The sequence below is a fragment of the Streptomyces sp. NPDC045470 genome (assembly GCF_040646595.1).
In the GTDB taxonomy this organism is placed as follows: Bacteria; Actinomycetota; Actinomycetes; order Streptomycetales; family Streptomycetaceae; genus Streptomyces.
Window position 1 is genome coordinate 114,427 of sequence record NZ_JBEZAN010000008.1, and the last position, 115,343, is coordinate 229,769.

97 protein-coding genes, 2 tRNA genes, 2 pseudogenes and 1 riboswitch (1 of these 102 running past the window's edge) are annotated in these 115,343 nt (G+C 70.1%); of the genes and pseudogenes, 50 read left to right on the forward strand and 51 right to left on the reverse strand.

Annotated features, from left to right (window positions below):
- Window positions 1–204: the end of a MerR family transcriptional regulator gene (locus AB0A97_RS23025; RefSeq protein WP_361152945.1), read on the forward strand. 861 nt of this gene lie to the left of the window's left edge; the window shows 204 of its 1,065 coding nt (coding positions 862–1,065); its start codon lies beyond the left edge, outside the window; its stop codon occupies window positions 202–204.
- A gap of 25 nt (window positions 205–229) precedes the next feature.
- On the opposite strand, the gene AB0A97_RS23030 is transcribed toward AB0A97_RS23025, so the two are convergent.
- The 3 genes from AB0A97_RS23030 to AB0A97_RS23040 form a co-directional block, all read right to left on the reverse strand.
- Window positions 230–547, reverse strand: a complete 318-nt coding sequence (locus tag AB0A97_RS23030) for a hypothetical protein (protein WP_361152948.1) — start codon at window positions 545–547, stop codon at window positions 230–232.
- Window positions 548–769: 222 nt separating this feature from the next.
- Window positions 770–2,134 (reverse strand): carotenoid oxygenase family protein, encoded by a 1,365-nt coding sequence (locus AB0A97_RS23035; protein WP_361152950.1) that lies wholly within the window; start codon window positions 2,132–2,134, stop codon window positions 770–772.
- On the reverse strand, window positions 2,131–2,721 hold the full coding sequence (locus tag AB0A97_RS23040) for a hypothetical protein (protein WP_361152953.1): 591 nt from the start codon (window positions 2,719–2,721) through the stop codon (window positions 2,131–2,133). The genes AB0A97_RS23035 and AB0A97_RS23040 overlap by 4 nt, the downstream gene beginning before the upstream one ends.
- Window positions 2,722–2,837: 116 nt before the next feature.
- On the opposite strand from AB0A97_RS23040, the gene AB0A97_RS23045 reads away from it, so the two are divergent.
- Window positions 2,838–3,464 (forward strand): PadR family transcriptional regulator, encoded by a 627-nt coding sequence (locus tag AB0A97_RS23045; protein ID WP_361152956.1) that lies wholly within the window; start codon window positions 2,838–2,840, stop codon window positions 3,462–3,464.
- Between the two features lie 55 nt (window positions 3,465–3,519).
- Here the strand turns inward: AB0A97_RS23045 and AB0A97_RS23050 are convergent, their stop codons facing one another.
- The 4 genes from AB0A97_RS23050 to AB0A97_RS23065 form a co-directional block, all read right to left on the reverse strand.
- Window positions 3,520–4,203, reverse strand: coding sequence for a helix-turn-helix domain-containing protein (locus AB0A97_RS23050; RefSeq protein WP_361152959.1), 684 nt, complete (start codon window positions 4,201–4,203; stop codon window positions 3,520–3,522).
- 103 nt (window positions 4,204–4,306) lie between these two features.
- Window positions 4,307–4,879, reverse strand: a complete 573-nt coding sequence (locus tag AB0A97_RS23055; RefSeq protein ID WP_361152961.1) for a hypothetical protein — start codon at window positions 4,877–4,879, stop codon at window positions 4,307–4,309.
- Window positions 4,880–5,026: 147 nt separating this feature from the next.
- A complete protein-coding gene (gene htpX, locus AB0A97_RS23060; RefSeq protein ID WP_361152964.1) occupies window positions 5,027–5,926 on the reverse strand; it encodes a zinc metalloprotease HtpX in 900 nt (299 codons plus the stop codon).
- A 149-nt stretch (window positions 5,927–6,075) separates the two neighbouring features.
- A complete protein-coding gene (locus AB0A97_RS23065; protein ID WP_361152967.1) occupies window positions 6,076–6,969 on the reverse strand; it encodes an LLM class flavin-dependent oxidoreductase in 894 nt (297 codons plus the stop codon).
- A 369-nt stretch (window positions 6,970–7,338) separates the two neighbouring features.
- Between AB0A97_RS23065 and AB0A97_RS23070 the strand changes: the two genes are divergently transcribed.
- Window positions 7,339–8,232: a Cof-type HAD-IIB family hydrolase gene (locus AB0A97_RS23070; RefSeq protein WP_361152969.1), complete on the forward strand. Its 894-nt coding sequence runs from the start codon at window positions 7,339–7,341 to the stop codon at window positions 8,230–8,232.
- Window positions 8,233–8,290: 58 nt separating this feature from the next.
- Here AB0A97_RS23070 and AB0A97_RS23075 read toward each other — a convergent pair whose 3' ends face one another.
- The 6 genes from AB0A97_RS23075 to hisC all read right to left on the reverse strand — a co-directional run bounded on the left by AB0A97_RS23075 (window position 8,291) and on the right by hisC (window position 19,452).
- Window positions 8,291–9,553 (reverse strand): M23 family metallopeptidase, encoded by a 1,263-nt coding sequence (locus AB0A97_RS23075; RefSeq protein ID WP_361152972.1) that lies wholly within the window; start codon window positions 9,551–9,553, stop codon window positions 8,291–8,293.
- A 320-nt stretch (window positions 9,554–9,873) separates the two neighbouring features.
- A complete protein-coding gene (locus AB0A97_RS23080; RefSeq protein WP_361153383.1) occupies window positions 9,874–11,553 on the reverse strand; it encodes a GAF domain-containing protein in 1,680 nt (559 codons plus the stop codon).
- A gap of 283 nt (window positions 11,554–11,836) precedes the next feature.
- A complete protein-coding gene (gene cydD, locus AB0A97_RS23085; RefSeq protein WP_361152975.1) occupies window positions 11,837–15,517 on the reverse strand; it encodes a thiol reductant ABC exporter subunit CydD in 3,681 nt (1,226 codons plus the stop codon).
- Window positions 15,518–15,597: 80 nt separating this feature from the next.
- The gene (gene cydB / locus AB0A97_RS23090) at window positions 15,598–16,599 is read right to left on the reverse strand and encodes a cytochrome d ubiquinol oxidase subunit II (protein WP_361152978.1); all 1,002 of its coding nucleotides are present in this window, start codon (window positions 16,597–16,599) and stop codon (window positions 15,598–15,600) included.
- 9 nt (window positions 16,600–16,608) lie between these two features.
- Window positions 16,609–18,117: a cytochrome ubiquinol oxidase subunit I gene (locus AB0A97_RS23095; RefSeq protein ID WP_361152981.1), complete on the reverse strand. Its 1,509-nt coding sequence runs from the start codon at window positions 18,115–18,117 to the stop codon at window positions 16,609–16,611.
- Between the two features lie 255 nt (window positions 18,118–18,372).
- Complete coding sequence (gene hisC, locus AB0A97_RS23100; protein WP_361152983.1) at window positions 18,373–19,452, reverse strand: histidinol-phosphate transaminase; 1,080 nt, start codon at window positions 19,450–19,452, stop codon at window positions 18,373–18,375.
- A 709-nt stretch (window positions 19,453–20,161) separates the two neighbouring features.
- Here hisC and AB0A97_RS23105 point away from each other — a divergent pair.
- The 4 genes from AB0A97_RS23105 to AB0A97_RS23120 all read left to right on the forward strand — a co-directional run bounded on the left by AB0A97_RS23105 (window position 20,162) and on the right by AB0A97_RS23120 (window position 24,877).
- Entirely contained in the window at window positions 20,162–21,262 is a 1,101-nt protein-coding gene (locus AB0A97_RS23105) for a LacI family DNA-binding transcriptional regulator (RefSeq protein ID WP_030178622.1), read from the forward strand.
- Between the two features lie 421 nt (window positions 21,263–21,683).
- Window positions 21,684–22,838: a metallophosphoesterase gene (locus AB0A97_RS23110; RefSeq protein ID WP_361152986.1), complete on the forward strand. Its 1,155-nt coding sequence runs from the start codon at window positions 21,684–21,686 to the stop codon at window positions 22,836–22,838.
- Between the two features lie 204 nt (window positions 22,839–23,042).
- Window positions 23,043–23,948, forward strand: a complete 906-nt coding sequence (locus AB0A97_RS23115) for a hypothetical protein (protein ID WP_361152989.1) — start codon at window positions 23,043–23,045, stop codon at window positions 23,946–23,948.
- Window positions 23,949–24,199: 251 nt separating this feature from the next.
- Complete coding sequence (locus AB0A97_RS23120; RefSeq protein ID WP_361152992.1) at window positions 24,200–24,877, forward strand: Bro-N domain-containing protein; 678 nt, start codon at window positions 24,200–24,202, stop codon at window positions 24,875–24,877.
- 294 nt (window positions 24,878–25,171) lie between these two features.
- On the opposite strand, the gene thiC is transcribed toward AB0A97_RS23120, so the two are convergent.
- Window positions 25,172–26,962: a phosphomethylpyrimidine synthase ThiC gene (gene thiC / locus AB0A97_RS23125; protein ID WP_361152995.1), complete on the reverse strand. Its 1,791-nt coding sequence runs from the start codon at window positions 26,960–26,962 to the stop codon at window positions 25,172–25,174.
- A riboswitch (TPP riboswitch) is annotated at window positions 26,956–27,114 on the reverse strand. It overlaps the preceding gene by 7 nt.
- Window positions 27,115–27,254: 140 nt before the next feature.
- Here thiC and AB0A97_RS23130 point away from each other — a divergent pair.
- Window positions 27,255–28,673 carry a YibE/F family protein gene (locus AB0A97_RS23130; RefSeq protein ID WP_361153386.1) on the forward strand — a complete coding sequence of 473 codons (1,419 nt, stop codon included), beginning with the start codon at window positions 27,255–27,257 and terminating at the stop codon, window positions 28,671–28,673.
- A gap of 67 nt (window positions 28,674–28,740) precedes the next feature.
- On the opposite strand, the gene AB0A97_RS23135 is transcribed toward AB0A97_RS23130, so the two are convergent.
- The 4 genes from AB0A97_RS23135 to AB0A97_RS23150 all read right to left on the reverse strand — a co-directional run bounded on the left by AB0A97_RS23135 (window position 28,741) and on the right by AB0A97_RS23150 (window position 31,512).
- Window positions 28,741–29,166 carry an SsgA family sporulation/cell division regulator gene (locus tag AB0A97_RS23135; RefSeq protein ID WP_031006684.1) on the reverse strand — a complete coding sequence of 142 codons (426 nt, stop codon included), beginning with the start codon at window positions 29,164–29,166 and terminating at the stop codon, window positions 28,741–28,743.
- 104 nt (window positions 29,167–29,270) lie between these two features.
- On the reverse strand, window positions 29,271–30,047 hold the full coding sequence (locus AB0A97_RS23140; protein WP_361152998.1) for an IclR family transcriptional regulator C-terminal domain-containing protein: 777 nt from the start codon (window positions 30,045–30,047) through the stop codon (window positions 29,271–29,273).
- A 634-nt stretch (window positions 30,048–30,681) separates the two neighbouring features.
- Window positions 30,682–30,906 carry a DUF5326 family protein gene (locus AB0A97_RS23145; RefSeq protein ID WP_361153001.1) on the reverse strand — a complete coding sequence of 75 codons (225 nt, stop codon included), beginning with the start codon at window positions 30,904–30,906 and terminating at the stop codon, window positions 30,682–30,684.
- 288 nt (window positions 30,907–31,194) lie between these two features.
- Window positions 31,195–31,512, reverse strand: a complete 318-nt coding sequence (locus tag AB0A97_RS23150) for a cupin domain-containing protein (protein WP_361153003.1) — start codon at window positions 31,510–31,512, stop codon at window positions 31,195–31,197.
- Between the two features lie 48 nt (window positions 31,513–31,560).
- Between AB0A97_RS23150 and AB0A97_RS23155 the strand changes: the two genes are divergently transcribed.
- From AB0A97_RS23155 to AB0A97_RS23175, 5 genes are all read left to right on the forward strand, one after another.
- Window positions 31,561–31,941, forward strand: a complete 381-nt coding sequence (locus AB0A97_RS23155; protein WP_030022923.1) for a phage holin family protein — start codon at window positions 31,561–31,563, stop codon at window positions 31,939–31,941.
- A 3-nt stretch (window positions 31,942–31,944) separates the two neighbouring features.
- Window positions 31,945–32,685: a low molecular weight protein-tyrosine-phosphatase gene (locus AB0A97_RS23160; RefSeq protein ID WP_361153006.1), complete on the forward strand. Its 741-nt coding sequence runs from the start codon at window positions 31,945–31,947 to the stop codon at window positions 32,683–32,685.
- A 143-nt stretch (window positions 32,686–32,828) separates the two neighbouring features.
- Complete coding sequence (locus AB0A97_RS23165) at window positions 32,829–33,962, forward strand: cystathionine gamma-lyase (protein ID WP_361153009.1); 1,134 nt, start codon at window positions 32,829–32,831, stop codon at window positions 33,960–33,962.
- A 265-nt stretch (window positions 33,963–34,227) separates the two neighbouring features.
- On the forward strand, window positions 34,228–35,124 hold the full coding sequence (locus AB0A97_RS23170; protein WP_361153012.1) for a LysR family transcriptional regulator: 897 nt from the start codon (window positions 34,228–34,230) through the stop codon (window positions 35,122–35,124).
- 271 nt (window positions 35,125–35,395) lie between these two features.
- A complete protein-coding gene (locus tag AB0A97_RS23175) occupies window positions 35,396–35,875 on the forward strand; it encodes an NUDIX hydrolase (RefSeq protein WP_361153014.1) in 480 nt (159 codons plus the stop codon).
- Window positions 35,876–36,576: 701 nt separating this feature from the next.
- Here the strand turns inward: AB0A97_RS23175 and AB0A97_RS23180 are convergent.
- The 3 genes and pseudogenes from AB0A97_RS23180 to AB0A97_RS23190 all read right to left on the reverse strand — a co-directional run.
- Window positions 36,577–37,149: pseudogene (locus AB0A97_RS23180) on the reverse strand (pyridoxamine 5'-phosphate oxidase family protein); the annotation flags it as partial.
- A gap of 186 nt (window positions 37,150–37,335) precedes the next feature.
- The gene (locus tag AB0A97_RS23185; RefSeq protein ID WP_361153017.1) at window positions 37,336–38,895 is read right to left on the reverse strand and encodes a globin domain-containing protein; all 1,560 of its coding nucleotides are present in this window, start codon (window positions 38,893–38,895) and stop codon (window positions 37,336–37,338) included.
- Between the two features lie 1,388 nt (window positions 38,896–40,283).
- Complete coding sequence (locus AB0A97_RS23190) at window positions 40,284–40,916, reverse strand: HAD-IB family phosphatase (RefSeq protein WP_361153019.1); 633 nt, start codon at window positions 40,914–40,916, stop codon at window positions 40,284–40,286.
- A gap of 230 nt (window positions 40,917–41,146) precedes the next feature.
- Between AB0A97_RS23190 and AB0A97_RS23195 the strand changes: the two genes are divergently transcribed.
- The gene (locus AB0A97_RS23195) at window positions 41,147–41,695 is read left to right on the forward strand and encodes a DUF2269 domain-containing protein (RefSeq protein ID WP_361153022.1); all 549 of its coding nucleotides are present in this window, start codon (window positions 41,147–41,149) and stop codon (window positions 41,693–41,695) included.
- On the opposite strand, the gene AB0A97_RS23200 is transcribed toward AB0A97_RS23195, so the two are convergent.
- Window positions 41,688–42,116: a heme-binding protein gene (locus tag AB0A97_RS23200; protein ID WP_361153025.1), complete on the reverse strand. Its 429-nt coding sequence runs from the start codon at window positions 42,114–42,116 to the stop codon at window positions 41,688–41,690. The two genes, AB0A97_RS23195 and AB0A97_RS23200, sit on opposite strands and share 8 nt — an antisense overlap.
- A 156-nt stretch (window positions 42,117–42,272) precedes the next feature.
- Window positions 42,273–43,553, reverse strand: coding sequence for an MFS transporter (locus tag AB0A97_RS23205; protein ID WP_361153028.1), 1,281 nt, complete (start codon window positions 43,551–43,553; stop codon window positions 42,273–42,275).
- Between the two features lie 326 nt (window positions 43,554–43,879).
- Here AB0A97_RS23205 and AB0A97_RS23210 point away from each other — a divergent pair, with 326 nt between their 5' ends.
- Window positions 43,880–44,359 (forward strand): MarR family transcriptional regulator, encoded by a 480-nt coding sequence (locus AB0A97_RS23210; RefSeq protein WP_361153389.1) that lies wholly within the window; start codon window positions 43,880–43,882, stop codon window positions 44,357–44,359.
- 24 nt (window positions 44,360–44,383) lie between these two features.
- The gene (locus AB0A97_RS23215) at window positions 44,384–44,836 is read left to right on the forward strand and encodes a GNAT family N-acetyltransferase (RefSeq protein ID WP_361153031.1); all 453 of its coding nucleotides are present in this window, start codon (window positions 44,384–44,386) and stop codon (window positions 44,834–44,836) included.
- 266 nt (window positions 44,837–45,102) lie between these two features.
- On the opposite strand, the gene AB0A97_RS23220 is transcribed toward AB0A97_RS23215, so the two are convergent.
- The 3 genes from AB0A97_RS23220 to AB0A97_RS23230 all read right to left on the reverse strand — a co-directional run bounded on the left by AB0A97_RS23220 (window position 45,103) and on the right by AB0A97_RS23230 (window position 49,113).
- A complete protein-coding gene (locus AB0A97_RS23220; RefSeq protein WP_361153033.1) occupies window positions 45,103–45,867 on the reverse strand; it encodes a TetR/AcrR family transcriptional regulator in 765 nt (254 codons plus the stop codon).
- Between the two features lie 505 nt (window positions 45,868–46,372).
- Window positions 46,373–47,527 (reverse strand): aminotransferase class V-fold PLP-dependent enzyme, encoded by a 1,155-nt coding sequence (locus tag AB0A97_RS23225; RefSeq protein WP_361153036.1) that lies wholly within the window; start codon window positions 47,525–47,527, stop codon window positions 46,373–46,375.
- Between the two features lie 113 nt (window positions 47,528–47,640).
- Window positions 47,641–49,113: a serine hydrolase domain-containing protein gene (locus AB0A97_RS23230; protein WP_361153039.1), complete on the reverse strand. Its 1,473-nt coding sequence runs from the start codon at window positions 49,111–49,113 to the stop codon at window positions 47,641–47,643.
- 165 nt (window positions 49,114–49,278) lie between these two features.
- Between AB0A97_RS23230 and AB0A97_RS23235 the strand changes: the two genes are divergently transcribed.
- Window positions 49,279–49,710, forward strand: coding sequence for a MerR family transcriptional regulator (locus AB0A97_RS23235; protein ID WP_361153041.1), 432 nt, complete (start codon window positions 49,279–49,281; stop codon window positions 49,708–49,710).
- Window positions 49,711–50,466: 756 nt separating this feature from the next.
- Here the strand turns inward: AB0A97_RS23235 and AB0A97_RS23240 are convergent.
- From AB0A97_RS23240 to AB0A97_RS23250, 3 genes are all read right to left on the reverse strand, one after another.
- The gene (locus AB0A97_RS23240) at window positions 50,467–51,594 is read right to left on the reverse strand and encodes a MerR family transcriptional regulator (RefSeq protein WP_361153043.1); all 1,128 of its coding nucleotides are present in this window, start codon (window positions 51,592–51,594) and stop codon (window positions 50,467–50,469) included.
- A gap of 34 nt (window positions 51,595–51,628) precedes the next feature.
- Window positions 51,629–52,063, reverse strand: coding sequence for a hypothetical protein (locus tag AB0A97_RS23245; protein WP_361153045.1), 435 nt, complete (start codon window positions 52,061–52,063; stop codon window positions 51,629–51,631).
- 122 nt (window positions 52,064–52,185) lie between these two features.
- Window positions 52,186–52,764 carry a helix-turn-helix domain-containing protein gene (locus AB0A97_RS23250; protein ID WP_361153048.1) on the reverse strand — a complete coding sequence of 193 codons (579 nt, stop codon included), beginning with the start codon at window positions 52,762–52,764 and terminating at the stop codon, window positions 52,186–52,188.
- Window positions 52,765–52,833: 69 nt separating this feature from the next.
- Here AB0A97_RS23250 and AB0A97_RS23255 point away from each other — a divergent pair, with 69 nt between their 5' ends.
- Together AB0A97_RS23255 and AB0A97_RS23260 are read left to right on the forward strand one after the other, a co-directional pair.
- Window positions 52,834–53,727: an NADP-dependent oxidoreductase gene (locus AB0A97_RS23255; RefSeq protein ID WP_361153051.1), complete on the forward strand. Its 894-nt coding sequence runs from the start codon at window positions 52,834–52,836 to the stop codon at window positions 53,725–53,727.
- Between the two features lie 88 nt (window positions 53,728–53,815).
- Window positions 53,816–54,928, forward strand: a complete 1,113-nt coding sequence (locus AB0A97_RS23260) for an NAD(P)/FAD-dependent oxidoreductase (protein WP_361153054.1) — start codon at window positions 53,816–53,818, stop codon at window positions 54,926–54,928.
- 84 nt (window positions 54,929–55,012) lie between these two features.
- On the opposite strand, the gene dnaB is transcribed toward AB0A97_RS23260, so the two are convergent.
- Window positions 55,013–56,488, reverse strand: a complete 1,476-nt coding sequence (gene dnaB / locus AB0A97_RS23265) for a replicative DNA helicase (RefSeq protein WP_031007727.1) — start codon at window positions 56,486–56,488, stop codon at window positions 55,013–55,015.
- Between the two features lie 465 nt (window positions 56,489–56,953).
- Here dnaB and AB0A97_RS23270 point away from each other — a divergent pair, with 465 nt between their 5' ends.
- Both AB0A97_RS23270 and AB0A97_RS23275 read left to right on the forward strand, forming a co-directional pair.
- Window positions 56,954–58,291 carry an MATE family efflux transporter gene (locus tag AB0A97_RS23270; protein ID WP_361153058.1) on the forward strand — a complete coding sequence of 446 codons (1,338 nt, stop codon included), beginning with the start codon at window positions 56,954–56,956 and terminating at the stop codon, window positions 58,289–58,291.
- A gap of 39 nt (window positions 58,292–58,330) precedes the next feature.
- Window positions 58,331–59,209, forward strand: a complete 879-nt coding sequence (locus tag AB0A97_RS23275; RefSeq protein WP_361153061.1) for a trypsin-like serine protease — start codon at window positions 58,331–58,333, stop codon at window positions 59,207–59,209.
- A 94-nt stretch (window positions 59,210–59,303) separates the two neighbouring features.
- Here the strand turns inward: AB0A97_RS23275 and rplI are convergent, their stop codons facing one another.
- From rplI to rpsF, 4 genes are all read right to left on the reverse strand, one after another.
- Window positions 59,304–59,750: a 50S ribosomal protein L9 gene (rplI, locus tag AB0A97_RS23280; RefSeq protein WP_030017088.1), complete on the reverse strand. Its 447-nt coding sequence runs from the start codon at window positions 59,748–59,750 to the stop codon at window positions 59,304–59,306.
- A gap of 18 nt (window positions 59,751–59,768) precedes the next feature.
- Window positions 59,769–60,005, reverse strand: coding sequence for a 30S ribosomal protein S18 (gene rpsR / locus AB0A97_RS23285; protein WP_003978893.1), 237 nt, complete (start codon window positions 60,003–60,005; stop codon window positions 59,769–59,771).
- Between the two features lie 106 nt (window positions 60,006–60,111).
- The gene (locus tag AB0A97_RS23290) at window positions 60,112–60,699 is read right to left on the reverse strand and encodes a single-stranded DNA-binding protein (RefSeq protein ID WP_361153065.1); all 588 of its coding nucleotides are present in this window, start codon (window positions 60,697–60,699) and stop codon (window positions 60,112–60,114) included.
- 77 nt (window positions 60,700–60,776) lie between these two features.
- Window positions 60,777–61,067, reverse strand: coding sequence for a 30S ribosomal protein S6 (rpsF, locus tag AB0A97_RS23295; RefSeq protein WP_003978891.1), 291 nt, complete (start codon window positions 61,065–61,067; stop codon window positions 60,777–60,779).
- Window positions 61,068–61,297: 230 nt separating this feature from the next.
- On the opposite strand from rpsF, the gene AB0A97_RS23300 reads away from it, so the two are divergent.
- The 3 genes from AB0A97_RS23300 to AB0A97_RS23310 all read left to right on the forward strand — a co-directional run bounded on the left by AB0A97_RS23300 (window position 61,298) and on the right by AB0A97_RS23310 (window position 63,941).
- The gene (locus AB0A97_RS23300) at window positions 61,298–61,615 is read left to right on the forward strand and encodes a hypothetical protein (protein ID WP_031007735.1); all 318 of its coding nucleotides are present in this window, start codon (window positions 61,298–61,300) and stop codon (window positions 61,613–61,615) included.
- Window positions 61,616–61,733: 118 nt separating this feature from the next.
- Window positions 61,734–62,852: a peptidoglycan bridge formation glycyltransferase FemA/FemB family protein gene (locus tag AB0A97_RS23305; protein WP_361153068.1), complete on the forward strand. Its 1,119-nt coding sequence runs from the start codon at window positions 61,734–61,736 to the stop codon at window positions 62,850–62,852.
- Between the two features lie 57 nt (window positions 62,853–62,909).
- On the forward strand, window positions 62,910–63,941 hold the full coding sequence (locus AB0A97_RS23310; RefSeq protein WP_361153071.1) for an alanine racemase: 1,032 nt from the start codon (window positions 62,910–62,912) through the stop codon (window positions 63,939–63,941).
- 93 nt (window positions 63,942–64,034) lie between these two features.
- Here the strand turns inward: AB0A97_RS23310 and AB0A97_RS23315 are convergent, their stop codons facing one another.
- Window positions 64,035–65,516, reverse strand: a complete 1,482-nt coding sequence (locus AB0A97_RS23315) for a glycosyltransferase 87 family protein (protein WP_361153074.1) — start codon at window positions 65,514–65,516, stop codon at window positions 64,035–64,037.
- A 107-nt stretch (window positions 65,517–65,623) separates the two neighbouring features.
- On the reverse strand, window positions 65,624–68,317 hold the full coding sequence (locus tag AB0A97_RS23320; protein ID WP_361153077.1) for a transglycosylase domain-containing protein: 2,694 nt from the start codon (window positions 68,315–68,317) through the stop codon (window positions 65,624–65,626).
- A gap of 365 nt (window positions 68,318–68,682) precedes the next feature.
- Between AB0A97_RS23320 and AB0A97_RS23325 the strand changes: the two genes are divergently transcribed.
- The 3 genes from AB0A97_RS23325 (at window position 68,683) to AB0A97_RS23335 (ending at window position 71,822) form a co-directional block, all read left to right on the forward strand.
- Complete coding sequence (locus AB0A97_RS23325) at window positions 68,683–69,354, forward strand: PadR family transcriptional regulator (protein ID WP_361153080.1); 672 nt, start codon at window positions 68,683–68,685, stop codon at window positions 69,352–69,354.
- A 47-nt stretch (window positions 69,355–69,401) separates the two neighbouring features.
- On the forward strand, window positions 69,402–70,484 hold the full coding sequence (locus AB0A97_RS23330) for an inositol-3-phosphate synthase (RefSeq protein ID WP_361153082.1): 1,083 nt from the start codon (window positions 69,402–69,404) through the stop codon (window positions 70,482–70,484).
- Window positions 70,485–70,562: 78 nt separating this feature from the next.
- Window positions 70,563–71,822 carry an MFS transporter gene (locus tag AB0A97_RS23335; RefSeq protein ID WP_361153085.1) on the forward strand — a complete coding sequence of 420 codons (1,260 nt, stop codon included), beginning with the start codon at window positions 70,563–70,565 and terminating at the stop codon, window positions 71,820–71,822.
- A gap of 325 nt (window positions 71,823–72,147) precedes the next feature.
- Here the strand turns inward: AB0A97_RS23335 and AB0A97_RS23340 are convergent, their stop codons facing one another.
- Window positions 72,148–73,623 carry a CCA tRNA nucleotidyltransferase gene (locus AB0A97_RS23340; RefSeq protein WP_361153088.1) on the reverse strand — a complete coding sequence of 492 codons (1,476 nt, stop codon included), beginning with the start codon at window positions 73,621–73,623 and terminating at the stop codon, window positions 72,148–72,150.
- 210 nt (window positions 73,624–73,833) lie between these two features.
- Between AB0A97_RS23340 and AB0A97_RS23345 the strand changes: the two genes are divergently transcribed.
- The 3 genes from AB0A97_RS23345 to AB0A97_RS23355 all read left to right on the forward strand — a co-directional run bounded on the left by AB0A97_RS23345 (window position 73,834) and on the right by AB0A97_RS23355 (window position 80,469).
- Entirely contained in the window at window positions 73,834–76,194 is a 2,361-nt protein-coding gene (locus AB0A97_RS23345; RefSeq protein WP_361153091.1) for a DUF6049 family protein, read from the forward strand.
- A 46-nt stretch (window positions 76,195–76,240) separates the two neighbouring features.
- Complete coding sequence (gene murJ / locus AB0A97_RS23350; RefSeq protein WP_361153094.1) at window positions 76,241–78,640, forward strand: murein biosynthesis integral membrane protein MurJ; 2,400 nt, start codon at window positions 76,241–76,243, stop codon at window positions 78,638–78,640.
- A gap of 107 nt (window positions 78,641–78,747) precedes the next feature.
- On the forward strand, window positions 78,748–80,469 hold the full coding sequence (locus tag AB0A97_RS23355) for a protein kinase family protein (protein WP_361153097.1): 1,722 nt from the start codon (window positions 78,748–78,750) through the stop codon (window positions 80,467–80,469).
- 263 nt (window positions 80,470–80,732) lie between these two features.
- Here the strand turns inward: AB0A97_RS23355 and AB0A97_RS23360 are convergent, their stop codons facing one another.
- Window positions 80,733–81,158 carry a hypothetical protein gene (locus AB0A97_RS23360; protein WP_361153100.1) on the reverse strand — a complete coding sequence of 142 codons (426 nt, stop codon included), beginning with the start codon at window positions 81,156–81,158 and terminating at the stop codon, window positions 80,733–80,735.
- A 302-nt stretch (window positions 81,159–81,460) separates the two neighbouring features.
- On the opposite strand from AB0A97_RS23360, the gene sigM reads away from it, so the two are divergent.
- From sigM to trxA, 4 genes are all read left to right on the forward strand, one after another.
- Window positions 81,461–82,156 carry an RNA polymerase sigma factor SigM gene (gene sigM, locus AB0A97_RS23365; RefSeq protein WP_361153103.1) on the forward strand — a complete coding sequence of 232 codons (696 nt, stop codon included), beginning with the start codon at window positions 81,461–81,463 and terminating at the stop codon, window positions 82,154–82,156.
- Window positions 82,153–83,085, forward strand: coding sequence for a hypothetical protein (locus AB0A97_RS23370; protein WP_361153106.1), 933 nt, complete (start codon window positions 82,153–82,155; stop codon window positions 83,083–83,085). The genes sigM and AB0A97_RS23370 overlap by 4 nt, the downstream gene beginning before the upstream one ends.
- Window positions 83,086–83,202: 117 nt before the next feature.
- A complete protein-coding gene (trxB, locus tag AB0A97_RS23375; protein WP_125055285.1) occupies window positions 83,203–84,177 on the forward strand; it encodes a thioredoxin-disulfide reductase in 975 nt (324 codons plus the stop codon).
- A gap of 50 nt (window positions 84,178–84,227) precedes the next feature.
- Window positions 84,228–84,554 carry a thioredoxin gene (gene trxA, locus AB0A97_RS23380; protein WP_030017069.1) on the forward strand — a complete coding sequence of 109 codons (327 nt, stop codon included), beginning with the start codon at window positions 84,228–84,230 and terminating at the stop codon, window positions 84,552–84,554.
- 82 nt (window positions 84,555–84,636) lie between these two features.
- Here the strand turns inward: trxA and AB0A97_RS23385 are convergent, their stop codons facing one another.
- From AB0A97_RS23385 to rpmH, 9 genes and pseudogenes are all read right to left on the reverse strand, one after another.
- A complete protein-coding gene (locus AB0A97_RS23385; protein WP_361153110.1) occupies window positions 84,637–85,254 on the reverse strand; it encodes a GNAT family N-acetyltransferase in 618 nt (205 codons plus the stop codon).
- Between the two features lie 304 nt (window positions 85,255–85,558).
- Window positions 85,559–86,659 (reverse strand): ParB/RepB/Spo0J family partition protein, encoded by a 1,101-nt coding sequence (locus tag AB0A97_RS23390; protein WP_361153111.1) that lies wholly within the window; start codon window positions 86,657–86,659, stop codon window positions 85,559–85,561.
- 77 nt (window positions 86,660–86,736) lie between these two features.
- A pseudogene (locus AB0A97_RS23395) lies at window positions 86,737–87,732 on the reverse strand (AAA family ATPase); the annotation flags it as partial.
- Between the two features lie 254 nt (window positions 87,733–87,986).
- Window positions 87,987–88,712 (reverse strand): 16S rRNA (guanine(527)-N(7))-methyltransferase RsmG, encoded by a 726-nt coding sequence (rsmG, locus tag AB0A97_RS23400; protein WP_030017065.1) that lies wholly within the window; start codon window positions 88,710–88,712, stop codon window positions 87,987–87,989.
- 103 nt (window positions 88,713–88,815) lie between these two features.
- Window positions 88,816–89,349 carry a R3H domain-containing nucleic acid-binding protein gene (locus AB0A97_RS23405; RefSeq protein ID WP_030017064.1) on the reverse strand — a complete coding sequence of 178 codons (534 nt, stop codon included), beginning with the start codon at window positions 89,347–89,349 and terminating at the stop codon, window positions 88,816–88,818.
- Between the two features lie 14 nt (window positions 89,350–89,363).
- Window positions 89,364–90,542 (reverse strand): membrane protein insertase YidC, encoded by a 1,179-nt coding sequence (gene yidC, locus AB0A97_RS23410; RefSeq protein ID WP_361153115.1) that lies wholly within the window; start codon window positions 90,540–90,542, stop codon window positions 89,364–89,366.
- Between the two features lie 3 nt (window positions 90,543–90,545).
- A complete protein-coding gene (gene yidD / locus AB0A97_RS23415; protein ID WP_003978865.1) occupies window positions 90,546–90,863 on the reverse strand; it encodes a membrane protein insertion efficiency factor YidD in 318 nt (105 codons plus the stop codon).
- Window positions 90,860–91,258 (reverse strand): ribonuclease P protein component, encoded by a 399-nt coding sequence (gene rnpA / locus AB0A97_RS23420; RefSeq protein ID WP_361153118.1) that lies wholly within the window; start codon window positions 91,256–91,258, stop codon window positions 90,860–90,862. Before rnpA ends, yidD begins: the two co-directional genes overlap by 4 nt.
- Window positions 91,259–91,279: 21 nt before the next feature.
- Window positions 91,280–91,417: a 50S ribosomal protein L34 gene (gene rpmH, locus AB0A97_RS23425; RefSeq protein WP_003949374.1), complete on the reverse strand. Its 138-nt coding sequence runs from the start codon at window positions 91,415–91,417 to the stop codon at window positions 91,280–91,282.
- Between the two features lie 358 nt (window positions 91,418–91,775).
- Between rpmH and dnaA the strand changes: the two genes are divergently transcribed.
- The 11 genes from dnaA to AB0A97_RS23480 all read left to right on the forward strand — a co-directional run bounded on the left by dnaA (window position 91,776) and on the right by AB0A97_RS23480 (window position 107,581).
- Window positions 91,776–93,728 carry a chromosomal replication initiator protein DnaA gene (dnaA, locus tag AB0A97_RS23430; RefSeq protein ID WP_361153121.1) on the forward strand — a complete coding sequence of 651 codons (1,953 nt, stop codon included), beginning with the start codon at window positions 91,776–91,778 and terminating at the stop codon, window positions 93,726–93,728.
- Window positions 93,729–94,886: 1,158 nt separating this feature from the next.
- Window positions 94,887–96,017: a DNA polymerase III subunit beta gene (dnaN, locus tag AB0A97_RS23435; RefSeq protein ID WP_361153124.1), complete on the forward strand. Its 1,131-nt coding sequence runs from the start codon at window positions 94,887–94,889 to the stop codon at window positions 96,015–96,017.
- An 831-nt stretch (window positions 96,018–96,848) separates the two neighbouring features.
- Entirely contained in the window at window positions 96,849–97,730 is an 882-nt protein-coding gene (gene gnd, locus AB0A97_RS23440; RefSeq protein WP_361153126.1) for a phosphogluconate dehydrogenase (NAD(+)-dependent, decarboxylating), read from the forward strand.
- A 66-nt stretch (window positions 97,731–97,796) separates the two neighbouring features.
- A complete protein-coding gene (recF, locus tag AB0A97_RS23445; protein ID WP_361153129.1) occupies window positions 97,797–98,933 on the forward strand; it encodes a DNA replication/repair protein RecF in 1,137 nt (378 codons plus the stop codon).
- Window positions 98,934–98,952: 19 nt separating this feature from the next.
- A complete protein-coding gene (locus AB0A97_RS23450) occupies window positions 98,953–99,528 on the forward strand; it encodes a DciA family protein (RefSeq protein ID WP_361153132.1) in 576 nt (191 codons plus the stop codon).
- A 467-nt stretch (window positions 99,529–99,995) separates the two neighbouring features.
- Window positions 99,996–102,050: a DNA topoisomerase (ATP-hydrolyzing) subunit B gene (gyrB, locus tag AB0A97_RS23455; protein ID WP_361153134.1), complete on the forward strand. Its 2,055-nt coding sequence runs from the start codon at window positions 99,996–99,998 to the stop codon at window positions 102,048–102,050.
- Between the two features lie 71 nt (window positions 102,051–102,121).
- The gene (gene gyrA, locus AB0A97_RS23460) at window positions 102,122–104,746 is read left to right on the forward strand and encodes a DNA gyrase subunit A (protein ID WP_361153137.1); all 2,625 of its coding nucleotides are present in this window, start codon (window positions 102,122–102,124) and stop codon (window positions 104,744–104,746) included.
- Between the two features lie 87 nt (window positions 104,747–104,833).
- Complete coding sequence (locus tag AB0A97_RS23465; protein ID WP_361153140.1) at window positions 104,834–105,493, forward strand: DUF3566 domain-containing protein; 660 nt, start codon at window positions 104,834–104,836, stop codon at window positions 105,491–105,493.
- 115 nt (window positions 105,494–105,608) lie between these two features.
- Window positions 105,609–105,685, forward strand: a tRNA-Ile gene (locus tag AB0A97_RS23470).
- 197 nt (window positions 105,686–105,882) lie between these two features.
- The gene (locus AB0A97_RS23475; RefSeq protein WP_003958712.1) at window positions 105,883–106,017 is read left to right on the forward strand and encodes a DLW-39 family protein; all 135 of its coding nucleotides are present in this window, start codon (window positions 105,883–105,885) and stop codon (window positions 106,015–106,017) included.
- A gap of 244 nt (window positions 106,018–106,261) precedes the next feature.
- A complete protein-coding gene (locus tag AB0A97_RS23480) occupies window positions 106,262–107,581 on the forward strand; it encodes a hypothetical protein (RefSeq protein ID WP_361153142.1) in 1,320 nt (439 codons plus the stop codon).
- Window positions 107,582–107,625: 44 nt separating this feature from the next.
- On the opposite strand, the gene AB0A97_RS23485 is transcribed toward AB0A97_RS23480, so the two are convergent.
- Both AB0A97_RS23485 and AB0A97_RS23490 read right to left on the reverse strand, forming a co-directional pair.
- Window positions 107,626–109,215: a serine/threonine-protein kinase gene (locus AB0A97_RS23485; RefSeq protein WP_361153145.1), complete on the reverse strand. Its 1,590-nt coding sequence runs from the start codon at window positions 109,213–109,215 to the stop codon at window positions 107,626–107,628.
- A 79-nt stretch (window positions 109,216–109,294) separates the two neighbouring features.
- The gene (locus AB0A97_RS23490; protein ID WP_361153148.1) at window positions 109,295–109,843 is read right to left on the reverse strand and encodes a DNA-binding protein; all 549 of its coding nucleotides are present in this window, start codon (window positions 109,841–109,843) and stop codon (window positions 109,295–109,297) included.
- A gap of 129 nt (window positions 109,844–109,972) precedes the next feature.
- Here AB0A97_RS23490 and AB0A97_RS23495 point away from each other — a divergent pair.
- Window positions 109,973–110,045: transfer RNA gene (locus AB0A97_RS23495), tRNA-Ala, on the forward strand.
- A 178-nt stretch (window positions 110,046–110,223) separates the two neighbouring features.
- Here AB0A97_RS23495 and AB0A97_RS23500 read toward each other — a convergent pair.
- Window positions 110,224–110,943 (reverse strand): DUF5324 family protein, encoded by a 720-nt coding sequence (locus tag AB0A97_RS23500; protein ID WP_361153151.1) that lies wholly within the window; start codon window positions 110,941–110,943, stop codon window positions 110,224–110,226.
- Between the two features lie 309 nt (window positions 110,944–111,252).
- Here AB0A97_RS23500 and AB0A97_RS23505 point away from each other — a divergent pair, with 309 nt between their 5' ends.
- Window positions 111,253–111,780, forward strand: coding sequence for a peptidylprolyl isomerase (locus tag AB0A97_RS23505; protein WP_361153153.1), 528 nt, complete (start codon window positions 111,253–111,255; stop codon window positions 111,778–111,780).
- Window positions 111,781–111,945: 165 nt separating this feature from the next.
- The gene (locus tag AB0A97_RS23510; RefSeq protein ID WP_361153156.1) at window positions 111,946–112,854 is read left to right on the forward strand and encodes a rhomboid family intramembrane serine protease; all 909 of its coding nucleotides are present in this window, start codon (window positions 111,946–111,948) and stop codon (window positions 112,852–112,854) included.
- A 458-nt stretch (window positions 112,855–113,312) separates the two neighbouring features.
- Here AB0A97_RS23510 and crgA read toward each other — a convergent pair whose 3' ends face one another.
- Window positions 113,313–113,570, reverse strand: coding sequence for a cell division protein CrgA (gene crgA, locus AB0A97_RS23515; RefSeq protein WP_030017047.1), 258 nt, complete (start codon window positions 113,568–113,570; stop codon window positions 113,313–113,315).
- Window positions 113,571–113,719: 149 nt separating this feature from the next.
- Between crgA and AB0A97_RS23520 the strand changes: the two genes are divergently transcribed.
- Window positions 113,720–114,490, forward strand: a complete 771-nt coding sequence (locus AB0A97_RS23520; RefSeq protein WP_361153159.1) for a DUF881 domain-containing protein — start codon at window positions 113,720–113,722, stop codon at window positions 114,488–114,490.
- Between the two features lie 51 nt (window positions 114,491–114,541).
- A complete protein-coding gene (locus tag AB0A97_RS23525) occupies window positions 114,542–115,309 on the forward strand; it encodes a class E sortase (protein ID WP_361153162.1) in 768 nt (255 codons plus the stop codon).
- Window positions 115,310–115,343: the final 34 nt, after the last annotated feature.

Here is a 115,343-nt window from a genome sequence, read left to right on the forward strand (position 1 = left end):
GGCGCTCCCGCTGCCACAGCCGCCGATACCGCCGACGCCGACGCCGACGCGACCATGATCGCGCTCCCCGCCGAAGCCATCCGCGCCGTACGAGACCTGGTCGGCCAGGAGCACGTGGCAGCCTTCATCACCGCAGCCACCCGGCGCGAGGTCCACGCTCGCACCATGGACGAGCTGGCAGCCCGCCGTACCCCGCCCCGCTGACCGCCGGGTCCTCGCCCGAACCGGTTCAGCCGAGGTTCATGTCACCAAAGACGACCTTGCTGTTCCAGTTGTTCCCTCCCCAGTTGTGTGCTGCGACGGACGGTGTGGAGGTGTGCTTGCCGATGGTCACGGCGCCGGTGTTCCGGCCGTCACGGCCTGCGTCGCGGCCTGTGCCACGGCCTGCGTCCCACCCGACGTGGCCGGGCCGGCCGAGGTCGTCCACCGGCCCTGGCCAGCCGATCCAGCCGCCGTGACTGTCGGCCATGGCCGCGCCGGTGGTGAGCAGGGTGGCCGCGGCGGCCAGGGACAGTACGCCGACGGCGGTGGCGGTACGAGTACGCATGGGGCTTCTTTCCTCGTCTGGAACCGACCGGAAGCTTGCGGGCCGAGCCCGGCCGTCGTCATGGACATCGCCCGGACGCGGCAGTCGAGCCTCGTCGGGATGCGGCACCCGAACCCGTCCCCGCTGCGTCGACCGGTGGGACCCCCCTCATCCGATACCGCCGTATCCCCGGCCGCCATTCAGGCGCACCCACCCGGGTCGGGCGCGGGCCCCGCCGCGGCTCTACTGGGCCGGATCCGGGAGCCAGTTCCCGTGGAACCCGAAGGGCACCCGCTGGGGCAGGTGGACCGTGGCCACCGGCCCCTTGGCTATGTCCTCCGCGTCGAGGATCTCCAGATCGCTGGAGTCGCGGGCTGCGTCATAGACGTAGGTGAGCAACCACCCGGGGCCGCCGGGCCGGTCGTCCGCCGGGGCGAAGGCGGCCTCGGCGGGTGTGCGGCCGGGGCCGAAGTCGTGCCGGGTACTGGTGCCGGTGTGCAGGTCGTAGCGGATCACCGCGCTCGGTGTCGGACCGGCGCCGGGGCCCCCGCTCCGCGTGATGTGCCCGAACCTGGCGTCCAGCCCCGCCAGCCGGTCGTCGATACGCGGGAACTCGCCCGACTGGTCGTCCACCTGCTCCTCGACGACCTTGCCCGACGCGAGGTCGATGGTCCACCGCCACAGTGTGGGCAGCGACTTCAGCTCCGGCGCCGGGTAGCGGCAGACGTAGAGGACGATGCGCCCGAGGCCGTCGTCGTACGCGTTCATGGAGTGGAAGACGTAGCAGGGGTCGATGGAGAACCAGCGGACGTCACCGTGTGGATCGTCGCGGCGCAGCACACCGAGCCGGGCACCGTACTCCGCATCCCACACGTACGGCATGCCGGGAGTCCCGTGGTCGTAGACGAGCGGGAGGTCCATGAAGACGACGTGCCCGGCCGTCAGATGGAAGTCGTGCATCATCGTGGACGCGCCCACCTCGATGGGGCGGCTCACCACCAGTGCGCCGGAGGCGTCCGCACGGTGATAGGTCAGAAAAGGCGGCTCCGGAGCCCCGTATCCGAACAGGTGCAGCTCTCCCGTGGTCGGACAGGTCTTGGGATGAGCGGTCATGGCGGTGGTCAGCCGGCCGCCGAAGTCGTACGGGCCGACGGTCTCCAGCTCGTGCCCCGGGCGGCAGTCGAGTTCGTACGGGAAGGACGACTCGACCAGGGCGAGGGTGCGGCCCGCGTGGCGGACCACGTGGGTGTTGGCGACACCGGCGGTCAGGTCGGTACGCCCCTCCCGCTCCCGGACCGGTACGCCGTCGGTGAAGGTCGAGGTGCGGACCCAGCGGTTGCGGTACGAGACGGCCTTGCCGCCTTCCAGGCGGACGCCGTGGACCATGCCGTCACCGAGGAACCAGTGCGCCGACGCGGCCTCCCGCGGGTTGGGGCCGTTGCGCAGGTACCAGCCCGTCAGCTCGGTCGGTATCGAGCCGGTGACCGGCAGCTCGTACGCGGTGAGCTCCTTGGTCACCGGGGCGAAGTTCCCCGCCAGGTGCGGGGCCGGTGCGCCTTCGGAACCGGATGCCGGGAGGACGGATCCGGGGGCGTTTGTCGTCGTCATGCGGGTTGGGCCTCCTGTACGTAAGGGTGACCGTCGGCCTTCTCCAGGAAGCGCGCTCGCGCACGCTCCGGGTAGCTCACGGTGAAACGCAACGGGATGACGAAGGCGCTGACATGGATGGAGATCATCGCGGGCAGGCCGAGCCCGTAGGCCGTGCCCAGGACCTGTCCTGCCGCGGCGAACGTGAAGGACGCCGCCCAGGCCGCACTGAGCACGTAATTGATCCGCAGGAACAGCCGCGTACGCCACACCTCGGGCGGCGCCTTGCGGCGGGCTATCGCGAGGGTGAAGGGCCGGCGAGCGGCCATCGACCCCCAGGTGACCAACGCCAGCCAGCCCGAGGACAGGGCGCCGTCGTAGACCCGCAGACCGCTGTCCGGGCGGACGAAGGCCAGGACCGTGATGCCGGCGAAGAACACCAGGCTGCCGTACTCCAGCACCCGGAACGACGGCGACAGCCCCTCGGCACGGTCCGCGTAGAGCACCACGCAGCCGATCAGCAGGCCCAGCAGCGCGGCCCACTGCCATGACGCCCAGGCCACAGCTCCGTAGGCGATCCACGGAAAGAACCCCCGCAAAAAGGTCATGACTCTCGACTCCCCCGGCCGGACCCCTCCGACCATGCGCGACATTCCAACTTCGACATGTCAAAGCTAGAAGGTTCTCCATTGACGTGTCAAGACTGGAAGGTAAAGTGATGGATATGAGCCTCCGCCACGCCGTTCTGGGCCTGCTGGCCGAATCACCCGCCAGCGGTTACGACCTGATGAAGACGTTCGACCTGTCGCTCGCGCATGTGTGGCCGGCCACCCAGAGCCAGGTCTACGGAGAGCTGAACAAACTCACGGCGGCCGACCTGATCGAGGTGGCCTCCCAAGGCCCCCGCGGCCGCAAGGAGTACGCCATCACCAAGGCGGGCCGGGCCGAACTGCACCACTGGCTCACGGAGGTGGAGCCCGTCGGACCGCAGCGTCACGACGGCCTGCTGCGCGTCTTCTTCCTCGGCGCCCTGACACCGCTGGAAGCCCGTACGTACCTGCTGCAACAGGCCGAACGGTCCGCCCGCGCGCACGCCGACTACCGGGCCTTGGCCGAAGCCGGCGACTGGGAGGGCGAAATGATCGCGGTCTACGGGCGCATCGCCCTGGAATTCGGGCTACGGCAAACCGCCATGGTGGAGGAATGGGCCAACTGGGCGGCCGGAGAGATCACCTCGGACCAGGTCCGCCGGAGCAGGGAAGCCGCCGAGGCGACAACCGGGGATCAGGGCCCGGATCAGGAGACGGAACAGGAGCCGGAGCGGGCCCAGAAGCAGGAGCAGCAGCAGTAAGCCCAGCGGCAAGCGTCGCAGGTCAGGGGTACGGCAGGCCCCGTAAGCCCACGCCCTAGCGCTCGTCCCCGAGCGCGCCGTGCAGGAAGAGGTCCACCAGCTCCCGTGTGCTGAGAGCCCCCGGCTTGCGCCCGTCGTCTCCCGCCTCCGCCGCTGTGTCCCGGCTCAGCGTCAGGAAAACCCTGGCCAGGGCCTCCGGCGCCACCCGCAGCCGGTCCCGCTCGGGCTCGAACAGGGCGGCGACCGCTGCCAGTGGAGCCGCCAGCGCCTCTTCGCGGTCGCCGGGCGCGGACGGACCCTGCCCCGGGTTCAGGTCAGGGCCCGAACCGCCCGCTCTTGGTGCTTCACGCCCCCGCAGATGCCCCGTCGCATGCAGCGCACCGATCACCGCACCGATACGGGACAGATGCTCCCGCATCGCGTCCAGCGCCTCGACCAGCCGCTCCGCGAGGGGCCGGTGCAGGGAGACGGCGGCCAGCGAGGCGAGCAGGGCGTCGGGGCGGAGGGCTTCGGCCACACAGGCCGCCAGCAGCGCTTCCTTGTCCGCGAAGACGCGGAAGATCGTCGCCTCACCGATGCCCGCCGCGCGCGCCACCTTCGCCGTGGTCACGCCCGCGCCGTACTCCGCCACCAGCGGCAACGCGGCCGTCACGATCATCGAACGACGCTCGTCGGCGCTCATCCCGGGCGCACGGCGGCGCCTGCCCGGCACCCCCGCCGCCTCCACTGCCTCAGCCATGTCGCCAACGTACGCGAGCGGCCGTCCGGTGCCGGAACCAGCCGCCGGAGGGGCCGGCCGCCGGGGGGGGCCAGCCGTACGCCACTCGGACACGGTCAGCCGGTCACAACCCGGGCGCGCCCCAGACCGGGAACCACCGGCTCAGGTCCGGCTCGGTCGCCAAGTCGTCGGCGAGCACGGCCCGGATCTCCAGCTCCAGGGCGTTGTCACGCTTCTCGGCGGACCCTTCCGGGCCCGTCAGCGGCGCGAACGGGTAGAACGTGCCGCGTTTGTAGAGGTAGACCAGCGCGAGCGGCCTGCCCCGGTCGTCCCGGAAACCCATCAGGGAACACAGCAGTTGCGGGCCGAACCCGGCGCTCTCCAGGGAACTGTTGACCGTGTGCAGATCGTTCACCAGACCCGCGCTGTCCTCCGGCCCGTGCCGCGCGAGCATCCACGAGTAGCCGTACGCGTCCTGGCTGAACTCGGCCGGTCTGCCCAGGAGGTCGCGCACCTCCTCCTGGATGCCGCGGAACGCGCCGCCCTCGACGCTGGCGAAACACACCGATCCCAGGCCGGTGGGACGGAACCCGGCCGCGGCCTGGAGGGTGACGGCCGCGGAAGGAAGCGCGAACAGCCGGTCGAGGTCGGGACGGACCGGCTTGCTGCGTCCGAGGATGGCGTCCAGGAATCCCATGCGGTGTCTCTCCTTGATCCGTCTGCGATCCGTCTGCGATCCGTCTGCGATCGGTCTGCGGCCCGTCTGCGATCCGTCTCCCGGCGGGCCCCCGATCACGGCCCCCTCCCCCTACGACTGCTACTACGACCGTCCCTACAGCCGCCCCTACGGCCGCCCCAACTGCGCGGAGATCCGCCCCAACTGCTCCAGCCGCTGCTCCAGCGTCGGGTGCGAGGACAGCAGCCGCCCGAAGCTCTCCTTCGAGAACGCCGGCGCGAAGAAGAACGCGTTGAACGGTTCGGCCTTGCGCAGATCCCGCGTAGGAATCTGCGCCATCTGACCGGTGACCTTGGTGAGCGCGGCGGCCAGCGCCGACGGGCGTCCGGTCAGGATCGCCGCGGCCCGGTCGGCGGACAGCTCCCGGTAGCGCGACAGCAGGCGGGTGAGCAGGAAGCTGACGGCGTAGACCACGGCGCTGACCAGCGTGACGATCAAGACGGCGATCGCCGCGTTGTTGTCCCGGTTGTTGCGACCGACGCCGCTCCACAGGGCCGCGCGTGTGATGATCCCGGCCAGTACGCCCAGGAACGAGGCGATCGTCATGACCGCGACATCACGGTGTGCGACGTGCGACAGCTCGTGCGCGAGGACTCCTTCGAGCTCCTCCGGCTCCAGCCGCCGCAGCAGGCCGGTCGTCGCGCACACCATCGCGTTCTTCTGGTTGCGGCCGGTCGCGAAGGCGTTCGGTACGTCGGATTCCGCGACGGCGACGCGTGGTTTGGGCATGTCGGCGAGGGCGCACAGCCGGTCGACGGCGCCGTGCAGTTCCGGTGCCTGCTCCGGAGTGACCTCACGCGCCCCCATGCTGAAGGCGGCGATCCGGTCGCTGAACCAGAACTGTGCGACGAACATGGCGCCCGAGATCAGCAGCACCACGATCCACGCGCCCTTGAGGAGCACCACCAGCGCGCCCACCACGACCACGTACAGCAGTCCGATGAAGAACATGGTCGTGACCATGCGTGACGTCAGGCCGCGGTCGGGGGCGAATCGGGTCCGTGCCATGCCTCTCAGTCCTCTCAACCGCAGAGTCCGCAGAGTCCACCCGAGGAACCGTTCAGGCGCCTCTGACCCGATTCTCCCTCTTGTCCGCTCATGACGGCGTAAAGCGCAGGCCATGGATCCGCCCGCACCGGCAGTGCCTGCCGGCCGCCCTACCGCCCCAGCTGCGCCAGCCCCTCCCCGGCGATCCGCTCGAACACCGAAAGATCCGCTTCGAAGACCGAGCCGTCGATCGGCCAGTGCAGCACGATCTCGTCGATACCCGCCTCGGCATGTGCACCCGCGAAGTCCACGAAGGCGTCCACGGAAGCGAGCGGCCGGTCCGGCGTGAAGCCGGTGAGCATGATCTTCTCCAGCTCGCCGGCGTCCCGGCCGGCCTCGGCGCACGCCTTGCCGAGGCGTTCGACCTGGCCGCGTACCGCCTCCAGGGACTCGGCCGCGGTGCCGGTCGCGGAGGTCCTCGGGTCGCCGGTGGTCACCCACGCCTGCCCGTACCCGGCGGCCAGCCGCATGCCGCGCGGCCCGGTGGCCGCGATCGCGAACGGCAATCGGGGCCGCTGTACACAGCCGGGGACGTTGCGCACTTCGTGGGCGCGGTAGTGCACGCCCTCGTACGAGACCACGTCCTGCGTCAGCAGCCGGTCCAGCAACGGTACGAACTCGCCGAAGTGGTCGGCCCGTTCCCGCGGCGTCCACGGCTCCTGGCCGAGCGCCGTGGCGTCGAAACCGGAGCCGCCGGCGCCGATGCCCAGGGTGATCCGCCCGTCGCTGATGTCGTCCAGGGAGATCAGTTCCTTGGCGAGGGTCACCGGGTGCCGGAAGTTCGGAGAGGTGACGAGTGTGCCCAGCCGCATCCGGGTCGTCGCGGCGGCGGCCGCGGTCAGCGTCGGTACCGCGCCGAACCACGGCCCGTCCCGAAAACTCCGCCAGGAGAGGTGGTCATAGGTGTACGCGGTGTGGAAGCCCAGTTCCTCGGCGCGCTGCCACACCTCCCGGCCGCCCTCGGACCAGCGGCGGACGGGAAGGATCACGGTGCTCAGTCGCATGGGTACGAGCGTACGGCGGCGCGGCACCGGGCCCGCGAACTGTGGTGAGCATGCGCACGCGGGAGCCACCCGCCGTGTGCGCGGGGTGCACATGCCGTACAAGCGCACACGCGGCCAGCCGTACGCCCGCCTCCGCATCCGTGCGCCTCCCCGAGCGCACCTGAGCAGGTTCGGCTCAGCCCTCGGACGGATACGTACGGCACCCGCTCCGGTACGACCCGCCGCTCGTCCTGCCACGGGCCGGTACCCGTTCCCGTACGGCCGTCCGGCACCCTCCGGCGTACGCCCCCGTACTCCCGACACGGACCCCGCCTCCGTCAAGCTCATGCGCGCGACCCGCCGCACGCCTGTGCGCGCATATGCGCGAAGATGGACGGCGTGACCGATGCCTCCGCAGAGCCTCCCCTGGCGCCCGGGTCCGACGGGAAAACGATCCGGCTGATCGCCACCGACCTCGACGGCACGTTGCTGCGCGACGACAAGACGGTCTCCGGCCGGACGATCGCCGCGCTGGCCGCCGCCGAGCGGGCAGGCATCGAGGTCTTCTTCGTGACCGGCCGGCCGGCCCGCTGGATGGACGTGGTCAGTGACCATGTGCACGGGCACGGGCTGGCGATCTGCGCGAACGGCGCGGCCGTCGTCGATCTCCACCACGGCCGCCGGATCGTCGAGATCAGCCCGCTGGAACGGCCGGAAGCCCTCTCCGTCGTGCACGCGCTGCGCGCTGCCGCTCCCGGTACGACGTTCGCGATCGAGCGGACCGGCGGCATCAACTACGAGCCGGCGTACCCGCCCTTCCATCTCGACCCGGCCGCCGTCATCGCGCCCGCGGAGAAACTCCTGGCCGAACCGAGCCCGGAGGAGCGGCAGTCCCCGCTGAGCCCCGACCAGCCCGTGCTCAAGCTCCTCGCGCACCACCCCGACCTGGACCCGGACGCCTTTCTCGACCTGGCTCGCGCGCGGGCGGGCACGTACGCCTCCTTCACCCGGTCCAGCCCCACCGCGCTCCTGGAGATCAGCGGCCTGGGCGTCAGCAAGGCCGGCACCCTGGCCCGCTGCTGCGCGGAGCGCGGCATCACCCCCGACCAGGTCGTCGCCTTCGGGGACATGCCCAACGACATCGAGATGCTGGCCTGGGCCGGCACCGCGTACGCGATGGCGAACGCACACCCCGCCGTACTGGCCGCGACGGAACTCCACACGGCCGGCAACAACGAGGACGGCGTGGCGGCCGTGATCGAACGCATCCTTGAGCACCGCTGACCGCCCCCTCGCCGCCACACCTCCCCGCCCCACCTCCCCGACCGGCCACCGCGCCTCCTCACCGCAACCGCACCCCCCGGCTCGCCAGCCACGGCACGGGATCGACGCCTGACCCCATGCGCGGCGTGCGGCGCACCTCGAAGTGCAGGTGCGGTCCGGTGGAGTTGCCGGTCGTGCCCGACAGCGCGATCTGCTGCCCCGGCCGCACCCGCTGTCCTGGGCGGGCCAACGCCGCCGACAGGTGCGCGTACTGCGAGAACACATCGGTGCCGTGCTGCACGACCAGGCTGATCCCGAAGCCGTCACCGCAGGTCAGGCGGGCGACGCGGCCCCAGCCCACGGACCGTACGAGGGTGCCGACCGGCACCGCGAAGTCCTGGCCCGTGTGGCCGTGCGCCCAGCGGCGGCCCGAGCCGCCGAATCCCGCGGACAGGACGTAGTGCTCCACCGGCCGGGTCCACCTGGTGCCCGGCGCCGTCACCGGCGGGGCCGCCGGCTCGGAGCGTTTCGCCGCCGCGGACACCGTGCCGGGCAGTCCGCAGCGCCCCTCGCGGGACGCCTTCCGGGACAGCTCCCGAAGCTGTCCGCGGACGACGCCCAGGCGGCGGCTGATGCGCCGGCGTTCGGTGTCGAGGCGGGTGCGGTGGGCCTCCAGCGCAGCGGAGCGGGCCAGCACGGCTGCGCTGTCCGCCTCCAGGGACCGGCTCAGACGCAGCGCCTCGCGCGCGCGGGAGGCCAGCAGGCGTTGCCGGTGCTCGGCGTCCCGGTAGGCGTCCAGTACCGCCTCCGGGCCGAGACGCGCCTGGGGTCCGTGTTGCGCCTGAGAGATGTGACGGGCCTGGGAGCCATGATGGTCCTGGGGTTCGTGACGAGCCTGGGAGCCCTGGGAGCCGTGCTGTGCCCGGGTACTCAGCGCGAACGGCAACCGGTTGTCGCTGCGGTACTGCGCGCCGGCGATCCGTCCGGCCGCCCGACGCAGTTCACCGGCCCTGCGGCGTTCCCGGAGCAGGGCCGCGTGCAGCTTCGCAGCGCGAGCCCGGCCCGCTCTCACCTCGCGCAGAGTCTTCATGTACGACCGGCCGGTCCGGTGCGCGGCCCTGCCGAGCCGGAGCGCCTCCAGGCTCGCATCGGCCAGCCGGTCGGCACCGTGGGCGCGCACCGGGGAGGGACGGCGGGGAGCGGGCAGCGACGACGAGGGCGCGACCTCGCTCGGTTCCGCCGGGGCCGAGGCGGCGGCCGGGGCTCCGGCTCGGGCAGGCCCGCCGCCGGCAGGCTCCGTACCGGCCGTCGCCGTCAACGCCACGACCAGCGACAACGTCACCCGCACCGCACGTGGCGGCGCGCCACGCCGCCAAGGGCCACAGCGCCCCGCCCACCCGTACGCACGCCGGGCAGGGCGCCACCGCCCTCGAACCGTCTTACGCAACCAATCCAGCAAACCTGGACGCATGGCCAGATAGTTGCCCGAACATGTGCAAAAACAACTAAAACGTTTCGCCAACCTCGTCCGCGAGGCTCCGAACGGAGCAACCCACCCCCGGGGAATGGCTGGAATCAACCGTTCCAGCAACGCGACAGATCACTCGAATACCGGTTGAACCGTACGGAGGTATCCCGGCCGCAGCCACTCCCCCGGCCCTCTCAGAGCGGCGCTTCCCAGGTCACCATCGTCCCCGCACCGCCCTCCCCCAGCCCCGGCCCGTACGTGCTGGACCCGCCCAGCGACTCGGCCCGCTTCGCGAGGTTGCGCAGCCCGCTGCGCCGGCCGCCGTCCGGAATGCCCACGCCGTCGTCGGCGACCGTCAGCCGTACGCCGTCCCGGCCGTCCGGCAGCTTGATCATCGAGTCCACGACGACCTCGATGCGCGAGGCGTCCGCGTGCCGGAACGCGTTGGACAGCGCCTCGCGCAGCGCGGCGATCAGGTTCTTGCCGGTCAGCTCGCCGACCCGCGCGTCCACCGGGCCGACGAAGTTCGCCGACGGCTGGAAGCCGAGCGGCACGGCGGCGGTACCGATCTCGCGCAGGACCCGCGTCCGCAGCCCGGACGGCGCCTCGGCCGGGCCCTGTTGCAGGGCGAAGATCGCGGTACGGATCTCCTGGATGGTGACGTCGAGCTCGTCGACGGCCTTGCCGATGCCCTCCTGCACCTCCGGCACGACCGACCTGCGCTGAGCGCTCTCCAGCATCATCCCGGTCGCGAAGAGCCGCTGGATGACCAGGTCGTGCAGATCGCGGGCGATCCGGTCGCGGTCCTCGTAGACGGCCAGCCGCTCGCGGTCGCGCTGCGCGTCGGCCAGCACGAGGGCGAGCGCGGCCTGGGCCGCGAACTGGGCGGCCAGCGTGCGTTCGGCGGTGGTGAAGGGGCGCGCGCCGCGCTCCCGCGGTGTCGCCAGTGTGCCCAGCACCCGGCCGCCGCTCTTGAGCGGCAGCAACATGCTGGGACCGAACCGCGGCGCGACGTCCGTGACCATCCGCGGGTCGGTGGCCGAGTCCTCCACGAACACCGGCTCGCCGGCCAGCAGTTGTGCGGCCACCGGGCTCTCGGCCGGCATGTGGGTGCCGATGAGACCGGCGGGATCGTCCGCCGACGCCGCGACGATCTCCAGTCCGCCGTCCGCCGCGGGCAGCAGCACGATGCCGGCCGCGGAGTCGGCCAGCTTGCGTGCCTGTTCGGCGACGACCGCGAGCGCGTCGTCCACGTCGCTGCCGGCCAGCAGCGCGGTGGTCACCGCGGCCGCGCCGTCGATCCACCGCTCGCGCTGCCGCGTCGCCGCGTACATCCGCGCGTTGCCGATCGCGATGCCGGCCTCGGTGGCGAGCACCCGCACCATGTGCAGATCGCCCTCGCTGAACTCGCCGCCCCCACGCTTCTCGGTCAGATAGAGGTTGCCGAAAATCTCCCCCTGGACGCGGATCGGCACCCCGAGGAAGGTCCGCATCGGCGGGTGCCCCGGCGGAAAGCCCGCCGACCGCACGTCCTGGGTCAGGTCCGCCAGCCGCAGCGCCTTCGGATCATGGATGAGGGCACCGAGCAGCCCCTTGTGCCCGTCGGGCAGCGCTCCGATCCGGGCCCGCTCCTCGGCGCTGACCCCGTACGTCACGAAGTCCGACAGGCCCGCACGCGCCTCGTCGATGATCCCGATGGCGGCATAGCGGGCGTCGGCCAGCTCGGCAGCGGTCTCCACGATCCGGTCCAGGGTGATGTGCAGGTCCAGGCCCGCGCCGACGGTGCGCATCGCCTCCAGGAGCTGCGGTACCCGTGCGGTCAGCTCGGTCGACAGGCCCTGGAGGCTGCGCGTCGCCTCGGTGGCCGCTTCCATGGGGTCGGGGGCGGGAGCGGGCGCGGACGCACCGTCGGGGCCCGCGGGTGCCGCCCCGGAGCCCGCGCCGGTAGGTGCCCCGGCGCCCATGGGGTCTGAGGATCCTGTCGTGACTGCCATGGGACGAGCCTAATAGTCGCTTTTCTGGTGAAAGCCCTCTATGCGGCAATTCGGACGCCGGACCGGACCACCCCGGGCCGCCCCGGGCTGCCACGTCACCCCGGTCCGGACGTCCGCCGCCACCGTACGCAGCGGACGCCGGCACCCGTCGTTCTTCAGCCGTTCACCGTGTCGGCCCCGCGCCCACCGGAAGCGCGTCCGCCGCACCCCTGCCTCCGGCCCGCGCGTCCACCGCCCGCTCGCGCTCCCGCATCCGGCGGAACGGACCGTCGGCCGCCGCCAGCTCCGCGTACGTACCGTGCTGGACGGGCCGCCCCTCGTCGAGGACCAGCACCTCGTCGACGGCCTCCAGGCCCTCCAGCCGGTGCGTGATCAGCACGCTCGTACGGCCCTCGGTCGCCGCCAGGAGGTCGGCGGTCAGGGCGTCGGCGGTGGCCAGGTCGAGGTGTTCGGCAGGCTCGTCCAGCACCAGGACGGGGAAGTCGGCGAGCAGCGCGCGGGCCAGCGCGAGACGCTGCCGCTGACCGCCGGAGAGCCGGGCACCGTGCTCGCCAACCATCGTGTCCAGCCCGTCGGGCAGCGACCGCACCCAGTCGGCCAGGCGGGCCCGCGTGAGCGCGTCCCACAGGTCCTCCTCGCCCGCTCCGGGCCGCGCGAGCCGCAGGTTCTCCCGTACGGAGCTGTCGAAGAGGTGCGCGTCCTGAGCGCACAGGCCGACCTGCCGCCGTACGGCGTCACCGTCCGCCGCCGCCGCGTCCACACCGCTCAGCGTGTACGAGCCGGCCTCCCGGTCCAGGAAGCGCAGCAGCACCTGGGCGAGCGTCGTCTTGCCCGAACCGGACGGGCCGACCACCGCCAGCCGCCGCCCGGCCGGAAGGACGAAGCCGACACCGTCCAGCGCGGGCACCCGCTGACCGGCGTACCGGGCCGTGAGCTCTTCGACGACCAGCGGAAACGGGGAGTCCGGCAGCGGTACGGCCACCGAGCCGGCCGGTTCGGTGACCGGCTCCGGCGCGTCCAGCACCTCGAAGACCCGCTCGGCCGCCCGGCGCGTGCGCTGCCGGTACTGCACGGCGAGCGGCAGCCCCGCCACGGCCTCGAACGCGGCGAGCGGGACGAGCACCACGACCGCCAGGCACACACCCGCCAGCCGTCCCTCGTGAACGGCCCGCACACCGACGGTGGCCGCCGCGGCCACCGTCAGTCCGCACAGCAGCGCGGACATCCCGGCCCCGGCTCCGGCCGCGGCCGCCGAACGGGACGCGATCCGGGTCAGGTCACGGTCGGCGCGCCGCGTCCGGTCGATACGGGACGTGAGCGCGCCGGACACCGTCAGCTCGGCCGTGCCGGTGAGCAGGTCGAGGACGTGGGCGGAGAGCACACCTCGGGCGGGGGAGAGCTGCCGCTCCGCGCGGCGGGCGAGTACGGCGGAGAGCACCGGCACCCCCACGCCTGCCAGGAGCAGCCCGGCGGCGAGGACGGCGCCCGCCTCGGGCAGCAGCCAGGCGGTGAACCCGACGGAACCCGCACCGACCACCACGGCCGCCGCGACCGGCAGCAGCCATCGCAGGAAGTAGTCCTGCACGGCGTCGACATCGGCCACCAGGCGCGACAGCAGGTCGCCGCTGCCGCGCGTCCGCAGCCCGGCGGGCGCCAGGCGCTCCAGGCGCCGGAAGACGGCCACCCGTACGTCCGCGAGCATCCGGAAGACGGCGTCGTGCGCCACCAGCCGCTCCGCGTACCGGAACACGGCCCGGCCGATGCCGAAGGCCCGCGTCGCGGTGACCGCCACCATCAGGTACAGGACGGGCGGGTGCTGCGCCGCCCGGGAGATGAGCCACCCGGACGTCGCCATCAGGCCCACGGCGCTGCCCAGGGCCAGGCTGCCCAGCAGCAGCGCCAGCCCGAGCCGGCCCCAGCGGGCCCGTGCCAGGCCCCGCAGCCGCGCCGACGCCGGACGCCTGGCCCCGGGCACGACATGCGGGCCGCCACCGGGCTCCGACGCCGCAAGATCGTCGCGTACGGCTTCCCCGGCCCTCTCCCGCACGGGCTCCGCGAGCACGGCGGATTCCTTGGACGCAGAGGACTCCGTAGGCACGGTGGGTTCCGTGGGCGCGGAGGGCTCCCTGGACACGGCGGGCTTGCCAAACTCCGTGGGCTCGCCGGACTCCATGGGCCTCCCGACCCCGCCGGCCCCCACCGCCGCCACCGGCCCCGCCAGCCGCACCGTACGATCCGCCACTGCCAGCAACGCGGGCCGGTGGACGACCAGAAGCACCGTGCGGCCGGCCGCCAGGCGGCGTACCGCGTCGACGATGCCCGCCTCCGTCTCACCGTCCAGGTTCGCGGTCGGCTCGTCGAGCAGCAGGACCGGGCGGTCGGCCAGGAACGCGCGGGCCAGGGCCAGGCGTTGCCGCTGCCCCGCCGACAGACCGGACCCGCCCTCGCCGAGCACGGTCTCCGCGCCGTCGGGCAGCGCGGAGACGAAGTCCAGGGCGCCGGCGTCACGGAGCGCGGACCGTACCGCCGAGTCGTCCGCGTCGGGGCGGGCCAGCCGCACGTTGTCGGCGATGGTGCCCGCGAAGAGGTACGGACGCTGCGCCACCCAGGCGATCTGCCGCCGCCAGTCCTCCGTATCGACGGCGGCCAGGTCCCGGCCGCCGACCCGCACCCGTCCCGCCGCGGGCGCGGCGAAGCCGAGAAGGACGTTCAGCAAGGTCGACTTGCCCGCACCGGAGGGGCCCACGACGGCCACCGTCTCACCCGGCCTGACCTCGAACGACGTCTCGGCGAGCGAGGGTTCGGAGCGGCCGGGGTGGCGCACGACGAGCCCCTCGACGGACAGTGCGGTGCTGTCGGGAGCGGGCTCGTCGCCCGTCGTACGCAGCGGCGTCTCCAGCACCGCGAAGATCTCCTCGGCCGCCGCCAGGCCCTCGGCCGCCGCGTGGTACTGCGCGCCGACCTGCCGCAACGGCAGGTACGCCTCGGGCGCCAGGATCAGCACCAGCAGGCCCGTGTACAGGTCCAGGTCGCCGTGCACGAGCCGCATACCGATACCGACCGCGACCAGCGCGACCGAGATCGTGGCGAGCAGTTCCAGCGCGAAGGAGGACAGGAAGGCGATCCGCAGGGTGCGCAGTGTGGCGCGGCGGTACTCGCCGGTGAGGGAACGGATGGACGCGGCCTGCGCCTTGGCCCGGCCGAAGACCTTCAGTGTGGGCAGCCCGGCGACCACGTCCAGGAAGTGGCCCGACAGCCGCGACAGCAGTTGCCACTGGCGGTCCATGCGGTTCTGGGTGGCCCAGCCGATGAGGACCATGAACAGCGGAATCAGCGGCAGCGTCACGACGATGGTCGCGGCCGAGATCCAGTCGCCGGCGACGATCCGCGCCAGCACGGCGACCGGCACGACGACCGCCAGGCCCAGCTGCGGCAGGTACCGCGCGAAGTAGTCGTCGAGAGCGTCGATGCCGCGGGTGGCGAGGGTGGTGAGTTCCCCGGACCGCTGGGCGCTCAGCCAGCCCGGCCCCAGGCCGTCCGCCGCCTGCGTCAGCAGGCGCGTACGCAGCTCGGACTTGACCGCCGCGCTGGCCCGGTGCGCGGCCAGTTCCGTCAGCCAGGCCACCAGGCCACGGCCGACGGAGACCAGTGCGAGCAGCATCACCGGTGTGCTCAGGTCGCCGAGGTCGAGGTCGCGCTGGAAGGCGCCGACGACGACTTCGGCGATGAGCATGGCCTGGCCGATGACCAGACCCGCGCCGGCCAGCCCGAGGACCACCACCGCGGCGAGGAAGAAACGGGTGGCGCGGGCGTACCGCAGCAGGCGCGGGTCGACGGGTTTCACGTGAAACAACCTCTCCCGGGCGGAAGTTGATCAGTCGATGACGGCCGGTGAGGTCCCGCCGGACCCCACCGGAGGGCTTCCTAGTGGGCGTCGGCGATGTGCTGCGTACCGATCCGCTTACGGAAGACCCAGTAGGTCCAGCCCTGGTAGAGCAGGACGATCGGAGTGGCGATGCCCGCGCACCACGTCATGATCTTCAACGTGTACGCACTGGACGAGGCGTTGGAGACCGTGAGGTTCCAGCTCTCGTTCAGCGAGGACGGCATCACGTTCGGGAAGAGCGTCAGGAACAGCATCGCGACCGCGGCGACGATCGTGACGCCGGAGAACGCGAACGACCAGCCCTCCCGCCCCCGGTGGTTCGTCACCAGCCCGGCGACCAGTGCCACCACCGCGACGACCATCGCGACCAGGGACGAGGTGTCGCCCTTGTCGAGCTGGGTCCAGCCCAGGAAGACGATCGCCAGCACGGCGGCGGCCAGGCCCAGCACGGTGGCCGTCCGGCGGGCCCGCGCCCGGATGTCGCCCAGCGTCTTCAGCGAGGCGAAGACGGCGCCGTGGAAGGTGAACAGGGTCAGCGTGACCAGGCCGCCGAGCAGGGCGTACGGGTTCAGGAGGTCCAGGACGCTGCCGACGTACTCCTTGTGCGCGTCGATCTGCACGCCTCGCACGATGTTGCCGAAGGCGACACCCCACAGGAACGCGGGGAGCAGCGAGCACCAGAAGATCGCGTGCTCCCAGTTGCGCTGCCAGCGCTCCTCGGGCCGCTTGACGCGGTACTCGAAGGCGACGCCGCGCACGATCAGGCAGATCAGGATGAGCAGCAGCGGCAGGTAGAAGCCGGAGAACAGGGTGGCGTACCACTCCGGGAAGGCGGCGAAGGTCGCGCCGCCCGCACTGAGCAGCCACACCTCGTTGCCGTCCCAGACCGGACCGATGGTGTTGATCAGGACCCGCCGCTCGCTCCGGTCCCGGGCGAGCAGCTTGGTCAGGACGCCGATGCCGAAGTCGAATCCTTCGAGGAAGAAGTACCCGGTCCACAGCACGGCGATGAGTACGAACCAGACGTCATGGAGTTCCACGGTCGCCCCCTAGTACGAGAAGGCCATCGGCCGGTCGGCGTCCGTGTGGTCGCCGCCGATCTTGGTGGGCGGGTTGAGGTCGTCGTCCGTCAGCTCCGGCGGTCCGGCCTTGACGTACTTGACCAGCAGCCTGACCTCGATCACCGCGAGCACCGCGTACAGCAGGGTGAAGACGGTCATCGACGTGAGCACCTCGCCCTGCGAGACGCCCGGGGAGACCGCCGAGGAGGTCTTCAGCACGCCGTACACCGCCCATGGCTGGCGACCCATCTCGGTGAAGATCCAGCCCCAGGAGTTGGCGATGAGCGGGAAGCCGAGGGTGACGAACGCCAGCGACCAGTAGAGCTTGCTCAGGCGCGCGCCGAGCACCTTGTTCTTGGTGAGCGCCAGGTGGGGTGGCTCCTCGTCCCCCGTACGCAGCTCCGGCGAGAGCCAGAACTTCTTACGGGTGAGCCAGAGCCCGGCCAGGCCGATGGCGAACGAGGCCATGCCGAAGCCGATCATCCAGCGGAAGCCCCAGTAGGCGACCGGGATGTTGGGCCGGTAGTCGCCGGGCCCGTACTTCTGCTGTTCGGCCTTGTTGACGTCGTTGATGCCGGGGACCGGCGTGGAGAAGTCGTTGTGGGCGAGGAAGGAGAGCAGCCCGGGTATCTCGATGGCGACCTTGTTGTGGCCCTTGTCGACGTCGCCGTAGGCGAAGACGGAGAACGGCGCGGGGCCCTCCTTGTCCCACAGCGCCTCGGCGGCGGCCATCTTCATCGGCTGCTGCCGGAACATGACCTTGCCGAGCTGGTCGCCGCTGATCGCGGTGAGCGCGCCGGCGATGACCAGGGTGACCAGGCCGAGCCGCAGCGACGTACGCATCACCTTGACGTGCTTCTTCCGCATCAGGTGGTAGGCGGCGATGCCGACCATGAACGCGGCCCCGGTCAGGAAGGCGGCGGTCAGGGTGTGGAAGACGACGACGAGCGTGGTGTCCTGGGTCAGCACCTTCCAGAAGTCGGTCAGCTCCGCACGGCCGTTGGCGGCGTTGTACTTGTAGCCGACCGGGTGCTGCATCCAGGAGTTGGCGGCGAGGATGAAGTACGCCGACAGGATCGTCCCGATCGAGACCATCCACATGCAGAAGCAGTGGATCTTCTTGGGCAGCTTGTCCCAGCCGAAGATCCACAGACCGATGAAGGTGGACTCGAAGAAGAAGGCGATGAGGGCCTCGAAAGCGAGCGGGGCGCCGAAGACGTCACCGACGAACCGCGAGTAGTCGGACCAGTTCATCCCGAACTGGAACTCCTGGACGATGCCGGTGACGACACCCATCGCGATGTTGATCAGGAAGAGCTTGCCCCAGAACTTGGTGGCCTTGAGGTACTGCTGCTTGCCCGTCCGCACCCATGCGGTCTCCAGCCCGGCCACCAGGGCGGCGAGGGAGATCGTGAGGGGGACGAAGAGGAAGTGGTAGACGGTCGTGATGCCGAATTGCCATCGCGCCAGGGTCTCTGGCGCCAACGCCAGGTCCACGTCGGGTCTCTCCTTACGTCGCCGTGTGCTGTCTACGGCTGCTTCGCCCCGTTTTGTCCCGATGGAAGCGGTACATAAGGGGCGCGCTTGTGAACGCGTTCACATTCACAAGCAATTATCACCCATGGCTGGTTTCTGACCCTGACGGGGGGTGCGTGACTACCGTCACGTCCGGAGAAGACCGGAGGAACAGCAGAGCGGGGGCGCGCGCCCACCAGGCACACGCCCCCGCTCGGGGTATCAGCTACCCGCCGCTCACAGCTCCTTGCGGAACTGCTCGGCCGCCTGGAGGAACAGGTCCATCGCCGCCGTCTCGCCGATCGTCACGCGCACCCCCTCGCCGGGGAACGGGCGTACCACCACGCCCGCCCTCTCGCACGCCGCCGCGAAGTCGAGCGTGCGGTCGCCCAGCCGCAGCCAGACGAAGTTCGCGTGCGACTCCGGGACCGTCCAGCCCTGCGCCGCCAGCGCCTCACAGACCCGCGCCCGCTCCGTGACCAGCGCGTCCACCCGTTCCATCAGCGCGCCCTCGCTGCGCAGCGACGCCACCGCCGCCTCCTGCGCGAGCTGGCTCACGCCGAACGGCACGGCCGTCTTGCGCAGCGCGGCCGCCACCGGCTCGTGGGCCACCGCGAAACCGATCCGCAGGCCGGCCAGCCCGTACGCCTTGGAGAAGGTCCGCAGCACGCAGACGTTGGGGCGGTCCCGGTACAGGTCCAGGCCGTTCGGTACGTCCGCGTCGCGGTTGAACTCCTGGTACGCCTCGTCCAGCACGATCAGGATGTCGCTCGGCACCCGGTCCAGGAACGCCTCCAGCTCCGCCCGGCGGACGACGGTGCCGGTGGGGTTGTTGGGGTTGCAGACGAAGATCAACCGGGTCCGGTCGGTTATCGCCTCGTACATCGCGTCCAGGTCGTGCACCTCACCGGAGGTCAGCGGCACCTGCACGGACGTGGCCCCGGCGACCTGGGTGACGATCGGGTACGCCTCGAAGGAGCGCCACGCGTAGATCACTTCGTCGCCCGGCCCGGCCGTCGACTGCACCAGTTGCTGGGCCACCCCCACCGAACCGGTGCCCGTCGCCAGGTGCTCGACCGGAACCGAGAAGTGCTCCGACAGCTCGGCCATCAGGCCCGTGCAGGCCATGTCCGGGTAACGGTTGAAGGCTCCGGCCGCGGCCACCGCGCTCTCCAGGACGCCGGGCAGCGGCGGGTACGGGTTCTCGTTGGAGGACAGCTTGTACGTGACGGGGCCGCCCGTCGCAGCCGGCTTGCCGGGCTTGTAGGTGGGGATGCCGTCCAGCGCAGCGCGCAGCTTCGGGCTCTTCTCGCTCACCGCAGGTTCCTCCTCGACCGTGCCGTCCGTCGCCAATACTGCACACCTTATGAGGATTGCTCCGTCAGGCGTAGGCCCCGGCCGGAACGGATGCCGCACCGGGGCCTTGTGCGGCTCGGCGTTCGCGCCGTGGGTCCCGTCCGGGAGGCCACCCGTCCCGGGGCCGTCCGGTCCTCGGTGTACTCGGCGTCCTCGGTGGACTGCCTCGCCTCCGGCGGGCCGCCTTGCCCCCGGTGGACCGCCTTGCCGGAAGATCACGTTCACGGAAAGATCGCGCGCGCCGGCGCCTGGCTCGTCCGCGAAGGTCGCGCGCGTCGGCGTCCGGCCCGTACGCAAAGATCGCGCGCCGGCACCCACCCCGTACGCAAAGATCGTCCGCACCGATGACCACGACCACCCCATCACAAGATCGCCCCGCGCGCCCCGCCCCCCACAGCGCACAGCCCTTGGGGAGCGCTACTCCCTGCGTCACGCGCCGGTGGCTCGCGCCGTGGCGCGCATCCCTCGTGAAGGTGACTTGAGACCACTCCGAGACCTGGACCAATCGGCAGGCGACTCCCAACGTTCCTCAGACAGTCACTGGTGAACACCCCCAACTCCCTGCGTTTCACAGGGCATACGGGGCATTCGGCCGTGCAGAAACGTGCCTTTCCACTCCTGCACGCAGCGCCCCGCGAAAGGACCGCCCGAGCCCTACTATCGGCTCGCCATGACAGCAGCAGGGAAGCACCAGGTGAGCCGGTCTACCGGTCGCCGGCTGGGGCGGGCAGGCATCCGGGACGTGGCCGCCGCAGCCGGGGTATCCATCACGACTGTCTCCGACGCGCTCAACGGCAAGGGCCGGCTTCCGGATGCCACCCGTCGCCACGTCCGCGAGGTGGCCGACCGGTTGGGTTACCGCCCTTCCGCCGCCGCCCGCACGCTCCGTACCGGCAAGTCAGGGCTCATCGGCCTGACCGTCACCACGTACGGGGATGAACCTTTCACCTTCACCGAATTCGCGTACTTCGCGGAAATGGCCAGAGCCGCCACCTCGGCGGCGCTCGCCCGCGGGTACGCCCTCGTCATCCTGCCCGCGACCTCACGCCACGACGTCTGGTCGAACGTCGCACTCGACGGCACCGTCGTCATCGATCCGGCCGACGGCGATCCCGTCGTCACCGAGCTCGTACGGCACGGCATCCCCGTCGTCTCCGACGGCCGACCCGGCGGGACCCTCCCCGTGATGGGCTGGGTCGACAACGACCACGAGGCAGCCGTACTGGGCCTCCTCGACCACCTCGCCGATGCCGGCGCCCGCCGCATCGGCCTGCTCACCGGCACCACCACCGACACCTACACCCGGCTCTCCACCACCGCGTACCTGCGCTGGTGCGAGCGCGTCGGACAGGACCCGGTGTACGAGTCCTACCCCGCGCACGACCCGTGCGCGGGCGCGGTGGCCGCCGACCGCCTGCTGGCCCGTCCGGACCGCCCGGACGCGGTGTACGGCCTGTTCGACCCGAACGGCACCGACCTGCTGGCGGCGGCCAGACGCTACGGGCTGCGCGTCCCCGAGGACCTGCTGCTGGTCTGCTGCAGCGAGTCCACGGTCTACGCCACGACCGAACCGCCGATCACCACCCTCTCCCTCAAGCCCCGCCGGATCGGCACCGCCGTCGTCCAGCTCCTCATCGACGCCATCGAAGGGCTGGACAGCGGGCGACCGGTCGAGCAGGTGATACCGACGGACCTGATCGTGCGGACCTCCTCCCAGCGCAGGTCCACACGGACGACCGTCAGTCCGCCGCGGGGCCCGTCCGGGGCCTGACCCCGCCGGTCACCGCGCAGGCCCCTCCGGATCCGACCGTCACACGTTCGAGCGGCCGTGTGGACGCGCTTCCCGCGTCCGCACGGCCGGAGGTGTGTCCGGCCGGGGTATCGGGCCGGAGAGTCGGACCGGAGCCACCCCACCGGACGACTTCGGCACGTCGTGCCGTCCCCCTGCCGCCGCCGCGCCGCCCGCCCGGCACCCAGACGCCCGGGATAAAATCGGGTGGATCCCGGAGAAAACGGCAGCGAACACCGGGCGCCGAGCGATTGACCACCCCCGGGTGCGTCACAACCTGCGAGCGGCATTCCTATGATGGGCGCACGACACCACGGACCGCCGTCGACCAGGCAAGGTCCGCGAGGTGCACGGCGGCGCGACGGTGGAGGGGTCGATGACTCAGGGGGCCAGTGTGGGACCCATGGTGCGGACCATGCCGGCACAACCTCCGGCTCCGGGGCAGCCGCCTGCTCCACCGGTGCCCCCGGCACCCGCGGTCCCCCCGCAGCCGACCGTTCCTCCGGCGGCCGTGGGCGCGCCCGCCGCTCCGCACGGCATGCCGCCCGAGTACACGCCCACCGAGCGCTCCCTCCCGGTCGTCGGCCCCGTCGCCACGGCCGGCGGCACCGGTCACCCCGACGGCCGTACGGACCTCCCGCCCGTCACCCGTACGGACACCCTCATCGACCGCCCGACCGTCGACCTGACGGCCGTGCCCGAATCGGCCGTACCCGCCGCCGAGCAGCAGGAGGGCGGCGGTCCGCTGTACGTCGTCGGTGACGTGCACGGTTACTACGACGAGCTGCGCGAGGCGCTCGCCGCCGAGGGCCTCATCGACGCCGACGGCCAGTGGGCCGCCGGCAACGCCCGCCTGTGGTTCCTCGGCGACTTCACCGACCGCGGCCCGGACGGCATCGGCGTCATCGACCTCGTCATGCAGCTCTCCGCCGAGGCCGCGGCGGCCGGCGGCTACTGCAAGGCCCTGATGGGCAACCACGAACTGCTGCTCCTCGGCGCCAAGCGGTTCGGTGACACCCCGGTCCAGTCCGGCGCCGGCACCGCGTCCTTCCAGGCCGCCTGGCTCCTCAACGGTGGCCAGAAGACCGACATGGACCGCCTCCAGGACCACCACCTGCAGTGGATGGCCCGCCTCGACGCCGTCTCGGAGGAGGACGGGCACCTGCTCGTGCACTCCGACACCACGGCCTACCTGGAGTACGGCGACTCCATCGAGGACGTCAACGACACCGTCCACGACGTCCTCACGCGCAGCGACGCGGACGAGGTCTGGGACCTGTTCCGCAAGTTCACCAAGCGGTTCGCCTTCCGCGACGAGGAAGCCGGCCCCATGGCCGTACGCGAACTCCTCGACACCTACGGCGGCCGACGCGTCGTGCACGGCCACAGCCCGATCCCGTACCTCCTCGGCGAGGTCGGCGGCGAGGACGACGACGAACGGGAGAGCGTCGCCGTCGACGGTCCGCACGTCTACGCCGACGGGCTGGCCATCGCCATGGACGGCGGGATCACCATGGCCGGAAAACTACTGGTCGTACAACTTCCCCTGACTGCCTGACCGTTATCCGGGCAGGGGTAGCGGAAGGTAGGGAAGTGGCGCAGCGGGGCCCGAGCCAGGCAGGAGCGGTCCCTATTTCCGCAAACACCCTGTCACCCCGTGCCGGAGGCGCTCTACCATCGGTCTATCCGTAGCAGGCTCTCCTCCGTTTCCGCCCACTGCCCGGCCCACGCCGGCCTGTACGGCCCTACGGAGCATCGGGGGATGCACATGAACAGCGCTCCGCACCTGCTGAGCGAGGATCGCGCGGAATTCGCGCGGCTCCTCGACGAGGCGCTGCGCACCGCGGAATACCGACCGGAAATGCCCTCCGCGGCGGGTAAGCACCTCAACACCGAGCAGTTGCGCACCATGGCGCTCAGCGCCACATCGGCCATCGCCGCATGCGCGACGGCCGAATACCGACACTATGTACGGCTCCGCGAGGAGCTGCGCGCTCCGGCACCCGCACCGGACGCCGGCGGCGTGGAAGGCCGTGAGGAGAAAGGCGCTTCCGCGGGCGGACCGGGGATCGACCTCGCCACGACCGTGGGCGAGGTCGCCGAACCGGCCGGTGCCGGACTGGCCGCGATGCTCGCGGTGCTGGCCCCGGTACTGGCGGGGATCGCCGCCGTCCTGTTCCTGGTCATCGGGTACATCCTGCGGACGGTCGGCACCGACCCGTCCGCCGCCCAGCCGATGATCAGTGTGGGCTGGATCTTCGCGGCGATCACCGCCGCGGGGGCACTGGTCGCCATGGCGAGCCTGGTCCTCGCAGCCTGGCGCAACGGCTCCACCTCGCTCCGCGCCCCACGCACCGGCGACGGCCGGAGCGGCCCGGCCGGGGAGGTGGACCTCGCCCGGGACGCCTGGCGGCAGGCGCTCCTGGAGCGCGGCATACTGCCGTTCCTGCGCGAGGCCCTGTCCGATCCGGCCGGCGTCAACGGCCACGGTACGGCCCGTTACGTGCCGCGCCGCGGCGTCGACGGCGGCCGTATCCCGACCCTGGGCTACTCACGGCCCGACTTCACCAGCCCGGACGGCGGCCCGCCCGCCGCTCCCCGACCCCGCTTCACCAGCCCGGACTTCACCAGCCCCGACTACGGGGGCCCGGACCACCATCCTGAATAGCGCCCGCACGCCACACCCGAGGGGGGTCCGATACCGGGCCCCCCTCGGCTGTGCGCGGACCCGCCACGATGAAGTGAAATGCGGTTTATCGGGCGGGGGTTGGGGTGGCGGGGGACTTACGTTCGGCGGTGGAGGTGATGCTCACCATGAGCACACAAGACGCACGGTCCCCGCACGCGGGACGGCAGGAAGCTATCGACGTCAACGACTTCGTGTACGCGGCGGCAGGGGCGCGGGTATGAAGGCTGACCATGCCGGACGGAACGCATTGGTTTCCGGCTGTGGATGTCGCCGTCAACCTGGGCTACGACAACACGCGCCAAGCGCTTATGGCCCATGTGCCCAAGGCGGGAATCAAAGTGCTCGGCGCTCTTGCACGAAGCGTCTGTGGGGCAGACGCTTCCCGCAAGATTGCAGGTCACCGGCTCAAGACATCGATGAACATGGTGGACCTCCATGGGCTCATCATGCTCGTCAACGCGTGCACCAAGGCCGAAGCCGAGCCGTTCAAATGCTGGGTGGCGGAAGTAGTCGCAGCCGTGCAGCGGGACGGTACGTACTCATTGAGTGGAGCCACTGCCCGAGCCGGTGCCCCAGCGGCACCTGCGGCCTACACCATTCCCGATCACGTCGCCGACGCGATCATCCGCCTTGAGGAACACGACCTCCGTATGGACGAGACGTACACGGCGCTGCGAAACCAGGAGATGCGTTTGCTCGGCAGCATGGCCGAATCGCTGGAGCGCATCGCGGACAAGCTGTGCGGAGCCGACTCACCGGCCCCCGTGAACCCCGCTTTGACCCCCGACGATCTGCTCGCGGACTGGAAAGGCCGACACTTGGTCGTCACCGGAGACATCTGGGCCGTAGCGGCCTACCTTGCTCCGGCGCTCGTCAACTCAGTGTCACCAGATACCCGTTGCGGGTGATCGCCCAGCGGACCGGACTCACCGAGCACCGCGTGCACGACTCGCTGCGGATGCTGCTCAAACGGGGGTGTATCCGACAGGCCGGGGTGGGCGCCTACGGGGCCCCGAGGTGTACGGGGCCTCGCTGACCCGGTACGGCGCGTACGCAACGGGCCCGAAGTCGCAATCGGAACTTGCGGCTTCGGGCCCGGACGTTGTTGCACGATAGCCATGCCGCGGGGATCGCACCAGCCTGTGGACAACGCCCCGGTGAGCTCCTGAGACCGTAACGGGAGGTTACGCTCTCGGAAACTCTCACTCCGCGATCGGCAGATACACCCGATTCCCCGCCGCCGCGAACTCCTTCGACTTCTCGGCCATTCCGGCCGCTGCCTCCGCAGCCGCCTCCGTGCCGACCGCCAGGTCGCCACCGTGCTCGCGGCGGATGTCCTGCGAGATCTTCATGGAGCAGAACTTCGGGCCGCACATGGAACAGAAGTGCGCCGTCTTCGCCGGCTCCGCCGGCAGCGTCTCGTCGTGGAAGGCGCGGGCCGTGTCCGGGTCGAGGGCCAGGTTGAACTGGTCCTCCCACCGGAACTCGAAGCGCGCGTCGGACAGCGCGTCGTCCCACTCCTGGGCCCCGGGGTGGCCCTTGGCCAGGTCCGCCGCATGGGCCGCGATCTTGTACGTGATGACACCGGTCTTCACGTCGTCCCGGTCCGGCAGGCCCAGGTGCTCCTTCGGCGTGACGTAGCAGAGCATCGCCGTGCCCCACCAGGCGATCATCGCCGCGCCGATCCCGGAGGTGATGTGGTCGTACGCGGGCGCGATGTCCGTGGTCAGCGGGCCGAGCGTGTAGAACGGGGCCTCTTCGCAGATCTCCTGCTGGAGGTCGATGTTCTCCTTGATCTTGTGCATCGGGACGTGTCCCGGGCCCTCGATCATCGTCTGTACGCCGTGCCGCTTGGCGATCGAGTTCAGCTCGCCGAGCGTCCGCAACTCCGCGAACTGCGCCTCGTCGTTGGCGTCCGCGATGGACCCGGGGCGCAGACCGTCGCCGAGGGAGTACGTGACGTCGTAGGAGGCGAGGATCTCGCAGAGTTCTTCGAAATGGGTGTAGAGGAACGATTCCTTGTGGTGCGCGAGGCACCACGCCGCCATGATCGAACCACCGCGCGAGACGATGCCGGTCTTGCGGCGGGCCGTCAGGGGCACGTACCGCAGCAGGACACCCGCGTGGACGGTCATGTAGTCCACGCCCTGTTCGGCCTGTTCGACGACCGTGTCCTTGTAGATCTCCCAGGACAGTTCCTCGGCCTTGCCGTCCACCTTCTCCAGTGCCTGGTAGAGGGGGACGGTGCCGATGGGCACGGGGGAGTTGCGCAGCACCCATTCGCGGGTGGTGTGGATGTTGCGGCCGGTGGACAGGTCCATGACCGTGTCGGCGCCCCAGCGGGTCGCCCAGGTCATCTTCTCCACCTCCTCCTCGATGGAGGAGGTGACGGCGGAGTTGCCGATGTTCGCGTTGACCTTCACCAGGAAGTTCTTGCCGATGATCATCGGCTCGATCTCCGGGTGGTTGACGTTGGCGGGCAGGACCGCCCGGCCGGCCGCGATCTCGTCCCGTACGAACTCGGGGGAGACGTTCTCGCGGATCGCCACGTACTCCATCTCCGCCGTGACCTCGCCCCGCCGCGCGTACGCGAGCTGGGTGACCGCGGCGCCGCCCCGGCCCCGGCGCGGCTGCCGGGGGCGGCCGGGGAAGACCGCGTCGAGGTTCTTCAGGCCGCCGCGCGGCGAGGTGTGCTTGAGGCCGTCGTCCTCGGGCCGGGGCGGCCGCCCCGCGTACTCCTCGGTGTCGCCGCGGCTGATGATCCAGTTCTCCCGCAGCGGCGCCAGGCCGCGGCGGACGTCGTTTTCGATGTTGGGGTCGGTGTACGGCCCTGACGTGTCGTAGAGCGTCACGTCCTTGCCGTTGGTGAGGTGCACACGCCGGACCGGAACCCGGAGGTCGGGGCGCGATCCGGTGAGGTAGCCCTTGTGCCAGCCGATCTCCGTGGCGGAGTTCTGGCCGTTTTCGGGCGTGCGTGCATCCTGCAGAGTCATGAAGACCCACTCCCTACGCCGGCATTACCCGGTAACAGGTTCGGCGGTCGACGCAGCGATGTCCGTGACGGCGTTCCCGGCTTCGGCCGGACGTTCCGTACGGGGGTCAGCGCCCTCTCAGCCCGGTGCTCCGAGCTCCCGCGATTGCAAAGGTGCCACCACGGTAGCGGCCGGTGTGGCGCGGTGAACAGGGGGCCCTGCCAGTTCTTGCGATGATCGGGCGGTGACCAGCAACGAGCCTTCGCACTCCGCGCACGACCACGCTTCCGGTCCGTCGCACGGGTCCGGGCCCGTGCCCGCAGCCGGGGCCGGAGCCAGGACCGGAGCCGAACACGAGCCTGGCCCCGGCCAAGGGCACGGGCACAGTCATGGGCACGGGCACAGCCACGGCCCCGCGGCCCCCGTCTCGCGCCACCTCCGCAAAGTCATCGCGGCGGTGCTCATCCCGTTCACCGCCGCGGTCCTGGTCGGACTGGTCGTGCTGTGGCCGGGCGGCGCACCCGGCCACAAGCCGTCCGGTGTCGGCTTCGACCAGCCCACCGAGAAGGCGAAGGTGGTGAAGGTCGAGGAAGTGAACTGTGCGGACGTCCATGCCCAGCAGCAACAGCAGCCTTCGCAGCAGCAACCGTCCTCCCCCACCGGCCCCCAGCAGGCCAAGCACTGCGAGCGGGCCATCGTCGAGGTGACCACCGGGAAGGACACGGGCCGGCGGTTCGAGTCGATCGTGACGCCCGACGCCACGCGGCACTACAAGGCCGGGCAAGGTGTCGTGGTCGCGTACGCACCCAAAGCGCCCAAAGACTTGCAGTATTCGGTCACCGATGTGGACCGAACCTTCCCGATGTGGGTGCTCGCCGCCCTCTTCGCCGCGGCGGTCGTCGTGGTCGGGCGGCTTCGCGGGGCTCTCGCGCTGGTCGCGCTCGTCGTGAGCTTCCTGGTGCTGACGCTGTTCATCCTCCCTGCCATCCTCCAGGGATCGAATCCCCTGGTGGTCGCCGTCGTCGGGGGCAGCGCGATCATGCTGGTCGCCCTCTACCTGTGCCACGGCCTGACCGCACGTACGTCCGTCGCCGTACTGGGCACGCTGGCCTCGCTGCTGCTGATCGGCCTGCTCGGCTCCCTCTTCATCGGGTGGGCCCTGCTGACCGGCAACACCGACGACCAGACCGGGCTGGTGCACGGCCTCTACCCCGACATCGAGGTCCGCGGTCTGCTGCTGGCAGGCATCATCATCGGGTCTCTGGGTGTGCTCGACGACGTGACGGTCACCCAGACCGCCGCGGTCTGGGAGCTGAAGGAGGCCGACCCGTCGGCAGGCTGGCGCAGGCTCTACACGTCGGCGATGCGCATCGGCCGCGATCACATCGCGTCCGTCGTCAACACGCTCGTCCTCGCCTACGCGGGCGCGGCACTGCCACTGCTGTTGCTGTTCACGATCGCACAGAGCAGTGTCGGTACGGTCGCCACGAGTGAGGTGGTCGCCGAGGAAGTCGTACGCACACTGGTGGGCAGCATCGGCCTGGTCGCGTCCGTACCGCTGACCACCCTGCTGGCCGCGCTGGTCGTCTCCGCGGACCGGGAGACGGGCCTGGAGCCGGGCCGGGGCACCCGCCGAGGTCCAGGGCGGGGTACGAGGCCGAGCACGGGGCGAAGTGCGGGACGACGCGCGGGTCGGGGCGCCGGCAGCGGCAGGCGGCGGCGCGCACACTGAACCGGCGGCCGGGCCACCCGGCCCGGGCCGACCGGGTTCCGGCAACGAGCCGGCAGCGGCGGCCCGCTCACCCCGCCTTCTGCGCCTCCGAAAGAATGCGGTCCAGTGTCGAGTCGAGCGTGTCGCACACCTCTTCCTCCCCGATCGGTACGAGTCGGTCCGTACGGTCGAGGAAGGCCACCAGCGGCGGAGCGCCGGCACGGAACAGCGCCCGTTCATCGGCCACCTGGAGGCTGATGAAGACATCGCTGAGGTGCTCGGAGGAGGACGGCTCGATACGTACGTCACCCTCACCGGACGGCTTGCTCAGTCCGTCCAGCAGCAGCTCCCGACTGAAGGCCCAGGTCACAGGCACATCGCCGGGAAGGTCGAAGGTGAAGCTGACCGCATAGGGGTCCGCGCGGTCGAAGTACAGCTCCACCGGGATACGGAAGGCGAGCTCCTCGGACACGAGGAAGCTCATGATCACTTCTGCCTGAACTGTGTCGGTCATCAACCTCTGCCCCGGACTTGGTCGGAGATGGCCAGGAATCGTCCTTCTTGGCCCCATTGACGCCATCGTCTGTCACGTGCAAGCGGATCACAAGGAGTGATTTTTCAGATACTGATAGAGAAAGCGAGTGTTGTTAACGTCGCCTCCACCATTCTGCGTAGTCGTTCGGTGACGCAGTGTAGGCGCTGAGCGTCGCTCGCGGGAAGAGAAATCGCCACGGTCGCGGCCGCCGAACCCACCTGGATCGGAATCGCCGAGCATACTGTGCCCAAGGCATATTCCTGTTGCTCATAGGCGACTTGGGCGCGGCGCACCGCGTCCAGGCGGTGCAGCAGATCGCCCTCGCACCGCACCGAGTAGGGCGTGAGCGACTGCACCGGGTACCGGGCCAGGTGGTCCTTCCTGGACCGTTCGTCGAGTTGTGCGAGCAAACATTGCCCGATCGCATGTGCGTGCGCGGTGGTACGGAAGTCCACCCACTCCTCGACCGGCGGCCGTTGCGGGTCCTCGGTGGCTGCCACGACCTCCACCTCACCCTCCCGGTAGACCGCGAAGTAGGCCGCGGCGCCGATCCGTTCGCCCAGGACGGCCAGCGTGTCCCCCAGCTCGGCACGGCGGCACCGCTCGGCGCCCGCCCTCCCGATGGAGCCGGCGGCCTCCCCGTAGACGAACACTCCGTTCTCACGGCGCAGATAGCCCTCGTGCGTCAGGGTCCGCAGCAGGTGGTACGTCGTCGGAAGCGGCAACCCCGCCTCCCTGGCCAGCTGTTTGGCCGGCGCACCGGCGGAGTGCGCGCCCACCGCCTCCAGCAGGCGCAGCGCCCGCTGCACCGAGCCGATCAACGTGGGGTGCGAAACGGATTCACCGTTCACCGTTGCCAACGCCAACCCCCCTGGTCGGGTCGCCGGGGCGGCACGGCCCCGGTGGCGGGAGCCGCTCCCGCTCCGCCCGCGTCTCCCAGGGGCCCTCGTCGACGCCCGGACCGGTCCTGCCTCACTCGGTATTTTCCGGAACGTCACCATCCGGAAGACGCCTGCGAACCGCACTCTAACTTGGCCGGTCCGGGCGGCAGAGGGATATGGCGCGGAGATCGGGTGCGGATCGGCGTTCAGATCGGCGAGGAGATCAGTGAGGAGAGCGGTGAGGAGGGCGGTGAGGGACAGGCCAGGGGATCGGCACGCGAGTCGGCCCGCCGACCGGCCCGGTACTGCCGCTCCACCGGCGCGGGGGCGGCCGGACCACCGGCACAGGAGCAGCCGCACCCCGGCGCAATAGGGAACGCCCCGCTCCCTTTTCGGAGCGGGGCGAGCCAGGCGCGATGAGCGGGGCGCTATGAGCGGAACGGGGCCAGTTGGCCGGACCAGTTGGCCAGCACCAACCGGCCATGGCCAGCGGTTCAGGACCAGCGGGTCTGATCCGACGTAGCGGAGGGCCGGCAGAACCGGGCGGGATCAGGAGGAGGGAGGAAGGGGCGCGATCAGCAGGATCGGGCCCGGCTCCCTGCGTACCGCTCGGTCACCAGTCGCTCCGCGACGAGGAGGACGAGGAGCCCTTGAGCCTGCGCGCCAGGTAGACGACTCCGGCGATCAGCGCCACCGCTACCAGGACCTTGAAGAGCAGGCCGATCAGGAAGCCGACCGCGCTGGCGATCAGGCTGCCGAACACCACCAGGAGGACGACGGGCACCGCGACCCATGTCACCCACCACGGAAGTCCTGCGAACGTCCCCTTGCCGGCCATTGCTCTGCCCTGCTTTCTGCGTCTTCTTCGCGTGTGCTGTCGTCTGTCTGTGGTGCGCCTTGATCACGTGGGCCCACGGACCGCGATGTGCGGTCCCCGGTCCCCGGCCCGCGGTCCTGTTCGACGTCCCGCGTCCGTGTCACGTGCCCGGCCGGTGCCCCGGCCCCGGGGGCCCGATGCCCTGTTCCCCCCTGCACCACCGATGCTAGGACGGCGCGGGACGGAACGGGGGCCGCGCGGCCCCGGCCCTCCCCTGAACCGTCCCCTACGGGTCCGGGGGCGCACGCCTCAGCTTTCGGGCGGAGAGAAGACCACCATGACCCGCAGGTCCTCGCTGATGTGGTGGAACTTGTGCGGCACCCCGGCGGGGACGTACACCACGCTGCCGCGCGCCACCGAGGTCGTCTCCATGCCTACGGTGATCGCCGCCCGCCCGCTGACGACCAGGTACACCTCGTCCTGTTGGTGCGGGAGCTGCGGGTCGGTGCTGCCCGCGTCGAGGGCGTAGAGCCCGACCGACATGTTCCGTTCCCGCAGGAACTGCAGATACGCGCCGTCGTTGGCGGCCCGCTCCGCCTCCAGTTCGTCGAGCCTGAAAGCCTTCATGCCGTTGGTACCCCTCGGAGTGTCCGTATCGTCTGCGACGATCTCACCATGAAGAATTTCGTGGTCAAGACGATCGCCAATGCCGCGGCGCTTGCCGTGGCCATCTGGCTGCTGAAGGACATCACACTGACCGGAGAGAGCACCGGGCGCAAGACGCTGACGCTGCTGCTGGTCGCGCTGATCTTCGGTGTGGTGAATTTCGTCGTCAAACCCGTGGTGAAGCTGCTGTCGCTGCCCCTCTTCATCCTCACCCTCGGCCTCATCACGCTCGTGATCAACGCGTTGATGCTGCTGCTGACCTCGTGGCTGGCGGAGAAGTTCGACCTCGCCTTCCACGTCCAGGGCTTCTGGACCGCCGTACTGGGCGGCGTGATCATCTCGATCGTCTCCTGGGCGATGCACATGGTGCTGCCCGACGACAGGGACTGAACCGTGCGTACTCCGACACCGCCTCCGGCGCACCCCCGGACTGCCGCCCCGTACCGCGTCTGTTTCGTCTGCACCGGCAACATCTGCCGCTCGCCGATGGCCGAGGCCGTCTTCCGGACCCGCGTCGAGGAGAACGGCCTCGACGAGTCGGTCGTCGTCGACAGTGCCGGTACGGGCGGCTGGCACGAGGGCGACGGGGCCGACCCCCGGACCGTCGCCGTCCTCCGTGCCGCCGGCTACGAGGAGGACCACTCGGCCCGGCAGTTCCGGGCCGAGTGGTTCACGACGCTGGACCTGGTGATCGCGCTGGACGAAGGTCATCTGCGCGCGCTGCGGCGGCTGGCACCCACCGCGCGGGACGCGGCCAAGGTGCGGCTGCTGCGCTCGTACGACGCCGCGGTGTCGCCCGGAGGGGCCATACGTCCGGACGGAACGCTGTCCTCCGGTGAGGCTCCTACGGGGGCTCGCTCCCACGATCTGGACGTTCCCGACCCGTATTACGGAGGTATGGCAGGGTTCGAGGAGTGCCTGGAGATGGTCGAGGCCGCCTGTGACGGACTGCTGGCGGCGGTACGGGCCGCCCTCGAAGGGGAGGGGGCTCTGGCCGAAGGGCAGCCCGTCGGCTTCCGGTCGTCTGCGGGCGAGGTTCGGTCGTCTGCGGGCGAGGTTCGGTCGTCTGCGGGCGAGGTTCGGTCGTCTGTGGGGCGGGAGCGGTCGCCCGCTGGGGAACCGTCGGTCGCCTGACGGCTCCGGTCCGGTTCCGTCACGGCATAGGCCCCAGGCACACGTCCATGCCCAGACCCCAGGCCCGGGCCCAGCCCCCCCGGGCCCAGCCAGGTCCACGCCCGCTCCCCGCCCCTCCCCACCTCCACCGAGGAGAACCCCGCATGACAGGTGACAGCACACGGGCCGTACGGGCCGGGCTCCCGGCGGCCGAGGCGTACGAGCCGTCCCTGCCCGGCCCGGTCTTCGCCGCGCACTACCACCTGCCCGGCGATGCCACCGGCCCGTATACGTACGGCCGCGATGCCAACCCCACCTGGACCCGGCTGGAATCGGCCATCGGCGACCTGGAGTCCCCGGACGAGCCCGCGCAGACCGTGACCTTCGCCTCCGGGATGGCCGCCATATCGGCGGTCCTCTTCTCCTGTCTGCGCAGCGGCGACACGGTCGTCCTCCCGAACGACGGCTACCAGTTGCTGCCCGCCGTCCGCGAGCGCCTGGAGAGCTACGGCGTCGAGGTGCGTACGGCCCCCACCCCCGGTGACGCGCAACTCGACGCGCTCGACGGCGCCCGGCTGCTGTGGATCGAGACGCCGTCCAACCCCGGCCTGGACGTCTGCGACATCCGGCGCCTGGCGGAAGCCGCGCACGCGCGCGGCGCCCTGGTCGCCGTCGACAACACCCTGGCCACGCCACTCGGCCAGCGCCCCCTGGACCTCGGCGCCGACTTCTCCGTGGCCAGCGGCACCAAGGCGCTGACCGGCCACGGCGACGTACTTCTCGGTTACGTGGCGACCCGCGACGCGGCGCTCGCCGACTCCGTACGGATGTGGCGCAAAACCGTCGGCGCGATTCCCGGCCCGATGGAGGCGTGGCTGGCCCACCGGTCGCTCGCCACGCTCGCCCTGCGTGTGCGGCAGCAGTCCGCCGGGGCGCTCGCGCTCGCGGCGGCGCTCCGGGAGCGGCCCGAGGTGACGGGGCTGCGGCATCCCGGGCTGCCGTCCGACCCCGCGCACGAGATCGCCGTACGGCAGATGCGCGAGGGCCGCTTCGGCAACATCGTCTCCTTCACGCTGCCCGACCGCGCCCACGCCGAACGCTTCCTGGCGGCGCTGACGCTGGTGGACGACGCCACCAGCTTCGGCAGCGTGCGGTCCACCGCCGAGCGACGCGGACGGTGGGGCGGCGACGCGGTGCCGGAAGGTTTCATCCGCTTCTCGGTCGGGGTCGAGGAGCCGGCGGACCTGATCGCGGACGTGACGAGAGCACTGGACACGGCGTTCCAGCGGCCGTCCTAGCCACAGCGGGAGGCGGCGGACGGTGGGGGGAGGGGGCGACCGGTGCGGCAGCAGGTGTCACCGGCCCGTACCCGTGCCGCTACGCGCAGCGGGCTGGCAGGGTATCCCCCCTCGGCACCCTGCCAGCCCCGGTTCGCATCATTTCGAACCGCGCAGACAAGGCTAGTTGACTCAGCGTCAGTGTCCAATCACGCTGGCGACACAGCCCTATCGACAAATTTATAGTTGGCGGTCGCCGACTCGACGGGAGTGGAGGGAGGTACGGATGGACCTCGCTTTATTACGCACGTTCGTCACGGTGCACCGAGCGGGATCCTTCACCCGGGCCGCCGCTCTACTGGGGCTCTCCCAGCCCGCCGTGACCAGCCAGATACGCAGCCTGGAGCGGCAGTTGGGCCGACCGCTCTTCCTCCGCAAGGCCCGCGGGGTGACCCCCACCACCGTCGGCGACGAGCTCGCCCACAAGGTGGCGCCCCACCTGGACGCGCTCACCGAGATCACCGAAGCCGGACTCGACGAGGAGTCCGCCATCCGCACCCTGCACCTCGCGGGTCCACCGGAGTTCACCTCCCAGCGCGCGTTACCGGCCTTGGCGCCGCTCATAGACCAGGGCCTCTGCGTACGGACCGCCTTCGGCCCCGCGGACGAGCTGCTGGCCGGCCTGGCCGACGGCCACCACGACCTCGCGATCACGACCACCCGGCCGCGTGGCGCCCTGCTCACCGCCACGCCGCTGTGCGACGAGGAGCACGTCCTGATAGCGGCCCCACGGTGGGCGGACCGGCTCGGCGGCCCCTCGGTCGTCCAGGCGAAGGGCGTGCACGCACTCGACCCCGTACCGCTCGTCGAGGTCCACGAGAGCCTCCCGCTGATCTCCCGATACTGGTCAGCGGTCTTCGAGACGCCCCCCGCGGCCTCGGCGGCCGTCATCGCCTCCGACTTACGGGCGGTGCTGGCGTGCGTCACGGCGGGCGCCGGCTTGGCGGTACTGCCGCGCTACCTGTGCACGGAGGCGCTGGACAGCGGCGAGGCCGTCGCCCTGCTCGATCCTCCGGTACCGCCTCTGCGTACGTACTTCCTGGCCACCCGGGCCGGGACGCTGGCGCTGCCGCACATCGCCCGTACGCATGAGTGGCTGCTCCGGGCGGCAGCGGACTGGTGAGGCGGCGGTGTTCGCGCCGGGGGCGGGGCGGGCGGCGGTGGGGCATGAGGGGATTGGGCGGGGCAGGAAGAGGGGCGGGGAGGTGGCCAGACGGGGAGACGGCCAGGTGGGGGGGGCGGCCAGGCGGCAGTGCGCTCGGCGAAGGCCCCGAGGGAGGAGAGTCCCGAGGGTCCTCAACCATCCGGAATGTCCGCTTCGCGGCTGGGCGCGCGTCTCGGCGGACTGGTGGGACGGTGGTTTCACGGAGCCCCGGCTGCGGCATCTGTCCCGTATGACCGTACGGCCAGTCGTCAAACGCACCGCCCGCGCGATCCTGCTCGACGGTGCCGACATCGTTCTGATCAAGCGCACCAAGCCCGGCCGGGCCCCGTACTGGATCACTCCCGGCGGCGGGGTCGAGCCGGAGGACGCCACGGTCGTGGACGCCCTGCACCGCGAACTCCACGAGGAGCTGGGCGCCAAGATCACCGACGTCGTCCCGGTCTTCGTCGACACCGTCGAGCACATCAGCGACGGCGGGGTGGACGGGGTGAAGGTGCAGCACTTCTTCGTCTGCCGCCTGGAGTCGATGGACCTCTCGCTGCGGCACGGGCCGGAGGTGGAGGAACCCTGCGGCCAGTACGAGGTCGTGCGGGTGCCGTTCACCCGGGTGGGCATCGCCTCGGCCGAGGTCGTGCCGCTGTCCCTGCGCCACTACCTCGACGGCAACATCGAGGGCGTACGGGCGATGCACGCGCCGGACCTCGGGTGACGTGAGGCAGCCCGCGCCTGCGGACGGCGCAGCCCGGCCGCTCCCGCGAGCCCTCCACCGGCCTTTCACCCTTCGCCCGCGCCCTACCCGAACCAGCCCCGGAAACCCTCCCCTTCGGCAACCACAGGCGACCGCAGCCGGGCACGGGCGAGCACCTGCTCGACCTCGCGCTCCACTTGTTCCCGGACCTGCTGAACTCCCTGCGCTTCCTGAATGCCCTGGGCTCTCCGAACTCCCCGTGCCTCTCGGGCCGGCTCCAGGCTGAGGGCGGGTTCCGCGCCGAGAAGGGGTTCCGCGCTGGGGGTGGGTTCCGCGCGGGGGACTGGTTCCGCGCTCGGGGCTGGTTCCCCGCCGGAGACTGGTTCCGCGCCGGGGGAAGACCGCGACCCAGGGGCAGTACCTGGGCCGGGGGCAGGCTCCGGGCCGGGGGCAGGCTTCGGACCTGGCTGCGGCTGCGAGACCGGCTGTCGGGCCGCCGCCTCCAGTTCTCGGCGGGCATCGACGTCCGGGCGAGAGACGACGTCCGGTCGTACGACGGCGCCCGCTGAGGAGCCCGCTGCCGATCGCGGGTCAGCCACCGATGGGCGAACCGCCCCACCCCCGCGAGACGCCCCGTCCTCCCGACGCGTCCCTTCCTCCCGGCACGGCCACTCCTGCCGCCCTGCCCCTTCCTCCCGACACGCCCCCTCCTCCCGGCGGGCAGCCGCCTCCGCCGCCGCTCCGAAGTAGTCGCCGCCCTTGCGCTTGGCGTCATCCGTGCCCCAGGCACGCGAGCCACCGGCCTGCCGGGGCACCTTCTGCAGGTGCGGGATGTGCTTGGCGCAGTGGATATACGTTTCCTCAACCGCGACCTCCACCCACAACTGGGCCCGTCGGCCGGGCACCGGGTCGGTGGGCAGGTAGGGGTGCCGCGCCCGCATCTCGTCGTCCATGACCACCCGGGCCCGCCCGTTGACGTGCAGCCCGATGCGGTCGCGCGTGAAGTCGATCATCAGGATGCCGAGATGCGGGTTCTCGGACAGGTTCCCGACGGAGGCCATGACACCGTTCCCGCGGTATTCCGGGTACGCGAGCGTCCGCTCGTCCAGGACCTGGAGGAACCCGGGCGGCCCGGCCCGGAACGTGGAATCGCACTCCCCGTGCCGATCGGCCGTCGCCAGGAAGAACATCTCCTGACGGCCCACGAACTCCCGCATCCGCTCGTTCAGATGGTCGAGCACCTGGTCGTCGTAGAACCGGTCGGCGCGTTCGGTCGTCCCCAGTCGCTGCTGCACCAGATGCTCACCGTCGCTGCCCGGACGCGCCTCCCGCGCGTCCGTCCCGGGCCGGCCGCCAGGGCTCCCACCCGGCCCCACCAGCCCGTACGCGCCAGGGCCCCCGGTCGCGCCGAGGTCGCCGTAAGCCGTCAAACCGTTCCCACCCTGTACTGCCAAGCCGTGATCACCATGTGTCGTCAATGCTCAATCTCCCGCCGCGACCAGCTCGTCCACGGAGTCGTGCCGTATGCGGTCGGAGGGAATGCCGACCCCCACCAATGCGTCCACGCCGTTGCGTATCATTCCGGGCGGCCCGGACAAGTAGGCGTCATATTCCCTCCACGGCCCGTACTGACGCACAGCGTCGGGGAGTTGGCCGCTGAGACTGTTGGCCGGGCCGTCGGGGCGTCCGGTGGCGACGACCGGGCGTACGGACAGCCAGGGGTGGCGCTGTTCCAGCCGCAGCATGGTGTCGAGGTCGTACAGGTCGTGGCCGCTGCGAGCGCCGTAGAAGACCTCCATCGGACGCCGGTGGCCACGTTCGGCCACATCCTCGACCAGGGCCTTGATCGGTGCGATGCCCGTGCCGCCGCCCAGACACAACAGCCCGTTGTCAGTGGTGTGGTCTACGGTCATGGAACCGGATGGGGAACCGAGCCGGATGACATCGCCGGGGCGGGCGCGATGGACCATGGCGTTGGACACCCAGCCGGCCGGTACGGCTTTCACATGGAAGGAGAGCAGGCCGTCGGAGCGGGGCGCCGCGGCGAAGGAGTAGTGCCGCCAAACGCGCGGCCACCAGGGGGTTTCCACACTGGCGTACTGACCGGCCAGAAAGGGGTAGGGCTGGTCGGGCCGGACGGTGACGACAGCGATGTCGGGCGTACGCAGCTCGTGCGAGACGACCTCGGCCTTCCACCAGGCAGGGGCCACCGCCTCGTCCTCGGCGGCAGCGTCGATCATGACCTGCGAAATCGTGGTGTACGCCCGTACCCACGCGGCTTCGGCCTCCGGGTTCCAGGTGCCGGGGGCGTGCCGGGCGAGCGCGCTGAGCAGACATTCGCCGACGGCCGGGTAGTGCTCGGGCAGCGTGCCGTACTTACGGTGCCCGCGTCCGAGGTGTGAGAGGTACTCGGTGAGGTAGTCCGTGTCGTCGACGTTCTTGACGGAGGTGAGCAACGCCTTGAACAGCCGGTCACGTTGGGCGTCCATCGCGGCCGGAAAGAGCGCGCGCAGGTCGGGGTGGTGCACGAAGAGCAACGCGTAGAAGTACGAGGTGACCTTGTCCGCCACAGGTCCGATCTCGTCCAGGGTCCGCCGGATGAGCATCGCGTCGGGGGAGACGGCAGCGGACGGACGCGCACCGGTGGACGCGGCACTGGCCGAGCCTGGCGTCGAGCCGGCCCCGGGCACGGAGCCGAACGCCTCACCTGCACGCCCGCCGGTCCCGCCTACCGACGCGGCGGCCTCATGGGAGGTGGCGTACGCGCCAGTCGCCGACGCAGCCATACCGGCGCCCGGGTCGTGGGTGGATGCAGCTCCGGGGGCGGGGGCGAAGCCAGCCCTGTGCGGGGAGCTGGGCCCAGGGTCGGTACCTGTCTCCGGGGTGGCGCCGGCCCCGAGGGTGGCGCCGGCCCCGGGGGTGGCGGCAGGGACGTGGGCGGAGTCGGACCTGGGCGCCGAGCTGGGCTCGGATGCCCAGCTGGGCCTGGGAGCGGCGTCGGGGCCGGGCGAGGAGCTGGGCCCAGGCGTGGAGTTGGGCACGGGTACGGCGTCGGGCCCAGGCCTGGAGTTGGGTCCGGGCGTGGAGTTGGGCACGGCTGCTGTGCTGAGCCCGGACTTGACGTCGGGCCCAGGTATGGAGCTGGGCCTGGGCATGGAGGCCGGCGTGTGAGCGAAGTCGGTGGTGGAGGCGGGTGGGTGGGCGGGGGGAAGGGGGGAAGGGGAGGGGGACGGAGAACCGGCTACAGCCTCAATCGGTGCCCCATACCCGGCCGAAGCCCCGCCCCGTACGCCCTCGTGCGCCCTCCCCCCGGCGCCCTGCTCTTCGGGCGTCCGCTCGCGCTCCGCCGCCGTACCCACCGGCCTTATCGAGCTGACCGGCCGACTGGGTATCCGCCCCTGGTCGTCTCCGTCATCCGGTACGCCATGCCTGCCTTGGGCACGACTGTCGCGTACGGGACCGCCCTGCACGTGCCCGCCTTGCGCGTGCCCGCCTAGGACGTGTTTGCCTCGGACGTCACCGCCTTGCGCAAGACTGACCTGCACATGACCGACCTGAGCGTGCCGACCCGATGCGCGGCCTTCCTGCACCCGGCCTTCCGCCGTTCCTCCTGCCTGCGCGCGGCCTTCCTGCCCGCGATCTTCCGGCGCCCAGCCTTCCGGCGCCAGACCTTCCCGTGCGCCGCCGCCGTTCCGCTGCCCGTAATCATCCTGGAGGCCCCGCTCACGAGCCCGGCCTTCGCCGTGACCGCTGTAACCGTTCTCCGCGGAGCTGCCCGCGGCGCTCACCGGGGCGTTCTCTGCGGCGTTCTCGCCGTCGCGCTCGCGCCGACCGTCGGTCGTCCCCTGGTGATCTCCAGGGCGGTCTTCGGAGGACTTCTTCGACGGAGTGAACCATCCCCAATCGCCACTGCTGCCGCCAGAAGAGCCGTTATCGGCTGTCGTGGTGGTCGGAGCGTCCATGGTCTGCCTCGCCTCGAACGTCTTTCGATCGTCTTCGCACTTCCGCAGTTCGGAATGTGCCCGCAATTCCCCCGCACCGCTTCGGAATACCCAATCGATCAGAGCTGTCCCGGCAACACCCTCCATAGCGGACACACTTCGCGTTCGTCCGGCACCGCGCACGGACTCCTTCTCCGCAGCGTGCCACCCGGGCCCGGCGCACCGGACAAACACCTGGAAGTCCGGGCGCGGCGGACCGCTCTGCCACTAAGCTGGCGGGCTTCATGTACCGTGCCGCCGCACGATCGCCCGCCGCCGGAAGCGGCCGTACCGCTCAACCGGACTAGACCATACCCGCAGTACTTGAATCCACAACCCCTGTACTGGGAACACTTACTCCGGGCTCACCGATTTCCGTGATCCGCCCCATAGAACACGATTTACCGGCCGAGCAAGAAGTACCGAACGGCCGCGTGGGCAGCCGGTAATTACCCGTCGGCCCGGACGAGTTCGTACGCCCCACGCAGGTCACGGCCGTCGTATGCGTATGAGGCCAGACCACTGACATGGTGGTCCGCATTCACCGCCACGGAAGCGGGAACGGCCGCGAACAGGGCGGTGTCGGACATGGAATCACCGTACGCCACGCAGTCGGACCGGCTCAGTCCGAACTTGGCGCACAGTTCATCCATAATCCTCACCTTTGCAGACGCGGAAAGTATCCCGTCCGGTTCCACCGGTTCGCGAAAAGGCAGTGCGGGCCAGCGAGAGCCGTGCGCGGCATCCGCTCCCCAGGCCGTCAGCCGCTCGACGAAGAACGTCGGTGACAGGGAGATCACCGCACACCGGTCCCCCCGCGCCCGGATGTCGGCCCACACCTCTCGGATGCCGGCCAGCCACGGAGCGCCCTCGAAGGCCGTGGTCACCAGTTCCTCGGTCAGCTCGGCCCACAGCTCGCACGCCAGTTCCGCGAAGCGCACCGGCGTCACCTCGCCGGCGATGAAGGCCCGTTCCAGCTCGGCGATCTCCCGGTCCAGTCCGAGTTGCCGGGATATCTCGACGGAGGCCGCCGAGCCGTAGAGCAGCGTGCCGTCCATGTCGAACAGATGCAGTCTCCCCATACCTGGGAGCGTAGACGGGAGCGCGGACGGAGGCCGCGCACGGGGAGCGCCGCCCCGTGCGTCACACCGGTCACTGGGCTAGTAACTGGCCTCCTGCGATGCTCTGGACGCAGAAGCGAACGCGGACGCTCACGCCCCCTCCCGTAACACCCCGCTACTCAACCGCGCGTACGGCCGGATACTCCCGCCGTCAGATGCCGCGCTGCCCGCCGGGCGCGACCGTGGATCTCATGAAACAGCTCAGCCGGCCCGTGCGCCGCGCCGTCCTCGTCGTCCATGTCGCGGTCTCCGTCGGCTGGCTCGGGCTCACGCTCGGCCTGCTCACGCTCAGCATCACCGGGTACACCTCCGGGTCGCTGGAGGCCACCGTGGCCGCCTACCGCGCCATGAAGATCTTCAGCGACTGGCTGATCCTCCCCGTGGCGCTGACCGCACTGGCCAGCGGGTTGGCGCTGTCCTTCGGTACGCCCTGGGGGCTGGCCCGCCACCGCTGGATCGTCGTCAAATTCTGGTTGACGTCGGCGACCGTACTGCTGACGGCCTTCTCCTTGCGCCCGGGTATCGACCGGCTCGCGGCCGATGCCGTGGCCGGCACCCCGGACACCGGGCTGAGCATGGTGTCCGCGCCCTCCGTGGCGACGGCCACGTACCTCTTCGTCACCGCCGTCTCCGTACTCAAGCCCTGGGGCCTCACCCGACGCGGCGGCCGACTGCGCGCTGCACAGTCGGCCGAGGTCCGCGAACGGGCACGCAAGCACCCGAGTGATGTTGTCAGTTGAGGCCCGCCGCCTCGATGGCGGTACGGGCGATGCGGTCGTCCTGCTCCGGTGCACCACCGCCGACGCCGATCGCGCCGATCAGCCGGCCGTCCCGGTGGACCGGCACGCCACCGGCGATGAACAGCAGCGGGCGATCGAGCGCGGTGGGCAGGGTGTGGAAGAGCCCGTCGGGCCGTACGGCGTCGACGAGATCGGCGGTCGGCGCGTCCAGCTGCAGCGCGGTGTACGCCTTGCGTGTGCTGGTCTCGCCCGAGATCAGCACGGCGGTGTCGTCGCGCCGGAAGCCGAGCAGGTGGCCGCCCGCGTCCAGGACGCTGACACTGCCCTGGACCCCGAGGTCAGCGGCGGCAGCGCGAGCTGCCTCCATCAGGGCGTCGGCGTCGTGGGTGGTGAGCGGGCGGACGGAGGGGGTGGTGCTCATGAGGGGTGCTCCTGTGTGTGTACGGGTATATACGGGTACGTATCGCTATGGGCGCTAATGGGGCTAGGTGTGCGGGTAACGCTGAGGTCCTGCACGGATGGGCGGGCGCGATCACCTGTGTACGGGGCCTCGGACCCAGTCAGAGGGACTCGCCCCCTACCCGCGTACGGCTGCCGCGGCCTCCTCCTCAGTACTGCCGACCGCCGCCCCGCTCCCGGCTCCGGCCGCGGCACCGGCCCCCGAAGCGACGACTCGGTCGCTGCGCTCGTCCGCGCCGCTCCGGTCACCGCGGCCGCCCCGGCGCTCCAGCGCTCCCGCGAGGACCGCGACGCCCAGCGCCAGGACGGTCATCCCCACGCCGACCCAGTTCGGCGCGGTCAGTCCGAGCCCCGCCGCGATGACGATCCCGCCGAGCCAGGAGGCGAGCGCGTTGCCGAGGTTGAAGGCCGCGATGTTGCCGACCGAGGCGAGGGTGGGGGCGGCGGCCGCCTGATCCATGATCCGCTTCTGCAGCGGTGGCACGGTGGCGAATCCGAAGGCACCGATGAGGGCGACGGTGACGGTCGCGGCGGCCTTGTCGTGGGCAGCGAAGCTGAACGCGGCCAGTGAGAGCGCGAGCCCGACCAGCGACACGTACAGCATCGGCATCATGTGGCGGTCGGTGAACCGTCCCGAGACGAGATTGCCGCCGACCATTCCCAGGCCGAAGACGGCGGTGAGCCAGACGACGGACGACGGTGCGAAGCCGGCGACCTCGGTCATCATCGAGGCGAGGTAGGTGACGGCCGCGAAGACGCCGCCGAAGCCGAGGACCGTCATCAGCATCGCCAGCCCGACCTGCGGGTTGCGGAAGACGGCGATCTCCTGGCCCATCGGGGCGGCTGCCTTCACGGGCTGGGCCGGTACCAGCCTGGCGACACCGAGGAAGCCGAGCACGCCCAGGACCGCGATGGCGACGAAGGTGGCGCGCCAGTTGATCTGCTGGGCGAGCAGGGTTCCGAACGGTACGCCCACGACGTTGGCGACGGTCAGTCCGGCGAACATCATCGAGATGGCGCCGGCCCGCTTGTGCGGCGCCACAAGATCGGCGGCCACCAGGGAGCCGATGCCGAAGAACGCGCCGTGCGCAAAGGACGAAACGATCCGCCCGGCCAGCATGACCGCGAACACCGGCGCCACGGCAGTGAGCAGGTTGCCCACCACGAACAGGCCCATCAGCAGCATCAGCATCTGCTTACGGGTGATGCGGGTGCCGAGAACGGTCGTCAGCGGGGCGCCGACGACGACGCCGAGCGCGTAGAGGGTGGTCGCGTATCCGGCCATGGGGATGGAGACACCGAAGCCCGCGGCCACGTCGGGCAGCAGCCCCATCACCGCGAACTCGGTCATCCCGATCCCGAAGGCGCCGATGGTCAGCGCCAGGAGAGCGAGCGGCATGACGGATCCCTTCGAACGATTGCATGCAGCTTTAACAAGCGCCGACAATAATTGCATACGCTGGCTACTTACAAGCGCGGGCTATTTCGCCGGTGTCCTATCCTGGGTCGTACGACCTGTAAGGAGGTCCCTCGATGACGCAGCAGACCCGGCGGGCGCCGCGGCAGGACCCGCGGCGGACGGGACAGGACGAGCAGCACGGCCGCCAGGAACCTGGGGTGGACGAGCGCACGGACGCGTCACCGAAAACGCCCACCGACCCGGCCGCGATCACGAACACCCCCTCGACCGCGTCCGCGCCACCGGCCGCGGACGCAGCCGCAGGCGTGGCCGCGTCCGGTCGGGGCTGCCCGGCCGGTTCCGGCTCCGCCCCCGCCCTCGCCCAGGGCTGGTGCGCCCTCTCCGCCCTGCACGGCCGTATCGAGTCGCACATCGAGCGCGCGTTGCAGGCTCGGCACGACCTGAGCGTCCGGGAGTTCTCCGTACTGAACGTGCTCAGCGAGCAGCACGACGGCCCGGGCGGCCACCTGCGGATGCACCAGGTCGCGGACTCGGTCGTACTCAGCCAGAGCGCCACCACTCGCCTGGTCACCCGCCTCGAAGAGCGCCACCTGCTCTCCCGGTACCTGTGCCCCGACGACCGGCGCGGCATCTACACCAACGTCACCGACGAAGGGCGTCAACTGCTCGAAGAGGCCCGTCCGACGCACGACGCGGCGCTGCGCGAAGCACTCCAGGACGCCGCAAAACGCCCCGAACTGGCCCCTCTGGTGACCGCGGTCGAAACCCTCGCAACTCCTGCCTGAGCAGGGGTGCGTAGGGTCCCGCTCATGAGCGACATCGAGATCCGCCCAGCGACCGAGGACGACATTCCGGCCATCGTCGCCATGCTGGCCGACGACGCACTGGGCGCCACCCGCGAAAGCCCGGACGACCTGGCCCCGTACCGCGCGGCGTACAAGCTGTTGGCCGCCGATCCCCACCAGCACCTGGTCGTCGCCGTACGCGGCGACCGCCCGGTGGGGACACTCCAACTCACGGTGATACCCGGGCTTTCACGACGCGGCAGCAGCCGTTCGACCATCGAGGCGGTACGCGTCCACGCGGACGAGCGGGGCAGCGGACTGGGCACCCGGCTGATCGAGTGGGCGGTCTCCGAGTCCCGCGCCCTCGGCTGCCGGCTGGTCCAGCTCACCTCCGACGCGACACGCGTCGACGCCCACCGCTTCTACGAACACCTCGGCTTCGAGGCGTCCCACCTGGGCTTCAAGCTCCACCTCTGATCTCGCGCCAGCCTGCGTCGACGCGTTCTCCCCCGACCGCCGCCTCGCGTTCCCGCCGGCTCGGCCCGCCTCGGGGTGCCCGCGTTACCGCCGTCCCGGGCGCCTCGGGGCGTCCGGTACGCCGGGATGCCCTGGGGCGCCCGGACCAGCCGGGTCGCCCGGGGCACCTTGGCCACCCGGCCTTCAGCCGTAACACATTCCGCGCAGCGCCCCCGCGCCGGTCCCGCACCCCCTTCACCCCACATGCCTCTTCTCCCCGCGTCTCCTTAGCCGCCGCTCCCACCCTCGTCACGGGTACGAGCCGTCCGCGACCTGGCCCGATGCGCCTTCTGCCGACAGGCTCCACCACAGAACCGTGCCGGCCGCCCCGTACGCGCGGGCGAAACAGGGGCTGCACACACCTCGCACCGAGTTTCGTTACGGTCCCGCAGTTGGCGAGGGAGTTTCGTCACGCCTCCACCGACCCGCAGCCCGTCGCACATCAACGTCGTCATCCGCCCCTGCGGCGCCCCCGACGAGACCCGTCGCCGCTCCATCGAGAGACACCCGACCAGCAGCGCCAGGACATCGTCGAGGCCGATGTCCTTCCTTACACCGCCCGCCTCTTGGGCCCGTGCGAGCAAGACACCCAGAGCCCCGGCGAAGTCCCGCTCGACCTGCGGGGAGGGCTGGTAACCACCCTCGCCGGCCGCTTCCAGCGCGTCGCACAGCGCTTTGTTGCGGGACGCCAGCCGAACCACAGACGCGAGGAACCGAAAAAAGACAGCAACGGGGTCCGCAGCGTCCGCCAAGTCCCGTGCGGTGTCGGTGAAGAGCTGCACCCGGTCGGCGACTGCGGCCCTGAACAGGGCGCCCTTGGACGGGAAATGCCGGTAGACGGTACCGGCACCGACACCGGCGCGCCGCGCGATCTCACCCAGCGGTACGCCCAACCCCTGCTCTTCGAAAGCAGTTCGGGCCGCCTGCAACACCAGCGCCCTGTTGCGACGCGCGTCCGCCCGCGCCGGTGCGGACGTCCCACTCGTCGCCATCCACCCTCCTCAGAACCGTCGACAGCCAGGCCGAGTGTTCTTCACACTCAACCGGGTCTTTCGTTCCGATTCTAAAGGGGCCCGAAATCAAGATCACCAACAGCCGCGCCGTCACGGCGGACGGAGCGATGAGCGCGCAGGGCGACGCGGCGGCCCCGGCCCTGTGACGTGCCGCCGTCGAGGGAGCGGGAGCGCACGGGGCTTCAACATCCAGCCTTATTGCGGCTCCATCACCCCGCCACTGGAGTACGGCCAAATGGAACTGGCTCACCACGGCCGCACCGACCGTCACGGATACGCCATACGCAGCCGACACACGGCCACTCGACGGCACCCAACTCAACGCGCCTGGGCGGCTGTTGGAGAGGAGAGGATCGCTCTCGCCCAGCGCTCCCGTTTTCACGTGAAACAGCTACCGCCCGACAAAAAATGGGGTGTCGTTTCACGTGAAACGACACCCCAGGTACCGCGCGTCAAAGGCGCTGCGCGGTGAGCACTCGGAGCCTCAGCCCGCGATGACCTCATCCCATGCCGCACCCGCCGCAGCGGCCGCCCCGTCACCGTCCACCGTGACGCCGAGTCCCCGCAGGCCCGCCGCCAACGCCGCAAGGGACGCCAGCACCACGCCCCGCTCTGCCGCCTGCCCGTAGTGGTTCACCCGGATCATCTCCTTGGCCAGCGCCCCTGCCGCAGCCTGGACGGGCACCACGACCGTGCCGTCGGCGGCGTCCAACGCGGCGGAGACGATGTCGCGGGCGTCCATGTCCGCGGGGACGCGCAGAGTCGTGGCCGCCGGGGCCGCGTCCTCGTCCCGCAGCACGTACGAGGTCAGGGCACCGAGTGCACGCACGCCCGCCCGTACCGCCGCCGCAGCCGCCCGGTGCCGGGTGATGACAGCGTCCAGGCCCTCCGCGTCGACCCGGTTCACGGCCTGCTCCAGAGCGAGCATCTCCAGCTGTGCCGGAGCGTGCGGCAGCGCGGCACGTCCGCCGTCGATCCACCGCTCCTTCCAGTCCAGCAGCGAGAGGTAGGAGCGGCGGGGAGCCTGTTCGTTGGCTGCGATGCGCTCCCAGGCCCGCGGGCTCACCGACACAGCCGAAACGCCGGCCGGCCCTCCCAGTGCCTTCTGCCCGCCGATCACGCACAGGTCGACACCCCACTCGTCGGTGCGCAGCGGTTCGGCTCCCACCGAGGCCACGGCGTCGAGCATGAACAGCGCGCCGTGCTCCCGCACGACGGCACCGATCTCGGCGACCGGGTTGGTGTTACCGGTCGCCGCCTCGGCGTGCACCAGGCTCACGAAGTCGATGGCGGGGTGCTCACGCAGCGCCTCCGCCACCTGCTCCGGGCGCACGGCTCCCGTGAACGGGGCGCTGATCGTGACGACCTCGGCGCCACAGGACCGCAGCCAGCCGCCGAAGGTCTCACCGTACGGCCCGGTCACGATGTTGAGAGCCGTGTCGCCGGGGCCCACGGCGGAACGGATGCACGCCTCCAGCGGCAGCAGCGCCTCGCCCTGCATGGCCACGACGTCGGCCCGGGTACGCATCAGCGCCGCGACCTTGTCCTCGATCCGCGCGAAGTGTCCGGCGGTGAGCGGCGGCAGATCGAGCAGATCCGGGGCGTCGGAGGTCGTGTTCACGGCGGTCGCGTCAGTCACGGTGGCCTTCCATCGGTAGCGGGCCGCGGTGCGGCGGCTCCTGATATGTGGCTCGACTGTACGTCCGGCGCGTTCACCCCTGCCGTACGGGCTCGCGTCCCGCCCCGCCACCGTCAGCGGCCGCGCCAGCCCTTCGCGTCGACTCCACCCGGCACCGGCCCCGCGGGCTCGTACGGGCCCCGGGTGAAGACGAAGGTGCCCACGTCCAGGTGGCTGACCGAGCCGTCCTCGCTACGGACGACGCGCAGCCTCTCACCGGCGAAGTAACCGTCCAGCCCGGTCCAGGTACCGTCCGCCTCCGCACGGAACCGCGAAGCACGGCCTCCAGGGCCCGACAACAGCGAAATCTCCAGCGCCCGTGCAGCCCCCAACCGCAGTACGTACGGGTGCGCCCCCCAGTACCACGGCCCTGTGAGGGCCAGCAGTTCCTCGTCCAACGGCCCGGCCAACGGGCTCCACGGCTCGGGGATACGCGGTTCGCGATCCGCGACGATCCCGGCCAGGTCGGCGGCGACGGCGCTGACGGCCGGCCCCGACGTGCAGTTCGCCAGCACGACACCGGCAACGTCCTCGGCAACGTCGATCCACAGGGACGCCAGAAAGCCGGGCATGGATCCGGTGTGGCCGAACAGCAGGCGTCCGTTCCACCGCACGAGCTGGAAACCGAGCCCGAAGCCGCCGTCCCACGCCGTGCCCTCCGGCGGTACGGACGGAGCCCGCATCTCGGCCAGGGTGGCGGCGCTGAGCACCCGGTCGTCACCGCGAACCAGGAACGCCGCCCAGCGCCCCAGGTCCTCGACCGTGGACCAGAGCTGTCCGGCCGGGCTCATCAGACCGGTGTCCTGGGCGGGCTCCGGCAGCAACACGTCCGCCCAGGGATGCACCGCCCATCCGTCGGCATACGGAACCTGCGGCCGGAGCGTCGTACGGATCATGCCCAGCGGCTCCAACACCTCCCGGCGCAGTACCTCATCCCAGGGCTGCCCACCGCGCAGGCGCTCGACCAGGGAGCCCAGCAGGGCGTATCCCGGGTTGGAGTAGTGGAACCGCCGTCCGGCGGGCAGACGGCGCGGATCTCCCTCGAAGAGGTCTCCGGACTCCTGCCTCAGGGAGCCGGGCGTCCGCTCCCACCAGGGGCCACGAGCCTCGGCCGCCAGTCCTGAGCTGTGCGAGAGGAGCTGGGCGACCGTCACCTCCGGAGCGGCGCTGCCCGGCACATGCTTGCCGAGCGGATCGTCCAGTGTGAGCAACCCTTCGTCGCGCAGCCGCAGCACCAGGACCGCGACGAACGTCTTGGTGATCGAACCGATCCGGTACTGCACCTCCACACCACCGGCTGCGCCGCCGCCACTGCCACTGCCACTGCCACTACGAGACGCGGTCCATGCCACCTTCCCGTCCCGTATCACGGCACCCGTCAGCGACGGTGCACGTCCTTCGGCCTGGCCGACCGCCAGCCGCCGCAACAGCGCCCGCCTCGTCTCCGGCAACAAGGCCCCGAACTGCCCCGCCTCGCTCTCTCCCGTACCGTTCAGCTCCCCCTCCGGACCCAATTCCTCGCGCACATCGGACGGTTCCGCGCTCATGGCACTCCTCGGCAGTTCAACAACCACGGTCCGGACAAGGATGGAGCACCCATCCCATCACCCGCACCGTCAAACCCGTCCGAGCCCCTGGACGTGACGCCGACGTCAACAGCTACGGTCGTCACGCGCCCGGAACAGCACCTGCCGGGCCCGGACGGGGGAGACATGCGGATCGGAGAACTGGCCGAGCGAGCCGGCACCACCACACGCACCCTGCGGTACTACGAAGCGCGCGGGCTGCTCCCCGCCGAGCGCACGGCCAACGGTCACCGCACCTACGACGAAGCAGATCTACGGCTGCTGCGACAGATCCAGATGCTGCAACGCTTCGGCTTCGAGCTGGAAGAGACCCGGCCCTTCGTGGAATGCCTGCGCGCCGGCCACCCAGCAGGCGACGCCTGCCCCGCCTCGCTCCAGGTCTACCGGCGCAAGCTGGCCGAACTGGATGCCTGCATCGCCCAACTCCAGGACGTACGTGAGCAGGTGGGCGGCCAACTGGTCCGTGCCGAGGAGGCCATGGTCGAGCTGGCCGGCTCGACCTCACAGCCCGGCGGACCCCACCCCCCACTGTGCGAGCTCACCCACCCCGACAGCTGACTCCACCCCCACCGATGCGTCGGCCTCCTCGCCCAACAACGCGATGGTCTCCCCGAGAGGCCCGCTGTTCCTCCGCCATGAGCCATCGCGCCGCATGGACCATGTGCAGCACCGACCGAAGCCGGTCACGATCCTGCTCGGAGCCGAGATCGCTCAGGTACGCGGGCAGAATCATCCCCAGCGTCCTGAGGTCCTGCTGCTCACAGAGCCGGGCCGGCAAGCCCGCCAGCGATGCCCCCGTAGCGCCCGCAACACTCACAGAACCCTCAGCCCCCTCAGCCCCCTCAGCCTTCCGGGCTCCCGCCGCTTCAGCCACCCCCCACCCGGCAGCCGTCCCTCGCAGCCCCTCAGCGATGGCGAGGCGGTTCCACATCCCGTAATCCCCACCCGGCGCATCCCCCACCCGCTCCGCGGCGCGCTGAAAGTACTCGTGCGCCACAGCGGTCTCACCCAGCTCCCGGTGAGCACGCGCCATGTTCGCGTAGAGGGACGCGTAGAACCCGCTGACGCGTTTGTCGCTCACCCGGTCCGCCCGGTCCAAGCACTCCTGGTTCCACCGGAGCGTTTCCTCCGGCGTCTCTTGGTGCCGCGCCACGTAATGAGCGGCAATACATGCTTCGTAATCGTCACTCGCGGCCTCCCACGCCTCCAGGAATAGCCGGCGCGCTGCGCCGTCCTCGCCCCGCGCCTCGGCTTCCATGCCTCGCACGCACAGCCGCACCACGTGATTGCCCGCATCCATCGTTCGGCTCCCCTTCAGTCCGTTTCACGTGAAACAAGCGCCTGCACCGGCATGACCAAGGTGGTGAAACTGCCTTGGTCAGCGGAGCGCACAACCACCGGCTCGCCCTCGGAAGCAACCTCCAGCAGCACATCGGGCCCCACACCCGACTCCAGAGCAGGAACGAGCACCGCCGGATCGAAGGCGATACGCAACGGCGGACCCGAACAGGCCGCACTCACCTCGACCGCCGCCCGTCCCCCATCTCCTCCCTCGCCCTCATTCCCGTCCCCGCCTCCGCTGACAAGCACCTCCTGAGCTCCCGCCCGGACGGTGATCACAGCGCCCTTCTCCCGCTCGGCAAAAGCCTCACGGAGCGCCGTCCGGTCCGCGATGATCCGATGTCGGACGGCTCCTGTTCCGTCCAGCACCACCCGATAATCGGGAAACTCCCCCGCATCCCCCACGAAGGCGCGGCTCACCCCGCCCTCCCCGATCAGGCGCCCTTCATCACCGTCGACCTTGATGTCGATGTGCTGCTGTCGCAGTGCCCACGCCGCCGTCTCCGCCAATTCCCCGGCCTCGATCAGTAGCCGGCACGGAGCGCCACCCGTCGTCGCCCGCAGGGTCCGGACCGCCAACCGGTACCGGTCGGTGGCCACCACCCGCACCTCGCCGTCGTCGAGTTCGAGCAGCACACAGCCGAGCACCGGGTGCTTCGCACGCGTATCGGCGTCCGCGACCGCGGGCCCCACCTGCCGTACCGCGCTGGCCAGCTCCGCACCACCGACACCGGCCCATCCCCGCGGCGGCTGCGGAGCCTCCGCCGGGCTCCCTCGCAGCATCTCCTCGATCAACGCCCGCGCGGCATCCGCCGTCCGTCGCGTCCGCTCCAGATGCATGTGCAGGGCCGTACGGGCTTCCGCCTCGCCCCCGTCCAGTACGGCCCTGGCATCCAGCAGCGGCAGCCCTGCCTCCCGCAACCTGCGGAGCAGCACAGCACGGCCCTCCTGCTCGGCCCCGTAGAACCGGTAGCCGCTCGCCGGGTCGACCTTGAGGGGACGCAGGACGCCACAGTCGTCGTAGAAGCGCAACGCGCTCGGAGCCAGGCCCACCCGCCGGCCGAACGCTCCGATGCCCAGCAGTTCATCGCTCTCGTCCATGACCGCGATTGTGGGACTTCAAGCAACCTGAAGGTCAAAGCCGGTTCGTCGGCGCCGCGCTCCCGTTCACCTGTGCGGGCGTTCGGCCGAGCGTCCGCCAGACCCGGTCGCGCAGCAACTCGTACTCGTCACCGCGGCGCGGTGGCCGACCCACAGGCCGCTGAACGGCCCGGCTGCCGGACACCACCTGACCACGCTTGAACTGCTCGTGCGTGAGGTCGATCTCGATGTCGCTGGAAAGCCGGTTCCACCAGTGGTAACCGTGCTGTTCCCCGTCTAGGTGGACCTCCCCGACCAGGAGCTCACCACCGAAGAAGTCGTGCACGACGAGAGCCGTGATGTCGCAGTGGCCCCAGGCCGGGTTTTCAGTGGTCCAGGGACTACGGGCGAGATCGTCGGCCGAACAGGTGTCAGCAGCCCAGCTCGATCGGACCGCCTGCGTGATGTCAGTGAGCGTCAGAGGAATCATGTGGCGCAGCATCACAGCCACCACTGACAACGCGGGCGTAATGCGAGTTGCTCAACGCAGCGGACGCCCGACAGCCCGCGTCAGCCGGCCTGCGTGGCGGGACGAACAGTTCCGTACGCCCGTCACGCGGAGCGGGCGACCTCCCAGGCCGCCTCGATCATCCGGAAGATCTCGTCCACCGCGGCCTCCGGTTCGGCCTCCTCACGGGCGAGCGAATAGGCGTCGATCACGAACCGCGCGATCGTCCGGGCGGCCGTCGTGGTCTGCGGCAGGCCGGGGTCGGCGGCGATGATCGCCGCCAGCGACTCCGCATGGCGCAGCCGCATCGACTCCTCGTACTTCCGCAGGGCGGGCGATGCGTCGATCATGTGCCAGATCGGGGCGGCGGCCTCCGCCGTGCAGTGCCGCACCAGGGCCTGGATCTCGCGGCGCAGCGCGGGGATGAGCGGCTCGTGGGGCGCCCGGCCGGTGACCGCCTGGACGAGGCGTTGCTCGAAGTCTTCGTCCTGCTCGAACACCAGGGCCTCTTTCGAGGCGAAGTGGGAGAAGAGCGTGGTGACGGCCACGTCCGCCTCCGCGGCCACGTCACGGATGCCCACCTCGTCGTACCCGCGTTCCAGGAAGAGCCGCAGGGCGGCGTCGGCGATCTTCTGGCGCGTCGCTGCTTTCTTGCGCTCACGGCGTCCGGACGGCTCCGTCATGCCCTGATGCTATCAGGTACGAGACTGTAACTGTTCCGGAACGCTAACTGTTAGTGCTACGGTCCCGACATGAAGAAAGTGAGCTTCACCGAATTCGGCGGCCCGGACGTCCTGCACCTCATCGACGCCGAGGAGTCCCACGCGGGCCCCGGGCAGATACGTATCGCCGTGCGGGCGGCGGGCGTGAACCCCGTCGACTGGCGGATCCGCGAGGGCCAGTTCCAGAAGGCCAATCCGATCGAGCTGCCCGCGGGGGTCGGGCTGGACGCCTCCGGAGTGGTGGACGAGGTCGGTGAGGGCGTCGAAGGGGTCCAGGCCGGCGACCACGTCTTCGGCGAGGGCACGAGCACCTACGCCGAGTTCGCCGTGCTGTCGGCCTGGGCCCGTATGCCCGAGCACCTGACGTTCGAAGAGGCGGCCGGGTACCCCTCCGTGATGGAGACCGCGCTGCGCATCATCCGCCAGGTCGGGGTGCGGCCCGGGCAGACGCTGCTGGTCAGCGGTGCGTCCGGGGGCGTCGGTTCGGCAGTGCTGCAGATCGCCCGCGACCGCGGCATCACCGTGATCGGCACGGCCGGGGCCGCGAACCAGGACTATCTGCGCAGCCTGGGCGCCACCGCCACCACGTACGGCGAGGGCTGGACCGAGCGGGTGCGGCAGCTCGGCCGCGTCGACGCGGCCCTCGACCTGGCCGGTTCGGGCGTGATCCGCGAACTCGTCGAACTGACCGGGGACCCGCAGAAGGTCATCTCCATCGCCGACCTCGGCGCGCCGGAGTTCGGCGTCCGCTTCTCCGGCGTGGCCGGAAGCGTGCCGGACGCGCTCGCCGAGGCCGCCGCCCTCATCGCGCGGGGCAAGCTCCACATCCCGGTCGAGAAGACGTACACGCTCGCCGAGGCCGCGGCGGCGCACAGCGACAGCCAGGCCGGTCACACCCGCGGGCGCCGGGTCATCGTCGTCTGACCCGCTTCCCGCGCGGCCGGGCGATCCGCTTCCCTCTCAGGAACCCTGCCGGGCCCGCCCGGCAGGTGTACGACACGCAAGGAGTCCCATGCACACTCCTGTCACGATCATCGGCGCCGGCCTCGGCGGCCTGGTGCTGGCCCGCGTCCTGCACGTACACGGCATCCCGGCCGTGGTCTACGAGGCGGAGCCATCGCCGACGGCGCGTTCACAGGGCGGGCTGCTCGACATCCACGCCCACAGCGGCCAACCCGCGCTCGAAGCAGCCGCCTTGACGGACGAGTTTCGCGGCATCGTTCTGGAGGGCCGCCAAGCGACACGGCTCCTCGACCGGAACGGGACCGTCCTCTTCAGCAAGGCCGACGACGGCACCGGCACGAGCCCCGAGGTACAGCGCGGCGACTTGCGGCAGATCCTGCTCGACGCGCTCCCCACCGGCACCGTCATGTGGGGCCACAAGACCGCCGGCGTGCGCGCCCTCGGTGAGGGGCGTCACGAGGTGGCCTTCGCCGACGGCTCCACCGTCACCACGGACCTCCTGGTCGGCGCGGACGGCGCCTGGTCACGCGTCCGGCCGCTGCTCTCCGACGCCTCCCCCGAATACGTCGGCCGGTCCTTCGTCGAAACCTGTCTGCACGACGCCGACACCCGGCACCCGGCCACCGCGAAAGCGGTCGGCGGCGGGACGCTCGCGGCGGTCGACCCGGACGAGCGCGGGAAATGGCTCGTGGCACACCGGGAGAAGGACGACACCCTGCGCACCTACATCACACTGGCCAAGCCCCAGGACTGGTTCGCCACCGTCGACTTCACCGATACCGCAGCGGCCGCCGCACGGATCGCGCAGGAGTACGACGGCTGGGCACCGGAACTCACCGCCCTGATCACCGGCATCGACACCGCACCGGTCCTGCGCCCCCTCCACGCCCTGCCGGTCGGGCACCGCTGGGACCGGATACCGGGAGTGACCTTGCTCGGGGACGCCGCCCACCTCAGCCCCCCTGACGGCGAGGGCGCCAACCTGGCCATGCAGGACGCCGCCGAACTCGGCACGGCCCTGGCCGCGCACCCCGACGCCATCGAGACCGCCCTCACCACATACGAGCAGGCCCTGTTCCCCCGCAGCGCCACGGCCGCCGCGGCCTCCGAGGTCACCCACAACCCCACACCCCAGGAGTTCATCAGCTTCTTCACCAGGTAGGCAGGGGAAAAGCACAGGGGTGCCACCCGAACGGGTGACACCCCTCATCTGCGGTTCTCCGCCCGCAGGCCGCTACACCGCTCGTCAGGTCTGCGCCATGTCCACAAAACGGGAGTAGTGCCCCTGGAAAGCCACGGTGATGGTCGCCGTCGGGCCGTTACGGTGCTTGGCCACGATCAGGTCGGCCTCGCCGGCGCGGGGCGACTCCTTCTCGTAGGCGTCCTCGCGGTGCAGCAGGATGACCATGTCCGCGTCCTGCTCGATGGAGCCGGACTCACGCAGGTCGGAGACCATCGGTTTCTTGTCCGTACGCTGCTCGGGGCCACGGTTCAGCTGCGAGAGCGCGATGACCGGCAGTTCCAGCTCCTTGGCCAGCAGTTTGAGGTTACGGGACATGTCCGAGACCTCCTGCTGACGGCTCTCGGCGCGCTTGGATCCGCCGGACTGCATCAGCTGGAGGTAGTCGATGACCACCAGCTTCAGCTCGTTGCGCTGCTTGAGGCGGCGGCACTTCGCGCGGATCTCCATCATCGACAGGTTCGGCGAGTCGTCGATGTAGAGCGGCGCAGCCGACACGTCCGGCATCCGCCGGGCCAGGCGGGTCCAGTCCTCGTCCGTCATCGAGCCGGACCGCATGTGGTGCAGGGCCACCCGCGCCTCGGCGGACAGCAGACGCATCGCGATCTCGTTGCGGCCCATTTCGAGCGAGAAGATCACGCTCGGCAGGTTGCTCTTGATGGAGCACGCCCGGGCGAAGTCCAGCGCGAGGGTGGACTTACCCATCGCGGGGCGGGCCGCGATGACGATCATCTGGCCGGGGTGCAGGCCGTTGGTGAGGGAGTCCAGGTCGGTGAAGCCGGTGGGTACGCCGGTCATCTGGCCCTGACGGGAGCCGATCGCCTCGATCTCGTCGAGGGCGCCCTCCATGATGTCGCCGAGCGGCAGGTAGTCCTCGCTGGTGCGCTGCTCGGTGACGGCGTAGATCTCCGCCTGGGCACTGTTGACGATCTCGTCGACGTCGCCGTCGGCCGCGTATCCCATCTGGGTGATGCGGGTGCCGGCCTCGACGAGCCGCCGCAGGACCGCCCGTTCATGGACGATCTCGGCGTAGTACTCGGCGTTGGCCGCCGTCGGCACGGACTGGACCAGGGTGTGCAGATACGACGCGCCGCCCACCCGGGCGATCTCGCCACGCTTGGTCAGCTCGGCCGCGATGGTGATCGGGTCGGCCGGCTCGCCCTTGGCGTACAGGTCGAGGATCGCCTGGTAGATCAGCTCGTGGGCCGGCCGGTAGAAGTCGTGGCCCTTGAGCACCTCGACGACGTCCGCGATGGCGTCCTTGGACAGCAGCATGCCGCCGAGCACGGACTGCTCGGCGTCCAGGTCCTGGGGCGGTACGCGCTCGAAGCCGCCGGAGGACCAGCCACCCTCCTCGTCGCCACCGCGGTCGCGGCGGTCGTCGCGGCCCCGGCCCTTGCCCTCGCCTCGACGGGAGCGCGCGGCGGGCAGCCGGTCACTGGGGCCGGCGTCAGCCCAGGGGTCTTCCACGGGCTCGGGCATGCTCACCCCGGCACCTCCTCCCGTCCGCGGCGCGGACCTTGCTGTGCCCCTCTTTCTTACGGCACAGCACTGACAAATCGAGACGCCCGGCTCCGGTTACGGCGCGTCGAGTTCGGATGGGTTCTCAGGCCGGATCAGGGGCCAGGCGCCGGACTACGGTAGGCCCGCCGGGACCGTCCGCCAATCTGGTTATCCACAGGCCATGTGGACGATGGCCCCGTTCCTGTGGAGAAGTCCGCCGATCCTGTGCACGGCACGGGGGACACCGCTGTGGACAAACACACAATCAGTCGACCCCTGGCCACCTGACCTGCGACTTTGTCGTCCATAGGCTGTGCAGGAGAAAAACTTCGGCAACCTGTTCATGATCGGGCCGAACGGCGTGGAGGAGAACGCTCCACGCGCTGCGAAGTAATGATTGCTCAGCAGTTGTGCCACTTACCTGTGGAAGATTAGATTGGCGGCATGACACAGGCTCCCGCGACGCCGCGGCGTACCGACCGCCGCCACGACCGCGAGATCATCTCGCTCGCCCTGCCCGCCTTCGGAGCGCTCGTCGCGGAACCGCTCTTCGTCATGGTCGACAGCGCCGTCATCGGTCACCTCGGCACCCGGCAGCTCGCCGGGCTCGGCGTCGCCGCCCCGCTGCTGACGACCGCGGTCTCGGTCTTCGTCTTCCTCGCGTACGCCACCACCGCCGCCGTCGCCCGGCGGGTCGGCGCCGGTGACCGCTCGGCCGCCATCCGGCAGGGCATGGACGGTATCTGGCTCGCCCTGCTGCTGGGCGCCGCCGTACTGGCCGCCGTCCTGCCCACCGCACCCTGGCTCGTCGACATCTTCGGTGCCTCGGCCACCGCCGCCCCGTACGCCATCACGTACCTGCGCATCAGCGCCCTCGGCATCCCGGCGATGCTCGTGGTGCTGGCGGCCACCGGCGTACTGCGCGGCCTCCAGGACACCCGGACACCGCTGTACGTCGCCATCGGCGGCTTCTCCGTCAACGCGGCCCTGAACATCGGACTGGTCTACGGCGCCGGACTCGGCATCGCCGGATCCGCCTGGGGGACGGTCATCGCCCAGTGCGGTATGGCCGCCGTCTACCTGGTCGTCGTGGTGCGGGGCGCCCGTCGGCACGGCGCCTCCCTCCGGCCGGACGCGGCCGGGATCCGCGCCTGCGCCCAGGCCGGGGTGCCGCTGCTCGTTCGTACGCTCTCGCTGCGCGCCGTCCTCATGATCGCGACCGCCGTGGCCGCCCGCCTCGGGGACGCCGAGGTGGCCGCCCACCAGATCGTCATCACCCTGTGGTCCCTGCTGGCCTTCGCCCTGGACGCCATCGCCATCGCCGGCCAGGCGATCATCGGCCGTTACCTGGGAGCCGACGACGTGACGGGCGCCAAGGCCGCCTGCCGCCGCATGGTGCAGTGGGGCCTCGCCTCCGGCGTGGTGCTCGGGCTGCTCGTCGTCCTCTCGCGGCCGCTGTTCATGCCACTGTTCACCGACGACCAGGCCGTGAAGGACGCGCTGCTGCCCGCGCTCCTGGTCGTCGCCCTCACCCAACCGGTCGCCGGCATCGTCTTCGTTCTCGACGGCGTGCTGATGGGCGCCGGTGACGGTCCCTACCTGGCCTGGGCGATGCTGGTGACGCTGGCCCTCTTCGCGCCGGCCGCACTGCTGGTGCCGGTCATCGGCGGCGGCCTGACCGCGCTGTGGTGGGCCATGACTCTGATGATGACCGTGCGGATGCTGACATTGTGGGCACGCACCCGGTCGGGCCGCTGGATTGTGACCGGAGCCTCGCGTTGAAGCCACCCGAAACAATGGCCCCGTGCTGATAATGACCCTGTGCGCCCGCTTGCCAGGAAGATCGTCCTGCCCCTGACGCTGACTGTCGTCGGGGCAGGCGCCATAGTGGGCTACGCCTCCCAGGAAGCCGACACCAGCAGCCGTGGCAACGGCACGCTCAGAAGCGGTCACGGCAAGTCGGGAGAGGCCCGCCAGGACCCCCAGGACCAGGACCCTGCCGCCACCGCGCCCGCCGACGACGGCAGCGCGTACACCCCGCGCAGTACCGAGCAGAACGCCCGCGTGGGGGCCCTCTTCGAGAAGGACGACTCCGGCGACCACTTCTGCACCGCCAGCGTCGTGCAGAGTCCCGGCCGGAACATGCTGATCACCGCGGCGCACTGCGCTTTCGACGTCGAGACCGGCGAACCCGTCAACGACCTCGTCTTCGCACCCGACTACCGCGACGGCAAGGAGCCGACCGGCCTGTGGAAGGTCGAGAAGGTCGTCGTCGACGAACGCTGGGCCAAGTCCCAGGACGAGGACATGGACGTCGCCTTCCTCGTCCTCGGCAGCAAGGACGGCAAGCAGATCCAGGACGTGCTGGGCGGCAACACCCTCGGCATCGACCCCGGCTTCGACAATGACGTCAAGATCACCGGCTACCCCACCAGCAGTGAGACGCCGATCTCCTGCCACAACCGCGCCACGAAGTTCAGCGACACACAGATGCGCGTCCGGTGCACCGACTTCGCGGGCGGCACGAGCGGCAGCCCCTGGCTCGCCGACTACGACCCGAAGAGCCACACCGGCACGGTGATCGGCGTCCTGGGCGGGCACCAAGGCGGCGGCGACGAGGACGACATCTCCTACGCCGCGTACTTCGGTGACGCTGTCGCCGATCTGTACGAGCGGGCCCAGGAAGAGGACGAAGGCTGAGAGCCGGCGACTCTCAGCAGCCCCGTGCGCATGCGTGAGGGCCGCACCCCGTTACCGGAGTGCGGCCCTCACGCGTGCTGCGGTGTCGCTGCTATCAGGCGGCGACGACCTCGACGCCCAGCTTCGCGACGACGTCGCTGTGCAGGCGTACGGACACCTGGTGCGCGCCCAGGGTCTTGATCGGCGAGCCGAGCTCGACGCGGCGCTTGTCCACGTCGGGGCCGCCCGCAGCCTTGATCGCCGAGGCGACGTCGGCCGGGGTGACGGAGCCGAACAGGCGGCCGGCGTCGCCGGCACGCACGGCCAGCTTCACCTTGACGCCCTCGAGCTGGCCCTTGATCTCGTTGGCCTGCTCGACCGAGGCGATCTCGCGGATCTTGCGACCGCGGCGGATCTGCTCGACGTCCTTCTCGCCACCCTTGGTCCAGCGGATCGCGAAACCGCGCGGGACCAGGTAGTTACGGGCGTAACCGTCGCGGACGTCGACGACGTCGCCGGCGGTGCCGAGGCCGGAGACCTCGTGGGTGAGGATGATCTTCATGTGTCGGTCACCCTTCCCTTATCGCGCAGTGGAGGTGTAGGGCAGCAGCGCCATCTCACGGCTGTTCTTCACGGCCGTGGCGACGTCACGCTGGTGCTGGGTGCAGTTGCCGGTCACCCGGCGGGCACGGATCTTGCCGCGGTCGGAGATGAACTTCCGCAGCAGGTTCGTGTCCTTGTAGTCGACGTAGGAGATCTTCTCCTTGCAGAACACGCAAACCTTCTTCTTAGGCTTGCGAGCAGGCGGCTTCGCCATTGTCTCTCTCCAGTGAGTTCAAGAAGTTTGTGCTGACGCCCTCAGGCCCCCGGCCGTCTCGCGCTGTTTCACGTGAAACAGCGCGTGTACGTGCCGGATGTCGGCCCTAGAAGGGCGGCTCGTCCGAGTAGCCGCCGCCGGAGCCGCCGCCCCAGCCACCGCCGCCACCCTGCTGGCCGCCGCCGGCAGGAGCACCGGTCGCCCACGGGTCGTCGGCGGGAGCACCGCCGCCGCCCTGCTGGCCACCGCCGGGGCCGCCGCCCCAGCCGCCGCCACCCTGGCCACCGCCCTGCGGACCGCCGCCGAAGCCGCCGCCCTGGCCACCGCGGCCCGAGGTCTTGGTGACCTTGGCCGTGGCATTGCGCAAGCTGGCGCCGACCTCGTCGACGTCGAGCTCGTAGACCGTGCGCTTGACGCCCTCGCGGTCCTCGTACGACCGCTGCTTCAGGCGGCCCTGCACGATCACGCGGGTGCCCCGCGTAAGGGACTCGGCGACGTTCTCCGCCGCCTGACGCCACACCGAGCAGGTCAGGAACAGGCTCTCGCCGTCCTTCCACTCATTGGTCTGACGGTCGAAGGTGCGGGGGGTGGACGCGACGCGGAACTTCGCGACCGCCGCACCGGACGGGGTGAAGCGCAGCTCGGGGTCGTCGACAAGATTGCCGACGACCGTGATGACGGTCTCGCCTGCCATTAGGGGAACCTCTCGGCGGGTGTGCTGCTGGCTGCTGGTGTTGCTACTCGAACCCGGTTACCGCTGACGCTGATGCGTCAGTGGGTCTCGGGACGGAGGACCTTGGTCCGGAGGACCGACTCGTTCAGGTTCATCTGACGGTCGAGTTCCTTGACGACCGCAGGCTCGGCCTGCAGGTCGATGACCGAGTAGATGCCCTCGGGCTTCTTGTTGATCTCGTACGAGAGACGACGACGGCCCCAGGTGTCGACCTTCTCGACCTTTCCGTTGCCCTCACGGACGACGGAGAGGAAGTTCTCGATCAGCGGGGAGACAGCGCGCTCCTCGAGATCGGGGTCGAGGATGACCATCACCTCGTAGTGACGCATGTAGAACCCACCTCCTTTGGACTCAGCGGCCACGGTCGTTCCGTGGCAGGAGGGTCATGATGCGTTCCGCACCCGGCCCGGCCAGGAGACCTGGGCAGACGTGGGCGCAGACTGTACAGAGTACCCGCCCGCGGGCTTCCGGTTGAAATCCGGCCGCTGACCCCCCCAATCTGGAACACAACGGGTGTGAGCGGCGTTACAGTTCGCCGCCCTGTCTTCGGAGGTGCCGCATGGCACAGGCAGTCCGGCCGCAGCACGGCCTCCTCTCTCTTCTGAACAGCGACGGCAAGGCCCATCCCGTCGAGAACACCCTCGTCGCCGTGACGCTGGTGTTCGGCGCGATCGCCTTCGCCACCGCCCACTTCCACCACCTTCACCTGCTGAGTTCCTGGACGGGGCTGATCGGCATCGGTACCGGCGCGTGGGGTCAGTTCATCTCCGCCACCACCGGCGAGCGCTTCCTGCTGATCATCGGCCTCGGCGCCGCGGCGGTCGGCTTCTTCCTCGGCATGGCGCACGGAGGCCTCTTCGGCGGGCTGCTCGGCTAGCCGGGCGGCGGGGCTCCACCCCCCTACGCCCAAACGGGGCGCTCCCTAGTCACAGTAGGCTTCGGCGCGAGAGCCGGAGCCCCGACCCTGGGGACAAACCTGCCGAGGAGCGCCCCGCATGAGCCTGACCCTGAGGACCATCAGCCGAGAGCAGCATCTGGCGTACATCCAGAGCCTGCCTTCGGCGAGCCACATGCAGGTGCCGGCCTGGGCCGATGTGAAGTCCGAATGGCGCTCGGAGAACCTGGGCTGGTTCGACAAGGCCGGTCAGCTGGTCGGCGCGGGCCTGGTGCTCTACCGCCAGCTGCCCAAGATCAAGCGGTACCTCGCGTACCTGCCCGAGGGGCCGGTCATCAACTGGTTCGCGCCGAACCTGGAGGATTGGCTCAAGCCGATGCTGGCGCACCTGAAGCAGCAGGGCGCCTTCTCGGTGAAGATGGGCCCGCCGGTGATCATCCGGCGCTGGGACTCCGGCGCGATCAAGTCCGGGATCCAGGACCCGGACGTCAAGCGCCTGCGTGACGTCGAGCCCACCCACATCGAGCCGCGCGCCTTCGAGGTGTCCGACAAGCTGCGCCGGATGGGCTGGCAGCAGGGTGAGGACGGCGGAGCCGGCTTCGGTGACGTCCAGCCCCGGTACGTCTTCCAGGTGCCGCTGGAGAACCGTTCGCTGGAGGATGTCCACAAGGGCTTCAACCAGCTGTGGCGCCGCAACATCAAGAAGGCCGAGAAGGCCGGCGTCGAGGTCGTCCAGGGCCGCTACGAGGATCTCGCCGAGTGGCAGCGCCTGTACGAGATCACCGCGGTGCGCGACCACTTCCGGCCGCGGCCGCTCGGCTACTTCCAGCGGATGTGGGCAGCCCTCAACACCGAGGACCCCAACCGCATGCGGCTGTACTTCGCCCGGCACAACGGCGTGAACCTCTCCGCCGCGACGATGCTGGTCGTCGGTGGCCACGTCTGGTACTCCTACGGTGCCTCGGACAACATCGGCCGTGAGGTCCGGCCGTCCAACGCCATGCAGTGGCGGATGCTGCGCGACGCCTACGCGCTCGGCGCCACCGTCTACGACCTGCGCGGCATCAGCGACTCGCTCGACGAGAACGACCCCCTTTTCGGCCTCATCCAGTTCAAGGTGGGCACGGGTGGGCAGGCAGCCGAGTACCTGGGCGAGTGGGACTTCCCGCTCAACAAGCTCCTGCACAAGGCGCTCGACATCTACATGTCGCGTCGCTGACCGTCACACTCCCTGTTCGACCGCATCGCAGCCACGAGAAAGGTTCCGGGCCCGGCCATGGCGCTCACCCTCTACGTCGACACCGCGCGCTGGCGGGCACACCAGCAGAGCGTTCTGCAGCAGTTCCCGGGGCTCGTCCCGGTCTGCAAAGGCAACGGCTACGGCTTCGGCCACGAGCGCCTCGCCGAGGAGACGACCCGGCTCGGTGCCGACCTCCTGGCCGTGGGGACGACGTACGAAGCGGCTCGCATGAAGGACTACTTCAGCGGTGACCTGCTCGTACTGACCCCCTTCCGGCACGGTGAGGAACCGGTTCCGCTGCCGGACCGAGCCATCCGTTCGGTCTCCTCGGTCGAGGGTGTGGGCGGTCTGGTGGGCGCCCGGGTGGTCATCGAGGTCATGAGCAGCATGAAGCGCCACGGCGTGCTGCCCGAGGACCTGCCGAAGCTGGCCTCGGCCATAGAGGACGTACGGCTGGAAGGCTTCGCCATCCACCTGCCGCTGGACCGTACCGACGGCTCCGACGCGGTGGAGGAGGTCATCGGCTGGATGGACCGGCTGCGGGCCGCCCACCTGCCGCTGCACACGATGTTCGTCAGTCACCTCAAGGCCGATGAACTCCACCGTCTCCAGCAGCAGTTCCCGCAGACGCGCTTCCGCGCGCGGATCGGAACCCGGCTGTGGCTCGGGGACCACGAGGCCACCCAGTACCGCGGCTCGGTCCTGGACGTCACCCGGGTCGGCAAGGGCGACCGCTTCGGTTACCGCCAGCAGAAGGCCGCGTCGGACGGTTACCTGGTCGTGGTGGCCGGCGGTACGTCGCACGGCGTGGGCCTGGAGTCGCCCAAGGCGCTGCACGGTGTGATGCCCCGCGCCAAGGGCGTGGCGCGGGCGGGCCTGGCGACCGTCAACCGCAACCTCTCGCCGTACGTGTGGGGGGGCAAGCAGCGGTGGTTCGCGGAGCCCCCGCACATGCAGGTCTCCATCCTCTTCGTGCCGGGCGACGCCCCCGAGCCCCACGTCGGTGAGGAACTGGTGGCGCATCTGCGGCACACCACGACGCAGTACGACCGCATCGTGGACCGCTGAGCAGCGGTCGCTCGCACGGAACAGCACAGGCCCGGGGCCGCAGAGCAGATCTGCGGCCCCGGGCCTGTTCCGTACGCGCCGCTACCGGCCCGGTTACTTCCGGGCCGCACCCCAGCGCACCTGCGGCGTTCCCTCGAACTGCACGGCGTGCCGTGGCAGGTGCTGTGCCCGGCCGAGCACGAAGACGTCCGGTGCTTGGTCCAGCACGCCGCCCGACGGATCGTCGTCACCGTCCTTGCGTACGACGTCCCGCTCCGGCAGCAACACGTCGCGTACCACCACGGCACACAGGTACAACGTCCCCAGCAGATGCAGTGCCATGGCCAGCTGGTAGCCCTCCAGCGGCAGTCCCTGGTGCTTGTCACCGTTGCCCGTGTAGGCCAGGTACAGCCAGATGCCGAGGAAGTACATGACCTCGCACGCCTGCCACACCAGGAAGTCACGCCAGCGCGGCCGTGCCAGCGCGGCGAGCGGGATCAGCCACAGCACGTACTGCGGTGAGTAGACCTTGTTGGTGAGGATGAACAGCGCGACGACCAGGAAGGCGAGCTGCGCGAACCGCGGTCGGCGCGGTGCGTGGAAGGTGAGCAGCGCCAGAGCGCCGCACCCCAGGATCATCAGCAGCGTCGCGTAGGTGTTCGCGTCCTCCAGCGGATTGCCGGTGCGCTGGGAGATGAGCAGCCAGATCGATCCGAAGTCGATGGGCCGCTCCTGGCTGAAGGTGTAGAACTTCGCCCAGCCCTCCCGGATGTGGAATCCGGACCCGTCGTGCGTGATCATCACCGGCACGTTGACGACCAGCCACGCGGCCGCGGCTCCGGCGACGGCCTTGCCGTAGGAACGCCACTGCCCGGCCCGCCAGCACAGGACGAGCAGCGGGCCGAGCAGCAGCACCGGGTACAGCTTCGCGGCGGTCGCGAGCCCGATGAACACGCCTGCTGCGAGGGTTCGGCTACGCGACCACATCAGCATTCCGGCAGCGGTCAGCGCGACGGCCAGGAGGTCCCAGTTGATGGTGGCCGTGAGCGCGAGGGCGGGAGCGAGGGCGACCAGGAGGCCGTCCCAGGGGCGTCGGCGATGGGTGCGTGCCACGCAGACGGCGAGCGCCGCGGCACAGGCCATCAGCAGGCCGGCGTTGACCAGCCAGTAGATCTGTTCGCGCTCTTGCATGGAGCCGCCGTGCGGGGTCAACCAGGAAGCGACCTCCATGAACACGCCTGTCAGTACCGGGTATTCGAGGTACTCCATTTCGCCGGGCAGCCTGTCGAAGTACGGAATCAGACCGTCGGCGAAGCCGCGTCCCGCGTACAGGTGGGGGATGTCGGAGTAGCAGGCGTGGGTGTACTGGCTGGTGGCGCCGAAGAACCACCCGCTCTCGTAGCACGGCAGCTTCTGCACCATGCCGAGCGCGAACATCCCGATCATGACGAGCGCGATGACGCGTACCGGGTTCCACCAGCCCGTGCCGAAGACCGCGCGCCGCCCGGCAAGGCCACCGACCAGCTCGCTGCCGGCCGCCGCCACCTCGTCCCGTCGCGTCGGCCGTACCGGCTCGTCCTGTCGCACGCTCGTCATGCGCCCATCCTGCCGTACGACCCTGGCCCGAACGCGGAGAAGCCCCCGGCCCGTATGCACGGGTTCCGGAGGCTTCTCCGTCACGTTTCACGTGAAACAGTCACCGGTCAGTAGTCGCGTCGTCCCCCTGACGCCGAGCCGCCGGCCGGGGGGTCGAAGATGCCGCCGTCGTCGCCTCCGGGCCCTCCGGTGCTCGGGTCGGGTGTCGCCGTGGTGCCGCCGGAATCTCCGCCGCCCGGACGTCCACCGTTGTCCCCGCCGTTCGCTCCGCCGTTGTTCTGGCAGTTGAGGTCCCAGTCCGAACACGTGTGGGTCGGCTTGGGCGTGGGCGTAGGACTGGTCGGTGCGGGCTTGGAGGGCGTGGGCGTCGGGGAGCTCGGCGCGGGAGCGGACGGGGTGGGCTTCGGGGACGGGCTCATACCGTCCCCGTAGACCGTCTGGCCGATCGGTCCGGGCTGCGGGAAGCGTTCGAGCTTCTTGCCCTTCATGACCTGCGCCATGTAGTCCGCCCAGATACGGGCCGGGAACGACGCACCGTGGACCTTCTTCTCACCGCCCACGCCGTACATCTTCAGGAACTGCTGCTGCTTGGCCTGGTCGTCCACCCGCCACATGCCGATCGTGGTGGCCAGTTGCTTCGTGTAGCCGGCGAACCAGGCCGACTTGTTGTCGTCGGTGGTACCGGTCTTGCCGGCCGCCTCGCGCCCGTCGGGCAGCTTCGCCGCCGTACCGGTGCCCTTCTCCACCACGGTCTTCAGCACGTCCGTCACGTTGTCCGCGACCGCGGCGCTGAAGCCCGTCTTGGGCTTCTTGGTGTGCTCGTACTTGGTCTGGCCGTCCTTCTCGACGGACTCGACCGAGTACGGGTCGTCCTGCTGCCCGCTGGCGGCGAAGGTGGCATACGCGCCCGCCAGCCGGATCGCGCTCGGCGCCGAGGTGCCCAGCGAGAAGGCCGGGGTGGTCTTCGCCATGCTCTGGTCGTCGCGGAGTCCCGCGGCGATGGCCGCTTCCTTCACCTTGTCCCGGCCGACATCCATGCCGAGCTGGATGTACGGGGTGTTCACCGAGAACTGCATGGCGGTGCGGAGGGTGACTTTGCCCTTGTCCTCGTTGCCGTCGTTCGCCTGGTGCCACTCCTTGCCGTCCTTGTCGTGCCAGACGGTCCCGTCGTAGTTGAGCAGCTTCAGCTTGTTGTCACCGTTGTAGATGCTGTTCGGCGAGACGCGTGTGCGCCGTTCGGGATTGTGCGGATCCCGTACGCCGTCGCTCATCGCCGCCGCCAGCACGAACGGCTTGAAGGTCGAGCCGACCTGGACACCGGTGTAGTCGGCGTTGTTCGTGTAGTGCTGGGTCGCGTCCTTGCCGCCGTAGATGGCGACGATCTTGCCGGTGCCCGGTTCGACCGAGGCGCCGCCGAACTGGACGTACTTGTCCACCTCGCGCTTGGCCGGATCGATGTGCTCCTTGGTGACCTTGTCCACGGACGCCGCGAGCTCGTTGACCTGCTTTTCGTCGAACGTCGTGTGGATCTCGTAGCCACCCTTCTTGAGCATGGCATCCGTGATCTTGGTGTTCGCCGTGATGTAGTTGTTGGCCAGGTCGACCAGGTAGCCCTTCTGGCCGCGGAGGTCCATGGCCTTCTTGGGCTCCTTGGGCATCGGGAAGTCCTTGATCGGGTCCCGGTCCGCATTCTTCATCCGTCCGACCTCGACCTCACGGTCCAGCGTCCACTTCCAGCGGGCCTCGGCGCGCTTGAGGTTCGCGCCCTTGGCCTCCGTCGTGATGTACGGGTCGTAGAGGTTGGGGCCGTTGAGCAGCGCGGCCATGAAGGCGCTCTCACTCGGGGTGAGCTTGTCGCAGTCCTTGCCGTAGTACGCCCGGGACGCGGCCTGGATGCCGTACGCACCGCGCCCGTAGTACGCGGTGTTGAGGTAGCCCGCCAGGATGTCCTTCTTCTCCTCCTTGATGCCCACCTTCACGGAGATGAACAGCTCGGTGAGCTTGCGCTTGAGGGTCTGCGACTGGTCGAGGTAGGTGTTCTTCACGTACTGCTGGGTGATGGTGGAGCCACTCTGGGTCTCACCGCCCCGAGCCATGTTGAAGACCGCTCGGGCGATGCCCATCGGGTCGACTCCCGAGTCCTTCTCGAAGGACGCGTTCTCGGCGGAGATCACCGCGTTCTGCATGGTCGAGGGGATGGAGGTGATCGGCACGATCTGGCGGTTGAGCTCGCCGCCGCCCGCGACGACCATCGGCTTGCCGTTGGACCAGTAGTAGACGTTCTTCTGCAGCAGCGACGCCTTCTGCACATCCGGGATGTCCACGTAGGCGAGTGCGAGTCCTGATGCGCCGACGATCAGCGCGAGGAAGCCGATGCAGGTGCCGAGGGTCTGTTTCCAGGAGGGTACGAACCGGCGCCAACCGACCTTGCCGGAGCGCGGGTAGTCGATGAGCCGCTTCTTGCCGGGCCTGCCCGACCCCCGGCCCCGTCCGCGACCACCTTCGTCACCACCGCCGCCACCGGCGCGGCGGCCGCCTCCGCGGCCGCCATGTCCGCTGCCCGAGGCCATCGCCGCCGTGTCGGAGGCACGTCGTCGGCCGCCGCGTTGTGCGGCGCGCCGGGCCTCGGCTCTGCCGCCGGCCGGCCGTTCCTGCCCGTACGCTCCGGGATCGGGTCCGGGGGCAGGTGCGGAGCCGCGGGTGGGCGCGGCGCGGCGCCCCGGTGATTGCTGTGCGGCTCGTCGGGCCGCAGCACGTCCGCCGCCCTGCGGCTGGGGCGGTTTGCGACGGTGCTCGCTCATGGAACGAATACTCCTCGGGCAGGCGCGCTATCTATCTCGTCGCCTGAAGGCGGCAGTTGGCTTCAGGTCCCCCCGACGTACGGCACCCATATGGCTCATGGGGTCGCACTACACCGGGGACGGGGACGTCATGTTCCGCCCCGCGGTTCCCGGCAGTTTGCATGGCGCACAGACTACGCACGGCCAAAACCTGCCCACTGTCGAAATTCACTCCAAATCAGTCAGGTTGGGTAGAACGAAACGGTGATGTGATGGCGTTCACCGTCCCCCCTCTTGTTCCTCCCCTGGGGCCGATCTATCGTCTGGATGTATCGGATCGATACATCAGCTCGGCATAAAGAGCGCACGACACCAAGGAGGCGGACATGAGCAGGCGGTCCGGCATCCTTGAGTTCGCCGTCCTCGGACTGCTCCGTGAGTCCCCCATGCACGGCTATGAGCTGCGTAAACGGCTCAACACCTCGCTGGGGGTCTTCCGTGCGTTCAGCTACGGCACGCTCTATCCCTGCCTGAAGGCGCTGGTCGCCAACGGCTGGCTGGCCGAGGAGACGGACGGTTCCCCGGAGCCCGCGTCCCTCACCGGCCGCCGGGCGAAGATCGTCTACCGGCTGACGGCGGAGGGGAAGAGCCACTTCGAGGAGCTGCTCGCCCACTCCGGCCCGGACGCGTGGGAGGACGAGCACTTCGGCGTCCGCTTCGCCTTCTTCGGGCAGACCTCGCGCGACGTACGGATGCGGGTCCTCGAAGGCCGCCGCAGCCGGCTGGAGGAACGCCTCGAAAAGATGCGCACCTCCCTGGCCCGTTCGCGTGAGCGGCTGGACGACTACACCCTCGAACTTCAGCGGCACGGCATGGAGTCCGTGGAACGCGAGGTCCGGTGGCTCAACGAGCTGATCGAGAGCGAGCGCGCCGGCCGCGACCAGCGCGCCGTCGACCCTGCCGAGCAGCAGCAGAAGGACACGTCAGGAGATGCGGGCGGCCTGCCCCGGCGTCGGGGTGGTTCCCGGCCGGATCCGTCCGATGACACCACCACATGAGGTCCGCAGTCAGCGGGACCTTCTCGAGATCACAGGGAGCAACCGGAATGGGTTCGGTTCGCGTAGCCATCGCCGGCGTGGGCAACTGCGCCGCCTCGCTGGTACAGGGCGTCGAGTACTACAAGGACGCAGACCCGGACACCCGCGTGCCCGGCCTGATGCACGTGCAGTTCGGCGACTACCACGTGCGTGACATCGAGTTCGTGGCCGCTTTCGACGTCGACGCCAAGAAGGTCGGCCTCGACCTGGCGGACGCCATCGGCGCCAGCGAGAACAACACCATCAAGATCTGCGACGTGCCGAACTCCGGCGTGACCGTCCAGCGCGGACCCACCCTCGACGGTCTGGGCAAGTACTACCGCCAGACCATCGAGGAGTCCGACGAGACGCCGGTGGACATCGTCCAGGTCCTCAAGGACCAGCAGGTCGACGTCCTGGTGTGCTACCTGCCCGTCGGCTCCGAGGACGCCGCGAAGTTCTACGCGCAGTGCGCCATCGACGCCAAGGTCGCCTTCGTCAACGCCCTCCCGGTCTTCATCGCCGGCACCAAGGAGTGGGCGGACAAGTTCACCGAGGCGGGTGTGCCGATCGTCGGTGACGACATCAAGTCCCAGGTCGGCGCCACGATCACGCACCGCGTGATGGCCAAGCTCTTCGAGGACCGGGGCGTCGTCCTGGACCGCACGATGCAGCTGAACGTCGGCGGCAACATGGACTTCAAGAACATGCTGGAGCGGGAGCGTCTGGAGTCCAAGAAGATCTCCAAGACCCAGGCCGTCACCTCGCAGATCCGCGACCGCGAGCTGGGCGAGGACAACGTCCACATCGGCCCGTCGGACTACGTCGCCTGGCTGGACGACCGCAAGTGGGCCTACGTCCGCCTCGAAGGCCGCGCCTTCGGTGACGTCCCGCTGAACCTGGAGTACAAGCTGGAGGTCTGGGACTCCCCGAACTCCGCCGGTGTCATCATCGACGCTCTGCGCGCCGCGAAGATCGCCAAGGACCGCGGCATCGGCGGCCCGGTGCTCTCCGCGTCCTCGTACTTCATGAAGTCGCCGCCGGTGCAGTACTTCGACGACGAGGCGCACGCGAACGTCGAGAAGTTCATCAAGGGTGAGGTCGAGCGCTAAGCTCCGCGCCCTTCCCCGTGCTCACAGGCCCCCGGAAATTCCGCCCGGGGGCCTGTGAGCTGTGTGAGGCTGGGCCTCATGCCCGTTGTGCGTGACCTCCGCGTACTGCTCCAACTGCGCGACTTCCGCTCCCTGCTGACCGTGCGGCTGCTCTCCCAGGCCGCCGACGGCGTCTACCAGGTCGCGCTCGCCACGTACGTCGTCTTCTCACCCGAGAAACAGGCTTCTCCCGCGGCCATCGCCTCGGCCATGGCGGTCCTGCTGCTCCCGTACTCGCTCCTGGGACCCTTCGCCGGTGTCCTGCTCGATCGCTGGCGCCGCCGGCAGGTACTGATGTACGGCAACCTGCTGCGCACCGCACTCACCGCCGGGACCGCGGCCCTGATCGCCGCACAGGTCCCGGACTGGCTCTTCTACGCGTCCGCCCTCTCCGTCATGGCCGTCAACCGCTTCGTGCTGGCCGGGCTCTCGGCCGCCCTGCCCCGCGTGGTCGACGGTACGGAGCGCCTGGTGCTGGCCAATTCCCTGTCGCCGACCGCAGGCACCCTCGCGACCACCGTGGGCGGCGGCCTCGCCTTCGCGGCACGGCTCGCGGGCGTCGAGTCGAACTCGGTCGTCGTGATACTGGCCGCGGGCCTCTATCTCTGCGCTGCCGGGGTCTCCCTGAGGATGGCTCCGGGGCTCCTCGGGCCTGAACCCGGGCAGCTCCAGCCGCGGTTGGGGGCCGCCTTGTCGAGCACCGCCCGTGGCCTGGTCGAGGGCCTGCGCCACCTTGCCCAGCGCCGTACCGCCGCGGTGGCGCTGACAGCGATGGCCGCGCTGCGCTTCTGCTACGGAGCGCTGACGGTGATGGTGCTGATGCTGTGCCGGTACGCCTGGTCCGACAGCGAAGCGGACGGGCTGGCGCTCCTCGGGATCGCCGTCGGCGTGTCGGGGGCCGGCTTCTTCACCGCCGCGGTCCTCACTCCTCCGGCGGTGGCCCGGTTCGGCCCCCTGGCCTGGATGGCGTGCTGTGCGGGACTGTCAGCCGTGCTGGCTCCCGCTCTGGGGCTGACCTTCGCGTACGGCCCGGTGCTGGTGGCGGCCTTCGTGCTCGGCCTCAGCACGCAGGCAGCCAAGATCTCCACGGACACGGTGGTGCAGTCCTCCGTGGACGACGCTTTCCGCGGCCGCGTCTTCGCCGTGTACGACATGCTCTTCAACGTCGCCTACGTCGGTGCCGCGGCCGTGGCCGCGCTGATGCTGCCGCCGGACGGCAAGTCGATCCTGCTCGTCATCGGCGTGGCCCTGCTGCACGCGGCGACCGCCGCGACGCTGGTGCGCTTCCTGCGGAACTAGGCACCGGCCTTCCGGCACTCGCCGTGCGCCTGGGTCCCTCGCGGCCCGCTACGTTACGCGCGTCACGCGCGCACGACGCGTCGTTCATCAGGGGGCCTGCTCCGCTTCCGGCGCCGCCTACGAGTCGCCGAGGCGCATGACGACACCGCCGACGAGAGAAGCTGTGCGACCTGATGAAGTACAGCGCCTATGCGGAAGCCACCGGCCGCAGGCACTGCAACAAAGACGTCCCCTGCCTCGAAAACCTCAAGGAGTAGGGCAGCGAGCTGGTTTCACGTGAAACACGGCCCGGCTCCGGTGCCGTGTTTCACGTGAAACAACCGGCTCAGCTCTGCGCGGCCCACCACTCCCGCAGCGCTGCGACGGCCTGGTCCCGCTCCATCGGCCCGTTCTCCAAGCGCAGTTCGAGCAGGTGCTTGTACGCCTTGCCGACCGCCGGGCCAGGTGCGACGCCGAGGACCTGCATGATGTCGTTGCCGTCCAGGTCCGGCCGGATCGAGTCCAGCTTCTCCTGCTCCTGCAGACGCGCGATCCGCTCCTCCAGGCCGTCGTAGGCGCGGGAGAGAGCGTTGGCCTTGCGCTTGTTGCGGGTGGTGCAGTCCGAACGCGTCAGCTTGTGCAGGCGCCGCAGCTGGGGGCCCGCGTCCCGCACGTACCGGCGGACGGCGGAGTCGGTCCACTCACCCGTCCCGTAGCCGTGGAAGCGCAGGTGCAGCTCCACCAGAAGCGAGACGTCCTTGATCATGTCGTTGGAGTACTTCAGCGCGGCCATCCGCTTCTTGGTCATCTTCGCCCCCACGACCTCGTGGTGGTGGAAGGAGACCCGCCCGTCGCTCTCGAAGCGCCGTGTCTTCGGCTTGCCGATGTCGTGCAGCAGCGCAGCCAGCCGCAGCACCAGGTCCGGACCGTCCTCTTCGAGATCGATGGCCTGCTCCAACACCGTCAGCGAGTGCTCATAGACGTCTTTGTGACGGTGATGTTCGTCACTCTCCAGCCGCAGGGCGGGCAGCTCCGGCAGCACCCGGTCGGCGATACCCGTGTCGACCAGCAGCCTGAGCCCCTTGCGCGGATGTGCGCCCAGCAGCAACTTGTTCAGTTCGTCCCGCACCCGCTCGGCGGAGACGATGTCGATGCGCTCGGCCATGGCCTTCATGGCCGAGACGACGTCCTCGGCCACCTCGAAGTCCAGCTGGGCCGCGAACCGGGCGGCCCGCATCATCCGCAGCGGATCGTCGGAGAACGACTCCTCCGGCGTCCCCGGCGTCCGCAGGACGCGCGCCGCCAGGTCCTCCAGACCGTTGTGCGGATCGATGAACTCCTTCTGCGGCAACGCCACCGCCATGGCGTTCACCGTGAAGTCCCGGCGCACCAGGTCCTGCTCGATGGAGTCGCCGTAGGACACCTCGGGCTTGCGCGAGGTCCGGTCGTACGCCTCGGAGCGGTACGTGGTGACCTCGATGTCGAACGAGTCCTTCTTGCAGCCGACCGTGCCGAAGGCGATACCGACCTCCCACACCGCGTCCGCCCACGGCCGCACGATCCGCAGCACGTCCTCGGGGCGGGCGTCGGTGGTGAAGTCCAGGTCGTTGCCGAGCCGGCCGAGCAGGGCGTCCCGCACCGAACCGCCGACCAGGGCAAGCGTGAACCCGGCCTCCTGGAAGCGGCGGGCCAGGTCGTCCGCGACAGGGGAGACCCGCAACAGTTCACCGACGGCACGGCGCTGCACCTGGCTCAGCGCGCTCGTCGACTGCGAGGTCCGCTCGGACTGCGGGGCGAGGAAGTCATTGTTGGCGTTCGGCACAACAGAACAGGGTACGGGTCCGCGCCCGGCGAAGCGTCCTGTCGTCCGGCACGCCGGGCATCCCCGGGAAAAGGGGACAAGGTCCTCCGGCGGCCGGCCGACGGGCGATCTTGTGGAGCAGTCCCCAGCACTTCGGCACAGCGGGTCTCGTTACCATGCGTGGACGCACATTCCGACGACCACTGACGACGACGAGGGACGGGCGAACGCGTGGCCGAGGCGGCAGGGTTGCAGGGGAGTGAACGGCCGCGTGGTCGGTGGTCGCGCCGGGCCGCGGCACTGATCGCCGGAGTGCCTTTGCTGATGGCGATGGTGCAGTTCCCGGCCGCCCCCGAAGCCCGTGCCGCCGGGCCGCGCACCGTCGACGTCTCCATCGACGCGCTCACGCCCACCGTGCCGAAGAAGGACGACACCCTCACCGTCTCCGGCACGCTCACCAACCGCAGCGACGCACCGGTCACCGACGCTCACGTGGGCCTTCGGCGGGGGCAGGCCCTCACCAGCCGCAGCGCCATCGACACGGCCGCCAAGCGCACCGGCTTCTCGCCCGGCGCGGACGGCGAAGAGATCAAGAACCGCACGCAGAAGATCGACAAGCTGGCCCCGGGCGTCAGCCGCACCTTCACCCTCCAGGTGCCGGTCAAGGACCTCGCCCTGGGGAACGACGGTGTCTACCAGCTCGGTGTCTCCTTGTCCGGCCGGTCCGGCGACTCCTCGTACGAGCAGGTGCTCGGTGCCCAGCGCACGTTCCTGCCCTGGCAGACCTCCGACGTGGCGAAGAAGTCCCAGCTCACCTACCTGTGGCCGCTGATCTCCTCCACGCACCTCACCGCGGAGACCGACGCGGACGCGGAGCAGACCCCCGTCTTCCGCAACGACAACCTGGCCGCGGAGATCGCTCCCGGCGGGCGGCTCCAGCAGCTCGTGGCGCTCGGCAAGGACCTTCCCGTCACCTTCGTCGTCGACCCGGACGTGCTCGCCTCCGTCGACGCGATGACCAAGACGTACAAGGTCGAGGGCCCGAACGGCCCCACGGCGGGGAAGAACCAGGCCGTCGCCAAGCAGTGGCTGGGCCAGTTGGAGGAGGCCGTCAAGACCCACGAGGTGGTCGCCCTCCCCTTCGCCGACCCCGACCTGGCCTCCCTCGCCCACCGCGGCAAGGAGGTCCCCAGCGCCCTGGGGCACCTCGGTCCCGCCACGACACTGGCGGCCACGACCGTGGAGACGATCCTGGGCGTCAAGCCCCGTACCGACTTCGCCTGGCCCGCCGAGGGCGCCATCGACTCCTCGATCGTCGACGTGGCCACCTCCGGCGGCGCGCACAACATCATCGCCCGCAGCGACAGCCTCCAGGAGAACGACCTCTCCTACAGCCCGACGGCGGCCCGTCCCATCGGCGGCGGAAACACCGCGATCGTCTCGGACGCCCGGCTGTCCACCGCCTTCGAAGGCGATCTGTCCAAGGCCGAGAACTCCACCCTGGCGATCCAGGAGTTCCTCGCCCAGAGCCTGATGGTCAACGGCCAGGAGCCCGAGCGGCAGCGCAACATCGTCGTCGCCCCGCAGCGCACCCCGTCGGTCAGCCAGGCCCAGGCCATGGCCGCCGGCGTGAAGAGCCTGGTGCCCGGCCGCTGGGCCGAACCGCTGAACCTGGCGGGCGCCGCCAAGGCGACGCCGGACCCCGACGCCAACCGCGTCGTGCCCCGGATCTCCGCGTATCCGTCCTCTCTGCGCGAGCAGGAACTGCCGACCGCGGCCTTCGAGCAGATCCAGGAAACCCAGAGCACGCTGGACGACTTCGAGCCCGTCCTGTCCCAGCCCGCCCGCGTGGTGACGCCGTTCGGCAACGCCATCATGCGGGAGATGTCGACGGAGTGGCGGGGCGACGAAGCGGGCGCCGCGGCCTTCCGCAGCTCCGTACGCACCTACCTCGACGGCCTGACGAAGAACGTGCAGCTGATCCAGAAGTCGGACGCGACGCTCTCCGGGCGCAGCGCGACCATCCCGGTGACGGTGCAGAACAACCTGGTGCAGGGCGTGAAGAGCCTGACACTGGAGCTGACGTCCTCGCAGCCCAACCGTCTCGACACGGGTGAGCCGCAGGAGATCACGGTCGACGGCGGCCACAGCCAGTCGTTCAAGTTCGACACGACGGCGAACGCCAACGGTCCCGTGCAGGTGACGGCCCAGCTCTACACCTCCGAGGGCAAGCCGTACGGCCTGCCGATGACCTTCCAGGTCAACGTCACCGAGATCACCTCGACGATCATGCTCGTGATCGCCGGCGGGGTGCTGCTGCTCGTCCTCGCCGGCGTGCGCATCTATCTCCAGCGCAAACGTGCCGGGTCCCGGCACGGCGGGGAAGGGACCGACGGCGGCGAGGACGCCGACGGGACCGGCGGCGGCGAGGGTCCCGGCGGTGAAGGGGCCGACGGCGGCAGCGGGAACAGCGGCGGAACCGACGACGGCGGTACGGACGGTGACGGGCCGGTGCAGCCGGGTGACCCCGAGCCGGACACCGGTTCGGGAAGCACGGACCCGTCCGGCTCAGGTGAGAAAGTGGACCGTTGATAGATGGCGGGGCCGGATGGCCGGCGACGGATGAGGTGGGGCAGCGATGAATGCGCCGTACGACGGTGACCGCGGCAGGGGTGCGCGCGGCACTCCTGCGGGTCAGGGACCGCCGACGCCTCAGGGGCAGCCGCCCCAGGACCCGTACGTGCAGGACGCGTACGCCAACGACCCGTACCGGTCGCAGGACCCCACGACCCAGGACCCGGTCGACGACGTCCTCTACGACCGGTCGGCCCACCCCCCGCCGGCCCCCGGCCAGGCCCCGAACCCGCTCTACCAGCAGCCGCCTGCCCCGCGGCACACTCCGGACCCCCAGGTGTGGGCCCCGCCCCCGCCGCCCGAGCCTCAGGGCCCGACCCGGCACCTGCCGTACGGTGACGACGCAGCCACCACCCAGTTCGTGGGGGTGGACGACCTCATCACACAGGCCGCCGACGAGCGCCCCGGGCAGGACGCCTTCGCGCACCTGTACCGGGACCAGCAGCAGTCGTACGAGCCACAGCGCCCTTACGAGCAGCAGCGCCCGCACGATGCACAGCAAGCGCCGTACGGCCAGCAACGCCCGCAGGAAGCGCAGCAGCCTTCGTACGACCAGCAGCGCCCGTACGGACAGCACCACCCCCAGGAACCACAGCAGCCGTACGGACAGCAGCCCCCGCAAGGAACACAGCAGCCTTACGGCCAGCAGCGCCCGTACGAGCCGCAGCAGCAGATGACGCCGCAGCCGGACCCCGTTCCGCAGGCCGCCGCGGTGCCGGAGCAGCCGCCTGCGCCGGTGCCCGCGCCGGAGCCCGCCAAGCGCTCCGGCGGGCGCGCCTCCAGCCTGCTGAAGTCCAGCGCCGTCATGGCCGCGGGCACGCTGGTCTCCCGCATCCTCGGTTTCGTCCGCAACCTCGTCATCGCCGCGGCGATCGGCGTCGGCACCCTCAACGACTCGTACCAGGTCGCCAACACCCTGCCGACGATGATCTACATCCTGGTCGGTGGCGGCGCCCTGAACGCCGTCTTCATCCCGCAACTGGTGCGGGCCATGAAGAACGACGAGGACGGCGGCGAGGCGTACGCCAACCGGCTCCTGACCCTGGTCACCGTGCTGATGGCCGGTGTCACCACGGTCTGTGTGCTGGCCGCGCCGATCTTCATCAGCATGATGTCGCCGAAGATCGCCTCGGATCCCGAACAGATGGACGTCGCGGTCGCCTTCGCCCGCTACTGCCTGCCGACCATGTTCTTCATGGGCGTGCACGTCGTACTGGGACAGATCCTCAACGCCCGCGGCCGGTTCGGCGCGATGATGTGGACCCCGGTCCTCAACAACATCATCGTGATCGCCACCTTCGGCGCGTTCATCTGGGTCTTCGGCAGCTTCTCGCACAGCGGCGTGGGCGCGGGCAACGTCTCCGCCGACGCGGTCCGGCTGCTGGGCATCGGCACTCTGCTCGGACTGACCGTGCAGGCGCTCGCCATGTTCCCCTACCTCCGGGACGCCGGTTTCCGGCTCCGCCCCCGCTTCGACTGGCGCGGGCACGGGCTCGGCAAGGCCGCCCGGCTCGCCAAGTGGACCTTCTTCTTCGTCCTCGCCAACCAGCTCGGCATGGTCGTGGTGACCCAGATCGCCACCTGGGCCGGCTCGGTGGCCGAGAGCGAGGGCCACTCCGGCACCGGTATCACCGCCTACAACTACGCGCTGCAGCTCTGGCAGATGCCGCAGGCCATCATCACCGTCTCGGTCATGACCGCCGTCCTGCCGCGCATCTCCCGGGCCGCCCACGACGGGGACGTCACCGCCGTCCGCGACGACATCTCCTACGGGCTGCGGACCTCGGCGGTGGCCATCGTTCCGTGCGCCTTCGCCTTCCTGGCGCTCGGTGTGCCCATGGCGACGCTGATGTTCTCCAGCGCCGGCACCGGCGCCACCAACATCGGTTACGTGATCATGGCGTTCGGGCTGGGCCTGATCCCGTACTCCGCGCAGTACGTCATCCTGCGCGGTTTCTACGCCTACGAGGACACCCGCACACCGTTCTTCAACACGGTGATCGTCGCGGCCGTCAACGCGGCGGGCTCCGGACTGTGCTTCCTCCTCCTGCCGCCCCGCTGGGTCGTGGTCGGCCTCGCGGCGTCCTATGGCCTCGCCTACGCCGTCGGCGTCGGCGTGGCCTGGCGGCGCCTGCGCACACGGCTGGGTGGCGACCTGGACGGACCGCACGTCATTCGTACGTACGCCCGTCTCGCCGGCGCCTGCGTGCCCGCCGCCCTGGTCGGCGGCGCGGCCGCATACGGAATCACCCTGGCGCTCGGCAGCGGCGTCACCGGTTCGCTGGCCGCCTTGGCCGGTGGCGGTGTCACACTGATCGCCGTCTTCTTCCTCGCCGCGAAACGGATGCGGGTCGAGGAGATGAACGCCATGGTCGGCATGGTCCGCGCCAAGCTGGGGCGCTGAGCGGGCACAACCATCGGCCGCAACCGTGTGTCGTGCATAGTGGCGGACTGTGGGCACAATTGTCTTGGCTCGTAGAGCCTGCAACGGATGGGGAGGCAGGAACGACGGTGGCGGAACGGAGCACGGCTGCCGTCGACGTGGCCGACACGAGCGGTGACGAACCGCTGACCGCCCAGGCGGGACAGGCCACGGACGACGGTGCGGAGGCCGAGAGCGTAACCGGCACGGACCAGGACACCGCACGCACCGGCGAACAGCCTGCCGCGGTGGCCGACACCAAGCCGCCCGAACTGCACAGCGGCCACAAGCTCGCCAGACGCTACCGCCTGGAGGAGTGCGTCACCCGTCTGGACGGATTCAGCAGCTGGCGTGCGGTCGACGAGAAACTGCGCCGTGCCGTCGGCGTACACATCCTGCCCGCGGACCACCCGCGTGCCCGCCCCGTGCTGTCCGCCGCGCGCTCCGCCGCGCTGCTCGGCGACCCCCGCTTCGTGCAGGTCCTCGACGCCGTCGAGGAGAACGACCTCGTCTACGTCGTGCACGAGTGGCTGCCGGACGCCACGGAACTGACCGCGGTGCTCGCGAGCGGCCCGCTCGAACCGCACGACGCCTACCAGCTCGTCAGCCAGGTCTCCCAGGCCATGGCCGCCGCCCACCGGGAAGGCCTGGCCCATCTCAGGCTCAACCCCGGCTCGGTGCTGCGGACCGAGTCCGGGCAGTACCGCATCCGCGGCCTGGCCGTGATGGCCGCGCTGCGCGGCATCACCAGCGAGCACCCGCAGCGCACGGACACCGAGGCGATCGGCGCGCTGCTGTACGCCGCCCTCACGCAGCGCTGGCCGTACGAGAGCGACGCGTACGGCCTGTCCGGGCTTCCCAAGGACGTCGGCATGATCCCGCCGGACCAGGTACGGGCCGGTGTGCACCGCGGTCTGTCCGAGCTGGCCATGCGGGCGCTGGTCAACGACGGTGCCACCGCCTCCCGCCAGGAGCCGGCCTGCACGACTCCGGAGGAACTGGCGAAGGCCGTCACGGCCATACCGCGCATCCGTCCGCCGGAGACGTCCTTCACCTCACCGCCGCCCTACCAGCGCACCGCTTTCCAGCAGGGCTCGTACGGGCAGCCCCCGTCGCGCAACGGCGGGGCTCCGGCCCGGGCCGCCGCTGTGCCCGCTCCGCCGCCACCGTTGCAGAGCCGCACCGGCCGGGCACTGAAGTGGTGCGTTTCCGGACTTCTGATCGCGGCACTGGGGCTCGGGAGCTGGCAGCTGGCGGACACCCTCATCAAGGGCGAAGGCCAGGACAGCCAGGAGAACACCCAGCCCGAGAGCGGCAAGCAGAAGAAGCCCGCGCCGAAGCCGATCAAGATCGACAGCGCTACGGAGTTCTCTCCCCGCACCAGTTCGCCCGTCGGCGGACGCTACAGCCCGGCATCGAACGCCGTGGACGGGGACCCGGACACCGCCTGGGTGACCGGACTGTTCAAGGGCTGGGCGAACTTCGGCAACCTCCCGTACCGCGCGGACGGCAGCGGCTTGGTCGTCGACCTCGGCAGCGTCCAGGACGTCTCCGAGGTGCAGGCCAGCATGTACCGGGCGGGGCAGACGGCCGAGGTGCTCGCCGCGGACCCCGGGGCGTCGAACCCGACGACGCTCAACGCGTTCCCGCAGCGCCTCTCCAAGCTGGAGAAGGCCGGCTCCTCGCTGTCCGCGAAGCTGGACAAGCCCGTCAAGACGCGTTACGTCCTGATCCACATCACCGAGCTGCCCAGCGACGAAGAGGAGGACGGCTACCGGGGCGGCATCTCGGAGATCAAGGTCAGCGGCTGACCCTTCGATCCCCCTTCACGGGCGCTCGAAGGGCTCGGCCTGCTCCCTGCTGCCGCGGGATCCGGCCACTTCACGAGGACCGAGCACGTGCTGCCTCAGCAGCACGTGCTCCGTTTTTTGTGAACCGACGGGTGACTTCCGGCCCGAATTCCGGCAATCACGCGTGAATCCGGCCGTTTTTGCCGAAGAAGACCCAGGAACACACCGGGGCTCCGACCGACGCATCGGCCAGGAGCCCCGGAAAATCGGCACCTACTAACGCTTCAGTTCCACTTGGTGCAATACACCTTATTGTTGCCGAAGTACCCACAGGCCCGCACCGAGTATCCGGGGCCGTCGTTCTGGAGGTTGTTGTTCGCGATCGATGCCGTGTCGCCCGGGTCGAGAGTGACCCGGCGCTTCTGCACCAATCCCTTCCAGGTCTTTCCGCCGTTGCGGGAGACGTCCATCCAGAGCGCCCCCTCACTGTCGCTGCCGTTCGATGTCATGCTGGCCATCGTCCAGTCGTGACCGTCCTTGCACCGGTAGACGAGGAGCTTGACCGTGGCGTGCCCGCCGTAGGTCTTCACCGACAGGGTCTTGCGGTAGCTGCAGCCGCCCTTCGAGTACGCGGACGCCGAACCCGGCATCGCCCCCACGGCGAGGACCGAAGCCACCGCGATCAGCAGAAGGCGCTTGAGATTTTTCATACAGCAATTCCTTGAATCTTTGTCGACGGACGAGAAGCAGCCGGCCGAACTGCTCCACAGCGGCCGATTCCCGGCAGTCGGTTTTTGCGCAGAACCTTGATCGTTTCAGCCGCCGTCGCGCTTCGGCAACTCTCGCAATGCGTGCCTTTACGACGGCGAAGTAATGGTGCGCTCAGCGCCGAACGGCGAGCAACGCCTGCGGTACCCGAGACCGGTCCCGCATCTGACCGGCGTTTACTTTCACAGCCCGGCGGGCTTCAATGGAGCCACCTATCCGCTACCCGCCGCGAGCAGGGGGACATGTGGGGCCTGAGACGGGCGGCTCTGACGTGGTGAGCGACGGTGACCTCCTCGCGCGCCACGTGGCCGGTGACCCCGAAGCCTTCGGCGAGATAGTCCGGCGCCACCGCGACCGGCTCTGGGCGGTGGCGCTGCGCACCCTCGGTGACCGGGAAGAAGCGGCGGACGCCGTGCAGGACGCGCTCGTCTCGGCCTACCGGGCCGCTCACACCTTCCGCGGCCAGTCGGCCGTCACGACCTGGTTGCACCGCATCACGGTCAACGCCTGTCTGGACCGGGCGCGCAAAGCGGCCTCCCGCCGCACGTCCCCGATCGCCGAGACGGAGCGGCTGGAGCAACTGCTGGAACCGCACGAGTCCGCCGCCGGGCCGGCCGAGCGGCAGGATCTGCACCGGGAACTGCTCGGTGCGCTGCGCACGCTGCCCGAAGAACAACGTGCGGCGCTGGTCCTCGTTGACATGCAGGGATATCCGGTGGCCGAGGCCGCCGCGATCCTCGACGTCCCCACCGGGACGGTGAAGAGCCGCTGTGCGCGAGGCCGGGCCCGGCTTCTTCCGATGCTCACCCATCTGCGCCCGGGTGAAGGGGATAGCAGACCCGTCGGCGGGGGAAGGAACCGGGCGCAGGGGACATCCGTCCCAGAGGCGGCAGGGCCGAAGGACACAGATGCCGTGAAGGGCGGAGGTGGGCGCTCGTGACTTCGACGACCGACACGGACGAGCACCCGGAGGTCTCCGAGATCTCCGCGCTCACGGACGGGCTGCTCTCCCCGTCCCGCACCGCGGATCTACGCGATCACCTGGCGTGCTGCGAGCTGTGCGAGGACGTCCATGCCTCCCTGGAGGAGATCCGGGGCTTGCTGGGCACCCTTCCCGGACCCACGCGGATGCCGACCGACGTGGCGGAGCGTATCGACGCCGCGCTGGCTGCCGAGGCGCTGCTCGACTCCACCGCTCCGGACCAGGCACCGGCCGTGCGGGAAGTCCCGGCAGCCGTGACCGTTCCTGTTTCACGTGAAACCGACAGCGCCACCTCCGCCGCCCCGCCCGCGTCCGTCTCCCGGCCCGCAGGGCATCCTCGGGCGGCTTCCGGCCCGGGACGCCGCCCAGCCGGTGCCCGGCCTCGGAGCCGACGTTGGCCGAGGGCGCTGCTCGGTGCCGCCGCTGCCGCGGCGGTCATCGGCGTCGGCGGAATCGTCATCCAGAACGCCTCCTCCAGCAGTGACCAGGGGGCGGCACGGAAGCCGCACACCGGAGCCGCGGAGAAGAGCGCCGGGGCCGCGTCCGCGCTGACATCCGCCACCCTGGAATCACGGGTTCACGACCTGCTGGCCTCGTCGCACAGCAGGAAGACGCCGGACGTCGGAACGCAGAGCTCTCCCGACACCCCGTTGCGAGGGGCGACGGACACCGTGCCGTCCTGTGTCCAGCGCGGCACCGGACGGCCGGAGACCCCCCTGGCGTCCACGCACAGCACCTATGAGGGCCAGGACGCGTATCTCCTGGTGTTGCCGCACCCGACCGACACCGACCGCGTCTCCGCCTACGTCATCTCCTCCTCCTGCGTGTCCGCGTCTCCGCCGGCTCCTGGCAAGGTGCTGCTGACCCACTCGTACCGGCGAGCCTGAACCGGCGGTAAGGGCGCCGGGGCCCCGCGGGAATGCTTGCCCCGTAGGATCCGTTGGGTGGGGTGAGAGTTCACCGAGAGCCCCAGCAAGCAGTCGGCAGAGACAAGGAAGACACCCGTGAGCGACGTCCGTAACGTGATCATCATCGGCTCCGGGCCCGCGGGCTACACCGCCGCGCTCTACACCGCCCGTGCCTCCCTGAAGCCGCTGGTTTTCGAGGGCGCCGTCACCGCCGGTGGCGCGCTGATGAACACCACCGAGGTGGAGAACTTCCCCGGGTTCCGCGACGGCATCATGGGCCCCGACCTGATGGACAACATGCGTGCCCAGGCCGAGCGCTTCGGCGCCGAGCTGGTTCCGGACGACGTGGTCGCGGTCGACCTGACCGGCGAGATCAAGACCGTCACCGACACCGCCGGCACCGTCCACCGCGCCAAGGCCGTGATCGTCACCACCGGCTCCCAGCACCGCAAGCTGGGCCTGCCCCGTGAGGACGAGCTCTCCGGCCGCGGTGTCTCGTGGTGCGCCACCTGCGACGGGTTCTTCTTCAAGGACCAGGACATCGCCGTGGTCGGCGGCGGCGACACCGCGATGGAGGAGGCCACCTTCCTCTCCCGCTTCGCCAAGTCGGTCACGATCATCCACCGCCGCGACACGCTGCGGGCCAGCAAGGCGATGCAGGAGCGCGCCTTCGCCGACCCGAAGATCAACTTTGTCTGGGACAGCGAGGTCGCCGAGCTGCACGGCGAGAACAAGCTCTCCGGCCTGACGCTGCGCAACCTGAAGACCGGCGAGACCTCGGAGTCCCCGGTGACCGGCCTGTTCATCGCGATCGGCCACGACCCGCGCACCGAGCTGTTCAAGGGTCAGCTGGAGCTGGACGACGAGGGCTACCTCCAGGTGGAGGCCCCGAGCACCCGTACGAACATCACGGGTGTCTTCGCCGCCGGTGACGTCGTCGACCACACCTACCGCCAGGCGATCACGGCGGCCGGTACCGGCTGCTCCGCGGCTCTGGACGCCGAGCGGCACCTCGCCGCGCTCTCGGACAGCGAGGACGTCCCGGAGCCGGAGAAGACCGCCTCCGCCTGACTCCGCCCCTGACGCCCCCGAGCCCCATTCCACCCAGTAAGGAGACTGCCATGGCCGGTGCCACGGTGACCGTGACGGACGCCAACTTCGAAGAGGTCGTTCTCAAGAGCGACAAGCCCGTACTCGTGGACTTCTGGGCCACCTGGTGCGGTCCGTGCCGCCAGATCGCCCCGTCGCTGGAGGCGATCGCCGCCGAGCACGACGAGATCGTCATCGCGAAGCTGAACACCGACGAGAACCCGACCACCACCGCCAAGTACGGCGTCATGTCGATCCCGACGATGAACGTCTACCAGGGCGGCGAGGTCGTGAAGACCATCGTCGGCGCCAAGCCGAAGGCGATGCTGGAGCGCGAGCTGGGCGACTTCCTCGCCTGATCGCCCTCCGCGACCCGCACGAACGCGAACGGGCCCGCCCCTCCTGGGGCCGGGCCCGTTCGCGTTCGTGCGGAGCCGCTCTTCAGAGCGGACGCAGGGCGGGCTCTTTCTGTACCGCGCCCAGGAGGCGGTCGAGAGCCATCTCCACGTCCTCCTTCCACGAGATCGTGGTGCGCAACTCCAGCCTCAGGCGGGGGAAGCGGGGGTGCGGGCGGACCGTCTTGAAGCCGACGGCCAGGAGGTGGTCGGCGGGAAGCACGCACGCGGGCTCCGACCAGCGGGCGTCACCGAAAGCCTCGACCGCCTTGAAGCCGCGGCGGATCAGGTCCTTGGCCACCGTCTGCACCATTACCCGGCCCAGCCCCTGCCCCTGGTATCCGGGCATCAGCCAGGCCGTGAGGAGCTGTACGGCGTCGGGGGACACCGGGCTGGTGGGGAAGGCCGTGGAGCGCGGGACATACGCGGGCGGCGCGTACAGCACGAAGCCGACCGGGACATCGTCGACCTGCACCACGCGGCCGCAGGAGCCCCACTCCAGAAGGACGGCCGAGATCCAGGCTTCCTTCTCCAGCTCGGGCCGGCCCGCTCGCACCGCGGCTTCGCCGCTTACGGGGTCGAGTTCCCAGAAGACGCAGGAGCGGCAGCGCTTGGGGAGGTCCGGAAGGTTGTCCAGCGTGAGCGGTACGAGCCGACGGCCCATGAAGACAGGTCCTCACTTTCGCCCGCCGCACCGCGCGATGCCGTCCGCACGTCCCGCTCTCTGAGCAGGCCACCGACGAAACCACCGACTGCTCCGAGGCCGAAGCCCGCTGCCAGCAGTCCGGTGCGGCTCACCGTTCGCATGGCTTACTCCTTGATGTGGGGGTTTCCACGTGGATGTGCGCCATACCCGATCGCATCGTATCCACGGTCCGCGTGTGCGGGTACCGCCACACAGCAATGGGCGGGCCGTGTTCCGCAATCCGCTGGGAACACGGCCCGCCCACGGGGCCGGGGAACTCGGCTCAGTCCTTGTCGCCGTTGTCCTCGGTGAGGCTCTTGTCGAGCACCCGGCCCTCGCCGGGAGCCATGGTGCCGAGGATGCGCTCCAGGTCCTCTATCGATGCGAACTCGACGACGATCTTGCCCTTCTTCTGCCCTAGGTCGACCTTCACCCGGGTCTCGAAGCGGTCGGACAGCCGGGAGGCAAGGCCGGTCAGGGCAGGGGAGACGCGGGTGCCGGCCCGCGGCTTCTTCGTCTTGGTGGCACCGGCGGGCTCGGAGCCCATCAGCCGCACGATCTCCTCGACCGAACGCACCGAGAGTCCCTCGCGGACGATGCGGCGCGCCAGTTCCTCCTGCTCGTCGGCGTCGCCCACGCCCAGCAGGGCGCGCGCGTGGCCGGCGGAGAGCACCCCGGAGGCCACCCTGAACTGCACGGACGTCGGAAGCTTCAGCAGCCGCAGGGTGTTGGATACCTGCGAGCGCGACCGGCCGATACGGTCGGCCAGCTCGTCGTGGGTGCAGCTGAAGTCCCGCAGCAGCTGGTCGTAGGCCGCGGCCTCTTCCAGCGGGTTCAGCTGAGCCCGGTGGAGGTTCTCCAGCAGGGCGTCCAGCAGCAGCTTCTCGTCGTCGGTCGCGCGGACGATCGCCGGGATCCGCTCCAGGCCGGCCTCACGGCAGGCCCGCCAGCGCCGCTCGCCCATGATGAGCTCGTACCGCTCGGGACCGGTCTGCCGGACCACCACCGGCTGGAGGAGACCGACCTCCTGGATGGAGGTGACCAGTTCGGCGAGTGCCTCCTCTTCGAAGACCTCACGCGGCTGCCGCGGATTGGGCGTGATCACGTCGAGCGGCAGCTCGGCGAAGTGCGCCCCCGCAACCTCCTCCGTCACATCCGCCGCCGCTTCCGCCTTCTGCGGCTCTTCCGTTTCACGTGAAACGGCCCTGGCCGCGATCGAGGTGACCTTGGCCGCCGCCACCCCGCGGTCCGGCGGCATGGCCGGCACCGCGGACGGCGAGGTCGCTCCCCGGCCCACCACGGGCGCGGCGCTGTCCGCTGCCTGCGGTGCCGCGGGGATCAGCGCACCGAGCCCACGGCCCAGTCCTCTACGTCGTTCGCTCACTGATTCCCCTCCGACATGCTGTGCTGTGGTTCGTAGTTCACGGTGAGCCCCTCGGCCGCGGTCCCGGCCTGGGCGGCTCCACGCAAGGCGATCTCCCGGGCCGCTTCCAGGTAGGAGAGCGAGCCGCTGGAGCCCGGGTCGTAGGTGAGGACCGTCTGCCCGTAGCTGGGCGCCTCGGAGATACGCACCGAACGGGGGATGCTGGTGCGCAGCACCTCGCTGCCGAAGTGGTTACGCACCTCCTCCGCGACCTGGGAGGCCAGCCGGGTGCGGCCGTCGTACATGGTGAGCAGGATCGTCGACACGTGGAGCTTGGGGTTGAGGTGCCCGCGCACCAGGTCGACGTTGCGCAGCAGCTGACCGAGCCCTTCCAGCGCGTAGTACTCGCACTGGATCGGGATCAGTACCTCGGCACCCGCGACCAGTGCGTTGACGGTCAGCAGGCCGAGCGACGGCGGGCAGTCGATGAGGATGTAGTCCAGCGGCTGTTCGTAGGCCCTGATGGCCCGGTCCAGCCGGCTTTCCCGCGCCACCAGCGAGACCAGTTCGATCTCGGCGCCGGCCAGGTCGATCGTGGCCGGCGCACAGAACAGTCCCTCCACGTCGGGCACCGGCACCACGACATCGGCCAGCGGCTTGCTCTCCACCAGCACGTCGTAGATGGAGGGGACTTCGGCGTGATGGTCGATGCCCAGGGCCGTGGAGGCGTTGCCCTGCGGATCGAGGTCGATGACCAGGACTCGGGCGCCGTGCAGAGCCAGCGAGGCAGCAAGGTTGACCGTCGTGGTGGTCTTACCGACCCCGCCCTTCTGGTTGGCGACCACCATGACCCGAGTGTTTTCGGGCCGGGGCAAGGCTTCTCCGGTGCGGCCAAGCGTCTGAACCGCCAGCTGAGCTGCACGACCGATCGGGGTGTCGTCCATGGGGGACGGCGTTTCACGTGAAACGTCATCCCCGAGCGACTCGCTACGGGGACCGGGGACCGGATCGGTCATCGGGCCCGCGATGTTGGCGTCGGACCGCAAGGATTCACTCTCCTCGACATCAGGCTCGCAGTGCTCAGAGCCTGCCATGCTTTCGGTGTCGTGAACCAGTGAGGCCCGTTCTCCTGTGGATGAACCCACCTCTGTGGATACTTCCGTGACCCCTGGGGGCTTCCGGTCACGCGGCGCGGCAGCCGCGCGACCACGGCTGATGATTCCATGCAGCAGAGAACGACGTTTCACGTGAAACACGATGACAGCGTTGCGTCCGTTTTGTAAGCGACACTCCGCTTTATGCCGTTTTGTTGGTTTCGCTGGGGGAGTCAGTGAGGCTTCCGCCCCACTCAGCGGCGCCGTCCCCGCTGCGCCCGACTGGGCCGGGCCGCCTTCGCACGCTTGGCCGCGAAACGCACACCACCAGGGCTCTCGCCCACCTCGACACGGACCACGGTCGACAGCGGGTCCACGACCCCTTCACCGACCTGGACGACCGAGGTCTCCACGACACCGAGCTTGCTCAGCGCGGCCCGGGCCCCCTTCAGCTCCTCCTCGGCCGTGTCCCCCTTCAGCGCCAGCATCTCGCCGTAGGGACGCAACAGCGGCACACCCCAGCCCGCCAGCCGGTCGAGCGGTGCCACCGCACGCGCCGTCACCACATGCACCTGCGGAAGCTTGCCCATGACCTCCTCCGCACGGCCGCGCACCACCGTGACATGGTCCAGCCCGAGCAGCTCGACCACCTCCAGCAGGAAGTTCGTCCGCCGCAGCAGCGGCTCCAGCAGCGTGATCTTGAGGTCCGGCCGCACCAGAGCCAGCGGAATACCCGGCAGCCCCGCACCCGAGCCGACATCACAGACCGTGACGCCCTCGGGCACCACCTCGGAGAGCACCGCGCAGTTCAGCAGGTGCCGCTCCCACAGCCGCGGCACCTCACGCGGACCGATCAGACCTCTGCGCACGCCCGCGTCGGCGAGCAGCTCGCCGTAGCGCACGGCCTCCGGAAAAAGCTCACCGAACACCTCACGCGCCACATCCGGCGCCGGTGGGAGCTCCGCTGCTGCGTCCGTCACGGGAAACGCCCTTCCTCTGGACTAGTTATAAGGCTGACAAGATGTGGCCCCGCCTGCGAGACAGACGGGGCCGGTGACATCAAGCTGTGCGGGGCTCTGGCCGTCAGGCCGGGAGGACCACCACACAACGCTGGGGCTCTTCGCCCTCGGACTCGCTGCGCAGCCCCGCGGCCGCCACCGCGTCGTGCACGACCTTGCGCTCGAAGGGGGTCATGGCCTTCAGCTTCACCGGCTCGCCGGTCCCCTTGGCCTCTTCCGCCGCCTTGGCGCCCAGCTCCGCGAGTTCCTCGCGCTTCTGGGCCCGGTACCCGGCGATGTCCAGCATCAGACGGCTGCGGTCACCGGTCTCACGGTGCACCGCGAGCCGGGTCAGCTCCTGGAGCGCCTCCAGCACCTCACCGTCCCGGCCCACCAGCTTCTGCAGGTCACGGCTGGTCGAGTCACTGATGATCGACACAGCGGCGCGGTCGGCCTCGACGTCCATGTCGATGTCACCGTCGAGGTCGGCGATGTCCAGCAGGCCCTCAAGGTAGTCGGCCGCGATCTCACCCTCCTGCTCCAGGCGGGTGAGGGTGTCGGTCCCCTCGGCGGCCGGGGTCCCCCCTGTCGACGACGAGGGGCGGGTCGTGTCCGTCACGGAAGGACTCCTTCTTACTTCTTGGACGGGTGCTTGGGCCGCTGCTGGCCCTTGCGCTGTCCGGACTTGGCGTTACGGGAGCCGGAGGCGGAGGAGCCGCCCTTCGGCTTGCTGTCCTGAGGTGCCTGCTTCTCCAGGGACTGCTTCTTCGAAGTGTCCGCGCCGGAGGCGTCGGAAGCGCTGGAGCCGGCCCCCGCACGGGTGCGCCGCTGCGCACCGGCGCCACCGGCCTGCTTGCCGCCGCCGGCGGTGGGCTGGGTCTGGCGCTGGGACTTGCTCTGCCGCTTGGGCTGCTGCCGGTTCTGGCGCGCCTCCTCGGCGACCTTCTTGGCCTCGACCTCGGCCGGGTCCTCCTTGAGCTTGCCCTTGGCGCGCAGCCGCTGCTGACGCTCCTCGAACGCCTTGCTGCCCGGGGTGGGGTTCCGGCGGATGACGAACATCTGCTGGCCCATGGTCCAGACGTTGGTGGTCAGCCAGTACAGGAGAACGCCGACGGGGAAGCCGGGGAAGCCGATACCGAAGACGGCGAACATGACCGGGAAGACGTACATCAGCATCTTCTGCTGCTGCATGAACGGCGTCTTCACCGTCAGGTCGACGTTCTTGGTCATCAGCTGGCGCTGCGTGTAGAACTGCGACGCCGACATCAGGACGATCATGATGACGGTGACCACGCGGACGTCGGTGACCGACGCGCCCAGAGACTGGATCTTCTCCGGGGTGTCCAGGAACTTCGCGGCCAGCGGCGCGCCGAAGATGTGCGCCTTCTGGGCGCTCTCCAGCAGCGACTGGTTGATCACACCGACGGTCTGGTTGTTCGCGATGTGGCTGAGGACCTGGTACAGCGAGATGAAGAACGGCGACTGCGCCAGGATCGGCAGGCAGCTGGAGAGCGGGTTGGTGCCCGTCTCCTTGTACAGCTTCATCATCTCTTCGGACTGACGCTGCTTGTCGCTCTTGTAGCGCTCCTGGATCGCCTTCATCTTCGGCTGGAGCGCCTGCATGTTCCGCGTCGACTTGATCTGCTTCACGAAGAGCGGGATCAGGCAGATACGGATCAGCACCACCAGCGAGACGATGGACAGACCCCACGCCGCGCCACTGTTCTCGTCGAAGATGAGGCTGTAGAACGAGTGGAACTGGACGATGATCCAGGAAACTGCGTAATAGAGAGGACTGAGGATCGTGTCCACGAATCAGGCTCCTTGGGCGGTGGGCTGAGTCTCAGGCTGTGCGGCAGGCTCAGGGACGGTGGACCCGCCCAGGCGGCTCCTCAGCCGCCGATGCCAGACCGGACGCTTCCGGGGTGGAACGTGGTCGACGCCACCGGGCGACCACGGGTTGCAACGCAGGATGCGCCAAGCCGTCAGCGCGGTCCCTTTCACCGCGCCGTGCCGGTCGATGGCCGTGTAGCCATAGTGGGAGCACGACGGGTAGTACCGGCAGACCGGCCCCAGCAGGGGGCTGATGGTCCACTGGTACAGCTTGATCAACAGCAGCAGCGGGTACTTCACCGCGGCTCCCTCCCCTGACCTCGGGTGGGGGGAACTCCATCCAGCAGCCGCTGCAGCGCGGTGTCCAGGTCACGGGCCAGCTGTTCGTGGTCCGCATCGCCCGCACCGGGCAGCGCCCGTACGACAACCAGGCTACCGGCGGGCAGCCGGTCCAGCCGGTCGCGCACGAGGTGGCGCAGCCTGCGCTTGACCTTGTTGCGGACCACGGCACCGCCGATGGCCTTGCTCACGACGAAACCCGCACGCGCCGGGGGAGGGCTCTCCCCCGCTGCGTGCGGGTCCGTTGCACCGCTGCGTAGATGGACGACGAGGAGCGGGCGCCCGGCCCTGCGTCCCCGGCGTACCGCGGTCGCAAAGTCCTCGCGCCGCCTCAGCCGATGCTCGGTAGGCAGCACGTCATGGACCTAGCTCAGGGCTCAGGCCGACAGGCGGGCGCGACCCTTGCCACGGCGGGACGCGAGGATCGCGCGGCCGGCACGGGTACGCATCCGCAGGCGGAAGCCGTGGGTCTTGGCGCGACGACGGTTGTTCGGCTGGAAGGTGCGCTTGCTCACTCGGGGGCTCCAGAGATGCTTGGTGTCTCCGGGGAGACAGGTGTGGGGCGTCGATTGGCTGTCACCGTGCGCCCACGAGAAGCTCGCAACGCCCGAGTGCACCGCTACTTCGATCACCAGAGCGCGATCTTTGCCCATCGGAGGCAGGCGGCAGCAGCCATCGACAACTCGACCTGGTTACGGTACGCGCGGCGGCGTCATCCGGTCAAACCGGCCCCCGGCCGGGACACACTATGCACAGCCTGTGGACAACAACTTGAATCACCAGGGTCGCCCTGACTACCGTGGGTCAACTCCGATTCCTTCCCGCCCGTCCTGAGAATCACACATTCGTGGGACCAGTGAGAGAGCGTGCTCTGTGGCCGACGTACCTGCCGATCTTGCCGCAGTGTGGCCACGCGTACTTGATCACCTCCTACGCGCGGAGAGCGACAGCCTCAAGCCGAAGGACCAGGACTGGCTGAAGCGGACCCAGCCCTTGGCGCTGGTGGCCGACACCGCCCTGCTGGCCGTGCCCAACGAGTTCGCCAAGGGCGTGCTGGAAGGCCGGCTCGCGCCGCTCATCGGGGAGGCGCTGAGCCACGAGTGCGGGCGCCCGATCCGGATCGCGATCACCGTCGACGACTCCGCCGAGGAGCCGCAGCCCCAGCAGTCGATGCCGCAGTCGCAGCAGTCTCCGCATCTGCAGCAGCGGCACCAGCCCCAGCAGCCCCAGCAGCAAGGTGGACAGTCGGGGCAGCAGCACGATGCGTACGGCGGCTACGACAGCCGGCAGAACGAGGGCTACGACAACCGGCAGGGTTACGGCCACCAGGACGACGACCTGCCCCACGTACGTCCCGCGTACCCGGAGTACCAGCAGCATCAGCAGCCCCGGCACGAGCCCGGCGCCTGGCCGCAGCACTCCGGCAGGGGCGGCCAGAACGGCCCCGGTCCGCGCGAGGACTACGGATGGCAGCAGCAGCGCCTCGGCGGCTTCCCCGAACGCGACCCCTACGCCACGCCACCCCCCGCACACGTTCAGCAGCAGCACCAGCACCCTCAGCGGTCACAGAGCGACTACCGGTCGTCGGCTCCCGAGCACACCGGCCCGCCGCAGCACCAGCACTCCGAGGGCCACTCCCCGTACGAGCAGCAGCCGCCGCAGCGGCGTGACCTGGCCGAGCACCAGCCCCCCGCGCACATCCAGAACCCCGGCCCCGGCGGCCTGCCCGCGCCCAGCGGCGCCCCCGGCCCGCTCGCCGCGCAGCCCGCGCCGGCGACCGGCCCCGGCGAGCCGACCGCCCGGCTGAACCCGAAGTACCTCTTCGACACCTTCGTCATCGGCGCGTCCAACCGCTTCGCGCACGCCGCCGCGGTCGCCGTGGCCGAGGCGCCGGCCAAGGCGTACAACCCGCTCTTCATCTACGGGGAGTCCGGCCTCGGCAAGACGCACCTGCTGCACGCCATCGGGCACTACGCGCGCAGTCTCTACCCGGGCACCCGGGTGCGGTACGTCAGCTCGGAGGAGTTCACCAACGAGTTCATCAACTCCATCCGCGACGGCAAGGCGGACGCGTTCCGCAAGCGCTACCGCGACATGGACATCCTGCTCGTCGACGACATCCAGTTCCTGGCGAGCAAGGAGTCGACGCAGGAGGAGTTCTTCCACACCTTCAACACGCTGCACAACGCCAACAAGCAGATCGTGCTGTCCTCGGACCGGCCGCCCAAGCAGCTGGTCACTCTGGAGGACCGGCTGCGCAACCGCTTCGAGTGGGGGCTGATCACCGACGTCCAGCCGCCGGAGCTGGAGACCCGGATCGCGATCCTGCGCAAGAAGGCGGTCCAGGAGCAGCTCAACGCGCCGCCGGAGGTGCTGGAGTTCATCGCCTCCCGCATCTCGCGCAACATCCGCGAACTGGAGGGGGCGTTGATCCGGGTCACCGCCTTCGCCTCCCTCAACCGCCAGCCGGTGGATCTGGGCCTGACGGAGATCGTCCTGAAGGACCTGATCCCCGGCGGCGAGGACGCGGCCCCCGAGATCACCGCGACCGCGATCATGGCCGCGACCGCGGACTACTTCGGGCTGACCGTGGACGACCTGTGCGGATCGTCGCGCAGCCGCGTGCTGGTGACGGCGCGGCAGATCGCGATGTACCTGTGCCGTGAGCTGACGGACCTGTCGCTGCCGAAGATCGGGGCGCAGTTCGGCGGGCGTGACCATACGACGGTGATGCACGCGGACCGCAAGATCCGGGCCTTGATGGCCGAACGGCGCTCCATCTACAACCAGGTCACCGAGCTGACGAACCGCATCAAGAACGGCTGACGCGGCATCGGCCACCGGCCGGCCGGAGTTCCGAGGGCGCCCCGGGGACGTAACCGCTCCCGGGGCGCCTTTCGTCGCTCGGCGGGGTCCACGGACGGACGGCACGGCTTCGACGGATGTACGCCACGGCTCCGACGGACACGGCAGAGGCCGCGGTGGCCGTACGGCGCGGCTCCGGGCCGACGTACGGAAGAGGTGCCGCGGCGGGCGTACGGCGAGCTCCCTGGCCCCGTATCCGTGCGGCGCGTCCCCCGGCTCGTACAGCGGAGTCCTCCGTCTCGCTCAGCGGGCTTCTCCGCCCCGTACGGAACGCCCGAACTCGCCGTACGGAGACATCTCCACCGCGCCTCGCAGCCCCTTCGACCCCGCCCCGCGACCACCCCGACCCTGTCCCGACCCTGTGGAAGGCCACCGCTCTGTTCGATTCCTCGTCAGGTCACGGCCGTACTCCACAGATTGGCCAAGATTCTTCCGTCCACATGCTGGGGACTGGGAAGTTATCCCTGTGGCTTCCACAGGAGGGCCGACCGCAGGGGCATCAGCCCAGCTCAGCGGCGTGTGGATTTGTGGCTAACGTTCATCCACAGGGTGTGGACAGAAGATTCGTCCACAGGGGGTCCATCGCGTTGTCCACTGCCTACCCACAGGTGGCCCGCGCTTGTCCCCAACTTCTCCACACCCCTGTCCACTGTTCGGCAAGGCGACACCCGCGCTCACCGGGCCGAGTGAAAGGCGTCACACCAAGGTGCCGGATTGGGCTGTGGGGAACCGGGGTAAAGCTGGGGACAGGACTGGGGAGAAGTAGGGCTCCCCTGTGCATCGGGTGTGCATGAAAAGCGGCGGTCCACAGACACAGCCGGTTGTCCACGGCTGCCGCCCACAGGCCCGGTGGACAAAAAAGCCGCGTTGACCTGCGCAGATCCAGTTGTCCACGGTTTCCACAGGCCCTACTACTACGACCACAGATAGCTACCGGGGAACTCGTTTCGAATCGGGTGCTGTGCACAACTTGGGGATCGGTCGTCCGACGCCTCTCGACCCGACTTGACCCCGAGCCGCAACAGCTGTCGGTGACGTACGTCAGACTGGTCCCCGGCGACCCAGCCGACGAAGAAGGCCAGCAGGGCGTAAGCCAGCAACAGCAGGAGGCGGTTTCCGGTGAAGATCCGGGTGGAGCGCGATGTACTCGCGGAGGCAGTGGCCTGGGCGGCCAAGAGCCTCCCGGCCCGTCCGCCGGTGCCCGTCCTCGCGGGCCTGCTGCTGAAGGCGGAAGAGGGCAGCCTGAGCCTCTCCGGCTTCGACTACGAGGTCTCGGCGCGCGTCTCCGTCGACGCGGACGTGGAGGAGGAAGGCACCGTCCTGGTCTCCGGCCGCCTGCTGGCCGACATCTGCCGTGCCCTCCCCAACCGCCCGGTGGAGATCTCCACCGACGGTGTACGGGTCACCGTCGTCTGCGGCTCCTCGCGGTTCACCCTCCACACCCTCCCGGTGGAGGAGTACCCGGCACTGCCGCAGATGCCGACCGCCACCGGGACCGTGCCCGGTGAGGTCTTCGCCGCGGCCGCCGCCCAGGTCGCCATCGCCGCCGGCCGTGACGACACCCTGCCGGTGCTCACCGGTGTCCGGATCGAGATCGAGGGCGACACCGTCACACTGGCCTCCACCGACCGCTACCGCTTCGCGGTCCGCGAGTTCCTGTGGAAGCCGGAGAGCCCGGACGCCTCCGCGGTGGCCCTGGTGCCCGCCAAGACGCTGCTGGACACCGCCAAGTCCCTCAGCGGCGGCGACAGCGTCACGCTGGCGCTGTCCGGCTCGGGTGCCGGTGAGGGCCTGATCGGTTTCGAGGGCGCGGGCCGCCGGACGACCACCCGGCTCCTGGAGGGCGACCTCCCGAAGTACCGCACGCTCTTCCCCACCGAGTTCAACTCGGTCGCCGTGATCGAGACCGCCCCCTTCGTCGAGGCCGTCAAGCGTGTGGCACTGGTCGCCGAGCGGAACACGCCGGTGCGCCTGAGCTTCGAGCAGGGCGTGCTGATCCTGGAGGCCGGCTCCAGCGACGACGCACAGGCTGTGGAGCGGGTGGACGCGGACCTGGAGGGCGACGACATCTCCATCGCCTTCAACCCGGGCTTCCTCCTGGAGGGCCTGTCGGCGATCGACTCCCCGGTGGCCCAGCTGTCCTTCACCACCTCGACCAAGCCGGCGCTGCTCAGCGGCCGCCCGGCCAAGGACGCCGAGGCGGACGACGCGTACAAGTACCTGATCATGCCGGTGCGCCTGTCCGGCTGACCGTCCGACGGGTGCCGGACGGCCCCGGCATCCGGGCGACTCCAGCCGTACGTCCGTCCGTCGACGGAAGTCACCCAGGAGTTTTCACTCCGCCCCTGATACACGAACGCCACGTACGTGCATCAGGGGCGGATCTCTTTTCTGCGGGCGGTGTGTGCGAATGGCTTTACCGGCGGTGCCGCGGGACCGGCGAAAAGCCTGTATGCGCGTGACGTAAGCGGAATACAGCAAGACGCTTTCCCGCGCCGACCGGAACGCGGGGAAATCGCATTCCGGTCGCCTGTGGAAACAACCGGCAGCCGGAGACACGTACGTCCACAACACCGCCGGGCGCCGTACCCGGGCGCCGTACCCGGGCCCGTGCCGGGTACGGCTCCGGGGCCAGAAGTCATCCACAGCCGGTGGACGAAGCTGGCGCGGCGTCGCCCAGCCGCTGGTCACAGGGCTGCTGATGCCCCGATCCGACGGACCCTGTGGAAATCCCGGCCGACGGCCGCGCCCCACCACGTCCTCGGAGCCGCTGAGAAGTAGATGCGGTACGGCCCGCCGCGGAGAGGCTCATTTCCGTACGAAGTCGTACACCCGGCTCGCCTCGTTCGGCGGCTCGAAACAGGTGATCGTCCGGAAGCGGGCTTTTCAGGAGACCCGCTCGGCCCGAATTCTCCACGCCTGGCAGGAGTTCCGGTCCGAAAAGCCGAAAGGCTCACGAGGCGTCCCCGCCGCACCCCCGGTCGTCCACAGGTGTGGGGCCCGCTCCGCCGCGTCGTGGCTTCGCGCGTAAACTCGACACGTAGGGCGGGGATGTGCCGTAACGCAACGTAAGGGGTACTGATGGAGCTCGGTCTCGTCGGTCTCGGCAAGATGGGCGGCAACATGCGCGAGCGCATCCGCCGCGCAGGCCACACCGTCATCGGATACGACCGCAACCCGGACCTGGCTGACGTGAACAGCCTCAAGGAACTGGTGGACGGGCTCAAGGGTCCGCGCGTGGTGTGGGTCATGGTGCCCGCCGGCGACGCGACCCAGGCGACCATCGACGAGCTGGGCGACCTGCTGTCCCCCGGTGACGTCGTGGTGGACGGCGGGAACTCCCGCTGGACCGACGACGAGAAGCACTCCGAGGAGCTGCGCGCCAAGGGCATCGGCTTCGTCGACTGCGGCGTCTCGGGCGGTGTCTGGGGCCTGGAGAACGGCTACGCGCTGATGTACGGCGGCTCCACGGAGGACGTCGCCAAGGTCCAGCCGATCTTCGACGCGCTCAAGCCGGAGGGCGAGTTCGGCTCGGTGCACGCCGGCAAGGTGGGCGCGGGCCACTTCGCGAAGATGGTCCACAACGGCATCGAGTACGCCATGATGCAGGCCTACGCCGAGGGCTGGGAGCTGCTGGAGGCGGTCGACTCGGTCACCGACGTACGCGAGGTCTTCCGGTCCTGGCAGGAGGGCACGGTCATCCGTTCCTGGCTGCTGGACCTGGCGGTCAACGCGCTGGACGACGACGAGCACCTGGAGAAGCTGCGGGGCTTCGCCGCCGACTCCGGCGAAGGCCGCTGGACGGTCGAGGCCGCGATCGACAACGCCGTGCCGCTGCCCGCGATCACGGCGTCGCTCTTCGCGCGCTTCGCCTCGCGTCAGGACGACTCGCCGCAGATGAAGATGATCGCGGCGCTGCGGAACCAGTTCGGCGGCCACGCCGTCGAGAACGCGAAGAAGTAAGCCGCACGAAGAAGCAGACAGCCAGGTAGCAGAAGGTCCGGTAGCCGGGGGAGGTCGGCGCGCCACATGCACGTATCGCATCTCTCGCTCGCCGACTTCCGCTCGTACGCCCGGGTCGAGGTCCCGCTCGACCCGGGCGTCACCGCTTTCGTCGGCCCCAACGGGCAGGGCAAGACCAACCTCGTCGAGGCGGTCGGCTATCTGGCCACGCTCGGCAGCCACCGGGTCTCCTCCGACGCGCCGCTGGTGCGGATGGGGGCCGAGCGGGCGATCGTGCGGGCCGCGGTCGTCCAGGGCGAGCGGCAGCAACTGGTCGAGCTGGAGCTGAACCCGGGCAAGGCCAACCGGGCGCGTATCAACAGGTCGTCGCAGGTCAGACCGCGCGACGTGCTGGGGATCGTACGGACGGTGCTGTTCGCGCCGGAGGACCTGGCGCTGGTCAAGGGCGATCCGGGGGAGCGCCGCCGCTTCCTGGACGAGCTGATCACGGCGCGGTCGCCGCGGATGGCGGGCGTGCGCTCGGACTACGACCGGGTGCTCAAGCAGCGCAACACGCTGCTGAAGAGCGCGGCGCTGGCCAGGCGGCACGGCGGACGCCAGATGGACCTGTCCACCTTGGACGTGTGGGACCAGCACCTGGCCCGGGTCGGCGCGGAGCTGCTGGCTCAGCGCATGGACCTGATCGCCACGCTCCAGCCGCTGGCCGACAAGGCGTACGAGCAGTTGGCGCCGGGCGGCGGTCCCCTCGCGATGGAGTACCGCGGCTCGGCCGGTGACGCGATGCACGGTGTCTCGACGCGGGAGGAGCTGTACGGGCTGTTGACCGAGGCGCTCGGCGCGGCCCGTAAGAACGAGATCGAGCGCGGAGTGACGCTGGTCGGTCCGCACCGCGACGATCTGCTGCTCAAGCTGGGGCAGTTGCCCGCCAAGGGGTACGCGAGCCACGGCGAGTCCTGGTCGTACGCGCTCGCGCTGCGGCTGGCCTCGTACGACCTGCTGCGCGGTGAGGGCAACGAGCCGGTGCTGGTGCTCGACGACGTGTTCGCGGAGCTGGACAGCCGGCGGCGGGAGCGGCTGGCGGAGCTGGTGGCGCCCGGTGAGCAGGTGCTGGTGACCGCGGCGGTGGACGACGACGTGCCGGGCGTGCTGTCGGGGGCCCGGTTCGCGGTGTCCGAGGGTGTCGCGGAGAAGGTCTCGCCGTGAGCGGGCGTCGGAGCCGGTGATGAGCGGCGAGCGGCCGGAAACGCCCTCCGAGGAGCCCTCGGAGCGGCCGCCCGGCGCCGACCAGCCCAAGCCCCCGGAGCTGTCCGGGATCGACCTGGCCCGGCAGGCGCTGGTCGCCGCCAAGGAGCAGGCGAAGGCGCGGGGTGCCGCCGCGCAGCAGAAGAAGCAGGCGCGCCGCGGCGGTCTGCGCTCCGGCGCGCGCGCCGACGGGCGCGACCCGCTGCCGCTGGGAGCGGCGATCAACCGGCTCATCACGGAGCGCGGCTGGGAGACCCCGGCCGCGGTGGGCGGCGTCATGGGGCGCTGGCCGCAGCTCGTGGGGCCGGAGGTGGCGCAGCACTGCGAACCGCAGAAGTACGACGAGGAAGCGCGCGTACTGACGGTGCAGTGCGACTCGACGGTGTGGGCGACACAGCTGCGGCTGCTGGCGCCGCAGCTCGTCGCGCGGCTGAACCAGGACCTGGGGCAGGGCACGGTGAAGCTGATCAAGGTGCTGGGTCCGGGCGGTCCGGCGCGGCGGTACGGGCCGTTGCGGGCGCCCGGCAGCAAGGGCCCCGGGGACACGTACGGCTGAGAGCCTCTGTCCGAGCCACGGCCGGGCGCCTGCCTCCCCCCGAAAGGCCCGAGGCCCGAAAGGTCAGGGGGCGCCCCACGAAGACACTCCGGCGCCTTGCGATCGGTTCGGCCTCCGAAGGAATGATGGAAGAGCCGAGACGGAGCGCAGCGCAGTGCACCGGACGACGTGCGCTGATCCGGCCGGGGCTCGGACACAGGCTCCGAGGTGAACGCGTGTTGCGGGTGAGACTCCGCTCACGGTAGCCGGAGGTTGACAGCCCGAAGCGCTGAACGCCGTCTAGAGCGTCCTGGGGGCCCGTCGCAGATATGGGGAGTCGGCCAACGGCACTTCAGGGCGGCACATGACGACTCAGGCGCCCGCAAACCCCCATTAGTGTCGGCGCTACCGGTAGACTGGTAGCAATCCCGCCCACTCGCGGAACATGTCGAACGACGCAGCCGCCCTGCTTCTGATGGAGGCGGCTCGTGCTGTGCCAGAAAGGGCGCTTCGTGGCCGACTCCGGCGACCTCAACGAGAACAAGACGGCTTCTACTGAAGAGGGGGTTCCTGCCGGCGCCAGTGGCGACTCTCCGGAAGAGAAGTCGTACGACGCCAGCGCGATCACCGTCCTTGAGGGCCTGGACGCGGTCCGTAAGCGCCCCGGTATGTACATCGGCTCGACCGGCGAGCGTGGTCTGCACCACCTCGTGTACGAGGTCGTCGACAACTCCGTCGACGAGGCGCTGGCCGGGCACGCGGACACCATCGACGTGACGATCCTGCCGGACGGCGGCGTGCGCGTCGTCGACAACGGCCGCGGCATCCCCGTCGACATCGTGCCCTCGGAGAAGAAGCCGGCCGTCGAGGTCGTGCTGACGGTGCTGCACGCGGGCGGCAAGTTCGGCGGCGGCGGTTACGCGGTCTCCGGTGGTCTGCACGGCGTGGGTGTCTCCGTCGTCAACGCGCTGTCGCAGAAGGTCGCCGTCGAGGTCAAGCGGGACGGCTACCGCTGGACCCAGGACTACAAGCTCGGCGTGCCGACGGCTCCGCTGTCCCGTAACGAGGCCACCGAGGAGACCGGTACGACGGTCACCTTCTGGGCCGACGGTGACATCTTCGAGACGACCGAGTACAGCTTCGAGACGCTGTCGCGCCGCTTCCAGGAGATGGCGTTCCTCAACAAGGGCCTGACGATCACGCTCACCGACGAGCGCGAGGCCCATGTGGACGAGGAGGGCAAGGCGCTCACGGTCCGGTACCACTACGAGGGCGGCATCGTCGACTTCGTGAAGTACCTGAACTCGCGCAAGGGCGAGGTCGTCCACCCCACGGTGATCGACATCGAGGCCGAGGACAAGGAGCGGATGCTCTCCCTCGAGGTCGCGATGCAGTGGAACACCCAGTACACCGAGGGTGTCTACAGCTTCGCGAACACCATCCACACGCACGAGGGCGGTACGCACGAAGAGGGCTTCCGCTCGGCGATGACGGGCCTGATCAACCGTTACGCCCGGGACAAGAAGCTGCTGCGCGAGAAGGACGACAACCTCACGGGTGAGGACATCCGCGAGGGTCTGACGGCGATCATCTCGGTCAAGCTCGGCGAGCCGCAGTTCGAGGGCCAGACCAAGACGAAGCTGGGCAACACCGAGGCCAAGACCTTCGTGCAGAAGGTGGTCCACGAGCACCTGACGGACTGGCTCGACCGCAACCCGAACGAGGCCGCGGACATCATCCGCAAGGGCATCCAGGCCGCGACCGCACGGGTGGCGGCCCGTAAGGCCCGGGACCTGACCCGCCGCAAGGGCCTGCTGGAGACGGCGTCGCTGCCCGGCAAGCTCTCGGACTGCCAGTCCAACGACCCCACCAAGTGCGAGATCTTCATCGTCGAGGGTGACTCGGCCGGCGGCTCGGCCAAGTCCGGCCGTGACCCGCAGTACCAGGCCATCCTGCCGATCCGCGGCAAGATCCTGAACGTGGAGAAGGCACGGGTCGACAAGATCCTGCACAACAACGAGGTGCAGGCGCTGATCTCGGCCTTCGGTACCGGTGTCCACGAGGACTTCGATATCGAGAAGCTCCGGTACCACAAGATCATCCTGATGGCGGACGCCGACGTCGACGGCCAGCACATCAACACCCTGCTGCTCACCTTCCTCTTCCGCTTCATGCGGCCGCTGGTGGAAGCCGGGCACGTCTACCTCTCCCGCCCGCCGCTCTACAAGATCAAGTGGGGCCGGGACGACTTCGAGTACGCCTACTCCGACCGGGAGCGCAACGCCCTGATCGAGCTCGGCAAGCAGAACGGCAAGCGGATCAAGGACGACTCGGTCCAGCGCTTCAAGGGTCTGGGCGAGATGAACGCCGAGGAACTGCGCGTGACGACCATGGACGTCGACAGCCGCGTGCTCGGCCAGGTCTCGCTGGACGACGCGGCGCGCGCCGACGACCTGTTCTCGGTGCTGATGGGTGAGGACGTCGAGGCCCGGCGCTCCTTCATCCAGCGCAACGCCAAGGACGTCCGCTTCCTCGACATCTGAGCCCTGTCGGCCCTCCCCCGCCCGACGGCGGGGACCGCAGCAGCCGCAGCTCGAAAGGATCTAGAACAGCAATGGCCGACGAGAACACCCCTGTGACCCCGGACGGCGTGACCGCCGAGGGCGCGGCCCCCGCCATCGAAGGCGTGGGCATGCGTGTCGAGCCCGTCGGGCTCGAAACGGAGATGCAGCGCTCCTACCTCGACTACGCGATGTCCGTCATCGTCTCGCGCGCGCTGCCGGACGTACGGGACGGCCTCAAGCCGGTGCACCGCCGCGTCCTTTACGCGATGTACGACGGCGGGTACCGCCCCGAGAAGGGCTTCTACAAGTGCGCCCGCGTCGTCGGCGACGTGATGGGTACGTACCACCCGCACGGTGACTCCTCCATCTACGACGCCCTGGTCCGGCTGGCCCAGCCGTGGTCGATGCGGATGCCGCTGGTGGACTCCAACGGCAACTTCGGCTCGCCCGGCAACGACCCGGCCGCGGCCATGCGGTACACCGAGTGCAAGATGAAGCAGCTCTCCATGGAGATGCTGCGGGACATCGACGAGGAGACCGTCGATTTCCAGGACAACTACGACGGCCGCAACCAGGAGCCGACGGTCCTGCCGGCCCGCTTCCCGAACCTGCTGATCAACGGCAGCGCCGGCATCGCGGTCGGCATGGCGACCAACATCCCGCCGCACAACCTGCGCGAGGTCGCCGCCGGTGCCCAGTGGGCGCTGGAGCACCCGGAGGCCTCCAGCGAGGAGCTGCTGGACGCGCTCATCGAGCGCATCAAGGGCCCGGACTTCCCGACCGGCGCGCTGGTGGTGGGCCGCAAGGGCATCGAGGACGCGTACCGCACCGGCCGCGGCTCGATCACCATGCGTGCGGTGGTGGCGGTCGAGGAGATCCAGAACCGCCAGTGCCTGGTGGTCACCGAGCTGCCGTACCAGGTCAACCCGGACAACCTCGCGCAGAAGATCGCCGACCTGGTCAAGGACGGCAAGATCGGCGGCGTCGCCGACGTCCGTGACGAGACCTCCTCGCGTACGGGCCAGCGCCTGGTCATCGTCCTCAAGCGGGACGCCGTCGCCAAGGTCGTGCTGAACAACCTCTACAAGCACACCGACCTGCAGACGAACTTCGGCGCGAACATGCTCGCCCTGGTGGACGGCGTGCCGCGCACCCTGTCGCTGGACGCGTTCATCCGCAACTGGGTCACCCACCAGGTCGAGGTCATCGTCCGGCGCACCAAGTTCCGGCTGCGCAAGGCCGAGGAGCGGGCCCACATCCTGCGCGGTCTGCTCAAGGCGCTGGACGCGATCGACGAGGTCATCGCGCTCATCCGGCGCAGCGATACGGTCGACGTGGCGCGCGAGGGCCTGATGGGCCTGCTGGCCATCGACGAGATCCAGGCCAACGCGATCCTGGAGATGCAGCTGCGCCGGCTGGCCGCCCTGGAGCGCCAGAAGATCACCGCCGAGCACGACGAGCTGCAGGCGAAGATCAACGAGTACAACGCGATCCTCGCCTCGCCGGAGCGCCAGCGCCAGATCATCAGCGAGGAGCTGGCGGCGATCGTCGAGAAGTTCGGCGACGACCGGCGCTCGAAGCTGGTGCCCTTCGAGGGCGACATGTCCGTCGAGGACCTGATCGCCGAGGAGGACATCGTCGTCACGATCTCCCGTGGCGGCTATGTGAAGCGGACGAAGACCGACGACTACCGGTCGCAGAAGCGCGGCGGCAAGGGCGTACGGGGCACGAAGCTGAAGGAAGACGACATCGTCGACCACTTCTTCGTCTCCACCACCCACCACTGGCTGCTGTTCTTCACCAACAAGGGCCGGGTCTACCGGGCCAAGGCGTACGAGCTGCCGGACGCCGGGCGGGACGCGCGCGGCCAGCACGTGGCCAACCTGCTCGCCTTCCAGCCGGACGAGCAGATCGCGCAGATCCTGGCGATCCGCGACTACGAGGCCACGCCCTACCTGGTGCTCGCCACCAAGGGCGGCCTGGTGAAGAAGACGCCGCTCAAGGACTACGACTCGCCGCGTTCCGGCGGCGTCATCGCCATCAACCTCCGGGAGACGGAGGAGGGCGCGGACGACGAGCTGATCGGTGCCGAACTGGTCTCCGCCGAGGACGACCTGCTGCTGATCAGCAAGAAGGCGCAGTCGATCCGGTTCACCGCCACGGATGACGCGCTGCGTCCGATGGGACGCGCCACCTCGGGTGTCAAGGGCATGAGTTTCCGCGAGGGCGACGAACTGCTCTCGATGAATGTGGTGCGGGCCGGTACGTTCGTCTTCACCGCCACCGACGGCGGCTACGCCAAGCGCACCTCGGTGGACGAGTACCGCGTCCAGGGTCGCGGTGGTCTCGGCATCAAGGCCGCCAAGATCGTGGAGGACCGGGGTGAGCTGGTCGGCGCCCTGGTGGTCGAGGAGACGGACGAGATTCTCGCCATCACGCTCAGCGGTGGCGTGATCCGTACGCGGGTCAGCGAGGTCAGGGAGACGGGCCGTGACACCATGGGCGTCCAACTGATCAACCTGGGCAAGCGCGATGCCGTGGTCGGTATCGCACGTAACGCCGAGGCCGGTCGCGAGGCCGAGGAGGTCGACGCGGGTGTGGAGCCCGGGGCGGCCGACGAGGCGGAGGGCACCGAGTCCGCGGTGGCCGAGGGCGGCGAGCCCGCGGCGGAGTAACGCGAGGAGTAGGTCGTGAGTGGAGCCACGGGCGCTGCGGCGGGTGGACCGGGAGACAGGAAGAGCTCCCGTTCGGGACCCGCGACCGTGACGGAGGACAGCGCCCGTGGCTCCGCCGCGTCCGGTGACACCTCGTCCGAGGGCTCCTACCAGGGGGGAACCGTGACCGACCGGCGACAGCCGCAACCGCATTCCGCGGCGCAGCCGCAGCCCCCGGCCCAGGGTTCGGGCCCGGCGCCCGGGCCCCAGGGCGGGGGCACGCAGGGCGGCCAGCAGCCGTACCAGCCGCCCCAGGCGTACCGATCGGGTGCGGGACAGGGCGCGGGGGCGCAGCAGGGGGTGCGCCGGCCGCGTACGGGCGCCCGTACGACGCCTCGTACCCGCAAGGCCCGGCTGCGCGTGGCCCGGGCCGACCCCTGGTCGGTGATGAAGGTCAGCTTCCTGCTCTCCATCGCGCTGGGGATCTGCACCATCGTGGCGGTGTCGGTGCTGTGGATGGTGATGGACGCGATGGGCGTCTTCACCACGGTCGGCGGCACGATCAGCGAGGCGACGGGGTCGGGCGACGGCGGCGGTTTCGACCTCCAGTCGTTCCTGTCGCTGCCGCGGGTGCTGCTGTTCACCGCGGTCATCGCGGTGATCGACGTCGTGCTCGCCACGGCGCTGGCCACGCTCGGGGCCTTCATCTACAACATCTCGGCCGGGTTCGTGGGCGGCGTCGAGCTGACCCTCGCCGAGGACGAGTGACGGACGCGGGCATCCTCGGGAGGGGCCGTACGGCGGCCCCTCCCGAGGGCCCGGGGACTCCCGGACCACGATTTTGGGAATGCCTCTGAAGTGCGCTAATCTTTCGGTGCAGCGCGGGGCTATAGCTCAGACGGTTAGAGCGCTTCCCTGATAAGGAAGAGGCCACAGGTTCAAGTCCTGTTAGCCCCACCAGCGCGAGAGAGGTCCTACCGGAGACGGTGGGGCCTCTTTCGCGTTCGGGGTGGCCACGGCCGGGCGGGCGGGTCCGGGCGAGGACGGTCCGTGCGTCATCGCGCATGGGTCGGGCCCTAGGTCACCGATCGGTATCGGCCGGTGTGTATCATCGGCCCCCAGAGGTCCCCTACGTCAACGAAAGACGAGGTCGCGCGGTGAAGAAGCTTCTCCTGGTCGCACTGGCCGCCATCGGCGGGCTCCTCGTGTACCGCCAGATCCAGGCGGATCGCGCCGAGCAGGATCTGTGGACGGAGGCGACCGACTCCGTGCCCGCAGGTTCGGGTGTGTGAGACGCACAGCAGTTCGTAGTCAACGTACGTACCCCGGCCACCGTGTGACGGTGACCGGGGTCTCGTGCGTCCGGGGGCGGGACGGCGCGTGACGCGGCGTGCGACGCGGCGTGCGACGCGGCCGTCCCGACGGGTTTGCCATAGCACATAAGTAGCTTGCAAAAGCAAATGTGGTGAGGGGTGGCTCGTGGCAAGGGGGCGTACGCGAAGGGGTGGGCGCGCCGGGAGGCTGGTGCCCGTCCTGGTGCCCGTACTCGTATCCGTACCGGCGCTGGCGGGTGCCGGGGCGGCAGGGCCCGCGGACGGTGCGCGGAACAGCCCGCCCGCCTACCGGACGGCGGCCGGCGCCCAGCCCGTGCAGGGCACCCAGAGACCGTCCGGCGCGCCGCGTATCGAGCCAGGGACGTACACCGACACCCTCGCCCGCGGCGACGAGAAGCACTACACGGTGCGGCTGGACGAGAAGTCCAGCGCCTACTTCTCGGCGGTGGCCGCGCCCCGGCCCGGCAGCGAGGTCGCGGACCACACCGACAGCCTGAAGGTCAGCCTCCGCGACGCCGACGGCAACGCCTGTTCCCCGGGCGGGAGTACGGCCTTCCGCGGCCGCGGCATGGCGTACCCGATCGCCGATTACGCCACCCGCCGTGCCGACGGGCCGCGGACCAACTGCCAGAAGGCAGGCGCCTACTACTTCGTGGTCAAGCGGGTCGGCAAGGCGTCGGCACCGGGGGCGTCCCGCTGGCCCGTCGAACTCCGCTTCCAGCGCGAACCCGGGCTCACGGGCGCACCACCCGCCCAACCTGCCCCCGGCTCCTGGTCCACGGCGACCCCCGTACCGCTGACCGGCGGCAAGAAGAAGGACGCCGACGGCGGCACCGGCTTCAACGACGCCGGGCCGATCGGCAAAGGGGTGTGGCAGGACCGCATCAGGCCGGGGGAGACCCGGTTCTACCGCGTACCGGTGGACTGGGGGCAGCAGCTGAGCGTGAGCGTCGAGCTGCCGGGCGGGACGCTGGCGGGCGGGGGCGCTGCGGTGCGCGGGCAGCGCGCGGTGGCCGGCTCGCGGCTCGTGGCCAGCGCGCTGGGGCTGGGGGTCTACAACCCGGCGCGCGGCCCGGTCAGCGACACGCGCTTCATCGCGTACGACGGCAAGCCGGCCGCCGCCAGGATCGCCACAGCACCCGTGGACTACGGCAACCGCTACAACGCCGCCGCCCCGGTGAGCGCGATGCGTTTCGCGGGCTCCTACTACCTCGCCGTGTCACTGCATCCGGATGCCGCGAAGTACTTCGAGGACGGCACCCCGATCACCCTACGCATCGACCCGGCAGGCCGACCGCAACGCGGCCCCGACTACCGAGAGAAGACCACCGACTTCTCTGTGTCGCCGCAACAACGCGCAGCAGCAGACGAGGGCATGACGACGCAGCAGGTGGCGTCGAGCAGCAGGCTGCGCGTGCTGGGGTACGGCGGCATCAGCACGGGGACGGTGCTGTTGTTGGCGCTGGGGGCGTGGGCGTTGGCTGCGCGCTGGAAGAGCGGTGGGGCGCGCGGGCAGCAGTGAACTGCGTTGGCGGACCGAGGGCTTGCTGGGTGGGGCGCTGCGTGTCAACTGACGGACAGAGCCCAGACACCGAACGCGATGCACAGCAGTGCCACCACGATCACCGGAACCGCGACCTTGGGCGGAGGCCCGGGACGCCGCTGCGGCACGGCCCGGTGCCGACGGGCCGCTGCGCGTCCGGAGGGCGGCAACGGCTGCGGGCGGTCGGGCGTGTACGGGCGGGTGTCCGGGGGCCTGGACGGGCCGTGGCCGAGGGGGTGCGCCGGGGGCAGGGTCGGGGGTGTGGTGGGGGGTTGCGGGGCCGCGTAGGGGGGCGGGGGCGGGGTTTCGGGTGGTGATTCGTGCGCTGTTCCGTACTGCGCTCCGTACTGGGCTTCGTACTGCGCTCCGTACGCCTTCCCGTGCGGGCCGCCTACGCGCTCCTGATCGGGTCCCCGAGCGGCTCCCTGAGCGGCTCCCTGAGCGCCGCTCTGGGGCCGTACGCCGTCGCGGCCGGTGCCGGGCGTGTGCGCAGCGCCCGGGGCGTCGGTGGCGGGGTGCTGCGGTGCGGGTATACCGGTGGAGGGCGGCGCCAAGGGAAAACCGCCGGTGTCGGACAGGGGCACCGGAGGCGGGGTGGGCGGCGTGGAGGGCGCGGCGGCCGGCTGCTCCGGCCGAGGCGACCCGTGGTGTTCCTGCTGCCCCTGCCCCTCCTGCCCGCCCTTCCCCTGCCCGCCTTCTCCCTGCCCCTCCGCCCGCTTCGGCGGCCTCGCCCGGAGCGGGCCGTCCGGCCCGAACCCGGCGGGCAGCGGACCGATGTGGTCGAAGACCTCGACGACCTCGTCCTCGATCGTCGTTTCCGGCAGCAGCTCGGCCGCCGCGAGCAGCGCCTTGCGCGCGCCCGAGGCCGTCTTGAAGCGCAGCTCCGGGTCCGGCTGCAACAGGTTCGCCAGCACCTGCCACAGCGGCTCCGCGATGTCCTCGGGAGCCTCCGGAGTGCCGTGCTCGGTGAAGCGCTCGACCAGGCCCTGCGCGTCCGGCTTGGCACCGGTGAGCAGGTTCACCGCGACCAGGCCGACCGCGAAGAGGTCCCCGGGGAAGTCTGGATCGGCGCCCAGCATCTGTTCCGGCGCGAAGTAACCGGGCGTGCCCACCACGTAGTTGGCGTCGGTCAGCCGTGGCTCGCCCTTGCGCATCGCGATGCCGAAGTCGGACAGCCGCACGTGCGGCCGGCCGGTCCCGGTCGACTCCAGCAGGACGTTCGCGGGCTTGATGTCGCGGTGCACGATGCCTTCCGCGTGGACCGCGGTCAGCCCCGACAGCAGCTGGTCGAGCAGGACACACACCAGGCGTGGCGGCAGCGGCCCGTAGTCCCCCACGAGGTGTGCCAGTGAACCGCCGTGCACCAGGTCCATGGTGAACAGGACCTTGTCGTCGTCCGCGGCCCAGCTCGCGGGGGCCAGTACGTGCGGGTGGTCGATCCGTACGGCCTGCTCCCGTACGAACCGCAGCAGCGTGTGCGCGTCGCTCTGCTGCAGCACCTTGGCCGCCACATAACGGCGGCGCCGCTGGTCCCAGGCGCGCCACACGGCTCCCACGCCGCCCCGCCCGATCGGGTCGATCAGCTCGTACCGACCGGCGAAGACCTCACCCATTGCGCCCCGTCCGCCTACCGAACCACCGAACTGCCCGACTCCCGGGGGCTGTCGCGCGCCGCCCCCGGCTGCTCGCCGTCTAACTCTGGTGGGCCTCGTAGTGGGAGACCGCGTCCGCGGTGCGCCCCGCTCCGTAGACCCTGAGGAACTCTGCCAGTTCGGGGTGGCTGGGGGCGAGGGTGTTCGCGGCGTCGATGATGTCGCCGGCGGCCGAAACCGAGCGCAACAGCGACTGGATCTCGCGCACCACACGCCGTACGGTCGTCGCCCCCGTGGACGACGCGGTCTGCGTGGTGTTGTTGAGCACCGACCCGCCCGCGGTCTTCTTGATCTCGTCCATCCGGTCGGTGGCCTCGGCGGCACTCACACTGCCGTCCGCCACTTGCCCGGCCAGTTCCTGGAGTGCCTGGACCCGCTGGACGACGGCCGGGTTGCCGATCTTGGCCCGCTGGCCGCTCATGAGCTGTGACAGCATCGGCGCGGAGAGTCCCAGTACGGACGCGAGGCGTGCCTGGTTGAGGCCGAGGTCGTCGATGAGACGGCGGAACAGCGCTCCCAGGGGCTCGCCGTACCAGCTGCGCTGCAGCTCCCGAGCGCGCGCGGTGGCTTCTTGCTGTGCTGCGTCCATGGCGTCTCCCCTGTCTCCCCGATCGCGCTTCGCTGCCGCGAATCTCGCGAAGCATCCTACGGAGAGCACCTGCGCGCGGCGATACCCGGTCGGGAAACCTCCCGGGCACCGGGTACCCTGGTTCGCGACGGGGCCTTAGCTCAGTTGGTAGAGCGCTGTCTTTGCATGGCAGATGTCAGGGGTTCGACTCCCCTAGGCTCCACATGGTCAGACCCCCTGACCTGCTGAAAAGCAGGTCAGGGGGTCTTTTTGCCGCCTTTTCTGCCGACGCCCTGAACGCGCGGCGGCCCGTGCCGCGCGCTCCTGATGGGCGTCGCGGCGCGGGCCGGGCGGGGTCCGGAGACGTCGGGGGCGGGGTGTCGCCGGAGAGGGCACGGGGGTCAGGGCGTGGGGCCGCCGCGTTCTTCCGCTTCGGCTTCGGCCTGTTTGGCCTGGACCTCCGGATCCAGGGCGGCCGCCTCCGCGGTGCCGTCGACGGCGGTCAGAGTGGCACGTTCGCTGACCTCGGTGGGGGCGGGGGGCTCGACCAGCCAGTCGGGGTTGGCCTGCTTGTCCCACCACTTCCAGGCCGCGTAGGCGCCGCCGGCGAGGAGCCCCACGACCGCGATCCGCTTGACGGCCTTGCCGGCACGGCGGCGGCGGTTGTGCTTCTTGACGAGCTTCTCGATCTCCTTGGCCGACACCTGGCCGCGGAGGGCCGCGATGGCGGCCGTGCCGCGTGCCACGGCCTGCTCGCGGACCGGTTCCGCGGCGGCGCGTGCGCTGTGCACGGCGTGCTCGACGCGCGGGGCGGTGTAGTCGGCGGCCTGGCGGGCTGCCTTGCGGGTGCGCTCGGCGGCGCGGCTCGCGGCCGCGTCGACCTTCGGCGGCAGGGCGCCGCGGGCGTGGTCGATGCGCGGCTGCAGGTGGGCGTCGTACTGGCTGCGGGCCTGGTGAGCGGCCTCGGCCACCTTGGGTGCCAGTCGCGTGCGGGCCTCGTGCGCGTAGTGGGTGGCGGTGTCCTTGGCCGTACCGGCATACGGAGCCACCACCTCCGCCGCGTGTCGCACGCTGTCCTTGGCCGAACTGGTCGCCGCGCGCACGCTGTCCTTGCGGGTCACGGGATCCTCCTCCTCGGTGGCGTGTCCGGGGGGCTCGGGGGGTTGTCCCCCGATGTCTGCTGTGTCGCCTGTCCACCCGGTTCAAGATCATGCCTGCTCACACGACATACGGCATGTGCGAGCGGGCATCCGGGTCATTGGGGGCCATACGGAGCCTTGCGATGACAATGCCACGGTTTTCCGGGCCGTGCGCCGGTTCGGCCGGTACTGGTGGCGGAAAGGCAGACCGAACGCTGCGGTGTCCGGGTGCGGGGCACACGTCCGTGCGAGGATCGGGAACCGTCAGTGCAGACTTATGGAAGGTAGATCGTGGCTGAAGAGCTCTACGCCACCCTGAAGACCAATCAGGGCGACATCGAGATTCGGCTCCTGCCGAACCACGCCCCGACAACGGTGAAGAACTTCGTCGAGCTCGCCAAGGGCGAGCGCGAGTGGACCCACCCGGAGACCGGCAAGAAGACCACGGAGAAGCTGTACGACGGCACCGTCTTCCACCGGGTGATCAGCGGCTTCATGATCCAGGGCGGCGACCCGCTGGGCAACGGCACCGGCGGCCCGGGGTACGAGTTCAAGGACGAGTTCCACCCGGACCTGGCCTTCAACAAGCCGTACCTGCTCGCCATGGCCAACGCCGGCCCGGGCACCAACGGCTCGCAGTTCTTCATCACGGTCTCCCCGACCACCTGGCTGACCGGCAAGCACACCATCTTCGGCGAGGTCACCACCGACGCGGGCAAGAAGGTCGTGGACGCCATCGCGGGTACCCAGACCAACCCGCGCACCGACCGCCCGGTCAGCGACATCGTGATCGAGTCGGTCGTCGTCGAGACCCGCTGACGCGCGTACCGCGTCACCGCGGACGTCCGGTCCGGGAGACCCGCAGCGGCCCCGGACCGCGGACCCGCGGGAACATTGCGCCCCGCCCGGTCGTAGATCGGGTGGGGCGCGCACTTCGTCGTGCGGTGACGTCCGCACGGATTCGGACGAGGGACCGAGGGGACCATGGACCAGGCGCCGGGCAGCCCGCAGGAGCCGCAGGACGCACGGCCGGGCGACGCCGCGCCCGGCTGCTACCGCCATCCGGACCGTGCGACGGGCATCAGTTGTACGCGCTGCGAGCGGCCCGTCTGCCCCGAGTGCATGGTCAGCGCGTCGGTCGGGTTCCAGTGCCCGGACTGCGTACGCGGCGGCAGCGGTACGGGCCGTACGGCGCAGGCCACCGCCCCCCGGACGATCGCGGGCGGCTCGCTCGCCGCGGACACCCGCCTGGTCACCAAGGTCCTGCTCGGCATCAACGTCGCGGTGTTCATCGCGGTGCTGGCGGTGGGCGACAGCCTGGTCCAGGGCCTGGAGATGATCGGCGGGGCGTTCGTTCCCGAGGACCTGACGTTCATCGGCGTCGCCGAGGGCGAGTTCTACCGCCTGCTGACGGCGGCGTTCCTGCACCAGGAGCCGATGCACATCATCTTCAACATGCTGTCGCTGTGGTGGCTGGGCCCGCCGCTGGAGGCGGCCCTCGGCCGGGTCCGCTTCATCGGGCTCTACCTGCTCTCCGCGCTCGGCGGCAGCGCCCTGTCGTATCTGCTCGCCGCGCAGAACCAGCCCTCGCTGGGGGCGTCCGGCGCGGTCTTCGGGCTGCTCGGCGCGACGGCCATACTGATGCGCCGCCTGAGCTACGACATGCGGCCCGTACTGATCCTGCTGGCGCTCAACCTGGTCTTCACGTTCGCGTGGCCCAACATCGCGTGGCAGGCCCATGTCGGCGGGCTGGTCGTCGGCGCGGCCGTGACGTACGGGATCGTGCACGCGCCGCGGGAGCGGCGGGCGCTGGTGCAGGGCCTGACGTTCGCGGTGGCGTTCCTGGTGATCGTCGCGGTGGTGTGGGTACGGACCGTTCAGCTCGTGGGGTGAGCGGGGCGGCGGGCGTGGTCCACGGTGCGCGGGTCTGCCGTGCGCGGTGCGCGGTTGTCCCGTACCGGTCCGTGAGGGCGCGGGAGGCCCTTCGGGTACGTGTTGTCCACGCTCCGGGTACGGGTTGTCCACAGCGGGTGGCGGATCTTGTGCACCAGGTGGGGAACGCGTGTTCCGGTCTGTACAAAGACGCGTTTTCCCAGGAAGGACGGGGCGGGGCGGCGGTCGGGGTGACGGGCCGCTGGTCACACCGGCGTCAACGGCCGGGAAGTTATCCACAGATCTTCTGAAGTTTTCCCCGGCTGTGGATAACTGTGTGGATGGCCTTGGGCAGGGCTTGCGCGACGACGTCCGCGCCAGGGCGAAAAGCGGGCCGGGCAGGGGCGGCACCGTGGCCGTTCCGCCGGGGGTGGCCGTCCCCGATGACCGGTGTCACCGGGGACGCGGCTCGGTCCGGGCTACTTCCACTGGGTGGACACGCCGAAGCCCACCGCGATGAAGCCGAACCCGCACACGATGTTCCAGTTGCCCATCGCCTTGACGGGCATGTCGCCCCCGGTCACGTAGAAGAGCACGATCCACACCAGGCCGATCAGGAACAGCGCCAGCATCACCGGGGCGACCCAGCCCCGGCCGGAACTCATGCGCAGGCTGGTCGTCTGCTTCGCCGGCGGCGGCGTGAAGTCGTCCTTCTTGCGGATCCGTGACTTCGGCACGAGGAACTCTCCTGTCGATGATCTGCGTGACCGCACTGAGGGCGGATGATGCTGACGCGGGCCGGGCGGGGACGCGACGGGGAGCGGATTCCCTCCCCGGGCGTCCGTTAGCGTAGTGCTTCCGCGGCGTCGTAAGGAGCAAGGGTACGTTGAGCACTTCCGCTGACTCCCCCGGCCGCCCGCCGCGCCGCCGCCTGCGGCCGGTGCGCCTGCTGACCCTGGGCGTCTTCGCGCTCGCCGGGCTGATCTTCTGGCTGAGCTTCGACACCGCGCGCGGCACGGACCTGCGCTCCGACGACTCGATGCTGCGCCTGTCCGACCTCATCCAGGAACGCAGCCACAAGAACGGTGCGCACGACGAGCGCAACGCCGCGCTGCGCGACGAGGTCGACACCCTCGCGCACCAGGACAACGGCAACTCGGCGGCCGAGAACGCCCGGCTGGCGGCGCTGGAGAAGAACGCGGGCACCAAGCCGGTCGACGGCCAGGGTGTGACCGTCACCCTCACGGACGCCCCGCCCAACGCCACCGCGAAGATCCCCGGCGTACCGGAGCCGCAGCCCAACGACCTGGTCATCCACCAGCAGGACCTGCAGGCCGTGGTCAACGCGCTGTGGCAGGGCGGTGCCAAGGGAATCCGGGTCATGGACCAGCGACTGATCTCCACCAGCGCGGTGCGCTGCGTGGGCAACACGCTGATCCTCCAGGGCCGCGTCTACTCGCCCCCGTACAAGGTCACCGCCGTCGGCGACCGGGAGAAGCTGAGCAGGGCGCTGACCGCCTCGCCGGCCATCCAGAACTACATGCAGTACGTCAACGCCTACGGGCTCGGCTGGAAAGTCGACCAGCACGAGACGGTGACTCTGCCCGGCTACTCCGGCACAGTGGATCTCCACTACGCACAGCCTGTGAAGCCGTGACCCGCCGGCCGCCCGCACCGGCGCCGGCGGCCGGGGAGGGGGCGGTCCGCGATGACGGCACGGTCCAAGGCGGCGCGGCCCGGGACGGGAGGCCGGCCCGGCGGGGGGAGGCGGCGCGCCTCGGCGGCGCGGCTGGTCGTACGGACGTTCAGCGAGGTGTGCGTCACCGTCGGCACGCTGATCGTTCTCTTCGTGGTGTACGTCCTGTTCTGGACCGGCGTACGGGCCGACAGTGCGATGGACGGTGAGATCGGCGCACTCCAGGACCGGTGGTCCACCGGCCCGGCGGCCGCGTCCCAGGACGCGGCCGCCGGGCAGCCCGACAGGGCCGGGAGACAACCGCGGTACGAGAACGGCAAGTCCTTCGCCGTGATGTACATCCCGCGGTTCGGCGCCGACTGGAGCAAGCCCGTACTGGAAGGCACCGGGACGGACGTCCTGAAGAAGGGTCTGGGGCACTACGAGCGCACCGCGCGGCTCGGCGGTACGGGGAACTTCGCGGTCGCCGGGCACCGCCGCACCTACGGCGACCCGTTCAAGGACTTCCCCGAACTGCGGCCGGGCGACGCGGTGGTGCTCACGGACGGCACGACCTGGTACACGTACCGGATCGACCGGCGCCCCTACACGACGCTGCCCACCGACATCGGGGTGATCGACCCCGTACCGCGCAAATCGGGATACAACGGTCCGGGCCGGTACCTGACCCTGACGACCTGCGAGCCGGAGTGGGGTCACAGCCACCGGCTGATCGTCTGGGCGCACCTGGATTCCACCCAACCCGTGGAGCGCGGAAGGCCGTCGGCTTTGACCGGCTGACCCCCCGGCCGCCGCCCTCGCCCTTTAGTCTGGT

Coding starts and splice junctions, on each gene's coding strand:
- AB0A97_RS23030 (WP_361152948.1), bottom strand. CDS start 547: ATGCGTACTCGTACCGCCACCGCCGTCGGCGTACTGTCCCTGGCCGCC.
- AB0A97_RS23035 (WP_361152950.1), bottom strand. CDS start 2,134: ATGACGACGACAAACGCCCCCGGATCCGTCCTCCCGGCATCCGGTTCC.
- AB0A97_RS23040 (WP_361152953.1), bottom strand. CDS start 2,721: ATGACCTTTTTGCGGGGGTTCTTTCCGTGGATCGCCTACGGAGCTGTG.
- AB0A97_RS23045 (WP_361152956.1), top strand. CDS start 2,838: ATGAGCCTCCGCCACGCCGTTCTGGGCCTGCTGGCCGAATCACCCGCC.
- AB0A97_RS23050 (WP_361152959.1), bottom strand. CDS start 4,203: ATGGCTGAGGCAGTGGAGGCGGCGGGGGTGCCGGGCAGGCGCCGCCGT.
- AB0A97_RS23055 (WP_361152961.1), bottom strand. CDS start 4,879: ATGGGATTCCTGGACGCCATCCTCGGACGCAGCAAGCCGGTCCGTCCC.
- htpX (WP_361152964.1), bottom strand. CDS start 5,926: ATGGCACGGACCCGATTCGCCCCCGACCGCGGCCTGACGTCACGCATG.
- AB0A97_RS23065 (WP_361152967.1), bottom strand. CDS start 6,969: ATGCGACTGAGCACCGTGATCCTTCCCGTCCGCCGCTGGTCCGAGGGC.
- AB0A97_RS23070 (WP_361152969.1), top strand. CDS start 7,339: ATGGACGGCGTGACCGATGCCTCCGCAGAGCCTCCCCTGGCGCCCGGG.
- AB0A97_RS23080 (WP_361153383.1), bottom strand. CDS start 11,553: ATGGAAGCGGCCACCGAGGCGACGCGCAGCCTCCAGGGCCTGTCGACC.
- AB0A97_RS23105 (WP_030178622.1), top strand. CDS start 20,162: ATGACAGCAGCAGGGAAGCACCAGGTGAGCCGGTCTACCGGTCGCCGG.
- AB0A97_RS23110 (WP_361152986.1), top strand. CDS start 21,684: ATGGTGCGGACCATGCCGGCACAACCTCCGGCTCCGGGGCAGCCGCCT.
- AB0A97_RS23115 (WP_361152989.1), top strand. CDS start 23,043: ATGCACATGAACAGCGCTCCGCACCTGCTGAGCGAGGATCGCGCGGAA.
- AB0A97_RS23120 (WP_361152992.1), top strand. CDS start 24,200: ATGCCGGACGGAACGCATTGGTTTCCGGCTGTGGATGTCGCCGTCAAC.
- thiC (WP_361152995.1), bottom strand. CDS start 26,962: ATGACTCTGCAGGATGCACGCACGCCCGAAAACGGCCAGAACTCCGCC.
- AB0A97_RS23135 (WP_031006684.1), bottom strand. CDS start 29,166: ATGACCGACACAGTTCAGGCAGAAGTGATCATGAGCTTCCTCGTGTCC.
- AB0A97_RS23145 (WP_361153001.1), bottom strand. CDS start 30,906: ATGGCCGGCAAGGGGACGTTCGCAGGACTTCCGTGGTGGGTGACATGG.
- AB0A97_RS23150 (WP_361153003.1), bottom strand. CDS start 31,512: ATGAAGGCTTTCAGGCTCGACGAACTGGAGGCGGAGCGGGCCGCCAAC.
- AB0A97_RS23155 (WP_030022923.1), top strand. CDS start 31,561: ATGAAGAATTTCGTGGTCAAGACGATCGCCAATGCCGCGGCGCTTGCC.
- AB0A97_RS23165 (WP_361153009.1), top strand. CDS start 32,829: ATGACAGGTGACAGCACACGGGCCGTACGGGCCGGGCTCCCGGCGGCC.
- AB0A97_RS23170 (WP_361153012.1), top strand. CDS start 34,228: ATGGACCTCGCTTTATTACGCACGTTCGTCACGGTGCACCGAGCGGGA.
- AB0A97_RS23175 (WP_361153014.1), top strand. CDS start 35,396: ATGACCGTACGGCCAGTCGTCAAACGCACCGCCCGCGCGATCCTGCTC.
- AB0A97_RS23190 (WP_361153019.1), bottom strand. CDS start 40,916: ATGGGGAGACTGCATCTGTTCGACATGGACGGCACGCTGCTCTACGGC.
- AB0A97_RS23195 (WP_361153022.1), top strand. CDS start 41,147: ATGAAACAGCTCAGCCGGCCCGTGCGCCGCGCCGTCCTCGTCGTCCAT.
- AB0A97_RS23200 (WP_361153025.1), bottom strand. CDS start 42,116: ATGAGCACCACCCCCTCCGTCCGCCCGCTCACCACCCACGACGCCGAC.
- AB0A97_RS23205 (WP_361153028.1), bottom strand. CDS start 43,553: ATGCCGCTCGCTCTCCTGGCGCTGACCATCGGCGCCTTCGGGATCGGG.
- AB0A97_RS23215 (WP_361153031.1), top strand. CDS start 44,384: ATGAGCGACATCGAGATCCGCCCAGCGACCGAGGACGACATTCCGGCC.
- AB0A97_RS23220 (WP_361153033.1), bottom strand. CDS start 45,867: ATGGCGACGAGTGGGACGTCCGCACCGGCGCGGGCGGACGCGCGTCGC.
- AB0A97_RS23230 (WP_361153039.1), bottom strand. CDS start 49,113: ATGAGCGCGGAACCGTCCGATGTGCGCGAGGAATTGGGTCCGGAGGGG.
- AB0A97_RS23235 (WP_361153041.1), top strand. CDS start 49,279: ATGCGGATCGGAGAACTGGCCGAGCGAGCCGGCACCACCACACGCACC.
- AB0A97_RS23240 (WP_361153043.1), bottom strand. CDS start 51,594: ATGGACGAGAGCGATGAACTGCTGGGCATCGGAGCGTTCGGCCGGCGG.
- AB0A97_RS23245 (WP_361153045.1), bottom strand. CDS start 52,063: ATGATTCCTCTGACGCTCACTGACATCACGCAGGCGGTCCGATCGAGC.
- AB0A97_RS23250 (WP_361153048.1), bottom strand. CDS start 52,764: ATGACGGAGCCGTCCGGACGCCGTGAGCGCAAGAAAGCAGCGACGCGC.
- AB0A97_RS23255 (WP_361153051.1), top strand. CDS start 52,834: ATGAAGAAAGTGAGCTTCACCGAATTCGGCGGCCCGGACGTCCTGCAC.
- AB0A97_RS23260 (WP_361153054.1), top strand. CDS start 53,816: ATGCACACTCCTGTCACGATCATCGGCGCCGGCCTCGGCGGCCTGGTG.
- dnaB (WP_031007727.1), bottom strand. CDS start 56,488: ATGCCCGAGCCCGTGGAAGACCCCTGGGCTGACGCCGGCCCCAGTGAC.
- AB0A97_RS23270 (WP_361153058.1), top strand. CDS start 56,954: ATGACACAGGCTCCCGCGACGCCGCGGCGTACCGACCGCCGCCACGAC.
- rplI (WP_030017088.1), bottom strand. CDS start 59,750: ATGAAGATCATCCTCACCCACGAGGTCTCCGGCCTCGGCACCGCCGGC.
- rpsR (WP_003978893.1), bottom strand. CDS start 60,005: ATGGCGAAGCCGCCTGCTCGCAAGCCTAAGAAGAAGGTTTGCGTGTTC.
- AB0A97_RS23290 (WP_361153065.1), bottom strand. CDS start 60,699: ATGGCAGGCGAGACCGTCATCACGGTCGTCGGCAATCTTGTCGACGAC.
- rpsF (WP_003978891.1), bottom strand. CDS start 61,067: ATGCGTCACTACGAGGTGATGGTCATCCTCGACCCCGATCTCGAGGAG.
- AB0A97_RS23300 (WP_031007735.1), top strand. CDS start 61,298: ATGGCACAGGCAGTCCGGCCGCAGCACGGCCTCCTCTCTCTTCTGAAC.
- AB0A97_RS23305 (WP_361153068.1), top strand. CDS start 61,734: ATGAGCCTGACCCTGAGGACCATCAGCCGAGAGCAGCATCTGGCGTAC.
- AB0A97_RS23310 (WP_361153071.1), top strand. CDS start 62,910: ATGGCGCTCACCCTCTACGTCGACACCGCGCGCTGGCGGGCACACCAG.
- AB0A97_RS23315 (WP_361153074.1), bottom strand. CDS start 65,516: ATGACGAGCGTGCGACAGGACGAGCCGGTACGGCCGACGCGACGGGAC.
- AB0A97_RS23320 (WP_361153077.1), bottom strand. CDS start 68,317: ATGAGCGAGCACCGTCGCAAACCGCCCCAGCCGCAGGGCGGCGGACGT.
- AB0A97_RS23325 (WP_361153080.1), top strand. CDS start 68,683: ATGAGCAGGCGGTCCGGCATCCTTGAGTTCGCCGTCCTCGGACTGCTC.
- AB0A97_RS23330 (WP_361153082.1), top strand. CDS start 69,402: ATGGGTTCGGTTCGCGTAGCCATCGCCGGCGTGGGCAACTGCGCCGCC.
- AB0A97_RS23335 (WP_361153085.1), top strand. CDS start 70,563: ATGCCCGTTGTGCGTGACCTCCGCGTACTGCTCCAACTGCGCGACTTC.
- murJ (WP_361153094.1), top strand. CDS start 76,241: ATGAATGCGCCGTACGACGGTGACCGCGGCAGGGGTGCGCGCGGCACT.
- AB0A97_RS23360 (WP_361153100.1), bottom strand. CDS start 81,158: ATGAAAAATCTCAAGCGCCTTCTGCTGATCGCGGTGGCTTCGGTCCTC.
- trxA (WP_030017069.1), top strand. CDS start 84,228: ATGGCCGGTGCCACGGTGACCGTGACGGACGCCAACTTCGAAGAGGTC.
- AB0A97_RS23385 (WP_361153110.1), bottom strand. CDS start 85,254: ATGGGCCGTCGGCTCGTACCGCTCACGCTGGACAACCTTCCGGACCTC.
- gnd (WP_361153126.1), top strand. CDS start 96,849: ATGGAGCTCGGTCTCGTCGGTCTCGGCAAGATGGGCGGCAACATGCGC.
- recF (WP_361153129.1), top strand. CDS start 97,797: ATGCACGTATCGCATCTCTCGCTCGCCGACTTCCGCTCGTACGCCCGG.
- AB0A97_RS23450 (WP_361153132.1), top strand. CDS start 98,953: ATGAGCGGCGAGCGGCCGGAAACGCCCTCCGAGGAGCCCTCGGAGCGG.
- gyrA (WP_361153137.1), top strand. CDS start 102,122: ATGGCCGACGAGAACACCCCTGTGACCCCGGACGGCGTGACCGCCGAG.
- AB0A97_RS23485 (WP_361153145.1), bottom strand. CDS start 109,215: ATGGGTGAGGTCTTCGCCGGTCGGTACGAGCTGATCGACCCGATCGGG.
- AB0A97_RS23490 (WP_361153148.1), bottom strand. CDS start 109,843: ATGGACGCAGCACAGCAAGAAGCCACCGCGCGCGCTCGGGAGCTGCAG.
- AB0A97_RS23510 (WP_361153156.1), top strand. CDS start 111,946: ATGGACCAGGCGCCGGGCAGCCCGCAGGAGCCGCAGGACGCACGGCCG.
- AB0A97_RS23525 (WP_361153162.1), top strand. CDS start 114,542: ATGACGGCACGGTCCAAGGCGGCGCGGCCCGGGACGGGAGGCCGGCCC.